Source organism: Qipengyuania vulgaris (genome assembly GCF_009827325.1).
GTDB classification, from domain to species: Bacteria; Pseudomonadota; Alphaproteobacteria; order Sphingomonadales; family Sphingomonadaceae; genus Qipengyuania; species Qipengyuania vulgaris.
Genome location: NZ_WTYC01000004.1, coordinates 113,581 through 228,923, shown reverse-complemented (window position 1 = coordinate 228,923; position 115,343 = coordinate 113,581). Strand labels below are relative to the sequence as shown.

The window sequence follows — 115,343 nt, the reverse complement described above, 5'->3', positions numbered from 1 at the left end:
CTTGGTGGCTGATCTCGACCGGGAAGCTTTCCGGCGCTTGTACGCAAAAACCGCCAACAAGCTGTTCGCCATCTGCCTCTCAGTGACGCGCGATCACGCCGCAGCCGAAGACGTGTTGCAGGAGTCCTATCTGAAAATCTGGGACCGCGCCAAAGGCTATGATCCAGAACGCAGCAGGCCGCTGGCATGGATGGGCGCGATCGCGCGAAATGCTGCGATCGACTGGTACAGGGCTCGCTCGAGGCATCACCATGTCGGCGACGAACACCTAAATTTGCAGGAAAGTGAAGCGGCGGCCGCCGACGACCGTATCATAGCCATGAACCGCGAAGACCAGGTTTGGACAGCGGTCGGCAATCTCGACGCTGAAAGCGAACAAGAATTGAAGTCGATTTACCTTTTAGGCCTGACTTACCCGGAAGCCGCTCAGCGGCTTAATTTGCCTGTTGCTACCTTCAAGAGCCGGGTTCGCCGGACCGTGCTCAGAATTCGTCGGAAGCTGGCCGATGACTGATCGTCCAACCCACGACGACCTCGAGGTCATGGCGGCCGGTCTGGCTCTCGGGCTACTTGAGGGGACAGAGCGCGTCGAGGCCTTGCGCCGCCAGCTGGAAGATCCGCACTTCGCGAGCCGCGTAAGAGATTGGCAGGAGCAATCCGATCACTGGCTCGAGGACGTCGAGTCCGTCGAGGCACCGGCCCGCGCACTCTCGGCGATCGAGCACCAGTTGGAAAATCGCGGCGCGATCCTCCAAACTTCGTTGATTTCGAAGGATCAGGGATCGAACAAAGTCTGGCGGCGGTGGGCTATCACCGCGACCGCAGCATCGTTGTTGCTGGCTGTCGGGCTAGGTCTGACTGTGACCAACCCGATACAGGAACAGAATGGACAAGCGCCGACGCCTTCCGAACAGCCAGGGCGGCCAGCCAATGTTGCCCAGATCAAGGATGAGGCAGGCGCACCGCTCCTCAGCGCCTTGTACAGCCCTGGCTCGGGCACGCTATCTCTGCGGCTCGCCGATCTTCAGCAACCCGAATACGGCCCCGAACTCTGGATCATACCTGAGGACGGGATCCCTCGATCGCTCGGTCTTATGGATAGCGACCGTCTGACCGTAACACTGTCGCCTGAGCTGCGATCTTTCCTTGAGGACGGGGCGACGATGGCGATGACGATAGAACCGCGTGAGGGCGCACCCCACGATGCTCCGACCGGTGACATACTGGGAACCGCGGTGCTTCAAGAGGTCCCGGCGAATACCATCTGACCGAACATTCGGTCTTCGGATGCGGGAAGCTTTTTTGTAGCCATTCCTCCCGAAGTCCCCCTGGTCCTCGTCAGCAGTACCCAGCGAAACCTAGAGCGCATCGACGATGATCGTCTTCGTGAACTGCGCTGAATTGCAGAAGAGTCAGCGATCTGGAGATCCGGGGGCGACACGAGCTGCGCAAAAGCGATTTTGAATTGCCAATCGCCAAATCTGAGAATATTTGAATTTCGGCGGCATCTTCCGCCTGAAGGCGCACAACGATGTCGATCATTCCTGCACCCGGCCCCCGGCCGACGGTTGCCAAGCTGACCACCCCGCTCGGTCGCAATCCCACTTCCTACGAGCCGGAATATACGGTCAAAAGCGACCGGGTGATCTTTTCGACCAGTCTCGACCGGGTGTTCGATTCCTGGAATCTCCACGTCTACAACCATGGCCAGATCTGGCTCGAACAGGATCTGCCGCACGCGTTTTTGATTGCTGGCGGCATTACGCGGCTGACCAATACGGGATCGATCTACCTTCACGGCGGGTCTCAGGTCCAACTCGGACGGGAGATGGATTACCTTCACAACACCGGTTCGATAATCGTCACTTCAAATAAAGGCTGGGCTCGTGGGGTCGAGAATTACGGCAATACGTTTATCGACAATTCGGGTATCTTGGCGGTCCAGTCTCTGGTCGACGATGGTCAGCCCTATTTCGGCGGCAATGCCACGGCTATCGACGTGGGCGGGCTGGAGCTGCGCAATCGCGTGGGCGGTCAGATCCTGGCAGAAGCGCCCGAACTGGCGATTGCCGTCTATGCTTCGCAATCCGCCAATCCGACGCCCGGCGTGCCGATGGTGGTCAACTGGGGGCTGATCGAAGCCAATTCGACCGGGCCTGACGGCGCATCTTTCGGCGTCTATCTCGTCAACCGCGGTTACGGCATCACGCCGATCAACAATGGCGGAACGATCCGCGCCGAATTTGCCATCTACGGTGTTTCCGACAATGGCGATGTTCCCAATCCTTCGTTCACCATTAACAATCTGTCGAGCGGCATCATCGACGGCTTGATCTGGCTCGATTACGGCAACGACAAGGTCACGAACGACGGTAAGGTCATCGGCAGCGTCTTTATGGAAGACGGCGACGATACCTATTCCGGCAGCGGCTCGGTGAGCGGCGTCGTCCACATGGGCTTCGGCAACGACAGCTAGTCGGGTTCGGCCAATGCCGATCGCGCGACCGGCGGTCGCGGCAACGATACCTTGTCGGGCAAGGGCGGCCGGGACATCCTGACAGGCGGCTTCGGCGACGACGTCATGATGGGCGATCTCGGCAACGACGGTCTCTATGGCGAATGGGGCAACGATACGATCCATACGCTTGGCGGTGACTATGTCGAAGGCGGTGCCGGAAACGACCGGATCGTGCTGGGCGATTACAGCTTCGAAAAGCTACTCGGCGGCAGCGGGTTCGATACACTCGTTATGGCCGCGGGCGCGCGCAACTTCCGCCTTTCGCAGATGAAGGCGGGTGATCGCATTTCGGGCTTCGAGCAGATCACTCTCCAGGCCAACCAGAACCTTTCGATCGACGACAAATCGGCGGCCAGCCTCGCAGGCGTTACCCCGCTGAGGATTGAAGCGGGCGCAAGCAACTCGATCCATCTCGACGGCGCGTGGACGCGCGCCGTCGACCGGACGGTCGACGGCGTACTTTACGAAGCCTGGACCAAAGGCAATGTCACGGTGCTCGTCACCGAGACTGCAACGGTCACTGCGAACTCCAGCCCCGGTTACGGCGGGTTTGACGCAGTCGCAGGCGGAACCTCGGCCCCGCGCGCCGGAAGTGCAGCCGGGCTCGATTACAGCTCGAGTGTAAATTACCTGTCGGGCCATTCGGTGCGTGACAGCGAATTTTCGGTCGAGACCGAGGAAGTTTTCTATTCGCAAGGACCATCGGTCTTCGTCCTGCACGCGTCGAACGGAACGCTGATGTCGACCCTCGTCAATCATGGCGAAGTTTACAGCATTCAGGAATTCTATTCGGCGGCATCGGCTGTCGAAAGCACCGGCAATTCCCGGGTCGAGAATTACGGCATCATCACCGCCGAACAATACGCGCCGCTGGGCGAGGAGGTGTTCTACTACCCGACGATTGCGCTGCAACTCAGCACTTACTCCGAGATTGTCAATACGGGCGAGATTCTTGCATATTCCACTGCAGGCAGCGCCATCGCCACCAATTTGGGCAGTTGGTTCGAGAACTCGGGCGCGATCTATGCCATTTCCGAATTTTCACGGGCAATCGGCGTGAACGAAATTTTCTCCGAGAACCTGAACGAGCATCACCAGACCTTCTTCAACACCGGCCTGATCTACGCAGAAGCGGGCGGTACGGGAAGGCAGGCCTGGGTCGAGAACGATAGTCTCGTGCCGGAAGACATCGCCGCGACCGGCGTCGCGGCGTATGGCTCGCTGGTCAATGACGGCGATATCCATGCGGTACTGGGAGTAACTGCCGATCCATCTCTCGAGACCGTCGGGGTGCTGCTCGTGCCGCTCTACCAGCAGTTCGACCGCAGCTATGGGGTTACCAACAACGGCACGATCGAAGGTGTCAACGCGATCGAATTCTGGAACCGCGATCACCACACCTTCCACCTGTACAACGGCTATTATCGCTATCACAATTATTGGGTCGAAAATAACGGCCTCCTGCTCGGCAACGTGCTCTTCGAAGGCGGAAACGACGAGTATGACGGGCGCAACGGCCAGGTTACCGGCACGGTCTTCGGCATGCGCGGCGACGATGTGATGCTGGGCGGCGCATTCGACGACAGTTTCGAAGGTGGCGCTGGCAGCGACATCCTGCGCGGTGGGGCCGGTAGCGACACCGCCTCCTACTCGCAGGCATCGTCGGCGGTCACTGTAAGCCTCGCGATCGCAGCGTCGCAGAATACGCAAGGCGCGGGTAGCGATCTTCTCGAAAGCATCGAGAATCTCACTGGTTCGGCGTTTTCCGACAAGCTGCGCGGCGATAGCCAGGCGAACGTGCTCATTGGCCTTGCGGGAGCCGACCGGCTGTTCGGCAATGGCGGCGAGGACAGCCTCGACGGCGGTGTCGGGAACGATTTCCTCTTCGGCGGTCAGGGCGACGATGTCATTTCTGGAGGTTCAGGGCGGGACCAGCTGTACGGCGAAGACGGTGATGACACGCTGCTGGGAGGTGACGGCAACGATGTGTTCTTCGGAGGGGCCGGCGCAGATCACATGGAAGGCGGTGCGGGCAGCGACACCTACTTCGTGGATAACGTCGGCGATGTCGTGGTCGAGGTGGCCGGAGGCTACAACACCGTTGAATCCAGCGTCGATTTCGTGCTGCCCGATCATACCCACAAACTCGTGCTGTCCGGCGCAGCGCGCGCGGGGACCGGAAACGACCGATACAATACCATCCGCGGCAGCGCAAATGACGATACCGTTTCCGGGCTCAACGGCAACGACGTCCTGATCGGCAACGACGGCAACGACGTCCTTCTTGGCGGCCGGGACAGCGACGAGATGTTCGGCGGCAGCGGCGCCGACAAGCTAGACGGCGGGTCGCACAGTGACGTCCTTTGGGGCGGGGGCGGAGACGATACGCTGCTTGGCGGTGATGGGGCGGACAAGCTCGATGGCGGTGCAGGCCGTGATCTGTTTAGCGGTGGCGCGGGAGCGGACATATTCCTGTTCCGCAACGCATCCGACATGGGGTCGAGCGCGGCGACGGCAGATCGGATTTCCGATTTCAGCCGCGCTCAAGGAGATAAGATCAATCTCTGGTCGATCGATGCCAATGCCACGCTGGCAGGCAATCAGGCTTTCACCTTCATCGGAACGTCGGCCTTCGGAAATGTGGTGGGTCAGATGCGATATGTTTCCGATGGGACTGGCGGGGTAATTGTCCAGCTGGACACCAACGGCGACGGTGTGGCGGATCATTTCCTCGCGCTCTCGAACGTTACCGACCTCCAGTCGAGTGATCTCGTGCTCTGAGGGGAGCCTTGCCGGTACCGACCTGTCGAATGCCGTTTGCGATTTGGCTGCGCGCGACTACGTTTCAATATAGTAGGCGTTGGCAGTGACGACGGCTGCTGCGACAGCCAGCGGATATTCCTGAGCGCGGCTAAGGCGTTCTGTTCCATCCATGCTTGAGTTAGTCTGCAGAACGATTTCGCGACAAGTCATCAAGCTGTGTGAATGGATAATTCCGGCCTTAGGGCGTCTTCTTGCTAGTCCGTCCAAGCTGGCTGACCGGCACCGTCTCCTTGAACGTGTGCGTGACATAAGGGAACGGTATCTCGATGCCAGCTTCATCCAGCTCGGATTTGATTGCCCGCACGACCTTGTCTTTGCTTTCCCAGCCAGAGCGCGGTGTCGCACCGGCCCACCAGCGCACGAGAAAATCGACCGAGCTGGAATTGAATTCTTGGGCAAATATATCGATTCCCTTGCTCGCAAGGACATCGTCCACGCCTTCGACGGCGCGACGTATCACTGTTGCGGCATGATCGAGATTGGTGTCGTAGGACACGCCCACGACTAGATCGTGTCTGCGTTGCTCGACATCGGTAAGAATCTCGACCGGGTTCTTGAACAGGATGGAATTAGGCACGACCGTCAATTCTCCTGACAGCTTACGCACGTGCGTTTCGCGCAGCGTGATATGCTCCACCTTGCCGGTAATGCCTTCGCATTCGATCACGTCGCCGATCTGCATCTTCTCGCGCAGCATGATGAGAATGCCCGCGAAAAAATTCTCGAAGATATCCTGAAATGCGAAACCGATTGCAACCGCGCCAATACCGAGACCTGCAAGAAGACTCGCGAACGTAAGGCCAGGCATCACGACGACGGCAGCGACGAAAATCCCGACCAGCCAGATGCTCAACTTGACCACCGTGTCGACAAGGTTTTTCAGGCTCGACCGTATCTCGGTCCGCCCGACGATCATGTCCGAAATGCGGGCTCCAAACCGTGCAACGATCCAGGTGAGCAGCAGGATGATCAGCGCGATCGCGAGGTTTGGCAGGGCCTCGACGAAGCCTTGGCCCATATCCTGCAACTGATCGCGCAGCGTTTCTATGTAATTCACGGCAGGCTCCCTTTGCGGGCCAACGTTATGCACCGCAGCAGGTTCCTAAATGGCGGAAATTCGGCCTTAGCGGAGATTAACCGTTCTTGTGTTCCTTGCGGGCAAGTTCATGCAGCCAGTCAGCATGCCGCGGAGCCTTCTTGGTCTCGCTCCATTCGTCGAGCATCAACGGGGCGACACGCTTCAGTTCGGCATATTGTTCGTCTGTGCCGATGTCGGTCGCCAGTTCGACGCGGTGGCCGTTGGGATCGAAAAAGTAGATCGACTTGAAAATGCCGTGATGGGTCGGCCCCAGTACCTCAATGCCAAGGCTCTCAACATGCTCTTTTGCAGCTTGGAGTTCGTCCTCGCTAACTACCCTGAAAGCGAGATGCTGGACCCACGCGGGCGTGTTCTCGTCGCGGCCCATGTCTTTCTGGTTCGGCAGCTCGAAGAAAGCGAGGATGTTCCCGTTACCCGCGTCGAGAAAGACGTGCATGTAGGGGTCATACTCACCGGTCGAAGGAACGTGATCTTCGGCAAAGGCGGTGGTGTAATCCATGCCCAGTACCTTGCCGTACCATTCGACAGTTTCTTTGGCATCCTTGCAGCGATAAGCCGCGTGGTGAACACCGCCCAGTTTGATGGGATGACTGCTTACATCGTTCATTCCGCAGGCTCCGTCTCGACCGACTTGGCATCCTCGACGCTGAGAGCGCCGCGCTTGATCTGGTCACGCTCCATGCTTTCGAACAGCGCCTTAAAATTGCCTTCGCCGAAGCCTTCATCGCCCTTGCGCTGGATGAACTCGAAGAACACCGGGCCCACCTGGGCTTCGGCAAAGATCTGGAGCAGGAGGCGGGGCTGGCCACCTTCGGTTGTTCCGTCGAGCAGGATGCCGCGCATCTTCAGCTGATCGACGTCTTCGCCATGATCGGGCAGGCGTTCGGCCAGCATTTCGTAATAGGTCTCGGGCGGCGCGGTCATGAAAGGCACACCCAGTTCCTTGAGGTTGTCCCAGCAACCGACAAGGTCATCGCAGATTAGCGCAATGTGCTGAATGCCTTCGCCGTTGAACTCCTTGAGGAACTCCTCGATCTGGCCCTTTCCGCCTTCACCTTCCTCGTTGAGCGGGATGCGGATCTTGCCATCGGGCGCTGTCAGCGCCTTGGAGGTAAGACCGGTATACTCGCCCTTGATGTCGAAGAAGCGGATTTCGCGGAAGTTGAAGAGCGTTTCGTAATAGTCCGCCCAATACTTCATGCGGCCATTGTAGACGTTGTGCGTAAGGTGATCGATCACGTTGAAGCCCGCGCCGACCGGGAATTTCTCCACTCCGTCAAGATACTCGAAATCGATGTCATAGATCGACAATCCTTCACCACCTTGGTCGGAATAGCGGTCTATGAGATAGACGATCGCCCCGCCGATCCCGCGGATGGCGGGGATGCGGATCTCCATCGGGCCCGTGTCGACGACGACAGGTTCAGCACCGCGTTCCAGGAGTTCCTCATAAGCCTTCTTCGCGTCGCGTACGCGGAAACCCATCCCGCAGGCGGAGGGGCCATGCTCGCGGGCAAAGTACCAAGCCGCGCTACGTGGCTCGTAATTGATGATGAGGTTGATCCCGCCCTGACGCAACAGGTGAACGTCCTTGGAGCGATGCCTAGCAACATTTATGAAACCCATGGCTTCGAAAACCGGTTCAACCACACCTCGCTCGGGGGCACAGAATTCGACGAATTCGAAGCCGTCGAGACCGATGGGATTTTCGAAAAGGTCAGACATGGGCATCCTCTGTTTGGCAAATTAGTTTCAATAGAAACCAGTTACGGGTTTTGGCTCGCATTGTCAAGATTGCAACGGATCGGGAAGGGGCGGGGTTCCAACGCTCGATTGGGCCCTCAGTTGACCGCTAACCGCCGGATTCCACGCGAATTCCGCTTGCCACGAAAGGTTAACTGTGATTCTGTGCGCACCATGAGGCGGGCAAGCAGATTCGACGTAATCCGGAAGCAAAAGGCGGCGCAAAATGCGGCGCTTGCCGTGCTGCTCATTATAGGCGGTCTTGCGGTTGCCGGCCCCTCGGGACTACTCGCGTGGAGTGAAAACCTCCGTCTGCTCGACCAGCGCGAAGCCCAGCTTGCCGCTTTGCAGGAAGAGCGCGCTGCGCTGAAGAACAAGGTAGCGCTACTCCATCCCGACCATGCGGATCCGGATATGGTGGGCGAACTTTTGCGCAGCCAGCTCAACGTCGTTCATCCCGACGAAGTCGTCATCAAACTCGACGACTGATGTCCTGCACTGGGGTGTAACCCTGCGGTTCCGTAAGGTTTTCGTATGCAAGCCACACGCACCGTTGCGCTGCCCTTAAGGCTGTGCCTATAGGCGCAACACCATTCCTCCCCGGAAGAACAAGGGACAATTGTTTTGGCCAAGCCCCCCAAGAACAAGACGCCGCAAAGCCCCGCGGAAAACCCGGAATTTGCGCTGCACTCGCTCCAGAAAGAGTTCGAAAAGTCGAAGCGCTATGATGCATCGTCCGAGCAACTGCGGCAGTTCTACGAGCAGATGCTGCTTATTCGCCGGTTCGAAGAGCGTGCCGGGCAGCTTTATGGCCTAGGGCTGATCGGGGGCTTCTGTCACCTCTACATCGGTCAGGAAGCGGTCGCGATCGGCCTGCAGTCGGCACTCGATGGTGACAAGGACAGCGTGATCACCGGCTATCGTGATCACGGCCACATGCTTGCCTATGGCATCGATCCGAAAGTCATCATGGCCGAACTCACCGGTCGCGAGGCTGGGATTTCGAAAGGTAAGGGCGGGTCGATGCACATGTTCTCGACCGAGCATAAATTCTATGGTGGCCACGGCATTGTTGGCGCTCAGGTCGCGCTCGGAGGCGGGCTCGCGCTGGCGCATCAGTATAACGAGGATGGCGGTTTGTGCCTGGCCTATTTCGGCGACGGTGCGGCAAACCAAGGTCAGGTGTACGAAACGTTCAATATGGCGTCCTTGTGGAAGCTGCCGATCGTGTTCGTGGTCGAGAACAACCAGTACGCCATGGGTACGGCAGTCGGGCGCTCCAGTGCAGAGACGGAGTTCTACCGCCGAGGCACGGCATTCCGCATCCCCGGCATGAAGGTGAATGGCATGGATGTGCTCGAGGTGCGCCAAGCCGCCGAGATTGCCTTCAAGCATGTGCGCGAGGGTAGGGGGCCGGTCCTGATGGAATGCGAAACCTATCGCTATCGCGGGCACTCCATGTCCGACCCGGCAAAGTATCGGACGCGCGAAGAAGTGCAGGACATGAAGGACCACAAGGATCCGATCGAGGGCCTGAAGAAGATCCTGATCGAGCAGGGCAATAGCGAGGACGAGTTGAAAGCCATCGACAAGGACATTCGCAAGGTCGTCAGCGAAGCGGCCGACTTTGCGGAGAATTCTCCCGAGCCCGAGGCGTCCGAACTCTACACGGACGTGTTGGTGGAGGAGTATTGAGTCATGGCTATCGAAATCAAGATGCCCGCGCTTTCGCCTACTATGGAAGAAGGCACGCTCGCCAAGTGGCTCAAGCAGGAAGGTGATGAGATCACCGCCGGCGACATCATCGCGGAAATCGAAACCGACAAGGCGACGATGGAATTCGAAGCTGTCGACGAGGGTACGCTGAGTAAAATCCTTGTGCCCGAGGGCGCCGAGAACGTGGCCGTAGGAACAATCATCGCGATGCTGGCGGGCGAGGATGAAGACGCTTCCGATATTACCGCAGAAACTCTCGCGACCAATGATGCTTCCGGAGAAGGCAAGGACGTAGGCCGGGAATCGTCCGAGGCCGAAATCACCAAGCCGGCGAAAAAATCCGGCGCGACAGACCCCGAAGTTCCGCACGGAACCAACATGGCGACCGTTACTGTGCGCGAAGCCCTTCGCGATGCCATGGCCGAGGAAATGCGTCGCGATGAACGCGTCTTCGTAATGGGCGAGGAAGTCGCCCAGTATCAGGGCGCCTACAAGGTGACGCAAGGTCTGCTCGATGAGTTCGGTCCGAAGCGCGTGATCGATACGCCGATCACCGAATATGGTTTCGCCGGCATCGGAACGGGCGCTGCCATGGGCGGACTGAGACCGATCGTGGAGTTCATGACCTTCAACTTCGCGATGCAGGCGATCGATCACATCATCAACTCGGCAGCCAAGACCAATTACATGTCTGGCGGCCAGATGCGCTGCCCGGTCGTATTCCGCGGCCCCAATGCCGCCGCGAGCCGCGTCGGCGCACAGCACAGCCAGAACTACGGCCCCTGGTACGCCAGCGTCCCTGGCCTGATCGTCATCGCACCTTATGACGCCTCGGACGCCAAGGGCCTGCTGAAGGCCGCGATCCGGTGCGAGGACCCCGTCGTCTTCCTTGAGAACGAGCTGGTCTACGGTCGCAGCTTCGAATTGCCCGAACTGGACGACCATGTCCTTCCGATCGGCAAGGCGAGGATCGTGCGAGAAGGTTCGGACGTGACGATCGTCTCTTACTCAATCGCTGTCGGACTCGCACTGAAAGCAGCCGCGGAACTGGCCGACGAAGGCATTGATGCCGAAGTGATCGATCTGCGCACGCTACGTCCTCTCGACAAGGAGACCGTGCTGGAGAGCCTCAAGAAGACCAATCGCCTCGTCATCGCCGAGGAAGGTTGGCCAACGTGCTCGATCGCATCGGAAATAGTGGCAATCTGCATGGAGGAAGGTTTCGACCATCTAGATGCACCGGTTACCCGTGTGTGCGACGAGGACGTGCCGCTTCCTTATGCTGCGAACCTTGAGAAGTTGGCGCTGATCGACACGCCGAAAATCGTCAAGGCGGCGAAGAAGGTTTGCTACCGGGATTGATGCGATAAGCCCTCCGCAAGCGAATCGGCGGCAGGCTGTTGATCGACTGCGTTCGTTATTCGTCGATGACGAAAATCGGGCGCGAAAAGGTCATTTGCTTGCTGGTAAAATCGAAGAACGGCATCACGTTCGGCGGCGTATACGTTAGGGTCATCGTCTTCTCGTGGGTTCCGTGGACCCTAGGGTTGACTACCGGCGTGACCGTCACGTCGATGCTGTCGTTCAGCAAGTAAGGTGAAGATTGCGCAATCGCGACCGCTTTGGTCTGGATCGCGTTATCGCTAATCTCGTTTTGCCGCATATATTCAATCACGGCAAAGCGCGCTGTATCGGAAGCGATGCCACGCAGTGAATTGTGAGCCTGCATGCTGACCCCGATCTGGATGGCAGCGAAGAAAAGTCCGAGCACCACCGGCGCCAGGAGGGCAAATTCGATAATAGTCGCCCCGCGTTTGTCAGCTCGAAGGGTTCGCCAGAACAGATCTTTTCTCATGATATCTGAACCCGCCGCGTAAGGTCGTAATTAACCGTCTGCCCAACGCCGAAATCCGTCCAAATTGGTGTGTACCAATCGGCAATTTCTATTTCGACAAACTCGGAGATAACCGCGCCAGTGGGGCAGGTGGTTATATCCACAACAAGAGAAGCGTCGGAGTTGCACCGATACTTCTTGGCGAGCGTGACTTTATCAGGAGGCAGACCTGTCGAAGTTTCGATAATTTCTTCCAGTTTATCGATATCGCTTTGTTCTTCTGGGAGGCTAGCAAGCACGATGGAGCCCGCTTCTGCCACAGCGATTTGCAATTCGTTATTTCGGGATACAAGTCGACTGACCTCGAACCCGCCGAGACAGAGCATGATCAAAACCGGTAGGACGATTGCTGTCTCTATAACCATCGACCCGTTCCGGTCCCCTCCAAGGGCGTCGAGCTTTCCGAGAATCCGGGTCACGAGACCAACCTCACCCGGGTACCACCTTCGCCGACCACGATATCGTGGGACTTGCCGGCGGGACACAAAGTTGTGAGGTCTGCTGTACCGCTGACCTGTAGAGTTTTCGTGGCAATCATCATGCACTCTGACGACGCATTCGGCGTGCCTGCAATCTTGAGATCGCTATTTGGCATGTAGATGATTCCGTTGAGATCGAGTCCCGAATTTCCGGTGATCTTGCTGCCAGAACTGCCCTGCGATTCCGGGTCTTCGAAGATCAGCATATCTTCCATACGCTCGGCATCGTCAGATGAGACGCCTACGGCGATTAACTCAGTCGTCGTCATGGGTGTGAGATAAAGGCCTCCGCCACCATTGATGTCGATGCCCGCGCCGTTCTTTAGCACGAACATGACGCCTGTGCCGGTAAGCGAGACTCCCCCATTAATCTTTAGCGTTCCGCCATCAATTACATAAACCCCCCCTGCCATGTTGAGATCGCAGCCGACGTCGAAGTTCGAATAGGTGCCCGGCTGAAGATCGGTGCTGACAGAGAGATTGACCTTGTTGGCGTAAGTGAAACTGGTGGTCGTGATCTTCTCGATATAGATTCTGTCAGGGCCACTACCGGCAATCTGGCTCAAATTATCGTGGACCGCCGGCTGGGAAAAATCATTGGGCTCGCTCATGAAAGATGCGGCAATCTCTGTCGGGTAATCCTTGGTGTAGGGATTTTGCGCACCTTCACCGGAGTAACTGATGGCGCCCGCTGACGCCGCTGAGCTCTTGTTCTTTCCTCTGTAATATTTGAACGTGACACCATCTGACTGTGTCTCGTCAGCCTGCCACGAAGCTGTCGCCTTCCCGCAACTTATCGACCGGGGAGTCGTGTTGTCTGGGGGGGTCAGGGCTTCCCATGGGTCCACCATATTGGCGTAATTTTCGACAACCTCGGCGTTAGCAAATGCGCCCATCCCGTCGTCGATCGTCCCTCCCGCTACTACCCAATTGATGTTTTGTGCACCGCCGCTACCGTTGGTGACAATTGCGTTCTCGGCATTTGAGCGCGCGCCAACTCCGCAGGCAGCGTCTACAGTCGGGCCCCCATTGAACCACATGGTACGGGGGGAAGTGGGATCGAGGGAGTATAGGCAGGCAGTAAATTGTTGAGTAGTTTGCCAGATCGCCTGTGCCTTCACCGCGATTGTCATCCCATCTCCCATCACCAGTTCGGTAAAGGGGAGGGAGGCGGATACTGTGGCGTCGACCACCACACTGCTGTCAGCAGTGCCATCCCAATCGTCCAACTCGACGTTGTGAGTGAGCAGATAGTCCTTAGTCACCGAAAGGTTGACATGAAATTCCTGACGAGCCCGGGTTTCATATTCCGTACCTGTGTCGCCGTTGCCGCGAGCCCACGCGCCAGCGAGCGCGCTCTGGTCGACCGCGTACTGCGCCTCCCGTTTCCAGGTGTAGTACTGAGCCATGTCCACACCGAGGCCTGCGGAGCCGAACAGAACCGGCGCACCCATCGCAACGAGCAGGAGAGCATTTCCGCTTGTGTCGGCTTTGAGCCGGCGCATTAATTCGGTGAAGCCCATAAATCCCAACTTTCCTCAAACGGTTCGAGTCGAACGTGCCTTATAGAAACTAGCTTCCTTACTTTTCATGCACCGGGATTGGTTAATCCCGCGTATAGGATGGCTACTGTTCGACACAGGCTTGACAGTGGGTTGCACTGTCCCGAAGCCACGGGGGTGGATGAAAGCGGCGAAAAGGAACTGGCCGATTGGGCTCCGATGGTGCTGGCGTCGGCAAATCCCCGATTACGCACTTACCTCAAACCCGCTATGGAATTTGATGCGCGGCTTGCTCGCATTGTTCTTTCCGCAAAGGAGCCGGCGCTTGCCCAGATCCGCCTTGCCTGGTGGCGTGACGAAGTTTCGCGGCAACGAGCGGATGGCGATGCGCTGCCGTCCGACCCGCTCCTCGCATCGCTCCTCGAAACCTGGACCGGTCACGATGCGTACCTGATCCGCTTGGTGGACGGTTGGGAGGAATTGATCGGCGATCCCCCTTGGGGACAAGCACCGATGGAAGCGTTCATGAAAGGCCGTGCTGGCCTATTTGAAGCAATCGCGGAATTATCAGGTAATCCGCAATGGGCGAGCTTGGCGGGACGTCACGGCAGTATCTGGGCGCTTGCCGATCTCGCCAACTTGGGTGCGACTGAACTTTCCCGAACTACCGATCTCCCTCGATTACCACTCGAACTGCGGCCGCTGGCAATTGTCGGAGGGTTGTCTCGTCGGGCACTCAAACGTGGTGGGAAGCCATTGTTCGGCGACAGGTTAAGCCCGATAGTTGCACTAAGGCTTGGAATCTTCGGCACTTAAACTAGGCTAACCCGGGGGACAGATAGGGAGCCATGCGGTGAAATCCTTCGTTACCGGTTCTTTCGTGACGCTCATAGTTATGGGTGTCGGCCTGTTCTGGTGGCAGGGGAGGGCCGAAGTCGAAGAAGCTGCGCCACCTCCCGATCCCATGGCGTTAACGGATGAGGCACCAGCTTCCGATGAATTGCCAATCACCGATCCGGGTGAGATGCAGGGACCCGCGCCGCCGGAAGCCAGCGAACTGACTAAGGAGCAGCGCCGTTTCTTTCGCTATGATCGCAATCGCGACTGGCGCATCACACGAAGCGAAATTCTTTCTTCGCGAAGCGACGGGTTCCGCAAACTCGACAAGGACAGCAACAATCTCCTCACTTTCGAGGAGTGGGCGGTGACGACCGTCGAGAAATTTGAAGGCGCGGATTCTGATGGTGACCGGGAACTTTCGCCAGGCGAGTTCGCCACTACGAAGCCGAAACCTTCAAAGCCCCGGCGCTGCGCCTGCTGATCAGGCCGGAACCGCTTCCAGCGTGTCGAGCCATTCACTGAAATCCGCTTTTGCCCTTCCGGTGTACGCTTCCTTGCGCTGCTTCTTCTTCACTTCATGCAAAGGCGGGAATAGTCCGAAATTGACATTCATCGGCTGAAACGTGTCCGCTTCCGCATCGCCGGTAATGTGCGAAAGCAGGGCACCGAAAGCAGATGTGCGCGGAGGAGAAGTCCAATCGCGGCCCATCAATTCGCTGGCTGCCATCATGCCGGCCATCAGTCCTACGGCCGAACTCTCGACATAACCTTCGCATCCGGTGATCTGCCCTGCGAAACGGACGTGCTCACCGCCGCGCAGCCGCAACTGCCTGTCGAGCACAAGTGGCGAGTTGATGAAGGTATTGCGATGCAGTCCGCCAAGTCTGGCAAATTCTGCCTTTTCCAGACCGGGGATAGTACGGAACAGTTCGATTTGAGCGCCGTACTTAAGCTTGGTCTGGAAGCCGACCATGTTCCATAGCGTGCCGAGCTTGTTGTCTTGTCGGAGCTGAACCACGGCATGAGGCCACCTTCCTTGTGGAAATTCGGGAGTTGCATCACGCGGGTTGTCCAGGCCCACAGGCTTCATCGGGCCGAAGCGCAGCGTATCGACGCCGCGCGCTGCCATTACCTCGATCGGCATGCAGCCATCAAAATAGGGCGTATCGGCTTCCCATTCTCGGAATTCGGTTTTTTCACCGTCGAGCAGTCCTTGATGGAAGGCGAGATACTGCTCCTTCGTCATCGGGCAGTTGATGTAATCCCCGTCTTCGTTCGATGCTTCCGTTCGCTTGTTCCAGCGCGACTGGATCCAGCAGACATCCATGTCGATGCTGTCGTGGTGGACGATGGGCGCGATGGCATCGAAAAAAGCCAGACGATCCTGCCCGGTGACGCTCACGATGCTCTCAGCCAGAGACTGCGCGGTGAGGGGGCCAGTGGCGACGATTGTCGGTCCCGATGAGGGAAGAACATCTACCCGCTCCCGGACCACAGTAACATTGGGGTGCTGCTCCAGAGCGCGCTGGACTTCGGCAGAGAAAGCATCACGGTCAACCGCCATAGCACTGCCTGCGGGGACTCGCGCTTTCGCTCCAGCATGCATGACGATGCTGTCGAGCCGGCGCATCTCGTGATGCAAGAGGCCAACCGCGTTCTTGTCGCTGTCGTCGGAGCGAAAACTGTTGGAGCAAACGAGTTCGGCAAGCCCATCGGTCTGGTGTGCAGCAGTAGTATCTCCGCCGCCCCGCATTTCGGAAAGACGAACCTTGAAGCCTCTCCGAGCGAGTTGCCAGGCTGCCTCGCTTCCGGCGAGACCGCCGCCGATGATCTGGATATCATGTGCCATTGTACTCGCGCACCTAGTGCTTGCACACGTCCTCTATCAAGGCCTAGCGGGGTTCCGAAGAGGAATTAGCTTGATGCCCAAACGCGCACTCATCGATCATCGGCCCTATCTACTGCTCAGCCTGCTGTTCGGCATCACTTATTTCTTCGTGATGGACGGGAAGGTCGGCGGAGCATTTCTCGCGCTATGGAAAGGTGCCGGGGTAGGATTTCTGGCTCTTTACGCTGTCCATCGCGGACAGGGGCGGGACGGTGTCCTCATCTCCTCGGTTTTGGTACTATGTGCCTTGGCGGATGTGGCCCTCCAATTCAGCTTCCTTATCGGGGGCGGGGTGTTTGCTCTTGCGCATCTCGTGGCGATCGGCCTCTACCTCTCAAACCGGCGAGAGCGCGCCACTGCGAGCCAGAGAACTGCTAGCCTCGCCTTGCTGATTATGACCCCGCTACTGGCAGGAATGTTGACTTACCCGCTCGAAAACTGGTTTTTGGCTGTGCTTTACGCCCTCGCGGTGGGAGCGATGGCTTGTGCGGCGTGGATGAGCCGGTTCCCGAGGTACCGGGTAGGAGTCGGAGCAGTGCTCTTCGTCGCGAGCGACTTAGTCATTTTCGCCCGCGAAGCTGGCCATGTGTCGCAAGACTTGGGCGATTGGCTTGTCTGGCCGCTGTATTACGTCGGCCAATTCCTTATCGCTACGGGAGTGATCCAGACCATCCGAAAGGAAGCGGTCTGAGCCAAGCCCCCAAACCGCTTACCCTCCCGGTTCATCCTCGATATTCTTATCCGAGTGTGCTGTCGTATGCGGCGTAGTCGGGTGCAGGCTTCCGCCACGCTCGGCGATTTCGTTTTGAACGAGTTCTTCGGCCGGGTTTTCCGGCTCCTCGGTCTCATCAATCAGAGCCGCGCCCACGATGTGCTCACCCTTGGCAACGTTGAAAATCCGTACACCTGACGAGCCGCGCCCCGAGATCGAGAAGCCCTCGTGGTTGCCGAAGCCGCCTTCGACCAAATGCCGGAGGTGGATTGGCAGGCGGATCAGTTTGGCCTGATCGGTCACTAGCATCAGCTGCGAGCCATGCTTGACCGGGAAGCTGGCGACCACCGGTCCATTTCGATCGGGATTACTCGACGGCTCGCCGATGTTGGTGAGCCCCATGCCGCCGCGTCCGATGGTGCGGTATTCGTAAGAGGAAGAAATCTTGCCGTATCCATTGGCGGTCAGTGTGAGAATGAATTCCTCGGTCTCGGCGAGTTTGGCCGCCTTTTCGGCGTCGAGCGCCGATTCATTTTCATTATTTTTCCAGTCCGCAGCGCGAAGATAACCTTCACGGACTTCGGTCTCACGCTCCCCGGCGTCGAGGACCGCCATCGACACGACTTTCTGACCTTCTTTCAACTTCATGCCGCGAACACCGATGCCGGTGCGGCTCTTTGTTTCGCGTGCGTCGGTGGCGGAGAAGCGGATTGCCTTGCCCGAATCGGAGGCAAGGAAAATCTCTTGCTCTTCGGTCAGTAGCTCGACGCCAATGAGACGATCGCCGCTGCCTTCCACGAACCCCATGGCGTATTTACCGTTGCTGGGCACGTTGGTGAAGGCGTCCATCGAGTTGCGCCGCACCATGCCCTGTTCCGTCGCGAAGACGATGTTGAGCTTGGACCACTCGTTTTCGTCCTCTGGCAAAGCCAGAACGTTGGTTACACGTTCCTCGTCCCCCAAAGGAAGGAGGTTGACCATCGGGCGGCCCTTTGTCTGCGGACTCCCTTCGGGAAGTTTCCAGACCTTCTTTCGGTATACACGGCCAGTATTAGTAAAGAAAAGCACAGGATTATGCGTCGAAGTTACAAACATTTCGACGACGGCATCCTCATCCTTGGTCGCCATGCCGCTACGGCCCTTGCCACCGCGGGCCTGGGCACGAAACGCATCGAGAGGAGTGCGCTTGATGTATCCGCCATGCGTGACGGTGACGACCATCTCCTCACGCTCAATTAGGTCTTCATCATCAATACCATCCCACGCCGGTGCGATCTCCGAGACGCGCGGGGTCGCATAGGCCGCCTTGATCTCTTCCAACTCACCACGCATCACACCGTAAAGCTTCACACGATCAGCAAGAATCGAAAGATATTCCTCAATCGAGAGCGAGAGTTGCTTGAGCTCGTCGCCAATTTCGTCACGGCCCAGAGCGGTCAGGCGGTGCAAACGAAGATCGAGAATGGCCTTTACCTGCCGTTCGGACAGGCGATAGGTCCCGCCGTCTTGCTCCGCACTCGGCTCGATTGCCTCGACCAACGCAATGTACTGAGCAATATCGCCGATCGGCCATTCCTTGGTGAGCAGGCGCGAGCGCGCCTCCGCCGGAGTGGGCGCACTGCGGATCATTGCCACAACCTCGTCGAGGTTGGAGACGGCGACCACAAGACCGAGCAAGATATGCGCCCGGTCACGAGCCTTATTCAATTCGTACTTGGTCCGGCGCGTGATCACTTCCTCGCGGAAAGTGATGAACGCCTGGATGAACTCACGCAGGGTCAGGACTTCGGGGCGACCGCCGCTGATAGCCAGCATATTCGCCGGGAAGCTTGCCTGCGCGGGAGTGTAGCGCCAGATTTGGTTGAGCACGACATCGGGCGAAGCATCCCGCTTGAGGTCCACGACCACACGCATGCCCCGGCGACTCGACTCGTCGCGGATGTCCGAGATACCCTCGATCCGCTTGTCCTTCGCGGCCTCTGCAATCTTCTCGACAAGTCCGCTCTTGCCTACCTGGAAGGGGATCGACGTAAGGACGATCGATTTGCGGTCGCCGCGCTTGTCCTCGATTTCGTGGCGCGCGCGCTGCAGGATTGAGCCACGGCCTGTAGTGTAGGCCGCACGGGCGCCCGACTTACCGAGTATTAAAGGTGCCGTCGGGAAATCCGGGCCCGGTATGATCTCGAAGAGTTCCTCATTCGTGATCGCGGGGTTGTCCATATAGGCAAAACACCCGTCGATAACCTCCCCGAGATTATGCGGCGGTATATTGGTCGCCATCCCGACCGCGATGCCGCCCGCGCCATTGATGAGGAGGTTTGGGAAACGAGCAGGAAGAACGGTAGGTTCTCGCCGCGACCCATCGTAGTTGTCGGCGAAATCAACAGTGTCCTTGTCGAGATCATCCAGAAGCGAGTTTGCAACCCGGGCAAGTCGCGCTTCGGTGTAACGCATCGACGCGGGCGGATCCGGGTCCATCGACCCGAAATTGCCCTGACCGTCGATCAACGGAACGCGAAGCGACCAATTTTGGGTCATTCGAGCAAGCGCATCATAGATCGCTGCGTCGCCGTGCGGGTGATAGTTACCCATGACGTCGCCCACTATTTTGGCGCTCTTGCGGAATGGCCTCCCTGCAACGAATCCACCTTCGTTGCTGGCGTAGAGAATCCGACGATGGACGGGCTTCAGGCCGTCGCGCACGTCCGGGAGAGCGCGGCTCACAATCACGCTCATCGCGTAATCAAGATAACTTGCCTTCATCTCATCGACGATGTCGATGCGGGTGTGCTCTTCGCCGCTGGGTGCGGGGGAATCGATCAGATCGATGTCGTCAGCCAAAACTTGGGTGATCCATGTGCTGTTAGTGACAGATGTGCAGGGAACGTAGCTTAGGGGAGGGGACCCGCGAGCGCCACTGATTGCGGGAACCGAAGGACAGTTTCGTGCGCTTTTTCCACATATGGGTGCCTAGCGCGCCGATAGTAAGGATTAACCGAAGGACAGGCCTGCATTCAAACACCGTTCAGCGCATTTCGGCTACACAAGTTGCAATGAAGCGCAGAAGCGGCAATGGCCGCATCCTTTTTTGAGATTAGCGCCTCGAGGCGCTGTTGCCCTTAATTCACTCTTGGGAGTCATCGAATGATTTTTACCCGCCCCAATACTGTCTCGCGTCCGTTCTCGGCAGTCGCAATGGCGCTCGTAATCGCCGCGAGCGGCGCTATGGGAACTATTGCCTTTCCTGAGCCCGCGCACGCCCAAGACGAAGACGAAGAGCGTAAGCCAGAGTATTCGAAGGAGTTTATCGCAGCCTATCAGCCTGTAGAGGCGGCGCTCAAGGCGGAAGCACCGAATCCAGCAGCTGCGAAAGCTTTGATTCCGCCCTTGGTGGCCGCCAGCAAGAACGCTGACGAGAAGCGTGCTACCGGCGGAGTCTTGCTCAATCTAGGCAACGAGACCGATGATGCAGCGCTCCGTCTTCAGGGGATCGAATTGATGCTTGAAAGTGGCATCCTCGAACCGAAGCTTGAGGGGCAGCTAAGTTTTGCAGCGTATCAGGCGTATCGCGACGAGAACAATGTCGCAGCGGCAAAAACTGCTCTCGAGCGAGCCATCGCTGTCAACCATACCTTCGAAGCGACGATGACTGACGGCAGCCAGCGCAATTTTGGTGCGGACGACATGCGCACGATGATTGCGGATCTGTACTTTGATCAGGGCAATTTTGCTGAAGGCCTAGCCTACCTTTCGGACCAGATCGAGGAACGTCGCAGCGCTGGCGGACAAATTCCGGAAAACTGGATACGCAAGGGGCTGTCGACTGCTTACGAAAATGAAATCAATGATGTGACGCCGAAATACGTTGCTATGCTCGCAGAGAATTATCCTAGCGATGTCGTGTGGGGTGATGCAGTTATCGTAACCTTGAATGCGAACAGCTATCAAAATCCGGAAGTTCTGGACCTGCTGCGCCTCTCACGGCGGACTAAGGCGTACAACGACGCCCGCGTACTTACCGAATACGTCGAAATTCTGGACCCGCGCCGTTATCCTGGCGAGGTTGTCTCGGTGATCGACGAAGGAAGCGCCCTCGGTGTGATCGACAAGGCGGACTCGTTTATCGCTGAGACGCGCACCGAAGCTGCGGGCCGTGTCGAGACAGACCGAGCCGATTTGCCGAGCCTCGCCGCTGATGCAAGAGCATCTGGTGCCAACCTCAAGACGCTCGTGGTCGCTGGCGACACTTTCCTAAGCTATGACAAGCCAGCTGAAGCCGAGGAATTTTATACGAAGGCGCTCGGCATGTCCGGCGTGGAAACGCCTTTGGTTCTGACCCGTCTCGGCATCGCGCAGTATGACCAAGGTAAATATGCCGAAGCTGTCGAGACTTTCAATAAAGTCGAAGGGGCCCGCAAGGATATCGCCAATCTCTGGGCAATTTATGCGGCGCAGAAAGCCGGCGTATAATTGGAATTGAAGAGCAGATAAGTAGAGCGGCGCGGTTTCCACCAGGAACCCGCGCCGCATTCATTTTTAGCGAAGTCGTTTTACGTATAGCGTGTTTTCGCGGCGTTCGACTTTGAACTGATCCATCGACTGAAAAAGGTCCGACAGGCGTTTGAATCCGTAGTTTCGAACATCGAAGCTCGACCGATTTCCCGCAAGACTGCCCACCTCTCCCATTTGAGCGAAGCCATCCTCGTCCCGATTTGCAGCCTTCCATGCGGTCCCGAGGAGTTCAACCAGTTCCTCGTCGATCGTCGACTTGGATTTCTCTCCTAGGGTTTTGGACGGGGTGGCTTCATCGGAAGCTCCGGCGATCAATGCATCGATATCGATAAACCGGGTACAGGCGCTTTTGAAAGCATCCGGAGTCTTGTTCTTGCTGCCGAAGCCGTAGACGATCAGACCATCCTGCCGAAGCCGTGTTGCCAGGGGCGTAAAATCGCTGTCCGAGCTCATGATTCCGAACCCGTCCACCTTACCTTGATACAGCAAATCGATCGCGTCGATGGTCATGGCCATATCCGTCGCGTTCTTGCCTGCCGTTAGGTCGAATTGCTGTTGGGGGCGGATGCCATATTTGTGGGTAATCTTGTCCCATTTGGCGAGGTTGTTCTTGGCGAAATTACCATAGGCGCGCTTGATGTTCACCTGCCCGAGTTCTGCCATGACGGTGAGAACTGGGTCGATCCCGCGCGGAGATGTATTGTCCGCATCGATCAGGAGGGCGATGTTCTTGAGGTCCTTGTCTGACATAAGCCCTCACATGACGATCAACTGCGGGGAGGGCAAGTCAATCGGTTGGCGAGAATTCCCCGGTGCGATCATTCAAGACGCGCAGAATACCGTCGGAGATCGCAAAATGCGCGCCGCGAAGATTCAGCTCACCGCTTTCAACTTTGTCCGCGACATACGGAAATGTCCGCAAGTTGAAGAGGCTGACTTTTACAGCCTCCAACTCCATCGCGAGTTCCGCTTCACGGCCCGTCGTTCCCAAAGAGGCCGCAATCGGTTCGCGCGCCTCGTCGAGCATGTCGACCCAATGGGCGACAAAGCCACCTTCGCCGAGCTCGTTCCCGTGGAGATCTTGGGTCAGCGCCGCCTTGCAGCCACCACACAATCCATGGCCCATCACGACTATCTCGCGCACCTTGAGAAATTGAACGGCAAATTCTACTGCGGCCGACACGCCGTGACGCCCGGGCGTGGTTTCAAACGGGGGAACGAGCGCGGCCACATTGCGCACGACGAATATCTCCCCCGGCGCGACATCGAGGATCTGAGCGGGGTCGACGCGGCTATCCGAGCATGAAATAACCATTACCTGGGGAGACTGACCTTCTGCGAGTTGCTCCCAGCGCTCACGCTCTTCTTGCCATTCGGTGGCGCGGAAATTGCGGTAACCGTCGATCATCTGGTCAAATGTCTTCATGGCTTGCTGCTGCCCATAATCCCCTCACGTTGCAAGCCCGCTGCGCAAATGCGGTATAGCTATGCAAGGTTGCGGGACGGGTCGATGAGGCCTAGATGGGCCGCGCAATGAACGACCTCTCATCCACGCCCAAGCCCATCGAAGACGGCGGCGATCAGCCGCGCAAACAGCGCAAGCCCGATTGGATCCGCGTGAAGGCTCCGGTCAGCAAGGGTTATCACGAAACGCGCAAGCTGATGCGCGACCTTTCGCTTAACACGGTTTGCGAAGAAGCCGCATGTCCGAACATCGGTGAATGCTGGGATAAGAAGCACGCTACGGTGATGATCCTGGGCGACGTCTGCACGCGTGCTTGCGCGTTTTGCAACGTCAAGACCGGCATGCCGCGATTGGTCGATCCGATGGAGCCGGAAAACGTCGCCATCGCCGCAGGCAAAATGGGCCTTAAACACATCGTGATCACCAGTGTGGACAGAGATGATCTGCCGGATGGCGGTGCCGACCAGTTCGTCAAGGTAATCACGGCACTGCGGCGCGAAACGCCGGATACTACGATCGAGATCCTGACTCCCGATTTCCGCGGCAAGATGAGAGCTGCGGTGGAGAAGATCTGCGAGGCCGGGCCCGACGTATACAACCATAACCTCGAGACAGTTCCGCGTCTGTATCCGACAATCCGGCCGGGCGCGCGCTATTACGCCTCGCTGCGACTGCTGGAAGAAGTGAAGTCGCACGATCCGCTGATTTTTACCAAGTCAGGCATAATGCTTGGGCTGGGAGAGCAACGCCTAGAGGTCCATCAGGTGATGGATGACATGCGCAGCGCGGACGTCGATTTCATCACGATGGGTCAATATCTTCAGCCCACTCCGAAGCACGCTGCGGTCGAGGATTTCGTGACGCCGAAGGCTTTCGCCGCATATGGCTCGATCGCTCGTGCCAAGGGCTTTCTGCAGGTGGCCTCCAGTCCGCTCACCCGATCGAGCTATCACGCAGGCGACGATTTCGCGGTAATGAAAGCCGCGCGCGAAGAACGTCTGGCTAAGGAGCTCGCGAGGCAAAAGGCCTGATGCCCGGAATTAGCGAGACGCGCCGCCTCCCATACAGCTGCGAACAGATGTTCGACCTAGTCGCCGATGTAGCAAACTATCCCAAGTTCCTTCCCTGGGTCGTTGCCACGCGGGTGCGCAGCAATAGCGAAGCCGAAATGGAAGCCGACATGTTGGTCGGCTTCAAGGCGATAAGAGAGAAGTTCACGTCGCGCGTAATCAAGAGCCGCCCCGACCATCTCGAGGTCTTCTATATCGACGGTCCTCTGAAAGACCTGGACAACAAATGGAACTTCAAGAGGCTCTCCGATGGGGGCTGCGAGATCGAATTTTGCGTCGATTTCACTTTCCGTAACGCGGTCTTCGAAGCGCTGGCAGGACAATATTTCGACCGTGCGTTCCGCAAGATGGTGGAAGCATTCGAAAAGCGGGCTGATGAACTATACGGTCGGGAGAACGCCGCCGCTAACCTCTAGGGTAACAGAAGTTCTAATGCGCAAATGGTAGCCTCCCGGCGGATATCGGCGCGCGAGGTAGGCTCGAATTTCTTTAACTCCCCTTCCGGCTCGCCCTCTTGCCCACGAACTACCTTGGCGAAAACGACAGTTCCCACCGGCTTCAGCGCTGTGCCCCCCGCAGGACCCGCAACCCCGCTGATCGCAACAGCTACATCCGCGTTGCTTGCAACAAGGGCACCTTTTGCCATAGCCCAGGCGCAAGCGATGGATACCGCTCCGAAAGTCTCGATAATGTCCAGCGGAACGCGGAGCGCCTCCATCTTGGCTTCGTTTGAATATGTTACGAAGCCACGATCGAAGACGGCAGAGGAACCGGGAATTTCAGTAAGTGCTGCAGAGACGAGCCCGCCAGTGCAACTTTCCGCCACCACCAGTTTGCGGCCCGCCGCAAGGTTTTCCTCGATGACTCTCGTAGCAAGCGCCTCGATGTCGTCCGGGAGAAGTTTATGGAGCGTCATGCTCGTCTCGATTTCATGAGTTGCGGATCACCGTAGCGACGGCTTGGGCGGCAATACCTTCGCCGCGTCCTGTAAAGCCGAGCCGCTCGGTAGTCGTTGCCTTTACCGATATTGCTCCCGTGTCAACGCCCAGAAGCTCGGCAATTCTCTCTCTCATGGCGTCCCGGTGAGGCCCGATCTTTGGAGCTTCGCAGATTATCGTGAGGTCGATATTGCCGGTTCGATATCCCGATTTCCTAACGAGATCAGCGGCATGAGCAAGAAAGCGGTCGCTACTCACTCCTCGCCATTGCGGTTCGGAGGGCGGGAAATGGCTGCCGATATCCCCATTGCCAATTGCACCGAGCAACGCATCGACAATGGCATGCAGGGCAACGTCGGCATCGCTGTGGCCAGCTAGGCCCCTGTTATGCTCAATCCTAATGCCCCCCAGCCAGAGTTCTTCGCCCTCGGCCAGCTTGTGCACATCGAAGCCGGTCCCGATCCGGACAGGAGGCAAGTCTGACATAAAATCTTCCGCGAAAGTAAGTTTCTGGAGGCGTTCGTCGCCTTCGACCATCACCACTGAGCCCCCAGCTGCACATAGCACTTGGGCATCGTCTCCCGCATTCGGCTCACCCTCCCAAGACGCGTGTGCCGCAATGATATCAGCATAGCGAAAAGCCTGCGGTGTCTGGACCCGGCGGAGCTTCGCGCGGTCACCGCTACCAGCCATAATCCCCAGCTCATCTATAGCGAGACTGTCGATCACCGGAAGGGTGGGAATTGCGCCGGGGTGCTGTTCCAGCGCAGCAAGAAGCCGCGAAATAACTGCGTGGGGAAGATTAGGGCGCGCCGCATCGTGAATTAGCACGCGGTCGGCTGATCCAACGGCGCTGAGCCCAATCATTACCGATTGTTGACGTGTCCTACTGCCCGCTACTGCCTGCCAACCTCCAAGTCCGTGCAATGCGTTGCGGGTTGTAACTTCCTCGCCGGCCGGGATCACAATGACTAGCGGATCCGCTCCAGCTTGCAGAAGGGCCTCGACAGGATGGCGTAGCACCGGCTTGCCGCGCCAGTTGGCGAATTGCTTAGGGAGAACCTGACCTGCGCGGAGACCTTTCCCTGCAGCTACCACGATAGCGGCGAAAGGGGGAAGGGTGGCGGCATCTTGCATAGCTATACCGCCCGCTAGCGCCTTGAGGTTTTTGCTGCAACGCACTATGTGCCTGCCTAATATTTAGGCAATGATTGAAAATGACCGCGCGAACCCTCCCTCCCGCACCCCCAAAGCCGATCCATATTGGCAATGTGGCCATTGACATACCTGTCATCTTGGCACCCATGACCGGCGTCACAGACCTGCCGTTCCGAAAGCTGGTTCGCAAATATGGTTCCGGACTCAATGTCACCGAGATGATCGCGAGCGAAGCCGCAATCCGCGAGACGCGCCAGTCAGTCCAGAAGGCAGCATGGGATCCCATCGAAGAACCGGTTTCGATGCAATTGGTCGGCTGCGATCCAGTAAGCATGGGCGAGGCTGCAAAGCTCCAGCAGGGCAATGGTGCCGATATAATCGACATCAATTTCGGTTGCCCAGTGCGGAAGGTCGTCGGCCAGTTAGCTGGTTCTGCACTGATGCGCGAAGTCCCGCTCGCTACCAAGCTTATGGAAGCGACAGTCAAGGCAGTCGACGTACCGGTGACGGTCAAAATGCGTATGGGATGGGACCACGGCGATCTCAATGCCCCGGAGTTGGCACGGATAGCCGAGGATCTTGGCGTGAAGATGATCACTGTCCACGGCCGAACGCGCAATCAAATGTACAAGGGCAGCGCGGACTGGGAATTTATCCGCAAGGTCAAGGACGCCGTTTCTATTCCAGTGATCGTGAACGGTGACATCTGCACCATCGAAGACGCCGGCAAGGCGCTCACACAGTCAGGGGCTGACGGCCTCATGATTGGGCGCGGCGCTTATGGCAAGCCTTGGTTGCTTGCACAGGTCATGCATTGGTGGCGGACCGGCGAATTGCTCGAAAGCCCGAGTTTCGATGAGCAATATAAGGTTGTGCTCGATCATTATCGCGACATGCTCGAGCTGTACGGCGAACAGGTGGGTGTTAAAATCGCGCGTAAGCACTTGGGCTGGTACACAAAGGGGATGCACGGCTCAGCAGAGTTCCGCCATCGCGTGAATTTCATCGACAATGCGGTTGAAGTTATTGATGAATTGGGACGTTTCTACGAACCGTTTCTTCATCGGCGCGCGGCATGAAGCAGGGGCCGGGCGCGCCCGACGCTGCCACTCAGATTTCCGGACTGATCTTCGCAGTCCTTCTGCTCGATGACGAGGATCGAATTGTCGAAGCCAATCCTGCGGCCGAAGAGCTTTTGGGTCGAAGTGCTATCCGGCTCTTACAGGCCAGACTGCTTGACGTGATCGATATCGACAATGATCGCCTGCGCCAATGCATGCAGAATTGCGATGCTCAGGTTATCGCACGCGGAGTATCTATCGATCCGGGGCAGGGCGCCCGCCGCGTAAATTTTACCAGTTCCCCTCTTCCAGCCCACCCTGGATGGCGTGTCGTGACGCTCTCCGAAGTAGGACAAGAGGGTAATGATGGGGACGAAGAGGATCGCGTCGAGTTGCGCGCTCCTTCGGTCCTCGCGCATGAAATCAAAAATCCGCTTTCTGCTATCCGTGGAGCGAGCCAACTGCTCGCACGTCGAGCTTCGGAACGTGACCGGCCACTTGCCACCATGATCGAAGGCGAGGTCGACCGGATTGCCCAGTTGATCGACCGGATGCAGCAGCTCGGCAGCCGCAGCCAGTTGGCAACCGGCCCATGCAACCTGCACGAAGCGATCCGCAATGCCATGGCAACTGTCCGCGCGGGTCGCGATGATCGTTGCGACCTGGTCGAGGAATTCGACCCATCTCTGCCTCCAGTCAAGGCGGACCGGGGGGCCCTCGAGCAGGTGATGATCAATTTGCTGGCCAACGCTTGCGATGCCTGTGCGAAAATGGACGGCGCTCGCATTTCCGTCCGAACACGATTTGTCAGTGGGCTGGTATTTTCCGCCATCCGCTTGGGTAAGGCGACCCGCCTCCCGCTCGAGATTACCGTCACCGATCCCGGTCCCGGCCTCGCCCCGGAACTGCGAGAACATGCGTTCGAGCCCTTCGTATCCGGGAAACAGAATGGCCAAGGGCTGGGCCTCGCACTCGTCCGCAAGCTCTTGCGCGACATGGGGGGGCGCATCGTCCACGAGCGCGACGAGCGCGCCGGCCTTACGCATTTTCGAATCAATCTGCCCGTTGCCGACAGGAAGCCGTCATGACCCGCAAGGTACTTTTGGTCGAGGATGATCGCGCCATTGCGACTGTCATCGTCGAGGCATTGCTCGACGAGGGCTTCAAGGTCACCACCTGTGCAAGCATCGCGAAACGTGACGAGCTTCTCGCTCATGATCGTTTCGACTTGATGTTGACCGATATCATGCTCGAAGACGGTGACGGTCTGGATACAGTCAGCCGCGTCCGCGAAAATGCGCCGGCAATGCCTATCATCGTATTGTCCGCGCAAAACACACTCGATACGGCAATCCGCGCGAGCGACAGCGAGGCGTTCGAGTATTTTCCCAAGCCGTTCGACCTCGATGAACTGACGCGGGCAGTCCATCAGGCCACCTCGCGTTCGCGCACCACTCTATCTGAGGAGCGCGATGGAGAGAGCACGGAACTTCCCTTGATCGGTCGCAGCCGAGCAATGCAGGACGTCTACCGGATGATAACCCGCGTCCTGAGGAATGATCTCACGGTGCTGGTCACCGGAGAAAGCGGGACCGGGAAGGAACTGGTGGCAGAGGCGATCCATCAGTTGGGTTCACGCAGGACTGGACCATTTCTGGCGGTCAATATGGCTGCAATCCCGCGAGACTTGCTCGAAAGCGAGCTCTTCGGACACGAACGCGGAGCGTTTACCGGCGCGCACTCTCAGTCGATCGGCAAATTCGAACAAGCGAACGGCGGAACCCTGTTTCTCGACGAGATCGGCGATATGCCTGCCGAAGCTCAGACCAGGCTGTTGCGTGCACTCCAATCCGGCCGGATCCGGCGCGTCGGGGGGCGTCAGGAAATTGCTGTCGATGTTCGAATTGTGGCGGCCACCAACCGGGACCTCGCACCGATGATCAGAGACGGACGCTTCAGGGAAGATTTGTTTTACCGACTGAATGTCGTTCCCATTCACTTGCCACCGCTCAGAGACCGCAAAGATGATCTCGGAGCACTTATACGTCATTTCCTCGCTGAAGCCAGGGAGCAAGGGCTTTCCCATCACACCATAGACGATGATGCCGTTCTTCGACTGTCGTTTCATGATTGGCCGGGCAATGTCCGCGAACTGCGGAACTTCGTATTTCGGATGTCTCTGATGGCGCGCGAAGAAAGAATTGATGAGAATCTTGTCGCTGATCTCCTTCCCCAAAAAGCGGAATCAGATGCGGCTTGCGAAGACTCCGCCTTTGAAAGCGCTCTGAATGACTGGCTCGCACGAAACGCGGCCACCCAAGGAACCGTCTACCACCAGGCGCTAGCCGCATTCGAGAAGCCTTTGATCGAACACGCGCTTCGAGAAACTCAAGGTAACCAGTTTCGTGCCGCCCAGTTTTTGGGCATTAATCGCAACACTTTACGCAAGAAACTTAGTGAACTCGCTATCCGCCCAGAGGTTTTCGTCCAGCGAACGTGACGCGCGTTTCATCGCTTTTATGCTTGCAAATTTGCAACAGTAGCGATGTAAGGCCGCCACGATGGCGACGAAGGCCGCTCCCCTGACCCGACGCACTCCACGCTGGTGGCGCAAGTTCGTCGTGACGTCTCGCAGGGCGAACCTGATCACCCTGATCGAAATCGCTGCTGCGACCGCGTTTCTCGCAATGGTTGCAATGACGTGGGCTGCCTTCACGTCGGCGCCAGCCAACGGAGAACTGCTTCCGAGCAGTCAGGTCGCGATTCTTCTGATTGGCACATTGATCCCCGCCATGGCGCTTCTGGTTCTGGCCGGGCGGAGGCTGGCTCTGAGGCGGGCGGCGGGAAGCACTGCACGGCTCCATGTGCGACTGGTCTTTTTCTTCTCGATGGTGGCTGCAGTTCCTACTCTGCTGGTTGCCGCTTTCGCTGCGGTTCTGTTTCAGTCAGGTGTCGACTTCTGGTTTTCCGACAATTCGCGGGGATTAATGGAAAATGCCAACGCGCTGGCCGAGAGCTATTACGAAGACAACCAGCTCGACCTCGCGCAGGAAACGATCTCCATGGCCATGGACATGCGGGCCAACCTGCAGCGGATTTCCGTAACCGACCCCGATTTCATGTTGGTGTACGAATATCAGGCTCAGCCACGCGATGTCGTCGAAAGCGCCATACTTCAAGCCATGCCAGATGGCACTGCGCGCACTGCCGTGCTGTACAACATCTCGGAAGACAGCGATCCTGTCGCCTTTACCGAGGAAAGTCTTGCCGCCCTTCGTAGTGGAGAGCAGGTGGCTGTCCGAGGAAGTCCCGAACGGATCGAAGCCGTTGCACCGATCGACAGGGTTGCCGGCATTTATCTGTACACTGCACGCAATGCCGAAGGAGCGAGCTTTCGCAGTTGGGAGCGGGCGCGAACGATTTCCAGCGCTTATGACGAATTGACGTTGCGTGCGCGGGCACTCCAGCTGCGCTTCAACCTTGCCTTGTTCTTCGTCAGTCTTGCGCTTGTCGGAATTGCGGTGTGGTTCGCGCTTCGATTTGCTGATCGTCAGGTCGAACCCCTGACTGATTTGGTCGCTGCTGCGCGTAAAGTCGGAGCCGGGAACTTCGGAATGCGAGTAGAAGGCCGAACCGGGGCCGACGAGATCGGACTACTTAATCGGGCTTTCAATCGAATGACGGCACAGCTTGAGCGCCAGACCGACGCACTTGTTTCTGCGAATGCCGAACTCGAAGATCGGCGCAGTTTTATTGAGGCCGTGCTGGAATCCGTCAGTGCAGGTGTCATAACGATTGATGGCGATCGCCGCGTACTGCTCATGAATGCTCCTGCTCAAGCAACGCTGCTTGAAGAGGGGCAGGGTGGTAACCAGCCCGATACACTCGACGAGATGGCACCGCAGATTGCCGCCATGGTCGCCGCCGGACTCGACCGCGGGGTGGTAAGCCACAATCGGCAAGGTGAATTGATGACACTGGCCGTCAAACTCGTTCGTGAGGGAGAGGGCCATGTCATTACCTTTGAAGACATTACCCGTCAGCTACTCGATCAGCGCCAGGCGGCGTGGTCCGATGTTGCACGGCGCATCGCTCATGAAATCAAGAATCCGCTTACACCGATCCAATTGGCAACCGAGCGGCTTAAGCGACGGTATCGCAAACAGATCGAACAGGATGGCGACCTGTTCGACGAGTTGACCAGCACTATCGTGCGCCAAGTCGGCGACTTGCGGAAAATGGTCGACGAATTTTCCAGCTTTGCCCGCCTGCCCAAACCGGTTTTCCGTTCTGAGGATGCGCTGGATCTTATTCGGCAGTCAATATTTCTTCAGGAAGTCGCCAACCCGGATATCAACTACACACTGGAAGCCCAGACAAACGGACCGCTCAAGATTCAGGCAGACCGTCATCAACTTGGTCAGGCAGTGACCAACATTCTAAAGAATGCGGCAGAAGCGATCGAGGCCCAGACAGTACAAGCCGATGCCGATTATCGTGGTCGCATTAGAGTGGAGGTCGATGAGAACAGAGAAACGATCGCGGTCGCAATTACGGACAACGGTATCGGCCTACCGCAAGACCGCGAACGAATTCTCGAACCCTATGTGACTACACGCGCTAAGGGCACGGGCCTAGGCTTGGCTATCGTGAACAAGATTGTCGAAGAGCATGGCGGCGAGATGAATTTTTCTTCGGTCGACGGCGGTGGGACCCGTGTCACCCTTCGCTTCGCGAAAGATCCGCACGACATACGCAAGCCCGGTGCAGACGCCCCCCACGATGCAAAAACAGGAAGCTGACCATGGCATTGGACATCCTCATCGTAGATGACGAACGTGACATACGCGAATTGGTAGCCGGCGTTCTTAGCGATGAAGGCTACGATTGCCGAACCGCAGCCGATAGTTCCTCCGCTCTGGATGCCGTCGACGAAAAACGCCCCAGTCTCGTTCTTCTGGATGTATGGCTGCACGGTAGCAAAATGGACGGTCTTGAAGTCCTCGATGCGATCAAAGCACGTGAGCCGGAATTACCTGTGATTATCTTCTCGGGACATGGCAACATCGACACCGCCGTCAGCGCCGTCAGCCGGGGCGCGATGGACTTCATTGAAAAGCCATTCGAAGCCGAAAGATTGCTTCTTCTCGTCGAACGCGCAACCGAAACTGAACGCCTGCGACGCGAAAACACGCGCCTGCGCGAAGGTTTAGGTGAGGGCGGTGAATTTACCGGCAATTCCGCCGTCATCAACGCCGTGCGCGCAACACTCAAACGCGTTGCTCAGACCGGAAGCCGCGTCCTCATAAACGGACCGGCGGGAGCCGGCAAGGAAGTCGCCGCCCGACTGCTTCACAGCTGGTCAACACGTGCCGATAAACCGTTCATAATTGTCAACTCTGCTCGGATTACTCCGGAACGCTTCGAGGAAGAACTATTTGGCGAGGAAACCGACGGAAAGCTGGTGAGGGCTGGACTGCTTGAGACGGCTGATGGAGGGACCCTTTACCTGGATGAGGTCGCCGATATGCCACTTTCCACCCAGGCGCGTATTCTGCGCGTCCTGACCGAACAGAGTTTCGTTCGCGTAGGCGGCAGCCGCCAGATCGGGGTCGATGTCCGAGTTGTTTCTTCCACTGCGCGCGACCTCGCCGGCGAAATGGAGTCAAAGAACTTCCGTGAAGACCTCTTCTACCGGCTAAATGTCGTTCCAGTAGAGATACCCTCGCTGGCCGAGCGTCGCGATGATATTCCAGCTCTCGCAGAGTATTTTTTCGCAAGGTATGCGGCCGAGCAGGGCATACGGCCGCCTGCGATAAGCGAGGAGGCCATGGCAGCACTGCAAGCCTATGACTGGCCCGGAAATGTGCGCCAACTGCGCAACGTGGTCGAGCGAACCATCATTCTCACACCACGCGACCAGCTCGAGACGGTAGAGGCCGAGATGCTTTCCGAAGAAATATCCGGAGGCAATGCTGCAGGTAATAGCGGGATGGCTGCCCTTATGGGGGCCCCCTTGCGCGAAGCACGCGAAAGTTTCGAGCGTGAATACCTCGCGATTCAGATCAGACGTTTTTCTGGCAATATTTCGAAAACGGCGAGTTTTATCGGGATGGAGAGATCGGCTCTGCACCGCAAGCTCAAGCTTCTTGGGATGGTACAACGTAAGGGCGGCGACCGGAACTAGCGGGCGCGCAATTTCCCACACAAGGTCCAGAAATATTTATTTATTGCGGTCGGGCACCGCAATTGCCACATTGCGTTTTAAATCCGGACCCAATGGCCGGTGCCCGGACGCGGTGGGAGCGTCCAGAGCGCGGCTTCCTGGTTGGAGTCGCCAACAAAATAGGAGACACGCAAGATGTCTGGCGAACGTACACTTTCCGCTCGCCCCAAGCCGGACAAACCGGCACAAACGGGCGGCAAGCAGCCCAGTTTACAAGATGCTTTTTTGAACCTTCTGCGCAAGCACAAGACGCCGGTCACCGTATTTCTGGTCAAAGGAGTGAAGCTGCAGGGAATTGTAACCTGGTTCGATAATTTTTCGATCCTGCTCCGGCGGGATGGTCAATCGCAATTGGTATACAAGCATGCCATCAGCACCGTGATGCCAGGCCAGCCCATCGATGCCGACCAATTCGCCAGCCAAGGATCTGGCGCAAAACAGCGGCTGTTGCAGGACGTTTTCCTGAGCCGCGTACGCGAGGCCGAGGCGCAAGTAACAATGTTCCTGGTTAACGGCGTTATGCTGCAAGGCAAGATCGCCGCGTACGACCTTTTCTGCATGCTGCTGGAGCGTGATGGGTACGTGCAACTGGCCTATAAGCATGCGGTTTCCACAATACAGCCTTCGACCCCGGTCGATCTGACCGAGGATTGGGATGAGGTCGACCACTGAGTTTCGATGACGATCTGTTGGGCGAGGTCTCGCGCGGCGCGCGGGCCCTAGTCGTTTGCCCCGACATTCGCGGGGTTACCTACGATCTCGATGCCGACAACCGTCTGCTTGAGGCCGAAGGGCTAGCCTTGGCTATAGGAATTCAAATTGAGGATAGTTTCGTACTTCCGGTCCGCGAAGTGCGACCAAACCTTTTGTTCGGTGCCGGGCAGGTCGAGAATATTCGTATTGCCTGTGAGCAAAATGAAGCTGAACTGGTCGTAGTCGACGGGGCTCTCAGTCCCATTCAGCAGCGCAATCTTGAAGATAAGCTTGCACGGAAGGTCATTGACCGTACCGGCTTGATCCTCGAGATTTTCGGTGAGCGGGCGGCAACCGCCGAAGGTCGACTGCAAGTCGAACTGGCCCATCTCGATTACCAGCAAAGCCGACTTGTGCGGAGCTGGACTCACCTCGAGCGTCAGCGCGGCGGTTATGGCTTCCTAGGCGGTCCGGGCGAAACACAGATCGAAGCCGACCGCCGGATGATCCGTCAGCGGATGGGCCGCTTGCGGAAGCAACTTGAACAGGTCCGAAAGACACGAGGCCTGCATCGCGAGCGCCGTGACCGTGCTCCGTGGCCGGTTGTCGCGCTGGTCGGCTATACCAATGCAGGAAAATCCACACTGTTCAATCGGCTCACCGGCGCGGAAGTGATGGCAGAAGACCTGCTGTTCGCGACGCTTGATCCGACTATGCGTGCTATCACCTTACCCGGCGTGGAAAAGGCGATTTTGTCGGACACAGTCGGGTTTATTTCCGACCTGCCCACCCAACTCGTGGCCGCATTTCGGGCAACGCTCGAAGAAGTCACTGCGGCAGATGTCATTTGCCATGTGCGCGATATGTCCAACCCCTCGGCCGAGGCTCAAAAGTCGCAGGTCCTCGATGTTCTGACCGGCCTCGGAGTTATCGAGGAGAAGGGCGGTACTTCGTCCATCCCAATTCTGGAAATTTGGAACAAATGGGACCTCTTGGGCGAGGAACGTTCTCAGGAACTCGGAAGTGTTGCCGCATCAAGCACGGATATCGTTCCAGCTTCCGCCATTTCAGGCGAGGGCATCGATAACCTGCTCGAAAAACTGGGTGAAATGCTTACCGCCAGAGCCTCGATCCACGAAATCGAACTTCCTGCTAGCGATGGGCGCCGAATAGCGTGGTTGCACGCACATGGGGAGGTACTTGTGGAGGAAGACGCTAAGAAGGAGGAGGGCGGCCCGATGCGCCGGTTTGTCGTCCGTCTCAATCCAAAGGAATTAGGTCAGTTCGAAACCCTATGAGACCGCCTTTTCACGGCGCTTGACCTCCTGCCAAAGTTCTTCTTGCGCATCGAGCTTGCGGTTTGCAAAGTCACCATTTGCCAAGTCCTCCATGGCGCGAAAACGGCGCTCGAACTTAGTGTTCGCAGTGCGCAAGGCTGTTTCCGCATCAATTCCATAGGCTCGCACAAGATTGACTGCCGCGAAAAGGAAATCCCCGGCCTCTTCTTTAATGTCGCCTGGAGAAGCCTCAGCAAGTTCCTGTATTTCCTCAAAAACCTTGTCGCGCGGTCCCGTGGGGTCAGGCCAGTCGAAGCCATGGCGAGCAGCGCGTTTCTGTAATTTCTGAGCGCGAAGCAGAGCCGGCAGCGCCAAAGCCACACCATCGAGTGCACCACGTACACCAGCGGCCTCCCGTTCGGTGGCTTTAAGGTCTTCCCACCGCGCTTCCTCCATTACGCCGCCTTCATCGCCGAAGATGTGCGGATGGCGCGCTTCCATTTTGTCCGCGATATTTCTCACTACATCCGTAAATGCGAAATGACCGGCTTCTTCGGCCATCCGGGCATGAAAAACGACCTGCAACAACAGGTCGCCGAGTTCGCCTTGAAGGTCGTCCATATCCGATCGTTCGATCGCGTCGGCTACTTCATAAGCTTCTTCAATGGTATAGGGTGAAATTGTCGAGAAACTTTGCGCCGTGTCCCATTCGCAGCCGTGTTCCGGATCGCGCAAACGCGCCATGATGCGAAGCAGTCTATCTATCTGGTGAGGCATACGGCACCGATAGGAGATGAGGGAGAAAAGTGGAAGAGGAGCAATTGTGGCTCAACGTTCCAGATTGATAATATATATTATGTTAAGCGATGTGTGATTATGGCATACCGCTTATGGTCCTGACCAAGAAATATGCTCCCCCGATGATCCCCACCCAAATCAGTGCGATCTTAAGCATACGGTTGCCATTGAGAGTTGGATCGCGTTTCATTCCCATGATGTAGGCCACGACCAAGGCTGCCATCAGCGCTGCCCACGCTATAGTTCCGCCGTCCGCGTTCATAACCGAACCTCCATCCCGTCAAACCCGACCGAGACACCTTGCGGCACCTTTGCACTTATCGTGCCGTAGTCCATCGATTTGTCCAAATGAGTCAGTATCGTGCTCCTAGCTTTAACTTTGCTTGCCAATTCTAGCGCCATGTCCAGATGAGCATGGGTGGGATGCGGACGTTCTCGCAAGCAGTCGACCACCAGCAGATCACAGCCTTTGAAGCATTTGATCATCGCTTGCGTAATTTCGCTGAAATCTGTGGCGTAAACAAGGCTCTTGCCGTCCGCTTCGAACCGGAAACCCGTGCTTTTCACAGGCCCGTGCGGCATTTCGACGTTGTCGAAGGAAAATCCGGCAACAAGCTGTACTTCTGACGTTTCCTTGAGATCGACAATGGTGGGATAACCAAATTGTCCGGCGAAAACATAGTCGAAACGTCGCCGAAGACGTTCGCATGTAACACGACCAGCGATCCCCGGTAGCGGATTACTGCGATCGTAACGCATTACACGCAAATCATCGATACCATGGCAATGATCGGCATGGTCGTGGGTCCAGAATACCGCATCGACCTTGCCAATACCGGTCGCGAGCAGCTGCGCGCGAAGATCGGTCGATGTATCGACCAGTATCCGCTGGCCGGAGCTGTTCTCGACGATTATCGAAACGCGCGTGCGCCGGTTCTTAGGCTCTAGAGGATCGCATTCACCCCAGTCGTTGCCGACGCGCGGAACCCCTGTCGACGTCCCCGAACCGAGCATGATGAGCTTCACGGAGCAGCCTTGCTGAAAAGCCGGTAGAAGTTGCGGGATGTATACTCTGACAAATCTTGGAGACTTTCACCGCGCAGTTCGGCGATGAACGCAGCGGTTGCGGTCACGTATTCCGGCTCGCAAGGTTTTCCACGATGGGGAACGGGGGCCAGGAAAGGGCTATCGGTCTCCACCAGTAAGCGATCCTGCGGAACCTTCTTGGCGACCTCCTGCAAATCCTTGGCATTCTTGAACGTCACGATGCCTGAAAGGGAGATCGATAGGCCGAGCTCGAGTATCCCCTCTCCAAATTCAGCGGATGCAGTGAAGCAGTGGATCAGCGCCGGGAAGGCACCCTTCTCCATTTCGCCCGCCAGGATTGCGATCGTATCGTCTTCAGCATCGCGTGTGTGGATGATGAGTGGTAGTCCGGTTTCGCGCGCGACTTCGATGTGGATGCGGAAAAGACGCTGTTGCTCGGAGCGGTCGGAATGATCGTAATAGTAATCAAGGCCGGTTTCGCCGATACCTATGACACGGGGATCACGTGTGGCTTCGAGCAGTTCATCATAAGTCAGATCAGGATGATCGTCAGCATTGTGCGGATGAATGCCGACACTCGCCCAGACATCGGGGTGGGCATTGGCCGTCCCGACGACCCGAGTCCACTCCGCCTGTTTCGTCGAGATGTTTAGGAAGGCCCCCACCCCTGCCCCCCGCGCACGGTCGAGGATCTCAGACTGATTTTCCACGACGCCTTCGTATTCCAGATGACAATGGCTATCGACAAGCATCAGGCTGCCTCCACTTCCGGCATTTCGAGACGCGGGAAAGCGGGCGTCGGCTTTTCGATCACATGTCCCGCGGCCACGAGCGCGCCGAACCAGTTCTCATCGGACAGATCGGTATAGGTGCGGCGTTCTGCCGTGACGCCAAGCTGGTCGAGCACGACCCCCGCCTTTGTCGGAACTACTGGCTGGATGGCGATGGCGAGGTCGCGGATCGCAAGGAACAGCGTTTGAAGCACTGCCTTCATCCGCTCGGGATCCGACTTCTTGAGCGCCCAAGGAGCCTGTTCGTCGACGTAGGCGTTGCAGGCAAACACAGCCTTCAGCCAGGATTCGATCCCTACACTGAAGTTGAGTGCCTCGAACTCGCGAGGGAGAGTGGCGGCGCAGGCATCGCGTACTGTCGTAAGCAGTGCCTTATCACTTTCGTTCGGCTCGAATGCCTCGAGCTTGCCGTCCATGTTCTTGTGAATCATGGAAAGCGTACGCTGCGCAAGATTTCCAAAGCTGTTGGCTAGCTCGGCATTTACCTTGTTAACAAGTGCTTCCGCCGAATAAGTGCCATCCTTTCCGAAGACGACCTCGGCCAACAGGAAATATCGCAAGGAATCGACCCCGAACAGATCGATCAACTCGTTGGGATCGGTGACATTGCCCGCCGATTTCGATTCCTTCACGCCGCGATTGAGCAGGAATCCGTGGCCAAAGACCTGCTGCGGCACGGGAATGTCTGCGCTCATCAGGAACGCCGGCCAGTAAATCGTGTGGAAGCGGACGATATCCTTGCCGATCAAATGCAGGCTGGCAGGCCAGTATTTGCGGAACATCTCGCTGTCATCGGGATAGCCCACGCCGGTGATGTAGTTGGTGAGGGCATCGACCCAGACATACATGACATGATCGTCGTGCCCCGGCACTTTCACGCCCCAATCGAAGCTGGTGCGGCTTACCGAGAGGTCCTTTAATCCGCCTTCGACAAAAGCGATCATCTCGTTGCGTCGGCTTGCCGGTTCCAGAAATCCGGGTTTCTTGAGCAGTTCGAGCAGAGGCTCTGCATATTTCGACAGGCGGAAGAACCATGTCTCTTCCTCGGTCCATTCAACCGGAGTGCCCTGAGGGGAAAGCTTCTCGCCCCCTTCCCCTTCGACGAGCTCCTTCTCGTCATAATAGGCCTCGTCGCGGACGGAGTACCAGCCTTCGTAGCGGTCGAGATAGAGATCACCCTTGGCCTCCATCGCTTCCCAGATCGCACGGCTCGCTTGGTGGTGATCGGCGTCAGTGGTACGAATGAACCGATCGTATGTGATGTCGAGCCGGTCGAACAGGTCCTTGAACTCTCCAGCCATCTCGTCTGCCAGCTCGCGCGGTGTCTTACCCAGATCGCGCGCCTTTTGCGCCATCTTGAGCCCATGCTCGTCTGTTCCCGTCTGGAACCGCACATCGCGGCCCATGAGCCGCTGGAACCGCGCGATGACATCGGCAGCGATAGTCTCATAGGCGTGACCAATGTGCGGCTTACCGTTGGGATAGTGGATCGCGGTGGTGATATAAAAGGGTTCAGACATTGCCGCGCTCGCTAGCCGCGCCCGCTTGTACGAGCAAGGTCCCGATTTCCATGCCGAGCAAGCCCGGATCGAAATTGTAGGTTGGTTGCTCGCCCGTCAGACGCACAAGCTCCGCATGAGTATCGACCAGATTGCGCGGATCACCCGCTGACCCGTCAATCTTTTCGGCCAGAATAGCGCGAGCGAGATCTAGCACGGCCTGCAATCGCGGAATATCCTGCCTCGAACCAATCGTGCCGGCAAGCTGTCCGCGTAGGGAGAAGTCCCGGTCACCCTCCTCGACGATCCGGCGCATGAGTTGCGCCGATTTGCCAAGGTCGAAATCCAGGAAGGAAAGCGCCGCTCCGGGCGAACCTGCCGCCGCAGCCATAGCGGCATCGCGAGATGCAATATCTGCCTTCGGCGCAAGATCTTGCAGAAGCGCGTCCATTTGCTCTCTCGGGATCGGCGGGAAGCGAACGGTTCGACAACGCGAGCGGATGGTAGGCAGCAAACGAGCAGGGCTATGCGCAACCAATAGGAAGTAAGTACCTTGCGGAGGTTCCTCCAGGCTCTTGAGCAAAGCATTTGAAGCGGACACTTCCATGTCGTCTGCAGGATCGATGATAACGACACGCTTCGATCCCAGCGTGGGCCGGGTCGTTAGTCTCCGCTGGACCTCACGTACCTGATCAACCTTTATTCCGCGGGATAATTCATAGGGCTTGCCGTCATCGCGCTTCTTGGCCTCTTCCTTGTTTTTCGGACCGTAGGAGAGTGTCAGAATATCGGGATGGTCGCCCGCAACATCGGTTTGGAGCAGGGCTCGCGCCGCAGCCTGCGCAAAGGTAGCTTTTCCCAGCCCCTTCTTCCCGGCAAGCAGCCAGGCGTGGTGCATCCGCGAACTCTCAATCGAGTTTCGCCAGGCTTCCCAAGCATCAGTATGACCTGCAAGCGTCATGGAAATAGCCTTTCCACTGCATCCATCACACGAGAATGCACTTCTTCTATCGACCCGCTTCCATCGATCCGTACAAAACGATCAGGCTCTTCAGCCGCAAAGCGGTCGAACGCAGCGTTTACCGAGGAATGATAGGCCTCGTCTCTGCCGCCGATGGCATCAGAGCTTTCTCCATCGCGATCTTTTAGCCGCTTCCGGACCTCATGTTCCCCTGCCCCGATCACGATGGTGAGGTCGGGCAACAGGCTGCCGCTTCCGATCTCATGGAGAGTGCGGACCCGCTTATCCCCCAACAAGCCGGCTGCACCCTGATAGGCACGGCTCGAGTCGAGGAAACGATCGCAAACAATCCAGCCCCCTGCATCCACTGTTGGGAGTATCAGGCGAGCGACATGATCGGCGCGCGCAGCTGCAAACAGCAAGGCTTCTGCCTCGGCTCCCCAGCCATCGCCAGGTGGGTCGAGAAGTAGGCGGCGGATTGCCTCTGCACCGGGAGTTCCGCCGGGCTCGCGAGTTGATGTCACCGTGATCCCGCGCTTTTCGAGTGCGTCACACAAAAGGCGCGCCTGGGTGGATTTGCCCATCCCTTCCCCGCCTTCGAAAGCGATGAACTTGCCACGCATCACGTGATCCAGCCCAACACGCCATTGAGTAGCCGGCGTCCGAAACCGGCCTCCGCCACCCCCTCGCGGGCGACTAGAGGCACGCTGAAATCGGGCATACCGTCAATCGCCACAACTAGCTCCGCAACACGCTCGCCCTTTCTTATGGGAGCACGGAGCGGACCATCATAGGTGACCTTCAAGGTTACATCGCGCCGGGCTTCAGTGGGAAGATCAACATAGATGCCCTGGGGCGCGAGCAAGGCTACTTCCCTTGCGTCCCCACCCTGCACTTCGGCGGATGCCACGAGAGCATCAGGTGAAAACACCCGATGTTGCTCGAAGCGGGTGAAACCCCACTCTAGGAGGTCGCGGGCAGCGCGGTTGCGATCGCGGGCGCGCGGACTGCCTGCAACCACCATAACCAGCCTGCGACCGTCCCGTTGAGCAGATCCCAGAAATCCGTAGCCAGCCTGATTGGTGAACCCGGTCTTGATGCCGTCTGCGCCCGCAACGATGCCGCTGATCGGGTCATGGTTTGGCTGGGTTATTTCGTTGTAGGTAAATTCGCGCTGGCCGACGAAATGGCGGTATTTCACCGGATGACGACGGAGCATATGGGTCGCCAACATCGTCAGGTCGCGCGCGGTCGTGAAAGTCCTGCCGTCATCCATCCATCCGTTCGGAGTTCCGAAGCGGCTGTCCCGCATGCCGATTTCTTCGGCCTTCTCATTCATTGCGGCGACCCAGTCATCGATCGAGCCGGCGGCACCGTCTGCGAGAGCAGCAGCACCATCGTTGGCCGAGACCGTCGTTACGCCGTGTAACAGATCGTCAACCGTGACGCGGGCGTCGTGGGCGAGGAACATGGTTGATCCGACGTTGTTCCATTTCTTCCACAATTCGGGCCGGATCGTGAAGCTTTGCTGGGGCACGATCCTTCCTTCCTCCATCCACTCGAAAGCGAGGAAGGTGGTCATGACCTTGGTGATCGACGCGGGCATGAAGCGTCTGTCCGCTTCCCGTTCCAACAATACCTGACCGCTGGTTACATCGAACAGATAGGCGATGGGGGCCACTTCCGCTGAGGGCGGCAGGATTGGCATGACCTTTTCTTGAGACCGTGCCGGAGCAACGGCCATGAAAGCGGCTGCACAGAATGGGGCCAGATAACGCAAGATGGGTTGCAAGGAGCGCTCCGCACCGCCCAAGGCGGTGTTCCCTATCGAAGATGTGGTTCGCGAAGAGCTATAGCCCCGCGTCCCGCCATTGGCGAGAGGCGGGAGCGTCTTTCCCCGATCGCCGGGTTAGCGCGTGATTTCGTCAGCCAGCAAGCCGACGCTCATCGCATAGTAATTCGAACAATTATACTCAAGGATCACACGGTAGTTGCTCGTAAGGAGCCATGCGGGGGTGCCTGGGCCATCGGGCTGGAACAGTGTAACGAGAGTGTCGTCTGCCAGAGGCTGTTGCGGCTGCACACCCAGGGCGCGCCATTCCGCTGCGGTCTTGTACTGGCTGTGCCGCTCGTGAACTCGCGGACATACAGGTGCGACGAGATCTGTCCGGTAACGATCCACATTGAAACCAGAAGGAACATAGGCACGGACTCCCCAAGGCTGCCCTTGGCGCCAGCCTGCATCGCGGAAATAGTTCGCGATCGATGCCAGTGCATCGGCGCTGTTATTCATGATGTCGGCACGACCGTCGCCATCGCCATCCGCGGCAAGCCGCAAATACACACTGGGTAGGAATTGCGGATTGCCGAAGGCACCGGCCCAGCTTCCCTGAAGCTCGCCGCGGGAATATCCCTTGTCGGCAACCTTCATGAGATCAACCCATTCGCCGGAGAAAAGTTCGCGGCGCCGCCCTTCCCATGCCAGCGTTGCAAGAGCCTGCGACAGGTCGAAGCCGCCCTTTACTCTGCCATAAGCCGTTTCGTGACCCCAGATCGCGACGATGACCTCGCCCGGGACACCGTATTCACGCTCCACGGCAGAGAGGGTGCTGCGCCAATTGGCGAACTCCCTGCGCCCGCCGTTGATCCGGGCTCTATCGACATGCGTCGCGATGTAGGGAGCCAGAGGCGGATAGCCCGATCCACTCGATGAACCAGGCTGCGACTGATCGAGCTCAATGACACGCTGACTTGGCGCTAAGCCTGCAGTCATTCTCTGGATCGTCGCTTCGCTGACACCCTCGGCACGTGCTCGAGCCATAAGCAACTGCATATAAGCGTCGAAAGACATATCCTGAGCAGCCAGTGGAGCGGCTGGTAGCCCGAGAAGCATTGCGCTGGCGAGAGTGAGTAGCTTTCGAAATTTCATGAGTGTGTTCTTGCAGGCCCTAGATGAATGGCAAATGTCATAGAGCCTTACGCTGGGAGGCAGAACGGGGTTCCGACAAGTCGCAGGTGACATTCCAATTCGATTTGGCTAGCCCGCTTTCCGCTCGCGGACAGGTGGCAGAGCGGTTGAATGCACCGGTCTTGAAAACCGGCAAGGGTGCAAGCCCTTCGTGGGTTCGAATCCCACCCTGTCCGCCAGCTATTCCGCCTGTTTTGGAACGATGAGCGAGCCGTCGCGCCGATCCGGGCGAGGATAGTCCTGCGGCTTCACGCTCGACTGATTCTTCAGCGCGATGTGGTCTTCCGTCAATCCGCCGTCACGCGTCGCTTCGTCATCCTCATCAAGGCCCTGCGGCTCATCCAGAATTTCGTATTCCATTGAATTAACTCCTCGAAAACCAAACGGTTGTCGGGGAGAACGGCGCCAGACCATGCGACCAAGCGTTAGCGGCCAGCGCCAAATCGCACGGCGGCGGATTAATGGCCCTCGCGCTTCAAGATGGCATCCATCTGTTCGCGCAGTACCGGGTCCCAGTCCTTACGCAATTCCTTGACCCTCGCCATCAAGGGTTCGTTTTCGTCATAGGGGATATCAAGCCGATAGAGATTGGCGACTTCGGGCATGAACTTCCTGTCCATGTCCTCGAACGCATCCTTTGCAGCCATCGCCTGCTGGCGGGTCATCCCCAGCGCCTCGTAGGCGGAGCGTCCCATGCGCAGGCTGCTGTCGTAAGTCTCGCGGATGACGTCGCGGCAGCCATAGGCCCAAAGCACGTATACATGATTGCGGTCGATGGCGCGTGCGGTGACATGAACCTGAGGATGGTTCTGGATCACGTGCTTCACGAGCCGGTCGATCTGCTCACGCTCGTCGAGAGCGACCACTAGCAGCTTTGCCTTCTCGATCCCCGCCGAATGCAGCAGGTCGGGCCGCGTGGCATCCCCGAAATAGGTGCGGAACCCGAACTTGCGGCCGATTTCGAGCTGCTTGCTGTCGTAATCGATCACCGTGGTCGAGTAGCCCGCCGCCTGCAGCATCCGGTCGACGATCCCGCCGACGCGCCCGCGCCCAGCGATGATGACCGGGTTCTCTTCCTCGATCGTATCGGCCTCGCGCCCTTCCCCTTCGCAGAGCGCGTGGGCGATGACCTTGTCGTAGAGGATGAAGAGCAGCGGGGTCACCAGCATGGTCAATGCCACGACCAGCAACAGGAGGTCGGCCAGCGCGGCGGGGAAGACGGAATTGCCAACCGCAAAGGCGATAAGGACGAAGGCGAACTCGCCGGCCTGGGGCAGACTGAGGGCGAAGAGCCAGAGAGCCTGTCTGCGAAGACCGTATAGCCACCCTACCGACAGCAGGACGGCGAATTTGGCGGCGATGATGATGGCGGCCCAGAAGAGCACGCTGCCCCACATCTCGCTGGCCAGTGCGAAGTCGATCCCCGCGCCGACGGTGATGAAGAAGAGCCCGAGCAACAGGCCCTTGAAGGGATCGATGTCGCTCTCGAGCTCGTGGCGGTATTCGCTTGTCGCGAGGACCACGCCAGCCACGAAAGCACCGAGGGCAGGCGAGAGGCCGACCAGCGACATGAGCAGTGCGATACCGATCACCACTACCAATGCTGCGGCGGTGAAGAGTTCGCGCAGGTTTGCAGCTGCGATGTATCGGAACAGCGGCCGGATCGCGAAAATGCCGATGGCGATGACTGCCGCGACGGCGGCGATGCGCGATACGGCGGCAAGCCAGACGGGCATAGGTTCGGTCAGGTCTATTCCGCCATGCCCTCCGCCCCCGTGAGCAGCCCCGCTTCCATAGAGGTCTGGCATGGCGAGCAGCGGCAGCAATGCCAGGATCGGGATGACGGCCACGTCCTGCACCAGCAGCACGGAGAAGCTGGCCTCCCCGCCCTCGCTCTTCAGCAGGTTCTTTTCGGTGAGCGTCTGCATGATGATCGCGGTGGAGGAGAGCGCCAGAACCATGCCGATGGCCAGCGCGGTCTGCCACGGCTGTGCATCGAGCAGCGCGATCCCGGTGATCGCCAGCGTAGTCAGCAGCACCTGCCCTCCGCCGAGCCCGAGCAGCTTGCCGCGCATCGCCCACAGGCGTTTGGGTTCCATCTCCAGGCCGATGATGAACAACATCATCACAACACCGAACTCGGCAAAGACCTGCAGCGCCTCCACATCGACACGCAATGCGCCGAGAAGCGGGCTGATCGCCATTCCGGCGAGCAGATAACCGAGCACCGAGCCAAGCCCGAACCGGCTGGCCAGCGGCACCGCCACCACCCCGGCAATCAGGAGGACGAAAGCGAGTATCAGGAAACTGGTCACTGGTGTCTCGCCCTCCCCCGTTCAGGCGTCAGATATGCAGCGCCCGCCCGTAGCTCGCAAGCACGCTTTCGTGCATGCTTTCGCTGATGGTCGGATGCGGGAAGACCGTCTGCATCAATTCGGCCTCGGTGGTCTCCAGCGTCTTGCCGACGACGAAGCCCTGGATCATCTCGGTCACTTCCGCGCCGACCATGTGGGCGCCCAGCAGTTCGCCGGTCTTCGCGTCGAACACGGTTTTCACGAAGCCTTCCGCCTCGCCCAGCGCGATAGCCTTGCCGTTGCCGATGAAGGGGAAGGTGCCTGCCTTCACTTCGTAACCCGCTTCCTTCGCCTTGGCTTCGGTCAGGCCGACGCTGGCGATCTGCGGGTGGCAATAGGTGCAGCCCGGGATGTTGTTGCGGTCGAGCGGATGCGGGTGGACGTCCTTGTTACCCAGTTCCTTGGCGATGGCCTCAGCGGTGGTGACGCCTTCATGGCTGGCCTTGTGCGCCAGCCATGGTCCGGGCGTGCAATCGCCGATGGCCCACAGGCCCTTCGACTTGGTGCGTCCGTAGTCGTCGATCTGGATGAAGCCGCGGTCCATTTCGGCCAGCTTTTCGAGGCCGATATTCTCGGTGTTCGGAACGATGCCGATGGCGACGATGCAGTGGCTGAATTCGGTTTCCGAAGTCTTGCCCTTCGCGTCCTTGATCTTGGCCTTCACGCCGCTGTCCGAAACCTTCAGGTCTTCGACGCCCGCGCCGGTCATGATCGTCATGCCCTGCTTGGTCAGGTTCTTTTCGAGGAAGGCCGAAACATCCTTGTCTTCCACCGGCACGATCCGGTCGAGCATTTCGACCACGGTCACGTCGCAACCCATGTCATTGTAGAAGCTGGCGAACTCGATGCCGATCGCGCCGCTGCCGATCACCAGCAGTTTCTTCGGCATCTCGCTCGGCGTCATCGCATGGCGATAGGTCCACACGCGCTTGCCGTCCGTCTTGGCGAAGGGGAGGTCGCGCGCCCGCGCTCCGGTGGCGACGATGATGTGCTTGGCGGAGAGCTTTTCCTCGCCCTTCTCGCCTTTCACGGTCAGGCTGGTCGGGCCGGTCAGAGTGCCCTCCCCCATATGCACCGCGATCTTGTTCTTCTTCATCAGGTGCGTGACGCCCTGGTTCAATTGCTTGGCCACGCCGCGGCTGCGTTTCACCACTGCTTCGAGGTCGGCTTCGATTTCGCCCGCGATCTTCAACCCGTAATCCTTCGCGTGCTGGGCATAGTGCAGGATCTCTGCCGAGCGCAGCAGCGCCTTGGTCGGGATGCAGCCCCAGTTGAGGCAGATGCCGCCCAGCAGTTCGCGTTCGACGATGGCGGTCTTCAGCCCCAGCTGCGCGCAGCGGATCGCCGAGACATAGCCGCCGGGTCCGGAGCCGAGAACGATGACGTCGTATTGGGTGTCAGCCATGATTCGTACCTGTCAGTTGCGTGTTCGCCCGAGACATGGACCGGGTGTTACACCGTCCAGGGGCAAAAGAAGTCGGCTTGCGCGTATCAGCGTCGGCTTGCCGGGAATTGGTGTCGGCTTGCGGGGCAAGCATGACAGTTTGGCGGCCGCGACTGTCGGCTTCGCAAACCGCCGTGTCAGCTCGGCGATAGCGACTGGCTCTGGTCGCCAAGGTGAGGGATCCGCAGGTCATCACCGCAGTCATGCCAGAAGGTCCGCCGTGTAGGACAGCCGATCAGCCATTGTCGTTCTCGCGCTGGCGCGACAGCGTGGCTTCGCGAACCGGGCGCGGGCGATCTTCCTCGTCGAGCAGGACGAATTTGAACGTCCCTTCGGCGACGCGCGTGGTCACTTCGCTGTTCCGCTCGCGCGAAATGGCTTCGACCTGTACGGTCATCGAGGTGGTGCCGGTGGCCGTGACCTCGCCGAAGACCGAGAGTTCGTCGCCCACAGCCATTGCACCGGGAAAGGCGAAATCGCTGGCGGAGACAACCACCGCCTTGCCCTGCCCCAAGCGGCTGGCGAGCGAGCCTGCGCCGAGCGCCATCTGGCTCATCAGCCACCCGCCGAACACCCCGCCATAGGGGTTGGTGTCGGCAGGCATGGCCGTGACGCGGATAAGGGGGGAGCGGTCAGTCATCCTAAAGTTACTTGAGTACCAAACGCCGCAAGAAGCAGGCCCATGCCCCCAATAATTGCCGTTGCTAGAGATATGCCGAAGAGTGTGCGGCTATCAGATTTGCGGAGCGCTACTGCCAGACCTACTGCAAGAACGCCCCATGCAGGGACTAGCCAAGACATCGATCCGAACTCGGCGCTAACCGCACTACTTCCCGCAAGAGCCACCATGATGGCCGATATCAAAAAAGTAGCCCCGCCGAGCCAAAGGAGGAACACCGCTAGGGCGCCCCCCGGAAGCTGTTGCAGTTCCCTGAAGCTCACACCACCAGCCCCATCGGGTTTTCGCACAGCTGCCGGAACGCCTCCATCAGCTGCGCGCCGTCTGCGCCGTCGATGGCGCGGTGGTCGAAGCTACCGGTGGCGCTCATCACCGTGGCGACACCGAGCGCGCCGTCGATCACATGCGGGCGCTGCTCGCCCGCGCCGACCGCGAGGATCATCGCCTGCGGCGGGTTGATCACGGCGTCGAACTGCTTGGTGCCGAACATGCCGAGGTTGGAGAGCGAGGCGGTGCCGCCCTGGTATTCATGCGGCTGCAGCTTGCCGTCCTTTGCCTTACCTGCCAGTTCCTTCATCTCGGTACTGATCTGGGCGAGGCCCTTCCTGCCCGCATCGCGGATGATCGGAGTGATAAGGCCCGAAGGCGCGGCAACCGCGACCGAGATATCCTCGCGCGTGTACTGATACAGTTCATCGCCCTGGAAGCTGACATTACACGCCGGGACTCGCTGCAGCGCGCGGGCAAGCGCCTTGATCAGCAAATCGTTGACCGACAGCTTCACGCCGTCCGCCTCGAGACTCTTGTTGAGCTCGCCGCGCAGTTTGAGCAACGCATCGAGGCGCACGTCCACCGTGAGGTAGATATGCGGTATGGTCTGCTTCGCCTCGGTCAGGCGCTTTGCGATGACCTTGCGGACATTGTTGAGCTTCTGCGCTTCGTAAGGCGCATCGAGATCGCCGCCCTGCGTCGCAGCCTTGGCCGGAGCCGGTGCAGGCGCCGCGGTATCCTTCGCCGGAGCGGCGCCGGGCTTCGCGCCCTCGACATCGGCCTTGACGATGCGGCCATTCGGGCCGGAACCGGTGAGGGTCGAGAGGTCGATGCCCTTCTGCTCGGCAATGCGGCGAGCAAGAGGCGAGGCCTTGATGCGTGCGCCGCTGTCGTCTTTCGGCGCGGCTGGAGCCTTGGTGCCATCATCCTCGGCTACGCGCGCGGGTTCAGCGCTTTCGCGAGGTTCTGCCTTAGCCGGCTCGGACTTCGCTTCAGGCTCGGCGGCGCCCTGTTTCTCATCAGGTTTCTCGTCGCCCGAAGGCGCAGCCTTGGCGGCTTCTTCAACGTCTTCGCCCTCTTCGGCGAGCATCGCGATAACCGTGCCGACCTTCACGCCCTCGGCGCCTTCCTCGACCTCGATCGAGGCGATGGTGCCTTCATCCACCGCTTCGAATTCCATCGTCGCCTTGTCGGTTTCGATCTCGGCCATGATGTCGCCGGCGGAAACGGTATCGCCCGGCTTTACCAGCCATTTGGCGAGCGTGCCCTCTTCCATGGTGGGCGAAAGGGCGGGCATCTTGATCGGCGTGGGCATGTTCTGACGTTACGTCCTCGCTGGGGAGAGTGTTCCGCGCGTCTCTGGCCAATTTGCCGCGCGCCCGCAAGGTCCTTGCACAGAATACGAATTAGCCTGTAACCGGTGCGCGGAAAGGGAGCCGGGGACATGCGCATATATCTGGTCGTCATGGACGAGACGGAAGAGGCCAAGCAGGCGCTCCGCTTCGCCTCCATGCGTGCGATGAAGACGGGCGGTTCGGTCCATATCCTCGCGCTGGTGCCGCAGCAGACCTTCAACGCCTTTGGCGGCGTGCAGGCCACCATCGAGCAGGAAGCGCGCGAGCGGGCCGAGGTCATGGCCAATAATGCTGCGGGCAACATCTTCGGCGAAATGGGCAAAATGCCGGTGATCGCCGTACGCCCGGGATCGCCGGCCGATGTGATCGCCAAATATCTCGAGGAACACGGCTCCATCGCGGCGCTGGTGCTGGGCACCGCCAAGGAAGGCGGCAAGGACCCGCTGGTCGCGCACTTCGCCGCACATGCTGCCAGCCTGCCCTGCCCGCTCTATCTCGTGCCGGGCAACCTCACCCGTGAACAGTTGGACGAACTCGCCTAACGCTTCTTCCCGCGGCCCTGATGGCGGATGTTCTTGGGCCTGCCGCGTTGCCCCTGGGCATATTTCTGACGCGGGGCGCCCTTATCCTTCTGGAGCGGCTTTTTCTTGGGCGGCGGGCGATGGCCGCGCTTCTCGATCGGTGCGCCTTCGCTGTCGGGTATCTCGAATTTGAGCGCGCCGGTCAGCGGGTTGGATTCGGCCAGCTTCAGCTTGAGCCGGTCGCCCACGGCATAAGTCGTGCCGGTGTTTTCGCCGACAAGTTCGCGCGCACCCTCGTCATAGCGGAAATACTCGCGGCCCAGTGTCGAGACGGGGACGAGGCCGTCACCGCCCAACTGCTCGATGGTGGCGAAGAAGCCGAAGCCCTGGACGCCGGTGATGCGGGTGTCGAACACTTCGCCCACGCGGCCAGAAAGCCATGCGGCGACATAGCGGTCGATGGTATCGCGCTCCGCTTCCATGGCGCGGCGCTCGGTCTGGCTGATCGCATCGGTGATCTGGTTGAGTGCAGTGCGGTCCCGGTCGGACAGGCCGCTGTGGTCGGGAATATCGCCTTTTGGCTTTGGCTGTTCGAGCTTGTAGGCATCGACCAGTGCGCGGTGGACCAGAAGGTCGGCATAACGGCGGATGGGCGAGGTGAAATGCGCATAGCTGCCCAGTGCCAGGCCGAAGTGCCCGGCATTGGCAGGGCCATAATAGGCTTGCGTCTGGCTGCGTAGAACCGCCTCCATTATCAGCGCCTTTTCAGCGGGTTCCGAAATGTCCTTGAGCATGCGGTTGAAGAGACCGGGGGTAATGACCTGCCCCATGGCGAAGGACCGGCCCTGACTCGCAAGGTATTCCTTGAACGCGGTCAGCTTCTCGCGGCTCGGCGTTTCGTGGACACGGTAGACCACCGGCGCGGCCTTTTCCTCCAGCGCCTTTGCCGCAGCGACATTGGCGGCAATCATGAAGTCCTCCACCACGCGGTGCGCATCGAGGCGTTCGCGCACGGCGATTTCCTCGATCACGCCTTCGTCGTTGAGGCGCACCTGGCGCTCCGGCAGTTCGAGATCGAGCGGATCGCGGGTATTGCGGGCCTTGAACAGCAGGTCCCACGCACCCCAGAGGTTCTTGAGGTTTTCGTCGGCGTTGCCATCATCGATGGCCTTCTGCGCGTCCTCATAGGCGATGTTCGCCGCGAGCTTCACGATAGCGCGGGTAAAGCGCCAACTGGTGATCTTGCCATCGGGCGCGATGCGCAGGTGGCATGCCATGGCTGCGCGGTCTTCACCCTCGACCAGCGAGCAGACGTCCGCGCTGAGGATTTCCGGTAGCATCGGCACGACGCGGTCGGGAAAATACACGGAGTTGCCGCGCTTTCGCGCTTCGCGATCGAGCTGGCTTCCGGGGCGGACGTAGAAGCTGACGTCGGCAATTGCGACGATGGCGTTGTAGCCCCCTTCCCCGTCCGGCTCGGCCCAGATCGCGTCGTCATGGTCGCGCGCGTCGGCAGGGTCGATCGCCACGATGGGCACGCCGCGCAGATCTTCGCGCTTGCCCTCGCTCAGCGACAGCTCCGAAACGGCCTGTGCCTCCGCCAGTGCCTCTTCGGGGAAGATGTGCGGGATACCGTGCTTGGCGATGGCAATCAGGCTGAAGCTCTTGGGCGCCAGCGGATCGCCGATAACCTCGACCACCTTCACCGCAGAGCGGGCCGACTTGCCGGCCTTTTCCGCGAGCACCAGTTCACCCTCTTCCGCACCGCCGAGATCGGAAATGGGCGAGGAATTGCGCACACGCTTGTCCACCGGCGCAAGCCACGGCTTGCCGCTACCGTCGAATTCGACGACGCCCATCAGGCCTTCGGTGCGGGCGGGCAGTTTCTTCATCGGGTGGGCGATCCACCCGCGCGGTTTTTCTTCGGTCCGCGCCAGGAAGCGGTCGCCGCGCTTGAGCGCTGCCACCTTCTTGCTTTCCTTGACCGTCAAACGCGGCGGGTTCTCGTTGCTGTCGGGGTCCCAGCTTTCGGGCACGGCGATGGGTTCGCCGTCCTCGATCTCGAGAACCTTGAGCACGGTCACCTTCGGCAAGCCGCCCATCTGGTGATAAGCGGTCTTCCTGCCGTCGATCAGGCCTTCTCCGGCCATATCCTTGAGGCGCTTCTTCAGCGCGATCTTTTCCTGCCCCTTGATGCCGAAGGCCTTGGCGATTTCCCGCTTTCCGGCCGGCTTGTCGGAGGTCTGGATGAATTCGAGTATTTCGGTCTGGGAAGGAAGCCCCTGCTTCCTTCCGGTTCTGTTCTGTCTTGTCATGCGCGCCATATGGGGATGCGCTTACTCGCTGTCATCCTCTGGCGCCGCTACTGGTGCGAATTGGCCAGCGGGAACGGCACTGGAGACGGGCCCCATGACCCCGCTTTCGCCCGTAGCACTGACCCCGAAAATCCAGTCGTCCCCGCGAACGCCTTCGAGCCGCGCGTTGGTGGCAACCACGTTCTCGATCACCGGCTCATCGCGCCAATAAGGCTCGTCCGTCCGGCGCTGCCATACGGTGTAGCTCACCGCCCCGGGAACCTCGCTCCAGCTGACGTCGGTGAAGGTCTGTACAGCCGCCTCGGCGGTGGATGCTGGCGGAGCAGGCGAACGAGCCAGCTTCTCGAGCGCCCGGATGTTGAATTGCGTCACCTTTGCGAGGTAGGCGAAATCCATCTCGTCGGCCGTGTCTCCGTAGACGATCCCGTCTTCGGTGCGCAGATCCTGATGCTGATGTTCGTAATCCTCGACCGCCACTGCGATGCGGATCGCAGGATAGCCCTTTTCCATGAAGGGAATCTGGTCGCCGCCCCGGCCCATCCGGTCGACCCGCCAGATTTGCCGCACGTCGAGCCCGCCTTCGGTCTCGCTGGCGAGGTTATCGAGCCAGCGCGAGAGATTGCGGCTCGGGCTGTCGTTCTCCCCGCCCTCGCGCCGCTGCGCAGCGCGGATGGTGTCGGTCAGGTCGGCGCGCGGCCCCTCTGAGAACACGCGCACATGGTCGGGAGCGCAATATCCGTCGCTCCCGCAGCTGTTGCCGACAACATCGTTGTTGAGCACGGCCTTCACGTCCCAGCCTTGTTCCTCGGCATAATCGGCCATCAGACGTCCGCCGAACAGGCCCTGTTCCTCGCCCGATAGCAGGGCGTAAACGATGGTCACAGGATAGCTGCTGCGCGAAAGGTTGCGGGCGGCCTCCAGAACCAGCACCGTGCCCGAACCATCGTCGTTCGCGCCGGGCGCATCGCTTTCCCAATCCATCACATCGGTTACGCGGCTATCGATATGCGCCTGGACGATGATGACCTCGTTCGGACGTTCGGTGCCTCTCTGGATGGCCACCGCGTTGCGGATACGGGTCGGCCGAGGCAGGCGACCACCTTCGGGTTCCGTGCGTTCGGGCGCGACGACTTCGAGGCAAGAGCCGCAATCTTTGGAAATCCGTCCGAATTCGGCGAGCCCCCAATCGACCGCAGCCCCGATGCCGCGTTCAGGATTGTCCTGTTCCGACAGGGTATGCCGAGTGCCGAAACCCACCAGCGTATCGATATCGGCTCGCAGCCTGTCTTGCGACACGCCAGCAGCGGGATCGGGCGGTGCAGTTTCCTGAGCGGCGAGCGGGAATGCGACGAGGGCGACAAGCGGGATGAATTTTCTCATTCCCCCTGTGTCGAACAGAACTGCCGTCAGATCAAGCTAGTAGGCCTTTGCCAACAAAACGCGTTCCACCGCCGGTTCGCCGGTGAAGATACAGGTCCCGTCCACCGGTATCGCATCCAGCGGCACATTCCGGATCGTGAGCTTGTGTTCCTTGAGACGCTCGACGATCTTTTCGAGCGCCTCGCCGGTCGGCTTCGACCACTGGACCTCCATCCAGCCCGGATAGCGGGAAGCGGTGAAGTGTTTCTCGACATCCGCGAATTCGGTCACGCCCCGCGTGATGTTGGCGTCGCGGTGTTCCTGCGCCTGCGTCAGCAAGGCATTCTGCATGTCCGCGAGAACATCGGGAATGGTTTGTCCGGCCACTTCCCGCGTCGGGGTCTGGAAAGCGGGCTTGCCCGTTTCTTCGTCCCAGAGCCGATCTCGGCGGAGCATGGAAACTACGCCATTTTCCATATCCCGTCCGCCTACCTCGACGATAATCGGGGCGCCCTTCCGGACATAATCCCAGCGCTTCTGCGCCGCCTTGCCGGGGCGCGTATCGAGCAGGACACGCAGTGGTTCGCCCATGACCTGCTGTGCGGCAAGCGTGGTGCGCAAGGTCTCGCAATAGTCGATCAGGTCCTGGTCTTCGGGCCTTTCGCGCAGCATGGGCAGGATCACGACCTGCTGAGGCGCGATCTTGGGCGGAAGGCGCAAACCGTCATCGTCGCCATGAGTCATGATGACGCCGCCGACCATGCGGGTCGAAACGCCCCAGCTGGTGGTATGCGCGAGGCTTTCGCTGCCCTCGCGGTTCTGGAACTTGATGCCCGAAGCCTTGGCAAAATTGGTGCCCAGATAGTGGCTGGTGCCGGCTTGCAGTGCCTTGCCATCCTGCATCATCGCCTCGATGGACCATGTCTCGACCGCGCCCGGAAAACGCTCGTTCTCCGGTTTCTCACCCGGTATCACTGCCAGCGCAAGATCCTCGTCCGCGAAAGCGCGATACACTTCGAGCATGGTCAGCGTGTGTTCTTTTGCCTCGGTTTCGTCAGCATGGGCGGTATGCCCTTCCTGCCAGAGGAATTCGCTGGTGCGCAGGAACATGCGGGTCCGCATTTCCCAGCGCACGACATTGGCCCACTGGTTGAGCTTGAGCGGCAGGTCGCGCCAGCTCTGCACCCAGCGCGCCATGGCATCGCCGATGATGGTTTCCGAAGTCGGACGCACAACCAGCGGCTCTTCCAGCTTCGCTTCGGGATCGGGGATCAGCCCGCCATCCTTGCCCGCGATCAGGCGGTGATGGGTGACGACAGCCATTTCCTTGGCGAAACCTTCGACATGCTCCGCCTCCCGCTCGAAATTGGAAAGCGGGATGAAGATCGGGAAATAGGCGTTCGAATGTCCGGTCGCCTTGATCCGATCGTCCAGCAGGCGCTGCATCCGCTCCCAGATGCCATACCCCCATGGCCGGATCACCATGCAGCCGCGTACGCCCGATTCCTCGGCCATTTCGGCGGCGGAGATGACTTCCTGGTACCAGGCGGCGAAATCGTCGGCGCGGCGGGCGGTGAGGGCATGGCGAATCTGGGCCAAGGGTATTCCTGTATCTTGCTGGAGGACGGCGGGCGCGCCGATGCAATTAATTCGAAAGCTCGTCCAGCTTCTTCTGCATCGCCGCCATTTGCTCGCGCATCTGGGCGAGTTCGTCCTTCTCGCCCTTCTTCGGCGAATCTGCAGGCTTGCGGGTTGGCGGAATAAAAACCTCGGCTGCGTTCTGCATCATCTTGAAATTGGCTTCGGCCATCTTGGCCAGCGGATTTGCCTCGATACCCTTGGCAAACGCCGTTTGCAGCTGTTCGCGGTTCTTGCGGAAGTTCGCCATGCTCGCTTCGAGATAGCTGGGCATCATCGACTGCATGGAATTGCCGTACATCGAGATCAGGTCGCGCAGGAAGCTGACCGGCAGCAATTGCTGCGCGCCGCTGCTTTCTTCCTCGACGATGATCTGGGTGAGGATCGTATGGGTGATATCCTCGCCCGTCTTCGCGTCCAGCACCTGGAAATCGACGTTCTCGCGGACCATTCGGGCAAGGTCGTCGAGGGTGATATAGCTTGATGTATCGGTGTTGTAGAGCCGCCGGTTGGCATATTTCTTGATGATGATCGGTTCGCCCTCGGCGGTCCGTTTAGCCATGATGCGCGCTCTCCCCATTGTGCGATGCAGCCACGCTTAGCACTTGCACAATGTGCAGCGCAACACGTGTCTCAACGCTGGAATCGGTTGCCGAGTACCGTAAGCAGTTCGTATTGTGAAACAGAGGTTTGCCGCGCAGCATCGGGAAGGTGGTATGGTAGTTCCACCCAATCCCCCTCCCCCAGTTCGGGAGCATTGCTTAGGTCCAGCACGATCATGTCCATCGAGACCTTGCCGAGGATCGGGAGCATCTTTTCGCCATTGCGAAGGGCGGCCCCGCCCCAGCTCCGCAATATGCCGTCCGCATAGCCGAGGGAGATCACGCCGATCCGCATATTCTGCGGCGCGGTGAAGGTGGCGTTGTATCCCACCGTCTCACCCGTCGAAAGCTGCCGCGTCTGGATGATGGCGGCTTGGGGACGAGCCACTTGCCGAATTTCGCCACCGAGCTCGTGCCGCGGAACCCCGCCGTATAACGACAGACCCGGCCGGGTGAGGTCGAAATGGTAATCGGAGCCGAGTGCGATACCGGCGCTGTTGGCGAAGCTCGCCTCCCTGTGCCGGATGCGCTGAATGGCATCGCGAAAAATTTCGAGCTGACGCGCATTCATTGCGTTGTCTTCGTCGGCGCAGGCGAGATGGCTCAAGAGAACTTGCACATCGAGTTGCTGAACCGAGATATCCGATACTTCGCTCGGAGAGATCCCGAGGCGGTTTATGCCGCTGTCGACCATGAGATGGCATGGCCCGCCGCCGCTCTCCTGCCAGAGCTTTGCCTGCCGAACGGAATCGATCACCGGCCGAACGCCTGTTTGACGGGCATAGGAAGCGTCGCTGGCATCGAACGGACCGTGCAGGACTGCAAGTTCATCTTTCGGCACATGGTTCAGAACCGGTTCGACCTCACTCCAATGCGCGACGAAGAAGTCGCGGCACCCTGCCTCGCGCAAGGTCGGCAGGCATTGATCGACCCCCAAGCCATAACAGTTCGCCTTTACGGCAGCTCCCGCCCTCGCCCGACCGGACAGCCGGTCGAGCGCCCGCCAGTTATGCGCGAGAGCCCCGCGGTCGATATCGAGCCGCAGAGTGGGGGATGGGGGAGAAATCAAGCGGCTGTCACGGAATAGCTGGACCTGTAGGCGGTGCTTGGTGGGAATCCTCGAAATCGCGTGGCGGCCCGCCGGAAAGTCCCCACCAGGCAACGAGCAAGCCGAATCCCACCACCGCCATCGTGTACCACAGCCCCGCGTAGACATCGCCGGTACGCGCGACGATAATGCCGGCAATGAGCGGCAGGAACCCACCCAGATAGCCTGCGCCGATATGGTAGGGGATCGACATCGAGCTGTAGCGGATTCTGGCTGGGAACATTTCGGTAAGCAGCGCAGCGACCGAGCCGTAGGTCAGGGCCGAAAGCATTCCCATCACAAGTATCAGCGCCCCGATGCCGAGAATATTCGCCATGGGCGGAGTCTGCTTCGCAAAATCGAATCCGCTCTCGCCGAGAGCCGACTGGATACCATCGCGGCGCGCGGCTGCATCCTCCAGCCAGCCCGCTTCGATTGCCACCGGCTCTCCGCCAACGGTAAGCGCGAGATCAGCTCCCGGCTCGACGCTGTATGCGACGCCGCTGGCGGTAAGCGTCTCGAGCACCTTTCCGCAACCGGTCTGCTCCTCGTCGAACAGTTCGGCGAAGGGATCGGTGGTACATTGCTGGCCCGTAACGACGACCGGGTTCTCGCTGGCCGCCCGGGCAAGCCCGGGATTGGCCAGACTGCCCATCGTCCAGAAGATCGGGAACAGGAGCGCCAGCGTGGCGATGGCGCCGATAATGATCGGCTTCTTGCGCCCCACCCTGTCGGACCATTTACCCACGATCAGATAGAAACTCATCGAGATGAAACCGGCGATCAGCAGTATCCATTCGACCGTGCTTTCGTCCACCCGCATATCTCGCCTCAGGAAGCTGAGCGAGGAGAAGAAGGCGGTATACCAGATCGTCGTCAACACGCCCGTGATGCCGAACAGCGCCACGAAAATACGCTTCGGATTGCCGGGATAGGTCAGGCTTTCCTTGAACGGATTTGCGCTCGTTTCACCGGCCTCTTTCATGGCCTGGAAAACCGGGCTTTCGGAAAGCTTCAACCGCATCCAGAGCGAAATGCCAAGAAGCGCGATCGAAAGCAGGAACGGCACTCGCCAGCCCCACTCGGCGAATTCTTCTGCCGGGATAACAGCGCGACATGCCAGCACGACGAGGATGGACAGGACGAAGCCTCCCACCACGCTAGCCTGGATGAAGCTGGTGTAAAATCCGCGCTTCTCCGGGGGCGCGTGCTCGGCGACATAGATCGCCGCGCCGCCGTATTCGCCCCCAAGCGCGAGACCTTGGAGGATGCGCAAGCATATGACGATGATCGGCGCAGCAAGCCCGATGCTCGCGGCGCTAGGTATCATGCCCACTCCGGCCGTCGCGATGCCCATGAGAGTAACGGTGACGAGAAAGGTATATTTCCGGCCCAGCCTGTCACCTAGATAGCCGAAGAGGATCGCACCAAGCGGACGGAAGCCGAAACCCACGGCGAATCCGGCCCATACGAGAAGGATCTGCAGTGTCTCGTTGCCGCTGGGAAAGAAGGCTGCGCCGATCAGTCCGGCGAGCGTGCCGTAGATAAAAAAATCATACCATTCGAAGATCGTGCCCGCACTGCTCGCGGCAATGACCAGTCGGATTTCCTTCTCAGTCGGTTCCCTCTGCAAGCCCTCTGCAGCCGCCATTTTTCAAGTCCCCTCTCTTGAACGCCTGAGCGGATTTAGCGTGGGCCAACGCCATTGGAAAGCGCGTCCAGCGCGGCCTTCCACGGTAGGGCGATGGCGCCATGGCGGCCCGGATAGTCGCGTGCCGGTTCGATCTGCTGAATATCGGGCCAATCCGGCAATGGCGAATTCCCGGCGAGCCAACTTTCGATCTGCGCCAGGGAAACCGCGAGGTCCTTTTCACTTCTACCAGCGCAATGGCGCACGAAAATCGCCGCGCTTGCCTGACCGACCGCGCAGGCCGAAATTTTCAAGCCGACATCGGTCAAATCGATTTCGGAAGACATACGCAGACTGCTCCCGCACGTGCGCGAAAGGGCCTCCCCCAAGCATGGGGCTGAAGGGTCGAAGGGATAATCGGCCAACTCCACCGCAAGGGCGAGCAACTGCGGGGAATATAGCGCAGCGCCTGTCCTGCCGTTCACTCTGCCCCTGCTTCCGCGGGCTCCGCTGCCGCAGGTTCTTCACCGAGCAATTTGGCGCGGCGCTGCGCCAGCACTTCGACCAGCGAACGCGAACCGGCATCGACCAGCTCGTAGCTGCGGGCGGTAGTGATCCAGACCGGCCGACCGCGGTAGTCCCAGACCGTATCGTAACCCAGTACCAACACCGAGAACGCGATCACGACGATCAGCATTCCCTTGAGCGACCCAAATCCGAAGCCCAGGACGCGATCTATAGGTCCGAGGACGGAGCTTCGAGACGCCTTGCCGACATTGTTCGCGATCACCTTCATCGCCGCGTAGGGAATGAGCAGGAGGAAGGTGAAAGCGAGCACCGAAGTGGTTACGCTCGAGCCGAGAAAATCCTGCATTGTGAGAGTGAGCGGCGTATGGAGATAGCGGATGGCGAACGCGGCCAGAATCCAAGCGCCCAGGGACAGGACTTCTTGCAAGAATCCCCGCAAGAAACCGCCGACTGCTGCAACACCCACGATAAGCAGGACTATGAGATCGAAACCCGTCATAAAACCCTTATAACCCCAAGGGGTTTTGGGTGTATTAACTGCTCATCACGCGGTCAACGAGGTTTGCCAGTTGTCCCACGCCCACATATTCCAGTTCCGCCGAGCCGTTCTTGGCATCGGGCGGGCCGAAACCGCGATCAAAACCCAGCTTTGCTGCCTCACGTAATCGCACGCCTCCATGAGCCACGGGCCGGACCTCTCCGGCCAGACTCACCTCGCCAAGCCACGCGCTGCGGCTAGGCAGTGCCTTGTCGGCCAGCGCGCTGACCAATGCGGCTGCCACGGCAAGGTCTGCCGCAGGATCGGACAACCGGTATCCGCCGGCCACGTTTAGATAAACTTCGGCCGAACTGAAGGATAGTCCGCAGCGCGATTCCAGCACGGCAAGCAACATTGCCAGCCTGCCGGTGTCCCAGCCAACAACAGCTCGGCGGGGAGTGGCTCCCGATTGCAACCTCACGATCAATGCCTGTATCTCGACCAGCACCGGGCGCGTGCCCTCCATTGCCGGAAATACCGCGCTGCCCGCCATCGGTTGCTCTCGGCCCGAGAGGAACAGGAGGGAAGGATTGTCCACCTCCTCCAGCCCGTCACCTTCCATGGCGAAGACACCGATCTCGTCGACCGCGCCAAAACGGTTTTTGAGCGCTCGGAGAATCCGGTACTGGTGGCTGCGCTCCCCTTCGAAGCTCATCACTACGTCGACCATGTGTTCGAGCACGCGCGGGCCGGCGATGCTTCCGTCCTTGGTAACGTGGCCGACAAGTACGAGAGCGACGCCAGTTTCCTTGGCATAGCGAATCAGTTCGAATGCGCACCCGCGGACCTGGCTTACAGTGCCGGGAGCGCCCTCGATCGTGTCGGAATGCATGGTCTGGATCGAATCGATAACCAGCAGCTTGGGCGCATCCATACGCCCGAGCGTAGTCAGGATATCGCGCACACCCGTCGCCGCGGCGAGTTTAACCGGTGCGTCCGACAGACCGAGCCGCGCCGCACGCATACGCACCTGCCCGGCAGCTTCCTCGCCGCTAACATAGACCACGCCATGCCCTTCGCGGGCGACCTTGGCCGCCGCCTGCAAAAGGAGCGTCGATTTGCCGATTCCCGGATCGCCGCCCATCAGGATTGCGCTCCCCGGCACCAATCCGCCGCCCAGCGCGCGGTCGAATTCCGCGAGACCCGTTTTCTGACGCACGGGCAGTTCGCCGGGCTTGTCGAGGTCGACGAACTCGACTGCCCTGCCACCACTCGATAAATCGTGCTTCAACGAGAACACCGTGGCCGGTGCGTCTTCGACCAGCGTATTCCATTCCGCGCAATCGGCGCATTGGCCCTGCCAGCGGTGTGATACTGACCCGCAGGCCTGACAGACATAGCGTTTCTTGGGTTTGGCCATGGGCGATTCACTAACAGAACATTTGCAGAACGCAATTGCCTTGGGCGGCCATGCTGTGCAGAAGGTATCGCAATGCGGCAGAAGGAACTCAGGATTGCGCTCGTCTGTTACGGCGGAGTCAGTCTGGCGATCTATATGCACGGGGTCACCCGTGAATTGTGGCAGTTCGCCCGGGCCAGCCGCGATTTTCACGCTGGCGGTCCGGATCGTGACGGCGTCCATTCGGTTTACCGGGATATCCTCGAACACATTCAGGAGCATCACGAGCTCAAACTGCGCGTCATTCCCGATATCATGAGCGGCGCGAGCGCGGGCGGGATCAACGCGATCTTCTTGGCCCAGGCCGTGTTTTCCGGTCAAAGCCTCGAACCACTCACCGATCTCTGGCTGGAAGTTGCGGATGTCGATGAACTGACCCATCCCGATGCGAAACTACGCTGGTCGGGCAGCAAGATCTGGGCGCAACCATTGGCGAGTTGGTTGCTCAATCGTCCGGGCAACGAGATTGCGACGGAAGTGGCAGCGGAAACCCGTGACGAGGTCCGACGCAAGGTGTCCCACCTCATCAGAGGCCGCTGGTTCGAGCCACCGTTCTCGGGTCTCGGCTTCTCCAAACTGCTTGAACGCGCACTAACGGCGATGTCAGAAACTGAGCCGGAAGCTCCGCTTTTGCCACCGGGCCACCCGCTGGACCTCTATGTGACGACCACCGACTTCCATGGCTATCTGGAAACGCTGCATCTCCATAGCCCCCCGGTGGTGGAGGATAGCGAGCACCGGTTGCCGATCGCGATCCGGAGGAAAGCGCGCTACGCCGGCGGCGAAAATCTCGCCCACCCCCTCGAGCTGGTATTCGCGGCCCGAGCGACCGCGAGCTTTCCCGGTGCCTTTCCGCCCTTGCAGGTGGCGGAAATCGATCGGCTTTCTTCGGAGTCCGGGCGGCCCTGGGATTCACGGGACGAATTCCTCGAACGGATAATGCCGGCGCATGTGATGCGGGACACAGTTTCCAATGTGTCCTTGATCGACGGTTCGGTGCTTGTGAACAAGCCTTTCGCAGGAGCGATGGCCGCATTGCGGGGACGGCCCGCCCAGCGCGAGGTCGATCGGCGGTTCGTCTATGTCGATCCTCGCCCCGACCGCTTCAGCACCCGCCGCACGCAAGGACATGCGGAAGTCGGTTTTTTCTCGGCCATCTTCGGCTCGCTGTCCACGATCCCGCGCGAGCAGCCGATACGCGACAATCTCGAACAGCTCGAACAGCAGAGCCGCGAAGCCGAAAGGCTCGGCAGGATTATTGCCGCCCTACGTCCGGAAGTCGAACGAACGGTGGAGAGGTTGTTCGGCTACACGCTGTTCCTCGACAATCCCACGCCCAAGCGGCTCAAGGCGTGGCGACAGAAGGCACAGCAGGCTGCCGCCGAACAGGCAGGTTACGCGTTCCACTCCTATGCGCAGAGCAAACTGAGCGGGATCGTGACGCGGCTTGCCAAGCTGGCCTGGGAAGCATCACCGCCGCTCCACCTCACAGACCATGCACCGATTTCCGAAATCTTGCGCGAGGAGTTGCGCCGCCGCGGCCTCGACAGCCTCGGCGCGCCCAAGGGTGGCGCGACACCGGAAGCGATCCTGTTCTTTCGCGAACACGACATCGGTTTTCGGATCCGCCGCCTCCGCCTTCTGGCCCGGCGGCTTGCCCGCGACTGGGAAGCCGACCCGGAAATTCCGGACGAAGCGCTGGAGGCTGGCCGCGACGCGATATTCACTATCTTGGCAATGTATTTCGAGAAGGAGGGCCTACCCGCGCTTGGTGACGAGTTCGAGAAGATCGCTGCGGACGCATTAGCCAATCCCGGCGCCCTGCTCGACCATGTCGAGGCAAGGCGTCTCCTGCCGGAGATCGATGAACGCGCCGAAGAACTACTGGCGGAGGCACTTTCAGCCATGCCGGCAAATCTCAAGCGGCGTATCCTGTTCGCCTATCTCGGCTTCCCGTTTTACGATGTTGCCACGCTGCCCCTGCTCCGCAACGAAGGGCTGACCGAATTCGACCCGGTCAAGGTGGATCGTATCAGTCCTGACGATGCCAGAAGCATTCGCGAAGGCGGTACGGCCGCCACCTTGCGCGGTATCGAGTTCTACAACTTCGGAGCCTTTTTCAGCCGGGCCTACCGCGAAAACGACTATTTGTGGGGGCGCCTTCACGGGGCCGAGCGAATGATCGATCTCGTCTTCTCGACACTGGAAGGAAAGGTCGACGACGCCGCAGTGAGGATTTTCAAGCGCCGGGCCTTTCTCGCCATTCTGGACGAAGAAGATGCCGCTCTGCGCTGCGGCAAAGCCCTGATCGATCAGATCAGAGGCGAGGTTCTTGAAAGAATGGCCTGACGGTCAGGCGCCGAGGGCGCTGCGAATTTTCTTGAAAAAGCCCTGACTCTGGGGGCACTCGTCACCCGTTTCCAGTTCGCGGAATTCCTCGAGCAAGCTCCGTTGTTCCTTACTGAGCTTGGTCGGGGTTTCGACTGCAATCTCTATCACCATATCTCCGCGGCCGCGTCCCTGCAGGACGGGCATGCCAGCGCCGCGCTGGCGCAATTGCTTACCGGACTGGATCCCTGCCGGGATTTCCAGGGTCAGTTCTTCGCCATCGATGCCGGGTATCTCGATTGACCCGCCAAGGGCGGCCTTCGTGAAGGTGATCGGCACGCGGGTGGCAAGCGTGGTCCCCTCGCGCTGGAATATCTCGTGCGGCTGCACATGAACGAAAATATAGAGATCGCCGGATGGCGCGCCGCGTGGACCAGCTTCGCCCTTTCCCGACAGGCGAATGCGCGTGCCGGTGTCGACGCCGGGAGGAATATCTACCTCGAGTTTTTGCGGAACGTCGATCCGACCCTCTCCGCGACAATCCCGGCAGGGCGAGGTGATGACCTCTCCCGCACCATGACAATTGGGGCACGGCCGTTCGACGACGAAGAAACCTTGCTTTGCCCGAACATTGCCCTGCCCGCCGCACAGATTGCAGGTACGTGCATGGGTACCGGGCTGGGCGCCCGAACCGTGACACGTGTCGCAGGATCTACTGACTTCGATTTCGATCTCGGTCGACTTTCCGTGGAAAGCATCCTCGAGCCCGATCTGCATATCGTAACGAAGGTCCGCACCGCGCCGCGGTCGTGGACGACCGCCACCGCCACCGAAGGCAGACCCGAAAATCGTTTCGAAGATATCGCCGATGTCTCCGAAATCGGCATTGCCATGTGCACCTCCCGGACCGCCGCCGTTCTGAAAAGCGGCATGTCCATAGCGGTCGTAGGCCGCGCGCTTTTGTGGATCTTTCAGGCAGTCATAGGCAACGCTGATCGCCTTGAACTTCGCTTCACTCTCGCCGCAACCCGGATTGCGATCCGGATGATGCTTCATCGCGAGCTTGCGATAGGCGCTCTTTATCGCCGCGCCATCCGCATCGCGGCTGACCCCAAGCAATTCGTAGAAATCGATTTCGGTAGCTGACATTACTTTCCCCGCCCTAAAACTTACCCCCACCGGAGCGCTCGGGCGCCGGTGGGGGCATGGTTCTCATCAGGCGTCTCAGTTCTTTGCGTCTTCGTCGACTTCGGAGAATTCGGCGTCGACCACCTCTTCGTCCGACTTATCGTCTGAACCGGCATCTCCGCCTTCAGGTGCGTCGGAACCGGCCGTAGCCTGCTCCTGCTCGTAGATCGACTGGCCCATCTTCATCGCGCTCTGCGACAAATCCTGCGCCTTGGCGTTGATATCGGCTGCATCATCGCCTCCGAGTGCGGTCTTGAGCGCAGCGACCTTTTCTTCGACTTCGCTCTTGAGCGAAGCGTCGATCTTGTCGCCATGTTCTTCCAGCTGCTTCTCGGTCGTGTGGACGAGGCTGTCGGCCTGATTACGGGCCTCGGCGCTTTCGCGGCGCTTCTTGTCCTCGTCAGCAAACTTCTCCGCGTCCTGAACCATCTGGTCGATGTCGCTGTCTGACAGACCGCCAGATGCCTGAATCCGGATTTGCTGTTCCTTGCCGGTACCCTTGTCCTTGGCAGACACGTTGACGATGCCGTTGGCGTCGATGTCGAAAGTGACTTCGATCTGCGGCACGCCGCGCGGCGCAGGTGGGATGCCGACCAGGTCGAACTGTCCGAGCATTTTGTTGTCGCCCGCCATCTCGCGCTCGCCCTGGAACACGCGGATTGTAACCGCCTGCTGGTTATCCTCGGCAGTCGAGTAGGTCTGGCTCTTCTTGGTCGGGATCGTAGTGTTGCGATCGATCATCTTGGTCATGATGCCGCCGAGCGTTTCGATACCCAGCGAGAGCGGGGTCACGTCGAGCAGCAACACATCCTTGACGTCGCCCTGAAGCACGCCGGCCTGGATGGCGGCGCCCATGGCCACAACTTCATCTGGATTCACGCCGGTATGCGGCTTCTTGCCGAAGAATTCTTCTACGACTTCGCGCACCTTGGGCATACGGGTCATGCCGCCGACGAGGATGACTTCGTCAATGCCGCCCTTGTCGAGACCGGCATCGGCCAGCGCCTTCTTGCAGGGTTCGAGCGTGCGCTTCACGAGATCGCCAACGAGCTGCTCGAGCTTCGAGCGAGTCAGCGTTTCCACGAGGTGCAATGGAGTGGAACTGCCACCTTCCATCCGCGCAGTGATGAAGGGCAGATTGACTTCGGTCTGCGCCGAGCTCGACAGTTCGATCTTGGCCTTTTCGGCAGCTTCCTTGAGACGCTGCAACGCGAGTTTGTCGGTCCGGAGATCCATATTCTCCTTCTTCTTGAACTCGTCCGCGAGATATTCGACGATCGTGCTGTCGAAGTCTTCGCCGCCCAGGAAGGTGTCTCCATTGGTCGACTTCACTTCGAACACGCCGTCCCCGATTTCGAGGACGGAAACGTCGAAGGTACCGCCGCCGAGGTCATAGACGGCAATCGTCTTGCCGTCGTCCTTGTCCATGCCATAGGCAAGCGCAGCCGCAGTCGGCTCGTTGATGATGCGAAGCACTTCGAGACCAGCGATCTGGCCTGCGTCCTTGGTTGCCTGGCGCTGCGCGTCGTTGAAGTATGCCGGTACGGTAATAACGGCCTGCGTCACGGTTTCGCCGAGATAGCTTTCGGCCGTTTCCTTCATTTTCTGGAGGATAAAGGCGGAAATCTGGCTCGGGGAATAATGCTCGCCGCCAGCTTCGACCCATGCGTCGCCGTTCTTGCCCTTGACGATGTCATAGGGAACGAGATCCATGTCCTTCTTGGTCATTGGATCATCGAACCGGCGCCCGATAAGGCGCTTGATCGCGAAAAGGGTATTGTCCGGATTGGTGACAGCCTGACGCTTTGCGGGCTGGCCGATCAGGCGCTCGTTGTCCTTGGTGAAGGCGACGATCGAGGGCGTCGTACGCGCACCTTCGGAATTCTCGATGACCTTTGGCTTGCCGCCGTCCATAACGGCGATGCAGCTATTCGTGGTGCCGAGGTCGATACCGATAACTTTGCTCATGGATTCCCCATCTGTTTCAAGTCGTTGGACGCAGCGCAGCTGGTTCCCCATAAACGGCGAAACCGGTCGGCAGCTCATTAAAACGGTGTATTACAGGCGCGATATAGGTTCGCTTTTCCTTGGCACAAGAGATGGGTCCCGCTAGATTTTCGACCAGTTCACAGGAGGGATATATTCAATGATCAGATCGATTTACGCCGCCGTGCTCATCGCAGGAACGTCTCTTGGCCTCGCATCATGCGGCTCCGAGACGGAGGAGCCTGCTGTTACGGCTGATGAAAATAGCATTGCCGGGGTCGAGGTGACTAATGCACGGCTGGTGCGTCCGCCCGTGTCGGGAAACCCTGCTGCGGTTTATTTCGATCTCGCCAATAACGGCGACAGGAACCTCGCCTTTCGCAACGCCGAGGTTGCCGACGCCGGTCGCGCTGAAGTGCACGATACCATTATGGAAGGCGAGAAGATGGTAATGGGAGAAGCCCCGCCGATCCTTGTCGAAAGCGGCGGCAATGTGAGCTTCGAACCCGGTGGAAAGCACATAATGGTTTTCGAGCTTCCCGAGGGCATCGCAGAGGGTTCTACCGCCGAAGTCACTCTGATCGCGGCCGGCAACAGGCGCCACACGTTTGAGGCGACCGTCCAGTCCGCCGGAGACGATCGCTGAACGACCTGCGCGACAAGCTAGGCGTCGAAAGCCATCAAGAACCCCTCCCGCCGCAATGCGCGGTGGGAGGGGAGCGCAGCCTGACCGAAGGCGAGATCGCATTGGCCCGGACGGTCTTCGGAGATGCGATCGACTATTCCTTGGTCACGATAAGACGGCGAAAGTGGTTTCCCTTTCAGCCGCGCCGCGTCACCATGGCACCGCGCGGGCATCTGCATTTCCACCCGCGCTCAGATCACTATTGCGATGATTTTTCTCGCGAAGGACTGATCCGCCAAGGCCTGCTGATCCACGAACTGGTGCATGTTTGGCAGACACAGACACGGGGTAATTGGTATCTGGTTACCCACCGCATGCCATGGGCGCGTTACGATTATTCTCTCAAGCCAGGATGGCGGCTCGAGCAATATGGGATCGAGCAGCAAGCAGAAATCGTGAAGCACGCCTTCTGGCTGCGCAACGGCGTAAAGATTGCAGGTGCCGCTTCTGCCGAAGCCTATGAATTGCTCGTCTGGTTTCCAAAAAGAGCTTCTTAACGCTACGGTTTTCGGGAGTTTTCCACTCCCGGGCTTGAGCATGGCAGCCCTGATGGATACGAATGCGCACATTGATCGGGCGGCCCAACCCGCGCCCGACGATGAGTCATCACATGGAGCTTAAAGAATACGGTATGAGCCGCGAGCGCGGCTATCTTTCGCATTACGAAATCGACGAAATCACCCTTCCGGACGAATTCGCGCCAGTTCTCCAAGCTGCGAAAAAACTTTCCGCATTACTGACCACCGGCCGCGTTCGCCACTGGCTAGAGGCTCTTCCCGATCCGCAAATCGAAGATTGGGTCGAGAAGGCGCCGGAAGAAGAAGTACGCACCGCAATGGTGCATTATTCCTTCCTCGTACAAGCCTATGTCTGGGGAGAACCCGAGCCGCCCGCACACCTCCCCGCGAACCTTGCCCGCCCCATGTGCGCAATTGCCGATCGCCTGGGCCAGGCGCCGCTGCTGCCCTATTCGGGCTATGTGCTCGATAACTGGTACAGGCTCGACAAATCGGGGCCGATCACGCTCGACAACATAGCGATGTACCAGAACTTCCTGGGCGGCGCCGACGAGAACTGGTTCGTGCTGGTCCATGTCGCAATCGAGGCCGAGGCCGGAGTGCTGCTAGACAATGCCGCAAAGCTTGTATCCGTTGCCAAGTGCGGCGACGAGACCGAGGTGATCCATCTACTGAAGGAAATGGATGAGGCCTGGGAGCGCGTCTATGCTCATTTCGCCCGGATGCCCGAGCGGTGCGATCCCTATGTCTACTTCCACCGCGTACGTCCCTACATCCACGGTTGGGCAAACAACCCTGCTCTCGAAAATGGTGGTCTCATTTATGAGAGTGTGGATCGGTACCAAGACAAGCCACAGGCATTTCGCGGCCAGACGGGATCGCAAAGCTCGATCGTCCCGGCAATGGACGCACTTTTCCAGGTCGGGCACAGCGACGATCCGCTGCGTCAGTTCCTGGACGAACTCCATCAGTATCGGCCAGTGGAACATCGGCGCTTCATCGAGGACATTGCCAGGGAATCGACACTGCGCGACTTCGTTTCGGCCAGCGCAAATCAGGATTTGAAGGAAGCGTTCAATGCGTGCGTCGAGCAGTCGGCGCGCTTTCGCACCCGGCATCTCGAATATGCGGCGAGCTATATCAACAAACAGGCTGGCTCAATTGCGGGCAACGATCCCGATGTCGGCACCGGAGGGACTCCGTTCATGAAGTACCTCAAAAAGCACCGCGACGAAAACCGGACGCAAGTCGTCTGAAAAAGCAGGTCGCCTGAAATGGAAAGGGCCGCTCCCATTCGGGGCGGCCCTTTGTTCTCGATATCGGCTATCTTACCAATAACGCGCGTAGCGATCGTCGTAGCGGCAATCGTCATCGACATAACGACCATCGCCATAATAGCCGTCACAATCGTCGTCCTTATCGGTTGCATAGCCAACCACACCGCCGATTGCGGCCCCGGCAAGCGCATAGGTTTCGATGTCGCCATCTGTAATCGCAGCGAGGCCGGCACCAGCCGCCGCCCCGGCTACTGCGCCTTCAACGCCATAGTTTTGCGCGCAAGCTCCCAAGCTCAAGCTGGAGATAGCGAGCACGGGGGCAATCAAGATTTTGCTATTCATGGTTTTTCTCCGTCAGCATCCCTGTCCGAACACTTACGGAGAGACCCGTCAGGTGTTCCCGCTCAATCGTAAGTCACACCCGGCAAACCTTGTCCGCCATCGGCAATAAATGCATCGATCCGCGCTTCCAGAGCGGGCAAAGGCACCGACCCGAGCGAAAGCACGACATCGTGGAACTTGCGGATATCGAAATCGTCGCCAAGCGCCTCCTCCGCCTTATTGCGCACGCGCCGGATCGTCATTTCGCCCAGTTTGTAGGCCAACGCCTGCCCGGGCCAGCTGATATAGCGGTCGATCTCGGTTCCGACTTCACGGTCCGAAAGCGCGGTGTGGCTGGAGAGGTATTCAACCGCCTGTTCGCGGGTCCAGCCATAGTGATGTATGCCAGTATCGATTACCAGCCGCGCCGCACGCCACATCTCATAGGATAGCCGCCCGAATTTCTCGTAAGGCGTCCGATAGATGCCCATCTCCTCGCCGAGATATTCGACATAGAGGCCCCACCCCTCGCCAAAGCCGGAGAAATAGGTCTGCCGACGAAAGCGGGGTGCCTCGTCCTGCTCCAGAGCGACCGCGGCCTGGAAACTGTGGCCGGGCGAACATTCGTGCAGGGTAAGCGCCGGGATATTGTAGAGCGGGCGCGAGGGAAGATCGTAGGTGTTCATCTGACAGGCATCGAGTCCGCCCCGCCCTGCGGTATAGAAAGGAGCGATCGCCGGATCGACCGGGCGGATCGTGAAACGGTGCCGGGGCAGGAAACCGAAGTAGTCGGCGATTTCCCCGTCGACCCGCTTGGCGACATAAGATGATACGCCCATCAATTCGTCACCGGTATCGGCGACGAATTGGGCGTCGGTCCGCAGAAAGGTGACGAACTCGGCCAAAGTGCCGTCGAACTCCGCCTCTGCCTTCACCTTTTCCATCTCGGCGGCAATGCGCGCGACTTCTTCGACTCCGATCCCGTGAATCTGCTCCGCGGTCAGATCGAGCGTCGTATATTGCCGGATTTGCTGCGCGTAATAGGCTTCGCCGTCCGGGAATTCGCTCGCGCCAAGTGTGGTGCGCGTTTGCGGCAAGTAAGTCTCGCGGAAGAACGTCAGCAACTCGCGGTAAGCAGGCGTCACGCTCTCCGCGATTGCAGCGCGGCCTGCCACTTGCAGACGTTCGCGATCTTCATCCGAGAAGCGCTCCGGCATATCGCCGAAGGGAGCCCAGAACGGACTGGCCTCCGGATCATCGACGACATAGGCCTCGATCGAGGCATCGCGGCCCGCCAGCGTTACCCGGGGAACGCTGAAACCGCGGTCAAGTCCCGCTTGTGCATTGACCGTCTGCTCCGCGAAATATCGCGGCAGATCGTTCATCCGGCCAATATAATTTTCATAATCCTCGACAGTCGTAAACCCGCTCCTTGCAGCGAGATAGGACCAGAAGTTGCTGTCGCTATCGAATGGCATTTCCCACTCGGAGAAGCGCGCGTCGCCGATGTCGCTTTGAAGCAGGGTACGAAGGACGAGAGCATTGGTCCGAGCTTCTTCGGACAGCGCCGCCTTGTCGATAGCATTCAGCCTCTCGAGGATTTGCTCGGCCCGCGCGGCTCGCGCCCGCTGCGATTCGGGCGTAACCGACCACAGGCTGTCGCCGTACTCGGTGCTGCCGTTCTCTTGTTCGGTCAGGCCATACTCGGAAAGCTGATAATCATACCACTCGTCTGCCAACGCCATCAGAGCTTGATCGGCGTTTTCTTGGGCAGCAAGCGGAGTTGCAAAAGCAGAAGCGGCGAGAACCGCCGCTCCGAGAATGGCAGTCCTCATCGTATTCATCTCCCGGTATTCATTGTTCTCAGTTGATCAGTCCGGTTTCTTCGCCACACCGACCATGGCCGGACGTAAAAGACGGTCCTTGATCATGTAGCCCGCCTGCATTTCCTGCACGATGGTGCCCGGCTCGACGTCGTCGGTCGGTATTTCCATCATCGCCTGGTGCTGGTTCGGATCGAGCGGCATACCCTTGGCCGCAATACGCGTGATACCATTGTGAGTGAAAACCTTGTCGAGCTCGCGCTGGGTGGCCTCGATACCGGCGATAAAGCCCTTCAGTTTCTCGTCTTCCCGCTGCTCGGCGGGGATCGCATCGAGCGCGCGTGCTAGGTTGTCCGCGACACTTAAGACATCGCGGGCGAAACCCGTTGCAGCGTAGTTGCGCGCGTCCTGAACGTCCTTTTCCATCCGGCGACGCACGTTCTGCGTTTCCGCGCGGGCGTAAAGGACATCCTGCTTTGCGGCTTCAAGGTCACCGCGAAGGCTGGCGAGTGCATCTTCCAACGCTTCCTCCGCAGCTTCGCCATCATCCGCGCCTTCGCGCAAATGTTCCGGCACGCCTTCCATTTCGCGCGCCACTTCGTCGTCGACCGCCGTTTCCTGCGGCTCGTTCGTGTTCTCGTTGTTCACTTGAAAACCCTGCTATCCAATTCTCTTGCCCAAGGATCGGGCCGTGAAATCCACCATGGGGACGACACGCGCGTAATTCAACCGAGTCGGCCCAATGACGCCGAGCACGCCAACCACTTTTCCCTCCCGGTCGCGATAGGGCGCAGCGATTACCGAAGAGCCCGAAAGCGAGAACAGGCGGTTCTCGCTACCGATGAAGATTCGCATCGCTTCCGCTTCGCGCGCATTTTCAAGTAGGGAAGCCACGGACTGCTTGTTCTCGAGATCGTCAAGCAGCGAGCGAACCCTTTCGATATCGGACAGTGCGCTCTCGTCGAGAAGGTTTGCCTGCCCTCGCACGATCAGGACGGGACGGCTCGAGGCGTCCTCGGTCCAGACGGCTATTCCGCGCTCGACCAGGTCGCGGCTCGCCTCGTCCAAAGCGCTCCGACCACCAGCGATTTCACGCTCTATGAGCAGCGCGGCTTCCGCCAGGGTCCGTCCCGCGGTCTTGGCAGTGAGGAAATTGCTCGCCTGTTCGAGCGATGTACCCAGCGCTTCGACCGGCATGGGCAAGACCCGGTTCTCGACATGCCCGTCTTCACCTACCAGGACCGCTAGTATCCGACCGGCATCGAGCGGGGTGAGCGAGACCTGCGACAGGCGAGGTTCCCGCCGCGGCACCATGACCATGCCGGCTGCACCCGATAGGTCGGAAAGGAGGGCGCTGGTCTGTTCGAGCGCTCGTTCGATAGGGCCCGGCTGAGCGATCCGCTGCTCGATTGCCGCGCGTTCCTCTGCAGTCGGCTCGGCAACCTGCATCATCGCGTCGACGAAAAGACGAAGACCGCTGTCTGTGGGCATGCGGCCTGCACTGGTATGCGGTGCGGCAAGCAGGCCGCGCTGTTCCAGTTCCGCCAGAACCGACCGGATCGACGCAGGCGAGAGGTTCACACCTCGTTCGCCCGAAAGGGCTTTCGAACCGACCGGCGAGCCACTCTCGAGATAACCCTCGACCACGAGGCGAAAAATCTCGCGAGCACGGTCGGACATGTCAGGTAGCGGCGGAGAGTTCATTGTTCCTATCTAGCTGCTCCCCTTGCGGCCTCAAGGGGCTTCGGCCAAAGCCTGCCACGAGAGATTCGACTGCATTGGAGATTTTATGCGACCTTCAGGACGTGCGCCCGATGAAATGCGCGCTATCACTATCGAAACTGGCTACACCAAGCATGCCGAGGGAAGTTGCCTGATCGGCTTTGGCGATACCAAAGTGCTATGCACCGCAAGCGTTGAAGAACGCATACCGCCGTGGCTTCGCGGCAAGGGCGAAGGCTGGGTGACCGGCGAGTATTCGATGCTGCCACGCGCAACCCACACTCGCGGCCAGCGTGAAGCTGCCAAAGGAAGGCAGAGCGGAAGAACGCAGGAGATCCAGCGTCTTATCGGTCGTAGCTTGCGCGCCGTCGTCGATCACAGGAAGCTTGGTGAACGCCAGATCACGCTCGATTGCGACGTCATTCAGGCAGATGGTGGCACCCGCACCGCTTCGATCTCGGGTGCGTGGATTGCTCTGCGCCTCGCCGTGAATGCGCTGATGAAATCGGGCGACATCGTCGAAGATCCGATTACCGCCAAGGTCGCCGCAGTATCCTGTGGCATCTACAAGGGCACGCCGGTGCTCGACCTCGATTATCCAGAGGACAGCTCGGCTGATGCCGACGCTAATTTCGTGCTCATCGAAGGCGGCAAGATCGCCGAGGCACAGGCAACCGCCGAGGGAGCGCCTTATGACGAGGAAGCTTTCCTGCGGCTTCTTCGCCTCGCCCAGATGGGCTGCGCCGAAATCTTCAAGGTGCAGGACGAGGCCACGCGTAAATGACACGTCGCATCGGTTCGGGCAGTCTGGTGATCGCCACGCATAATGCGGGCAAGCTTAAGGAGATTTCCGCGCTGCTCGCCCCGTATGGCGTGAAGTGCATCTCCGCCGGCTCACTCGGTCTGCCCGAACCGGCGGAAACGGGGACGACTTTCGTCCAGAACGCCCTGCTGAAGGCGCGGGCGGCAGCCGAGGCTTCGGGCCTCCCTGCCCTGGCCGACGACAGCGGTCTTTCGGTCGATGCGTTGGAGGGGCGCCCCGGAGTCCACACGGCAGACTGGGCCGAGCGGCAATGGTTCGAGGGCGATCCCGGCCGCGACTGGTACATGGCCATGGGCAAGGTTGAGGGCATGCTCCAGCAGAAAGGCCCCGATGCCGATCGAACCTGCGCGTTTCACTGCGTGCTCGCGATCGCTTGGTCCGACGGCGAACACGCTGTCTATGAAGGTAGCGCTCCCGGACTTCTCACCTGGCCGCCCCGCGGGGACATGGGTTTCGGATACGATCCCGTCTTCGTCCCCAAGGGACACGACAAGACTTTCGCAGAGATCGCGCCGGAAGAGAAACACGCGATCAGCCACCGCGCAGATGCATTCGCCAAACTCGTAGGCGAACAATTCGGTCAGTAGGCCTTCTGGCCCCACACATTGCCAGCGGGCCAGTAGCGACAAACCAGTACGTCCCAGCCCCGGTCGTTGACGACCGAACAGCCGACTTCCTGCGTATTGCGCCAGACGATCTGGGTATAATGCGCCACGTCGGCCCACTTTCCCGTCGAGGAAATCTCGGGAAAATTGCCGTGGCGGTAGTGCTTCTTCTCATCGATCATCAAGTCGAGCCCGACAAGCACGTCCCATTGGCCCTGACTACCCATCCATAAATTCTCGCCAGTGCTGTTACGCGTGCGGCGGTCGGCATGTTCGAGCCGCCCACGGCTGGCAAGTTCGCGGCCCCATTGCTGTGCCTCGCGTTCAAGCGCGCGGTTCCATTTCAGCTTGGGCAAGCCGAGGCGCTGGCGTTCGTGATTGTGCGCGTCGAGCATGCGCGACGCGAGCCTGTCATCCATGCGATTGTCGTAGGTGGCGCCCATTCGGTGACCGTTGCCCGGAGCGTTGTTGCTTGCACTTGCGGCAACTGTAGTGCCCGTGGCACATAGCGCGGCGAACGCGGCGCTTGCCGCAATCAGAATTTTAGACCCGTCCATGGCAATGCTATAACCGCATTCCTGCTTAATTTGAGGTGAAGCCAAGAATTGGCCCGTTCGCTCTACATCCACTGGCCGTTCTGCCTGGCGAAATGTCCCTATTGTGACTTCAACAGCCACGTTCGTGAACGCACCGACATGGGCGTATGGGAAGCCGCATTGCTCGCCGACATGCGCGCCGAGTTTGCTGCGGGCAATAATGAAGAACCTTTCATAAGTATCTTTTTTGGCGGAGGAACTCCTTCGCTCATGCCGCCTGCCCTCGTGGCGTCTCTCCTGCGCGAAGCCGAAAAACTGTGGGGCTTTGCGGACGACATCGAGATAACTCTCGAAGGCAACCCTTCCTCGGTTGAGGCCGAGAACTTTGCCGATCTGGCGAGTGCGGGGATCAACCGTGTCTCGCTTGGTGTGCAGAGTCTTCGCGACGACGTGCTTCGTTTTCTAGGCAGGCTTCATGGTGCGAATGAAGCGCTTGATTCAGTCGAAACCGCGCAGAAACTGTTCAGCCGCGTTTCGATCGACCTGATTTATGCCCGGCCCGATCAGACGCCGGAGGAATGGCGGCAGGAACTCTCGGAGGCACTTGCGCTCGGGACATCGCACATGTCGCTGTACCAGTTGACCATCGAACCGGCGACGCGCTTCGCCACCGATGTAAGGCTCGGACGTTTCGAGCCGCTGGAAGATGATCCGGCAGCCGATCTCTTTGCTCTCACTCGCGACATGACGGCAGAAGCCCGTCTTCCGGCATACGAGATCAGCAACCACGCGAAACGAGGAGAAGAGAGCCGCCACAACCTCACCTACTGGCGATATCGTGACTACCACGGAATCGGACCGGGCGCTCACGGCAGACGAGGCGGTATTGCAACGACCCGACACAAGAAGCCGGAGAACTTCCTCACCGCCGTCCAGAAACAAGGTGACGGTATCGCCGAGCACAGGATTCTGGATAATCGCGAACAGGCCTCGGAGGCCCTCCTCATGGGACTACGCCTCGCCGAAGGAATCGACCTCTCCGAATTGGAAGTCCGCTTCGGCATTTCGCGTTCTGGCCTGGTCGACGGGAGAAAACTGGCTCTTTATCAAAATTTCGGATTGGTTCGGACATCGGGTGACCGGCTGATCGTGTCTTCAGCGGGAATGCCGTTGCTCGACGGGCTGCTGGGTGAACTCGTTCCGGAAGAGTTGGTGAGTAGTTGAGTAGGCAGGAGGTTCTCGGTGCGTGGCATGATCACATTGCGCTTGGCCTGAGGCGATCACCGCATACCGTGCGGGCCTATCACAAAGCGGCCGAACGCCTGCTGACAAATCTGGAGATGACCGAGTTCGAACACGTTGCAAGGTTGTCGACAGGAAAGCTGCGCAGCCACATTGCTTCACGGCGCGCCGATGGGCTTGCCAACGCCTCCGTCGCCCGCGAACTCTCGGCGCTCAAAGCTTTCATCGGCTTTGCCCGGACGCAGGCGGGCCACGAAATTTCCGAAGCCCCGCGCATGCGGGGACCACGGCTCAAGAAAGGTTTACCGCGACCTGTTTCGCCGGACGATGCGATTGGACTGGCTGACACGGTGGAAGCGCTTGCGGCCGATGGCTGGATCGGCGCCCGCGATCGGGCAGTGCTGCTGATGCTGTATGGCGCAGGTATACGCATTTCCGAGGCCCTCTCGCTCAAGGGAAGCGAACTCCCGCTTGGCGAAACACTCACGGTAATTGGCAAGGGTAACAAGCAGCGGGTCGTCCCGCTGGTCCCGCTGATCCGCGAGTCAGTCGACGACTATGTGCGCCAGTGTCCCTGGTCGATCTCGCGCGACGATCCCCTTTTTCGCGGGATTAAGGGAGGTCCCCTCTCGCAGGGAGTGGTGCAGAAAGTGACCGCACAGGCACGGCGCGTCCTTGGCCTTCCGGATACAGCTACCCCTCACGCTCTCCGTCACAGTTTCGCAACGCATTTGCTTGGTGCGGGGGCCGATCTGCGCAGCCTCCAGGAACTGCTCGGCCATGCCAGTCTCGGATCCACGCAGATCTATACGAAGGTCGATGCTGCCACATTGCTTGAAACCTATCGCAGTGCGCACCCCCGAGAGAACGATTAGGACTTCTTGGTCGCGGGTTTCCACGTGACCACTCGGTAAACATACCAGGCGATTCCCAATACGATGAAACCGCCGACTGCCCAGCTCGCATAAACATCGTATTGGTCGATAAGGCCGGACAGAGCGCTTCCGCCAAGGATAAGCGCACCGTTCCAGATCAATGATCCGAGGAAAGTGAAGAGCAGGAAGCGCCAGAGTTTCATCCTGGCAAGTCCGGCGGGCAATGAGATAATGGTGCGAAGGAACGGCGAAAACCGCAGCAGGAACACAATCCAGTCCCCATTGCGGCGAAACATGTGGCGCGCCTTTTCGAATTCTTCCCATTCGAATGTGAGCCAACGACCGCGCTTTTCGATGAAGCTCCTGAGATGTTCCTCACCCCAGCGGCGACCGAGCCAATACCAGAAATAATTTCCCGCCACCGTGCCCAGCGTGCCGATCATCAGAAGCGGCGCAAAGGCCATCTGCTCGCGTGCGACCAGCACGCCGCCATAGCCCATGATGATTTCCGACGGCATGGGCGGAAAAATGTTCTCCAGCGCCATCAGGATGAAGATGCCTAGATATCCGCCGCTGGCGATAGCGCTGATGATGAAATCGTTCACAGTCCGCCCAACGCGCGACCCGCGCTATCGGTCCGCGTGTCTGCGCTCGATAGCGTCCCAGATGAGGCTGGCCGTGTCAGTGCCGTTGAACTTGTCGATCGCCACAATCCCGGTCGGCGACGTAACGTTGATTTCCGTCAGCCACTTCCCGCCGATTACGTCGATTCCTACGAAAACCAAGCCGCGCTTCTTCAGTTCGGGGCCCATCGCCGCGCAGATTTCCTCTTCGCGTGCTGTCAACGTTGCAGCTTCGGCGTGGCCACCTTGCGCGAGGTTCGAACGAAACTCACCTTCGCCGGGGAAGCGGTTGATTGCGCCGACAAATTCCCCGTCCACCAAAACGATGCGCTTGTCACCCTCCGCCACCTCGGGAAGGAACGGCTGGATCATGTGCGGTTCTGGCCATGTGAGGTCGAACACCTCGCTGAGGGCAGAGAGATTTGTGCCGGTTTCGTCGAGGCGGAAAATAGCCTTTCCGCCGTTACCGTGGAGCGGTTTGACCACCACCGATCCATGCTCGCGCTGGAATGCCTTCAGGTCGTCGAGATGCCGCGCGATCATGGTCGGCGGCATGAATCGCGCGTAGTCGAGCACAAACATTTTTTCGGGCGCATTCACGACTTCACGCGGATCGTTGGCGACCAGTGTCGTGCCTTTCAATCGATCAAGCAGTAAAGCGGCACTTATATAACCGAGATGAAACGGTGGGTCCTGCCGCATCAGAACAACGTCGATATCTCTGGCGAGATCGATACGGCGGCGCTCCCCAGCAGTGAAATGGTCGCCTTCGACCCGTTGAACCTTGACCGGCGCGGCATGCGCGGTGATCTGTCCCGAAGGCGTGCCGTCGCTTTGCCAAGCGAGGCTGGCGACATCATAATGCCAGACCTCGTGCCCGCGATCCTGCGCGGCGAGCATCAGCGCGAAGCTGCTGTCGCCCGCGATCTTGATGCTTTCGAGCGGGTCCATCTGGACGGCGACGCGTAGGGTCATCTCAAACTCCGATTATCCTGAACTCGAAGGAGGATCAGGGCTGCCAGGCGCTGGCGATGTGGCGAGGGAAGGCACCTGGTGCAAGCAGGATTACATCGACGCGGATGTCTTCCCCTTCTGTTGCGTAACGATGCGCTACCGCTTCGGTCGCCGCGGCTACGCGTGCAAGCCGGTGCTGATCGATGGCATGGTCCAGCTCTTCGCGTTTCTGCCGCCACTTCACTTCGATGAAGGCTACCAGCCTGCCGCGTTTCGCCACCAGGTCGATCTCTCCTGCGGCTGTTTTCACACGCCGGTCGAGAACCTGCCAGCCCTTCGCGCGCAGCCAGAGAGCCGCACGTGTTTCGCCGTCGCGGCCGCTTCGCTCTGCCTGCTGGCGCTTCATTCCGTCTTAATTTCCATGGCGCGGGCATAAAGCGCCTTCCGGTCGAGCCCGGTAGCCTTGGCGACTTGCCCCGCGGCCTGGCTCGCCTTCATCGTCTGCATCGCGTCGCGCAGCATTTGGTCCGCATCCGCATCGCTCGGCGCATGATCTTGCGGCGGACCCACGAGGAGTACGATTTCTCCTTTAGGAGGGTTGGCATCGTAATACGCCATCAATCCGTCGGACAGTCCCCGGCGGCACTCCTCGTGCAATTTGGTGATTTCGCGCGCGACCGCAATCTCCCGCTCCGGCAGGACTTCACCCAGAGCCTTCAATGATTTGAGCAGGCGTGGCCCGGTCTCGTAAAATACGAGCGTCGCATTCGTGGCAGACAGTTCCGTGAGTGTTTCGCGCCGCGCCTTGTCCTTGACCGGCAGGAAACCGGCGAAAAGAAACCGGTCGTTCGGCAAACCGGAAAGCGTGAGGCCGACGACCGCAGCGCATGCCCCGGGCAAGCTCGTGACGGGAATCCCTTCCGCCCGGCAATCGTTCACCAGGCGGTATCCCGGATCAGAGATCATGGGAGTACCTGCGTCGCTTACCAACGCGACCGCGCGCGTCCTGATTGACTCGATGAGGCGGGACCGGTCGCGATGCTCGCTATGATCATCATATCGCCAGAGCGGCTTGGAAATACCGAGGTGCTTCAAAAGCTTGCCGGTGACCCGCGTGTCTTCGCAAGCAACCGCATCGCAGCGTGACAGAATGTCCACGGCACGCATGGTGATATCGCCGAGATTACCGATAGGGGTGGCAACAAGGTAAAGACCCGGTGTAAGACGGTCGTTCAGAGGCTGGGCGGCATCGCTCACTCTCCTTCCATGAACTACCTAAGAGGGACGCGGCAAGAATGAAGCGCGCATTTGTCACCCGGCGTAACGTTATGATGGCCGCAGGCGCGGTCCTGCTTTCCGGCTGTTCGATCATTCCGAAGGGCGGCGAAACACCGACCGCCGGCACCCCCACACCCGAGCCGAGCGCGACCGCCCTCCCCCAGGACGAAAACCTGCACCGGGTTGCACTACTGGTGCCCCTCTCCGGTCAGAACGGCGAAGTGGGACAATCCATCGCCAACGCTACGACGATGGCGATCCTCGACACCGAAGCGAGCAATTTGCGGATTACCACCTACGATACTGCCGAAGGCCCACAGGCCGCAGCGCAGCGGGCGATTGCCGACGGCAACAGATTGATCCTTGGCCCGCTGCTAGGCAGCAATGTCGTTTCTGTCCGCGCCGAGGCTGCACCGGCCAATGTGCCGATTATAAGCTTTTCGAACGATGCGACGGTTGCTGGGCCCGGCGTCTTTGTGATGGGCCATATCCCCGAACAATCGATTGCGCGCAGCGTCGAATATGCGCGCGACAACGGAGCCGACAGTTTCGCCATCCTCGCGCCCGACGGAGATTACGGGACTCGCGCCGAGGCATCACTGCGTTCGGCCCTTTCCGAACACGGCGGAAATCTCGTTGCGAGCGAAAGCTATGCGCGCAGCAATACCTCGATCGTCAGTGCCGCGGGCCGCTTGAAGCAACGCGGCGGATTTGACACGATCCTTATTGCCGACGGCGGCACCAATTCGATCCGGGGAGCGGAGGCGGTGAAGTCTGCCGGTCTGCGTATCCTTGGGACGGAACGTTGGAGCGGCGATAGCGCATTGCTGCGTTCTTCTGCCATGCGCGGCGCGCTCTTCTCAACCGTCAGCGACGCCCGCTACGCCGGTTTCGTGCGCAGCTATCAGGAACGTTTCGGAGGGCAGCCATATCGGGTTGCGACCCTCGGCTACGATGCTGTTCTGCTGACCCTGCGTGCAGCGCGCGAATGGCGGTTCGGCCGTCCCTTCCCTTCCGATGTCTTGTTCCAATCGGGCGGTTTCGATGGGATCGATGGTGCTTTCCGCTTCGAGCGAAACGGTGTCGTCCAGCGGGCGATGGAGGTGCGCCGTGTTGCCAATGGCGACGTGGAAGTAGTCTCGGCTGCTCCGTCAGGCTTCTGACAGGCGGATAACCTCGCCCGCCAGCTTGCGACAAGCACAGCGAGCGATATAGCCTTAGCCCATGTCCGACGACCTGTTCGAAAACACACCGACGTCTTCCGGCGACTACGATGCTTCTTCCATCGAGGTCCTCGAGGGTCTTGAACCCGTGCGCCGTCGCCCCGGTATGTATATCGGCGGAACCGACGACAGGGCCCTGCATCATCTCGTCGCCGAAGTGCTCGACAACTCGATGGACGAAGCGGTCGCCGGCCATGCCAGCCGGATCGAAGTAAAGGTCGAGGAAGGCAACCGGATCACCATCTCCGATAATGGCCGGGGAATGCCCGTGGCGGAGCATCCAAAGTATCCGGGCAAGTCGACACTGGAGGTCATCCTCACCACTCTACATTCTGGCGGCAAATTCTCAGGCAAGGCTTACGCCACCAGCGGCGGTCTCCACGGCGTGGGCGTCAGCGTGGTCAACGCGCTATCCGATTACACGCGGGTGGAGGTGGCTCGCGACAAGACCCTTTACGCACAGGAGTTCTCCAAGGGCGCTCCCACTGGCGATATCCAGGAACTCGGCCCTACCCCCAACCGGCGCGGAACCACTGTTACCTTCGTGCCCGACACCGAGATTTTCGGCGATCGCAAGTTCAGCGCCAAGCGCCTGTTCAAGCTCGCACGTTCAAAGGCCTATCTTTTCGCAGGGGTCGAAATCCGCTGGAAATGTGCGGAGAGCCTTGCTTCGGATGATGTACCTGAAGAGGCGGTATTCAAGTTTCCTGGCGGTTTGGCGGATCATCTCGCCGAACAGATCGGCGGACGCGAATGCGTTACTGCACAGCCCTTTGCCGGATCGCAGGATTTTCCCGAGCAGGACGGGATGGAGCAGGGCCGGGTCGAATGGGCGATCGCGTGGCCCCTTTATTCCGACGGTTCGACGAGCTGGTACTGCAACACGGTGCCAACGCCCGATGGCGGCACGCACGAGCAAGGTGTCCGCGCCGCTCTGACCAAGGGTCTCCGCGCTTTCGGAGAACTCACCGGCACCAAAAAGGCCAAGGATCTTTCTGCGGACGACATAATGGTCGGGGCCGAGGTCATGCTGAGCGTCTTCATTCGCGATCCGCAATTCCAGAGCCAGACCAAGGACCGGCTGACTTCTCCCGAAGCCGCTCGCTTGGTCGAAAACGCCGTGCGCGATCACTTCGATCATTTCCTCTCCGACAATATGGATCGCGGCAAGGCGCTGCTGGGCCAGGTGATGGAGCGGATGGACGAGCGCCTGCGCCGCAAGCAGGAACGCGAGATCAAACGCAAGACCGCGACCAACGCCAAGAAGCTGCGCCTGCCGGGCAAGCTCACCGACTGTTCGGGTGAAGGCAACGGAGAAACCGAACTCTTCATCGTCGAAGGCGACAGTGCAGGCGGCAGCGCCAAGCAGGCGCGCAACCGCAAGACGCAGGCGATCCTCCCGATCCGAGGGAAAATCCTGAACGTCGCCAGCGCCACTGCCGACAAGATCCGCGCCAATAGCGAAATCGCCGACCTGACGCTCGCCATGGGCTGCGGCACACGCAAGGACTGCGACGCGGAGAACCTGCGGTACGACCGCATCATCATCATGACCGACGCCGATGTCGATGGTGCGCATATCGCCACCTTGCTCATGACGTACTTCTTCCAAGAAATGGCCGAAGTCGTGCGCGGTGGACATCTCTACCTTGCGCAGCCCCCACTGTACCGGCTCACTGCGGGGAAAGAGAGCCGCTATGCGCGTGACGATGCCCACCGCAAGGAGCTGGAGGAGACCGTCTTCAAGGGCAAGAAGGTCGATGTCGGCCGCTTCAAGGGGCTCGGCGAGATGAACCCGCAACAATTGCGCGAAACCACAATGGCCCCTGAAACGCGCAGCTTGATCCGCATCACGCTGCCTGCTGAATTCGAGCAGCGGGCTGTGGTCAAGGAATTGGTCGACCAGCTCATGGGCCGCAATCCGGAACACCGGTTCAATTTCATCCAGAACAATGCCGGCGAATTCGACCGCGAAATGATCGATGCCTGACCGCTCCGATCCGGAGGAGGGTCTGGAAAGCGATGGCGACATCATGGCGGGGGACCGACGGATCGCCCGTACCGATACGGCCCTGCCTGATTGGTACGTATCCGACGCGGCCTATCGCCCCCTGCCGATCGTCTGGTTTGGCGGCGCATTGATACTTCAGGTAATAATCCAGCCCGGCGTCTTCTGGTTGTTCGCGCTGACAATGGTAGCATCGCCAATCATCACCACTGCAGTTGCGTTGCTTGCCAGCGGGATCATCTGGCATCTCGCTATGCGACGCGGCATGTCCAGAGCATCCTTCGCATGGCGATTTGCTACCGGCGCAATGCTCGCTTTCTTCTTTTCGCTCACCGCGTTAACGGCTCTGGCCTAAGTCACCAGTAGAGCGAAGAATATGCCAGACAAGGTCCGCGAACGTTACGAAAGGATTGGCCGCCGCCGGGTGATCGGTCTCCTCGGTATTGGCATCGTCCTGCTTGCGATTGCGATTATCGCAGGGATCGTGACCCTTGGTTCGATCAGCGAAGATACCGATCAGGTCGAACGCGTGATGGAGCGCCAGGCAAGTATCGACAGCCTATCTACGTTCAACGAACAGATCGCTGCTGGGCAACGCGGTTTCCTGCTGCAGCCAGATCCCGATTTCGCCCGCATCGTGCGCGAAGCCAGCGCCGACTACGAGACTGAGCAGGCACGTCTCGACGATTTACTGGTCGATGGCGGTCAAATTCAGAAACTCGAACAACTTCGCCGGCTGAATGCCGAACGAACAGTTCTCGTCGATGCAATGTTTGCCGATCCCGCCACAGCTTTCCTGGAAGCCAGAAACCTCGATTTCAGCGATGACCGCGGTGTGCTTATTACACAGGAGATACGTGAGGTTGCGAGGTCAATGTCCGACTTCGAAGCCGAGGAGCTTGGTCGCCGAAATCAAGCCCAACTCGGGTCACTCGTTCAATTCTACATTGTCGGCGGTGTTGCCACACTCCTCCTTCTCGGCGTTTTGGTGACTGCGGTTCTTGTTGTGCTGCGATACAATCGCGAGTTGGCGCAGGCCCAGATCAGCCTCCGCGAGGCCAATGTCGGCTTGGAGGAAGCCGTTCAAAAACGCACCGGCGAACTGTTGCGTGCCAATGAAGAGATTCAGCGCTTCGCCTATATCGTCAGTCATGACCTGCGTTCACCACTGGTCAACGTGTTGGGCTTCACTTCGGAACTCGACGAAGCGCGGAAGACGATCCGCGATCATCTGACAGAATTGTACGAGAGCAAGCCGGAATTGCGAAATGAAGAAGTCTGGCTCGCGGTCGACGAGGACCTGCCCGAGGCGCTCGACTTTATTCGCACATCCACCGAGAAGATGGACCGCCTGATCAATTCGATACTCGAGTTGTCAAGACAGGGCCGTCGCAAGCTCCAACCGGAGATGCTCGATATGGAAGCACTGACCAGCGACATCGTCACTTCGCTTCACCAACGCGCAGAAGACGCTGGTGCTTCCATCGAGGTCAAGGCGATACCGGACCTCGAGAGCGACCGTATTGCCGTCGAGCAGATCCTTCAGAATCTTATCGAAAATGCCCTCAAATACCTCAGCCCGAAGCGCGCCGGTGAGGTTACCGTCGAAGGCAGCAAGGCCGTTGGGACTGTTCGCATCGATGTGATCGACAATGGGCGGGGTATCGCCCCCGAAGATCATGAGAGAATTTTCGAGCTCTTCCGCCGCGCCGGCGCTCAAGATCAGGAAGGCGAAGGTCTCGGTCTCGCCAATGTTCGCGCACTGGCGTATCGTCTCGGTGGAATAGTCGAAGTCGAATCCGAGCTTGACCAAGGCTCGCGTTTCAGGCTTTCACTTCCTTCAAAATTCGTTGCCCAGGAGGCACTTCCATGAATTCCCAACAAACAGTCGGTATCGTCATGATCGAAGATGACGAAGGCCACGCACGCCTAATCGAAAAGAACATTCGCCGTGCAGGTATCTCTAACGACATCAAGCATTTCACCGATGGCACGACAGCCCTCGATTATCTGTTCAACGATCCCAGCGGTCCGGCCCAAAATGGTCCTGCGCTGGTACTGCTCGATCTGAACCTTCCGGACATGAGTGGAACCTCGATCCTCGAGAAGATCAAGGGCGACCAGAAGCTGCACCGCACCCCCGTTGTCGTCCTCACTACCACAGACGACAAGGTGGAAATCCAGCGCTGCTATGATCTCGGCTGCAATGTCTACATTACCAAGCCGGTAAATTATGAAAGCTTCGCCGACGCAATCCGCCAGCTGGGCCTGTTCCTTTCGGTTATCCAGGTTCCATCGGTAGACGAACAATAGAACCAAAGAAGATCCTCTATGTCGACGATGACGCCGGACTGCGGCGGCTGATCCAGCGCGCGCTGACCAAGCGCGGATTCGATGTAGAAACTGCTGAAAGTGCCGACGAAGGTCTTGAGTGCATGCGCATCACGACTTTCGACCTTGTGGCTATCGACAACCACATGCCAGGCAAAAGCGGCCGTCAGATGCTGGACGAAATCGTTGCAAAGGAAGGACACCCACCGGTCGTGTTCGTGACCGGCGATAGCGATACAGCAGTTGCTGTCGAGGCCATCCATGCCGGCGCCGCGGATTTCGTGGTCAAGACGGTAGGGGAAAGTTTCTTCGACCTGCTGGACGGACGGTTTCGCCAGGCTTTCCTCCGGGATCGGCTCGAACGGGAGAAACGCAAGGCCGAAGCCGATCTGCGCGAAGCAAACGAACGTCTAGAGATGCTGGTGCGTGAAGTTCACCATCGCGTGTCCAACTCGCTCCAGATGGTGCAGAGCTTCGTTGCGATGCAGGCCAATCAAACTGCCGAACCGGCAGCAAAGGACGCGTTGGAAGCGACGCAGAACCGCATCAAGGCGATCGGTAAGGTTCACCAGAATCTTTATACTCGCGGAGATTTGACCACGATCGATCTGGACGAATATCTGGAGACGCTGATCGCCGAATTGCGGGAAAACATGTCGGAGATCGACAATTCGGTCGACCTGATATTCTCGGCCGATCACGTCGAAGTTTCCCCCGATGATGCCGTAAACGTCGGAGTCGTCGTGAACGAATTGGTCACCAACGCCGCGAAGTACGCCTTTCCCGAAAATTCATCGGGAACTGTCCGCGTCGAACTGTCATCGCTCGAAAATGGATACAGCGTGGCGGTCAGCGACAATGGCGCGGGTATTGCCGATGGTGCGGGACCAGTAGGAACCGGCCTCGGGATGCGGATCGTCACGGCGATAACACGCAGTCTCGGAACCGAACTCGAAAAGCTGGAATGCGGTGTGGGCACCAGCCATCGCATAACCGTCAAAACGAACTGAAGATTTTAACCGAGCAACTTGGTCTCTACCGAAATTCTGCCTTCCAGCGTTTTGTGTACCGGACATTTGTCGGCGATCTCAAGCAGGCGTGTCTTCTGTTCGTTGGAAAGCGCTTCCCCGCTGAGAGCGATTTTGCGTGAGATCAGCTGGTGCGGCATGCCGTCTTCTTCCACCAGGCAATCTTCGCAATCTTTCGCATGGTCGCTCGAGTGAGTGAGATGAATCTGCACACCTTCCAATGGCCAGCCCTTTTGCCGCGCGTACATTCCCAAGGTCATCGAAGTGCAAGCGCCGAGCGCCCCCAGGAGTAAATCGTAGGGCGTCGGGCCGGTATCGTCGCCGCCATAGGATTTCGGCTCGTCGGCGATAAATCGATGGCTGACCGTGTGGATTTCGGTCCCGAACTTGCCGTGACCCATGCAGGTCACGACACCTTTATTCGGCATCGGCCAATCGTCGCGGAGCGGCAGATATCGGCTTGCCCAAGCGGCAATGACACTGGCCGCGAATTCGGCATCTTCTTCCTGCAGGAGAAGATGATCCGCGCCTTCCAGGCTAACGAAGCTCTTGGGGTGCCGCGCAGCCTGAAACAGCGCGCTGGCATGTTCGATCCCTACTACGTCATCGGTCGGAGAATGAAGGAACAGGAGCGGCTTCCGCAGACGTGCGACCTCGGCCAACAGGTCGACATTCTCGACCTTCTCGATGAATTCGCGCCCGAGGTTGAATTCGCGCCCTGCTATCCTGACTGCGCCTTCGCCGGTCTTGCGGATCTTGTCGAGATCGCCGTCGATGTTCGAAAGGACGTGCGGCACATCGGAAGGCGCGCCGATCGTGGCAATCGCCGCGATCTTTTCGAAACCCAGCTCGTCTGCAGCAGCCAGAACTGCGGCGCCGCCAAGACTGTGACCCACGAGAAGGACCGGCTGGGCAAATCGGTCGATAAGCTCCTCGGCTGCGGCTACGAGGTCGGAAACGTCAGCGGCGAATCCAGCGCGTCCGAAATCCCCACCGCTCCCGCCCAATCCGGTGAAATCGAAACGCAGACAGGCAATTCCCTTGATCGCAAGCTCTCTTGCAACTGCCACAGCTGCCTTGCTGTTCTTCGTGCAGGTAAAGCAGTGAGCGAAAAGGGCAGCGCCCCTTATGAGCCCGGTCGGAAGCTCGAGCGATCCAGTCAGATCATGCCCGGCATCCGTGGTGATGGTGATGTTTTCAGTCGGCATGGTCCGTCCTTAGATGCTTGGGCTTCAACAGGCTAACGCCCCCTTGCCCTTGGAGTGCCAGACCCCTAACGCATACGTAAAGTTGCAAGAGGAAACCGATGTCCGACACAAACGCCGAACAGACCCGTTTCGAAGGGACAAAGTCCTATATCGCGACAGAGGATCTGAAAGTTGCTGTCAACGCAGCGGTAACCCTTCGTCGCCCTCTGCTCGTCAAAGGCGAGCCCGGAACGGGCAAGACCGTTCTGGCTCACGAAATCTCGAAAGCGTTAGATGCACCGCTGATCGAATGGAACGTCAAATCAACGACCAAGGCGCAGCAGGGCCTGTATGAGTACGACGCAGTGGCCCGCTTGCGTGACGGCCAGCTGGGTGACGAGCGCGTTCACGACATTTCGAACTACATCAAGAAGGGCAAGCTGTGGGAGGCGTTCACCGCGCCCGAATTGCCCGTTCTCCTCATCGACGAAATAGACAAAGCCGATATCGAGTTTCCGAACGATCTCCTGCAGGAGCTCGACCGCATGAGCTTCGATGTCTATGAGACGCACACGCGGATCGAGGCGAAGGAACGGCCCATCGTGGTCATCACCTCGAACAACGAAAAGGAACTGCCCGACGCATTCCTGCGCCGCTGTTTCTTCCATTACATCAAGTTCCCCGACCGCGAGACGATGCGCGACATCATCGAGGTCCACTTCCCCGACATCCAGAAAAACCTCGTCAGCAAGGCGATGGAGATCTTTTACGAATTGCGCGACGTGCCGGGTCTCAAGAAAAAGCCCAGCACCAGCGAACTCCTCGATTGGCTCAAACTATTGTTGAACGAGGATATGCCGCTGGAAGTCTTGCAGGACAGCAATCCCAACAGCGCCATCCCACCGCTGCACGGTGCACTGCTCAAGAACGAACAGGATGTGATGATGTTCGAACGGCTCGCCTTCATGGCACGCCGCCAAACCTGAGCGAACATTCCTCCAATCAATAGCAAAGACCGGGAAGCGCGATGCGTTTCCCGGCCTTTCTTTGGAGCATGTTCAAATCAGCGGAAGCTGTAGGCCAGTTCGAAATCACCCCAGCGGCGACCATTGATCACAACCGGCACATAAACATTGCGCACGACCACGTAATTCTTCCCGTCGCCTTCCTGGCGATAGACAGCCATCATGTAGGCATCGTTCTGCTGCTTGGCCTTCTTATCGATCGCGTAGAGCATGATGCGTCCGTTGCGGCAGTAAGTAGTATCATGCGTGAGATCGCCTGTGGGCTTGCGGCAGCGATCAGTAATGTGAGTGGGAAGGAAGCCCTTCATATCGGCCTGAGAACACATCATGATCGGTCCACCCTCTCCGACCACCCGGTCGTTGATCGGGCGCCAATGGGCGTCTGCCCAGTCGCTAAGGGCGGTACGATACTGCTTCGGATTGGTGCCTTCGAGCAGACGGTAATTCTCGTCGAATAGCTGGTCCATTTTCAACGATCCGGACTTAATTGCCTCTTCGGCGGTCGCGATAACCTCGGATGCGAAGTGCTGTGCCTTCTCGACCATCTGGCTGTCCTGCGGAGAAAGCCCGGCCTTTACGATCTGGTCGAACATCTCGCTGGCGGTCAGTTCGAGCTCTTCGATTCGCTCGTGGGCCGTTTCGAGTCGCTGCTCGTTTTCATTGGCAGCCCGGTCGAAGCTGTCGATCACACTGGAAACTCGATCGACATGTTCCGTCATCATACCGGTGGCGCGAGTAATCTGGTCGTTCTGCTGGTCGACTTCGTCTACGAGCTGGCTGACACCGGAAATGGTCGCGTCGATGCTGGCAACCGAGGTCTTCGCTTCATTGGATGCCTTGGCGCCCGCTTCGATCCTTTCGATCACGGTTGCCGCCTCGCTGCCCAGCGTCTCGATCACATCGCTGATCTCGTCGGTTGCCTTGCGCGTCTCGCCAGCGAGCGTCTTCACCTCGTTGGCCACGACTGCAAAAGTACGCCCTGCATCGCCTGCACGCATCGCCTCGATGGTGGCATTGAGCGCGAGAATGTTAGTCGTCTCCGCAATCTGTTCGATGTCCTGCGAACACCGCTTCACCTGGTCCATCGCAGCAGCGAATCCGGTGACGTGGGTCGCAAGGGTTTCGACGAGATCAAGCAGACTGGTGATCTGCTGCAGCGAAGACTGGATCTGGCTGGTGCCCATGTTGAGCCGCTCGATCGCCCGCGCGGAAAGCAGGCGGGCTTCGTCACTGGCTTCGGAAACCTTGCGCTGATCGGCTTCGAGTTCCTTGACAGTTCCCTGAAGCTCTATGTGTTCGGCCCGCAGGACACCGGAACTGTCGAGAACCGCCTGGACGATTCCGGCGACATCGGAGCATCCTACCGTGACTTTGCCGCAGGCTTCCGGAATGCGCTCGAGGGCCGATGCTCCCCGTGCATCGATTGCGCTGACTTCCATCTATCGAGACCCCTGTTATGGAATGTTCTCCCTGCGCTCTAGGGGCGAATGGTTAGGGGAGCGTTAAGTCTAACTGCACATTTGCCAATTGGTATCTGGCGGGGCTGGCGTGTCGGCAATGTGCAGGTTAGGAAAGAACCATGTTCTTCAATTTCGTCGACGAGCTGCGCGCAGCCGGCATTTCCGCAAGCTTCAAGGAACACCTCACCCTGCTCGAAGCCTTGGACAGGGAAGTGATCGGTCAATCGCCGGAGAGTTTCTACTATCTGAGCCGGGCGACTTTCGTAAAAGACGAAGGCCTGCTCGATCGGTTCGATCAGGTTTTCTCGAAGGTCTTCAAGGGCATCATGACCGATTACGGCCAGAACCCGGTGGATATTCCGGAAGACTGGCTGAAGGCAGTGGCCGAGAAATTCCTCTCCGACGAAGAGATGGAAAAGATCAAGAGCCTGGGCGACTGGGACGAGATCATGGAAACGCTGAAGAAGCGCCTCGAAGAACAGCACGAACGCCACCAAGGCGGCAACAAATGGATCGGCACCGGAGGGACCTCGCCATTCGGCAATTCGGGATACAATCCCGAAGGGGTGCGGATCGGCGGCGAAAGCAAGCACAAGCGTGCCATCAAGGTATGGGACAAGCGCGAGTTCAAGAATCTCGACAACACCAAGGAACTCGGCACACGCAACATCAAGATGGCGCTGCGACGGTTACGCCGTTTCGCGCGCGAAGGTGCAGCAGACGAACTGGATCTCGACGCGACTATCGAGGGGACTGCCAAGCAGGGTTGGCTCGACATCCACATGCGGCCAGAACGGCACAATGCAGTGAAGCTTCTGCTCTTCCTCGACGTCGGCGGATCGATGGACCCGTTCATCAAGGTAACCGAGGAGCTCTTCAGCGCCGCGACGAGCGAATTCAAGAATCTTGAATTCTTCTATTTCCACAATTGCCTTTACGAGGGCCTTTGGAAGGATAACCGGCGGCGGTGGCAGGAGCGAACCAAGACCTGGGATGTGCTTCACAAATATGGCCACGATTACAAGGTCGTCTTCGTCGGCGATGCGGCGATGAGTCCCTATGAGATCACCCATCCGGGTGGCAGCGTGGAGCATATGAACGAAGAAGCCGGCGCAACCTGGATGCAGCGGGTGACAAACACCTATCCGGCAACCGTCTGGCTCAATCCCGTACCAGAAAAGCAGTGGGGCTATTCTCAATCGACAAAGGTGATGAAACACCTCGTCAACGATCGGATGTATCCCCTCACGCTGGACGGATTGGACGATGCGATGCGCGAACTCAGCCGGAAACAGGGCTGAGAGTCGGGCACGCACCGATCTGCACAGCGGTCAACTGTAGATCAGGTGCGGCGCAATGGTTTCGCGCCAGCTTCCTTCATCCCGCCCGGCAATTTCCTCAAGGTCTCCCGGTTCGGCCTCGGTATCGTCGACCCATTCGCGCAGAGCCGGGCCGCCGTTGATCACATCGATGGCAAGCCGATCGAACTCGTACTCATAAGGGAAATCGCGCCAGAGTTCGTAATCGGGATAGAGAGTACGGATCGCCTTGAAAGCGAGAGCCTGCAAGCGCCACGGCTTGAATTCGTGATGATCGTAAAACGGACCTTCCGCGTGTATCATCAAGCCGTTGCAGAGGCTTCCCGCGTGCTTATGGAAGGTCGGTTCGAACCAGCATTCGCGCAGGCGGCATCCTCGCAGCCACATCGGCGAAACACGCTTCATCTCCTCCAGCACGGCATGGGCGTCGATATCGGGCGCACCGAAGAGCACTTCGAGCGGCCGGGTCGTTCCCCTGCCCTCGCTCAGCGTCGTGCCTTCGAGCATGACGGTTCCCGCATAGGCTCGCGCCATGTTCAAGTTTGCTGCGTTGGGGCTCGGATTGATCCACACGCGATTTTCGGGCCAGCCAAAGCCCGGTGCCTTGCCCGGTTTCCAGCCTTCCATCTCGATCACGCGGTAATCGACATCAAGGTTGAAATGCTCGACGAACCAATGGCCCATCTCTCCCATCGTCATGCCGTGGCGCATCGTCATGGGCGCAGCGCCGACAAAGCTTTCCTGTCCGGGAAGCAGCAGCGTGCCTTCGACGGGCCCGCCCGCCGGGTTGGGGCGATCGAGCACCCAGACCGACTTGCCCGTTTTCGCAGCTTCTTCGAGCAAATAGAGCAGCGTGGTAACAAAGGTATAGATGCGGCACCCGAGGTCCTGCAGGTCGAACAGGAAGACATCGGCCGTCGACATCATCTGGCCGCTGGGCCGACGCACTTCGCCGTAGAGACTGAAGATGGGGATGCCATACCGCGGATCGGTCTCGTCCGCAGTCTCGACCATGTTGTCCTGCTTGTCGCCCTTCAGGCCGTGCTGCGGACCGAAAGCAGAGGTCACGTTGATCCCGCGCCCGATCAGGGCGTCGAGCGAATGCTCTAGCTGAGCAGTGACCGAAGCTGGATGGGCGACGAGCGAAACGTGTTTGCCTTCGAGCGGCGCACGCAATTCGTCGTCAGTGATGAGGCGGTCGATCCCGAATTTCATGCAGGCGTCGGTGCAACAAGGCGAGCGGTGAAGCAAGCGGGATCATGGAAATCTGGTTCGGCGCGTGAATGGTCGAGCGCCCAGAAGCTTTTGATCCCGCCTACTTCTTCCAGCACGCAAGTCATTCCCGCCGAGCAATCGCCTGCGGGTAACGCACCGGCAGGGATCGCCGCATCGAAGATCGCAAAGCTGCTGCCCTGCCGCATAGTACATTTCGGCTCGCGTGGAGAAGGCCTGTCTTCCATACCCTCTCGCGCCGAAGAAAAGTCGTAGGCCGCCCAGCGCTCGGAAGGAGAAAGGTTGAACTCGCAATAGGCATTCCCGCCATCGGGCTTCACGAACAGTTCGAAGCAGGTCGTACGCCACAGTTCATCACCCCTTCCCTTCCCGGCGAAGGAAGGCACGACCAGCTTGCCTGATCCCTCGATTCTCCAGCGCAAACGCAACCAGTTGCCATCGCGCGAGACGATCCGCGCGGATACGGCAGATACCTCCAGGGGCGGATAGGCCCGGTGAGCCGAGAGTTCATGCGTTTCCAAAGCCAAATCCCCATGCTAGCGGGCGCTCCATCATGAGCACCTACCAATCCGATCTCCTGCGTCTGCTCGAAGAGCGCGGCTATATCCACCAGATTACCGATGCTGAGGGATTGGACGCCCTTGCCGCGCGGCAGATCGTTCCCGGGTATATCGGGTTCGATCCCACCGCGCCGTCGCTTCATATCGGCAGCCTCGTGCAGATCATGATGCTGCGCAGGCTCCAGCAGGCCGGGCACAAGCCGATCGTCGTCATGGGCGGAGGAACCGGCAAGATCGGCGATCCCAGTGGACGCGACGAGAGTCGGCGGCTGATGAACGATAAGATCATCGCGGAGAATGTCGCCGGGATCCGGCAAGTGTTCGAACGCCTGCTTACTTTTGGCGACGGTCCGACCGATGCAATCATGGTCGACAACGACGAATGGCTCAGCAAGCTCGGTTACATCGAACTTCTGCGGAACGTCGGGCCGCACTTCACGGTCAATCGCATGCTGACATTCGATTCGGTCAAATTGCGGCTCGATCGGGAACAGCCGCTGACGTTCCTCGAATTCAATTACATGATCCTCCAGGCCTACGACTACCGCGAACTCGCGCTGCGCTATGACTGCCGCCTGCAGATGGGCGGAAGCGATCAGTGGGGCAATATCGTCAACGGCATGGAGCTTGCGCGCCGGATGGACGGCAGCGAGCTGTTCGGCCTGACGACGCCGCTTTTGACGACGGCGGACGGAGCCAAGATGGGCAAGACCGCCGCCGGTGCCGTCTGGCTGAACGAGGCGCAGCTCCCCAATTACGATTTCTGGCAATACTGGCGCAATGTGGACGACCGGGATGTCGGCCGTTTCCTGCGCCTTTTCACGGACCTTCCGCTGGATGAAATCACCGAGCTGGAAGCGCTTGATGGGGCGGAGATCAACCGAGCGAAGACCGTTCTTGCCAATGAAGTCACCGCGCTTGTTCGCGGAAGGGACGCAGCGGTATCGGCAGAGAAGACCGCGGCGGAGACTTTCGCCGGCGGCGGAGCGGGCGGCGACCTCCCCTCGCTCGAAGTCGGCCCCGACGGCATGCGCATCGGTGCCGTGCTTACGGAGCTGGGCTTCACCGCGTCGGGCAAGGAAGCAAAACGCAAATTGGCCGAAGGCGCCGTCAAGGTGGATGGCCAGACGGTAAGCGATGCAGGCTACCTGCTGGAAGTCGGCGAAGGCGCGGAACTGAAACTGTCGCTGGGCAAAAAGAAGCACGCAATTATCCGCCGCTGACATATATTTGGCGAACAAGAATTTCGCGGTTCTTACATTCCGGTTTACCATTTATTCGCCATTCTAGGCGATAACGGGCTGGTCACGAGAACATCAAAAGGGTTCAAGCCGCATGAGCGCCGGAGCACAACTCAGCGTAACCGACCAGCGCCGGATGGCGCGGCACCCGGTAGACCACCCGGTCATCGCGGAGCATTTCGGCAAGGGCGACATGCGGATGCATATCGCGAACATTTCAGCCAATGGTTTCATGATCGACGATGCTGACGCCATCAATCGCGGTGAGCGGGTTGTCGTGCGCCTACCGGTCATCGGCCGCATCGAAGCCTACTGCATCTGGTGCCGCGACAACCGCGCGGGCTTTCAGTTCGAACGGATCATTCGGGTCGACGATTTCCTCTCGATGATCGACACGCTTCAGCCCAACCCGCGCCTGCGCAAGCTGCGCTGAACGCCAACATCTCTTTTTAATCGAGCAAGCAGGCGTCTCTTCACAAGCGAAGGGGCGCCTGCCATGCGTCCGGCGTGACACCAGACATCGCCTCCCCGGACACCTCTCCGCTCCGCATAGCCAATTTTCGCGCCTACTGGCTTTCCCGCCTGTCGATGACCCTGGCGCAGTACGCGATGATGCTGATCATCGGGTGGCAGACCTACAATATCGCGCGCGACGGCGGGATGGGTGTGGGCGAAGCTTCGGGTCAGCTGGCCTTGATCGGCTTGCTGCAATTCGTGCCCTTGTTCCTGCTTACGCCCTTCTCGGGCTGGGCAGCTGATCATTTCGACCGCCGGAATCTCGGTCGACTGACTGTCCTTCTGCAGCTCCTGTGCGCCGGAATATTGGCGTGGCTGACATGGACCGACACCATTGTCCTGCCCTGGATTTTCGGCGTCGCGATCCTCCTAGGCATTGCCCGCGCCTTTGCCGGTCCGGCCCTGTCCGCGCTCGCTCCGAACCTCGTTCCCAAGGCAATCCTGCCGAATGCCATCGCCCTGTCGAGCATTTCCTGGCAGGTCGGCATGATCGTCGGTCCTGCGGTCGGGGGCTATTTCTATGCCGTCTTTCCTTCCCTTCCCTATATCGTCGCCGGCGGGCTGTTCTTGGTCTCGATCACTGCCCTCTCCTTCATCGGCAAGGTCCCGCAGCCGCCCCGTCCGCAGAACCAGCGCCCGATCCACGCGATGGTCGAAGGGCTGCGCTACGTCGTGCGCAACAAGATGGTCCTCGGCGCGATTACGCTGGACCTCTTCGCAGTATTCCTCGCCGGCGCGACGGCGCTTTTCCCGGTCTATGCACGCGATATCCTGCAGGTAGGCGAGACCGGTCTGGCGCAGCTCGCCATGGCCCCTGCCGTTGGCGCTGCGCTCACTGCACTATGGTTCAGCTTCCGTCCGCTCAAGACGCAGGTCGGGCCCAAGATGCTCTGGGCCGTCGCCATTTTCGGTGTGGCAACAATCGTTTTCGGCGTGTCGACCTCGATGCCCCTAAGCCTTGCGATGCTCTTCATCGTTGGCGCGGCGGACATGTTCAGCGTATATATCCGCCAGTCGCTGATCCAGCTGCATACGCCCGACGAGAAGCGCGGGAGGGTCTCGTCAGTCAGCCTGCTGACCATCAGCGCCTCGAACGAATTCGGCGACTTCTTTTCCGGCAGCTTGGCTTATGCGATAGGTCCGGTTGCCGCGGTCGTCAGCGGCGGGGCGGGTGCGCTCATAACGGTGGCGGCCTGGACGAAGATTTTTCCCGTTCTTCGCACAACGAGGACCTTCGACCCGCCTGAAGAATTGCAAGAACAGACACCCGAAGAAAAGCTGCAGGAGCAGATCCCATGAAAGCCCAGTCAGTCCTAGAAACCATTGGCGGTACGCCGCACATTCGCCTTGCGCGCCTGTTTCCCGACCACGAGGTCTGGGTGAAGAGCGAGCGTGCCAATCCCGGCGGTTCGATCAAGGATCGTATCGGCCTCGCGATGGTCGAAGACGCAGCAAAGGACGGCAAGCTCAAGCCGGGCGGAACGATCATCGAGCCGACCAGCGGCAACACCGGCATCGGCCTGGCGATGGCGGCCGCGGTCAAGGGCTACAAGCTCGTCCTCGTGATGCCTGAAAGCATGAGCCTCGAGCGTCGCCGGCTGATGCTCGCCTATGGTGCGACCTTCGACCTGACACCCAAGGAAGGCGGCATGAAAGGGGCGATCGAACGCGCGCACGAGCTCGTCCAGAAAACCGAAGGTGCATGGATGCCGAGCCAGTTCGACAATCCGTCCAACTTCGAAGTGCACAAACGGACCACGGCGCGCGAAATCCTCGCAGACTTCGCTAACGAGCCGATCGACGTGATGATTACCGGCGTCGGCACAGGCGGCCACCTCACCGGCTGCGCCGAGGTACTGAAAGAAACCTGGACCGGCATGAAGGCCTATGCCGTCGAGCCGACCGGCTCACCCGTAATCAGTGGCGGTCAGCCTGGCCCCCATCCCATCCAGGGTATCGGTGCAGGCTTCGTACCGGAAAACCTGCACACCTCGGCAATCGACGGGGCGATCCAGGTCGAACCGGAAGATGCCAAGGAGTGGGCGCGCAGATGCGCCGCAGAGGAAGGTTTGCTGGTGGGAATCTCGAGCGGGGCGACCCTCGCCGCGATCGCCAAGAAACTTCCAGGGCTCGATGCAGGCAGCCGTATCCTCGGCTTCAACTACGACACAGGCGAGCGTTACCTATCGGTGCCGGATTTCCTGCCGACCGAATAGTATCTGACCAGGCTTGAATACAAGAAAGGGCGCTCTCCTCGCGGAGGGCGCCCTTCTCTTTTGCCAAAGCTCGCTATCAGGCGGCGGTCTGGAAGGCATCCTCGCCCAGCGCCATCAGGCTGTCGCTGCCAGCTTCCAGCTTGCGGCGCAGCGCGCCGGCATCGGGCAGGTAACGGTCCATATAATAACGCGCCGTGGCCAGCTTCTGCTCGTAGAACGCCTTGTCGTCGCCAGCGCTGCCGAGTTTCGTCTGTGCCACCTTGGCCATTTTCAGCCACATCAGACCGAGAGTCACAATGCCCATGATGTGCATGTAGTGGTGCGCACCTGCCCCGAGGTGATTGGGGTTCTGCATGGCGTTCTGCATGAACCACATGGTCGCCCCCTGCTGCTGACCGAGCGCCTTTTCGAGCTGTTCGGCCATGTCTTTCAATTCGTCGACTTCCTTCGCCGCAGCAATTTCATCGCCCACATGCTTGAAGAAGGCCTGCACCCCGGCTCCGCCCTTCTGGGCGAGCTTGCGGCCACAAAGGTCCATCGCCTGAACGCCATTGGTGCCTTCGTAGATCTGGGCGATGCGCGCATCGCGGACAAACTGGCTCATGCCCCATTCCTCGATGTAGCCATGGCCGCCGAAGACCTGCTGCATGTTGGTAGCGACTTCATAGCCCTTGTCGGTGCCGTAGCCTTTGATCACGGGGGTCATCAGGCCGAGAAGCAGGTCGGCTTCCTCTCGCTCTTCCTCGGTTTCGGCCTTGTGGATCAGATCGACGAGCAGACCGCCCCATAGTGCAAGAGCGCGCATGCCTTCGGTGAAGGCTTTCGCGTCCATCAACATGCGGCGGACATCGGGGTGGACGAAGATCGGATCGGCCTGCTGCTCGGGCTCCGCCGGACCGGTCAATGCGCGACCTTGCCGACGGTCGAGCGCATAGGCGACTGCGTTCTGATAGGCGACTTCAGCCTGGCTCAGACCCTGGATGCCGACACCGAGGCGCGCCGCGTTCATCATGATGAACATGGCAGCGAGCCCTTTGTTCTCCTCGCCGACCAGCCAGCCTTTCGCGCCGTCGTAGTTGAGGACGCAGGTGGAGTTGCCGTGAATGCCCATCTTTTCTTCGATCGAGCCGCACATCACACCGTTACGCTCGCCTACCGAACCGTCTTCGTTCACGAGGAACTTCGGCACCACGAAAAGGGAAATGCCCTTGCTGCTGTCGGGGGCACCGGGGGTCTTGGCGAGAACGAGATGGATGATGTTCTCGGACATGTCGTGTTCGCCCGCCGAAATGAAGATCTTGGTGCCGGTGATCGAATAGCTGTCATCGCCCTGCGGCTCAGCCTTGGTGCGAATCATGCCAAGGTCGGTCCCGCAATGGGGCTCGGTCAGGTTCATGGTGCCCGTCCACTCGTTCGAGATCATCTTGGGCAGGTACATCGCCTTTTGTTCGTCCGAACCCTTGGCAATGAGCGCCGAAATCGCGCCATTGGTAAGGCCCGGATACATGCCGAAGGCCTGGTTCGCGCTAGAGATGAATTCTTCCATCACGAACCCCAGAACATGAGGCATGCCCTGCCCACCGAACTCTTCGGGAGCGGAGATCGTGCCCCAGCCCGCTTCGCGGAACTGGTCGAATGCCTCCTTGAAACCGGGAGGCGTCGTTACTGATCCGTCTTCATTGCGAACGCAGCCATGCTCGTCACCAATGCGATTGAGCGGGGCGAGCACCTCGGCGCAAAACTTGCCGCCTTCGTTGATGACGGCTTCCACGACATCTTCCGAGGCCATTTCGAATCCGGACAGGTTTCCGTAGCTCGCCAGTCCCAGCAATTCGTTGATGATGAAGCGGGCGTCGCGGGCGGGTGCGGTGTAGGTGGGCATTGTTCGTCCTTAGGAGAGAGTGTCGTTGGGGTGGCGTCTCGCCGGGGAGTGAGAGGAGTCAGTCGAGCTGGTCTTCGACCAGAGTGATGAATTCGGAAAGCTCCTTGATCGAGCTATCTATATCGGCACGTTGTGCCTTCAGTTTGGCGACATGCTTGCGGCATTTTTCCAGCGTAACCCGGCGCTGCTCGGCGCGGCCGTCGTCGAGATCGTAAAGATCGATCATCTCACGAATCTCGGTGAGTGAGAAACCCACGTTCTTGGCGCGCATGATCCATGCAAGCCGCGCACGATCGCGCTTCGAATAAATCCGCGTCAATCCCACCCGCGATGGCGCGATCAGGCCCTCATCCTCGTAAAACCGGAGGGCACGGGCCGTACAATCGAATTCGCTGGTCAGGTCCGAGATCGAAAACTGCTCACGTTCGAGCTTGTCGGGCCGGTCGAGATGGGCACCGGCATGGCGGCGCCCGTTATCAGTATTGGGAAGCGGCTGGGTCATGCCGACATCTCTAACCCAACGTTTACGTAAGCGTCAAGAATTGACGGGTTGGAGAATGCCGCCTTCGAGCTTGCGATAGAAGCAGCTCACCGCCCCGGTATGACAAGTCGGGCCCGCGGGACGACAGCGCAGGATCAGCGCATCCTGATCGCAATCTACGAGGATTTCCTCGACGTTCAGGACGTTGCCGGAGCTTTCGCCTTTCTTCCACAGTCGCGCCCGCGAACGGGAGTGAAAGTGTGCCACTCCCGTGGAAACGGTCGCGTCGAGAGCCTCGCGATCCATGAAAGCAAGCATGAGAATACGATCCGTCGAGCAGTCTTGCACGACCGCGCTCAGTAACCCTTGTTGGTCGAATTTCGGCACGAAGGTAGTGCCTTGCTCGATGCCTTTTTGATCTCCGCCCACGAATGCTCCTGAAATTGTATATATGCGACAGGCTGTTGCAGGATCACCACAAGGGATGTCCAAAATCGATACTAGCGATAGAACGCTGTTTGATGAACGGTCATTTTAGGAGATGTATCACCTCAGCAAGCACGTGAGGCTTGCCCGCCGGAGCATCGGTGCCAACAGAGCGCCAGGTTCAGGGGGTCCCGGATTCGCAGCCGCATGGGGGTTTACACGCGGCGCATCCGGTAACGATGAGGGATAGGATCTGGTGCATGCTGGGGGGCTGCACTTAAGTCGAAAGACAGGTCCGGTGTATTTCGTCACGTGGCGCCCGGGGTCTTCGGACTCCGGGCGTTTCGTTTATCTGGCGTGATCGAGCGCCTCGTCGAGTACCCTTGCGAAACACGCAATGACGACACTCTTCGCTCCCGCCCGCTTCAGCGCTTTGACGCACGCCGTGCTGGTTGCGCCGCTGGTGAGAACATCGTCGACGAGCAGGATGTGGCGCCCCTTGACCGCATCGGGCCTGCGCACCGCAATTGCACCTCCCAGAACCATCGCCCGCGCTTTCGCTCCCATTCCGCCTAGGATCGGGGTGCGCTTTGTCCGCACAAGACCGTCCACCACGACCCGGTCGCATCCTGCTTTGCCCAGTTCGCGGGCCAGCAGTGCCGCTTGGTTGAACCCGCGCTGCCACAGCCGCCAGCGATGCAATGGAACCGGGATCAAGAGCCGTTCTTCCTCGCACGGCGGGATGCGGGCGGCGATCAGCCTTGCGAGCAGCGGAGCGAGTGCGATTCGCCGGCCATGTTTGAGAGCCAGCACGAGCTTGCGCGAGGTATCGGTGTAGAGTGTGCCTGCTGCGATACCGTCGTGAACCGGCGGATTACCCAGGCATGGGGCGCAGATCGCACCTTCCGCTGGCCCGCTATCCCCGAAAGGCCGCTGGCATGATGCGCATGAAGGGTTTCCCGGAATGGCGAGGTCCGACCAGCAGATCGCGCATAGTCCGCCCTGTTCGCCGGTACCTTCGCCGCACGCCGGGCATCGCGGCGGATAGACAAGGTCCACGAATGGCGCGATGCCCTCCCCCGCAGCCCGCCGCAGCATGGTTACTCTCCCCATGGGAACTCGCTGCACGACTTGCACGGGAGTTGCAAGCACGGCATCGGGGGCGGCGATGGATACCAAGGCACCTCCTCGTATATTCAGTCGCCAGCGCCGCAAGGCAGGATATCGCAGGGCGCTCGTACGCCAGTCGCAGCGCGATGCGGCGCGTTATGTGTTCGACGACATGGTCGAGGATGTGCTCGACCGGCTGGAATTCATGCGTTTCGAACCCGCCAAGGTGCTTGTGATCGGCGACTGGACGGGCACCCTCGCGCTTTCGCTGCGCGGCCGCGGATCGACTGTCGAAGAGGCCAATGTCGCGACCATCGATGAAGAGGTCCCGCTCGAAGGCGCGCCCTACGACCTGATCGTCAGCCTGGCGTCGCTGGACCGGGTCAACGACCTGCCCGGCGCCCTTCTCCACCTGCGCGCGGCACTGGCGGAGGGAGGCATCCTCATCGCATCCATCATCGGGGCGGGCAGCCTTGCCAACCTGCGCCGTGCCATGATCGCGGCGGAACCCGATCGTCCGGCACCGCGCATGCATCCGCTGGTCGACAATGCGGCGGGTTCTGCCCTGATGCAACGCGCGCTGTTCAGGCGGCAGGTCGTCGACAGCCGGAGCCTGGAAGTCGCCTTCCCATCGCTCGATCGGCTGGTGTCCGACCTGCGCGATCAGGGTTTGACGTCAAGCCTTTCGAGCGCCGCTCCGCCGCTCGGCAAGGCTGCTCTCGAGCGGGCCCGTTCTACATTTCTCAGTACCCGCAACGGCAATGAACGGGTTCTCGAAAACTTCGAGATCCTGACTCTAACTGGTTGGAAAGACTAACGAAGACTCGCCTGTGCTGCGGCAAGCCGGGCGATCGGCACGCGGTAGGGCGAAGCGCTGACGTAATCGAGGCCCGTCTTCTCGCAAAACGCGATGCTGGCCGGATCGCCGCCATGTTCGCCGCAAATGCCGAGCTTGATGTCGGCGCGGGTCGCCCGTCCGCGTTCCACCGCCAGTCCGACAAGTTGCCCCACCCCGTCGATATCGAGGCTGACGAAGGGGTCGCGCGCGAAGATGCCCTTGTCGACATAATCGGTGAGGAACCGGCCGGCATCGTCTCGGCTCACCCCGAGCGTGGTCTGGGTAAGGTCGTTGGTGCCGAAGCTGAAGAATTCGCCCACTTCGGCGATCTCCCCGGCCATCAGGGCGGCGCGCGGCAGTTCGATCATCGTTCCAACGAGATATTCTACCGTGCAGCCGGTGGCTTCGAACACTTCGCCCGCCACGCGGTCGACCACGTCCTTGAGCAGTTCGAGTTCGCGGCGCGTCGCCACCAGCGGGATCATCACCTCGGGCACCGGCGCTTCGCCGCTATCCTTGGCGACCTGGCAGGCGGCCTCGAATATGGCGCGGGCCTGCATTTCGTAAATCTCGGGATAGGTAATCCCCAGGCGGCAGCCGCGATGGCCAAGCATCGGGTTGAATTCGTGCAATTCGCCCGCGCGGCGGCGGAGCTGGTCCACGGTCTTGCCGGTCACTTCGGCGAGGTCCGCGAATTCGGCATCGCCGGAAGGCAGGAACTCATGGAGCGGCGGGTCGAGCAGGCGGATGGTGCACGGCAGGCCTGCCATTACCTCGAAGATGGTCACGAAATCGCTGCGCTGCTCTGGGAGTAGCTTGGCGAGCGCCGCGCGGCGACCGGCTTCGTCATCGGCGAGGATCATCTGGCGAACCGCGCTGATGCGGCCCGCGTCGAAGAACATGTGTTCGGTGCGGCACAGCCCGATGCCCTCGGCACCGAACTGGCGCGCCATGCGGCATTCGGTTTCGGTTTCCGCATTGGTGCGCACGCGCATACGGCGGTGCTTGTCCGCCCATTCCATCAGCGTGCCGAAATCACCGGCCAGCTCGGGCTCGTTGGTGGCGACTTCGCCCGCCATCACCTGACCGTTTCCGCCATCCAGCGTGATGACGTCGCCCTCTTTCAACTCGCGATTACCGATGGTTAGCGTGCGCCCTTCACGCGAAATCGAGACTTGCGAGGCACCCGATACGCAAGGGCGGCCCATCCCGCGCGCCACCACGGCGGCGTGGCTCGTCATCCCGCCGCGTGCAGTCAGGATACCGGTGGCGGCATGCATGCCGTGAATGTCTTCAGGCGAAGTCTCGACACGGACGAGAATGACTTTCTCGCCCCGCCCCGCCCAGAGCTCCGCCGTGTCGGCATCGAGCACGATCTTGCCGCTGGCCGCCCCCGGCGAGGCTGGCAGGCCGGTGGTCAGCACATCGCGCGGTGCGTCGGGATCCAACGTCGGGTGGAGCAGCTGGTCCAGCGCCATCGGATCGATACGCAGGATCGCGGTCTTTTCGTCGATCAGCCTTTCGTCCACCATGTCGACCGCCATCTTGAGCGCGGCCTTGGCGGTGCGCTTGCCGTTGCGGGTCTGCAGCAGCCACAGCTTGCCCTGCTGCACGGTGAACTCGATGTCCTGCATGTCCTTGTAGTGCTTCTCGAGCAGTTCGAAGACATGCGCCAGTTCGCCAAAGGCATCGGGCATGGCTTCTTCCATGCTCGGCTTGTCGGCCCCAGCGGATTCGCGGCGCGCCCTGGTCAGATATTGCGGCGTGCGGATGCCCGCCACCACATCCTCACCCTGCGCATTGACCAACCATTCGCCGTAATAGGCCTTCTCGCCGGTCGAGGGATCGCGGGTGAAGGCAACTCCGGTGGCGCTGGTATCGCCCATGTTTCCGAAGACCATGGCCTGCACATTGACCGCCGTGCCCATGTCGTGCGGAATGTTGTTGAGGCGGCGGTAAATCTTGGCGCGTTCCGTATCCCAGCTGTCGAACACGGCCGCGATCGCACCCCAGAGCTGTTCGACCGGGTCCTGCGGGAATTCATGGCCCAGCTCGCGCTCCGCAATAGCCTTGTATTCGGCGACCAGCGCCTTCCAGTCCTCGGCACTCAGTTCCGTGTCGGAGTAATAGCCGTTGTCTTCCTTGGAGATTTCCAGCGCTTCCTCGAACAGGCCGTGATCGAGGCCCAGCACGACATCGCCATACATCTGGATGAAGCGGCGGTAGCTGTCCCAGGCGAAACGTTCATCGCCCGATGTCTTGGCCAGGCCCACCACCGTTTCGTCGTTCAGGCCGAGATTGAGGACGGTGTCCATCATCCCGGGCATCGAGACTGCCGCACCGGAGCGGACCGAGACGAGCAGCGGGTCCGACGCATCGCCGAAACCCTTGCCGACGGTGCGTTCGACATGAGCCAGCGCCTGGGTCACGTCGGCGCGAAAGTTCACTGAAAAGTCACCCGGATTCCGCAGATATCGCAGGCATTCCTCGGTGGCGATGGTAAAGCCGGGAGGGACCGGCAGGCCAATGCTCGCCATTTCGGCGAGATTGGCGCCCTTGCCGCCGGTTACCGTCTTGTCCTTCTGCCTTGCATTCGAATGCGGAGCGTCGCCGCCGAAGGTAAAGACTGTATCGTTCATTTCGCTTCCGGTTCGATTGAGCCAGGTTGACACAGTTGACACTGTCCTGGGATTTGAATTCGCTATCCCTCGATACGAGAGAAATCGGCCACTTTGTGCACTGCAGCACGGAAGGCCGCAAGCAGGTCCAGCCGATGTGCCCGCTTGTTTTCTTCATCCGCGTTTACCGTCACTTCATCGAAGAAACGGTCGATGGGTGCACGAAGCGCAGCGAGCGCCGCCATCGCGCCGGAGAAGTCCTCCGCATCAATGGCCGCGGCGGCGGCAGGTTCCGACTTTGCGAGAGCATCCATGAGCGCCTTTTCGGCAGGCTCCGGCTCGTAGGCAAGCTCTTTCGCATGGCGTTCGGACATCTTGGCATCGATGACCGCCTTCATGTCGGGATCGTCGACCAATGCGAGCGGGTCTTCCTCGCCGGTGCGGGCGATCTCGCCCTCGATACCGTGCCAGTCTTCCTTCTTGAGGATATTGGCAGCGCGCTTGTAGCCTGCGAGGAGGTTGGCGCCGTCTTCGGTTTCCATGAAAGACTGGAGCGCCTTCACGCGGGCGAGGTTTCCGACGATTTCATCTTTTCGTTCGGAAAGCTGGAAAACTGCGTCAATGATGTCGTGTCGAATACCGTTCTGGCGCTGCTGGACCTTAAGGCGATCAACAAAGAAATCAGGCACGGCACGATATAGCTCTGCAATATTATGCTCGGCGAACCACTCGTCGTGATCGGTTTGGCCCTCGTGTTGACGAAAAACCAGGCCAGCAGCCCGAGCCGCCGCGTAATCGATCTCCAAGCGGATTTCGTTCTTGAGTATGAGCTCAATTATCCCAAGCGCGGCACGACGAAGCGCAAACGGATCTTTCGATCCTGTTGGTCGTTCCTTAATGACGAAAAAGCTGACCAATGTATCCAGCTTGTCCGCTAGGCTCACCGCCACCGCCACCGGCGCGGTCGGCACTTCGTCACCCTGCCCGACCGGCTTGTAGTGATCGCGGATGGCGTCGGCGACCGCATCGGGCAGTCCCTCGGCGCGGGCGTAATAGCCGCCCATCAGGCCCTGCAGTTCGGGAAACTCGCCGACCATTTCGGTGACGAGGTCTGCCTTGGCGAAGCGCGCGGCCTGTTCTGCCATGTCCGCCAATTGCTCCTTCGTCACCCCGGCCCCCGAGCCGGGGTGGTGATTTTCTTCTGCGGCGCTCGAAGAAGCACCACCCCGGATCAAGTCCGGGGTGACGATATCGGATTCGACCAGCCAGCGCGCCAGCTTGGCCACGCGCTCCACCTTGTCAGCGACGGTGCCGAGCTTCTCGTGGAACGTGATCCGCTCCAGCCCCTTGGCATGTTCGGCGAGCGTCTTTTTGCGGTCGACGTCCCAGAAGAAGCGCGCGTCGGACAGGCGTGCGGCGAGGACCTTGCGGTTGCCGTCGACCACGCGTGCGCCGCCGTCTTCCGCCTCGATATTGGCGGTGCAGATGAAGGCGTTGGCGAGTTTCGCCCCGGAACCATCAACGTCATCTTCGCAGACGAAATACTTCTGATTCACGCGGGCGGTGAGCTGGATGGTCTCGGGCGGGACTTCGAGGAAATCCTCCTCGAAGCGGCCGAGGAGCGGGACAGGCCATTCGGTCAGCCCGGCGTTCTCGATCACCAGCCCTTCGTCCTCGACCAGCTTGAGCCCGGCCTCCGATGCTATCTTTGCGGCGCCGGAACGGATCAGGTCCTGCCGCTCTTCGTGGTCCACGACCACGTGGCAGGCGCGCAACTTCTCGGCATAGTCGGCAGCGCTGCCGATGGTGATGTCGCCCAAGTGGTGGAAGCGGTGGCCGAGGGTGACCCAGCCCGAAGTGACGCCATGCACCTCGCACTCGACCAGTTCTTTGCCCAGCAGCGCAACGATGCCCGATAGCGGGCGCACCCAGCGAAGGCTCTCGGTACTGATCGAGGCCCCGCCCCAGCGCATCGACTTGGGCCAGCTGAAATCGCGGATAATCGCGGGGATCGCTTCGGCGAGCAGGTCCCTGGTAGCGCGGCCGGGAATATTCTTCACGGCGAAATAGGTCGCCCTGCCCTTCACGTCGCGCGTCTCGAGATCGGCCTTGTCGACTCCGGCCTTGCGGCAGAAGCCTTCCAGCGCCTGATCCGGCGCACCGACCGGTGGGCCCTTCAATTCCTCGCTGACCGCCTGGGTGGCTTCGGGAAGCCCGCGCGCAATCAGCGCCAGGCGGCGCGGGGTCGACCAGACGGTGATCCCGCTCGGAGAAATGCCTGCGCTGTCCATTTCACGCTGGAAGAGCTTTTCAAGCTCGGCGCGCGCACCAGCCTGCATGCGGGCGGGGATTTCCTCGCTGCGCAGTTCGAGGAGAAAGTCGCTCATGCGCTCCACTCCGGATATTTCTCGGCCCAGACGAGCGCTTCCTTGGCCATGTGCGCTTCGCAGCTGCCACGCGCCAGATCGCGGACGCGGCCCATGTAGCTGGCGCGTTCCTGCACGCTGATTACGCCGCGCGCCTGAAGCAGGTTGAAGATGTGGCTGGCCTCGACCGCCTGTTCATAGGCGGCAATGGGCACTTCATTGGCAAGCGCGTTCTTGCACTCGGCCTCGGCCTTGTTGAACAGGTCGAACAGGGCGTCGGTCTCGGCGACCTCGAAGTTCCATTTTGACATCTGTTTCTCGTTCTCGAGGAACACGTCGCCGTAGCTGACGCCGCGTCCGTTGAAGTCGAGATCGTAGACGTTGTCGACGCCCTGGATGTACATGGCGAGGCGTTCGAGCCCGTAGGTCAGTTCGCCCGCCACCGGCTTGCAGTCGAAGCCGCCCATCTGCTGGAAATAGGTGAACTGGGTGACTTCCATCCCGTCGCACCAGACTTCCCAGCCGAGGCCCCATGCGCCGAGCGTCGGGCTTTCCCAGTCGTCTTCAACGAAGCGGATGTCGTGCTTCAGAGGATCGATGCCGATCACCCGCAGGCTTTCGAGGTAAAGGTCCTGGATGTCCGGCGGGCTCGGCTTCAGGATCACCTGGTACTGGTAATAGTGCTGGAGCCGGTTCGGGTTTTCGCCATAGCGCCCGTCGGTCGGACGGCGGCAGGGCTGCACGAATGCCGCATTCCACGGCTCCGGCCCGAGCGCACGCAGCGTGGTGGCAGTGTGGAAGGTGCCCGCGCCCATACGCATGTCATAGGGCTGCAGGATAAGGCACCCGTTCGCGCTCCAGAAATCATGCAACGCGAGGATCATGTCCTGAAAGGAATTTTGCGGATTACGGTCCATCCGCGGGGCAATGGCGGAAGCGTGAAAACGGGTCAATGCCGCAGTGCGGCGGGAGAGAAAATGACAGGTTATCACGACATGATGTCAGGTAGTGTTGACATTGTCAGCGAATCGCGACATATAGTCAGGTCAACCTGACACCGGGAAACTCAATCTATATGTTCTCGTCCCAACACGCGCCGACCCAAACTGACCTTTCGCGCTATTATTGGCTGATGTGGCTCGGCTTTGCAGCGCACATAGCAGCGCTGCTCTGGTATTTCGCCCATGGTCCCCAGCGTCTGCCTCCGCTCTTTCTCGCTCTTTCCATAGGAGTGCTTCTCAATGGAGCAATGCAACTGAAGGCAGACGACTATTATCGACAACTCTGTTCCATGGGCCTCAGAACCTGCGTTGGATCCATAGCGGTCTACTTGCTCTGCTTTACAGCTGTCGGCATTTACGAACTCGGCTATTCTGCTGGCAGCTACATCGGCTCGGGCGGAAATCCGACCTCCATAGAGACCACAATCCCAACCGCCCTGCGCGATGCCTATCTCATCGCGTTGCTTGCCGGATTTGCTTTTTATCTTGGATATTTCGCCAGCCTGTTGCGCGACCGGATGGGGACCAATGTCGAATGAAGAACCGCCTCCGCGTCCTGCGAGCCGAACGCGAATGGAGCCAAGCAGAACTTGCTGGCCATCTCGAAGTCTCGCGTCAGGCCGTCAACGCCATCGAGACGGGCAAGCACGATCCGTCATTGCCACTCGCCTTTCGTATTGCGCGGCTATTCGATATGCCGATCGAGGACATTTTCGATGACAGCGTACCCTGAAACCAGTCATTTATTCTAAGCGGTATTTATGCAAATCAATCCTTTTGAAAAGAAAGTCATTCATATGAAACGTGTACTTCTTGCTTCATGCACCGGCCTTGCACTCTCGCTTGGCGGTTGTGCCACGGCGAACGCCCAGGATGTCGAGACCGCCGCAGCGGCAACCGCGCCCTCACCTGCACCCGCTGGCCCCGCTCTCTGGAAAGTGAGCGACGAGGACACGACCATCTATCTGTTCGGGACGGTCCATGTCCTGCCGAAGGACGTCGAATGGTATGACGAGGACATTGCGGCAGCTCTTGAAAGCGCCGACACGCTCGTCACCGAAATCCCCGCCGATGCGATGAATGACCCGGCGTTGCAGACAACCATCATGGGTAAGGCCATGCTGCCGCAGGACCAGTCGCTCCGCGACCTTCTTTCCGAGGAAGATCGGACGGTCTATGAAGCGGCGCTGGCCAAGCTGGGCATGCCGCCTGCGGCGTTCGATCGGTTCGAACCCTGGTTTGCAGGCATGACGATGGCGGTGCTGCCCCTGATGCAAAAGGGTTACGATCCTGCCAGCGGCGTCGAGAAGGTCGTCGAAGCGGCTGCTTCCGAAACCGCGAAGCGCGGCGCGCTGGAAACCGCGGACCAGCAGATCGATCTGTTCGATACGCTGCCGCAAGAAAGCCAGATCGAATTCCTGATGGCGTCGGCGCGCGACCTTGATGGCCTCGTCACCATGATGGACGAGATGGTCGCCGAATGGCTCGAAGGCGATGCCGATGGCCTGGCCGAGATCATGAACCGCGGGCTCACCGATCCGGTCGTGGCTGCCGCCCTACTCTACCAGCGGAACGAGCGTTGGGCCGAGTGGATCGACGAACGGATGGACGAACCGGGTGCGGTCTTCATCGCCGTCGGTGCAGGCCATCTGGCTGGAGAACAGAGCGTGCAGGATTACCTGCGTTCGCGCGACATCGAGGTGACCCGCGTCCAGTGAACCCTAGCCGACTGCTTGCCGCAGCACTGGCATTTCTGCTCGCGTCATGCGGCAGCGATGCATCGGAACCCTCCGCCGCAGCTTCGGCGGAGGGTTTTCCTGCATTCTACGAGATCGCCGGACGGGACGGAGAAATTGAGGGTTGGCTGTTCGGGACCGTTCACGCCCTGCCGGCAGATGTCGAGTGGCGATCGCGGCGTCTCGATGCCGTCATCGATGAAGCCGACCTGTTGCTGGTCGAGGTGGCCGACCTTTCCGATCGCGAAGGAATGGCGCTGATCTTCAGGTCCATGGCGTTCGATGATGTACCCGCCTCCTCGATCCATGCGAGAATCGCCCCGGCCGCACGCTCCAGTCTCGATTTGCTCCTTGCCGAGGGAGAAATCCCGACCGGCCATCTCGACGCAATGGAAAGCTGGGCTGCGGCCCTGACACTCGCGCAACTGGCTTCCACAGGCGACCCGCAATATGGCGCGGATCGCGCGCTGATCTCCGAGTTTGCCGGGCGAAGTGTTGTCGAGTTCGAAGGCGTACGCGGGCAGCTGTCCCTCTTCGACAGCCTGCCTGAAACCGAGCAGGTCGACCTGCTCGAAGCGGTGATAGCCGAGGCTTCCGGTCGCAAGGATCGCGCCTCCGAAATGACGGTAGCGTGGAAAACCGGCGACTTGCCTGCCCTCGAAAAATCCTCTGGCGAGGGGTTTCTGGGCGATCCCGAACTCCGCGCGGCATTGCTGACCTCGCGCAATGAGGCCTGGCTGTCCCGCCTGCAGCCGTTGCTTCAGCAACCCGAACGCCCCCTGATAGCGGTGGGCGCGGCACATCTTTTGGGTGAAGATGGTTTGCCCGCCCTGCTCGCACGCGAAGGTTATACCGTTCGGCGCGTCCAATAGCCTTCGCGCTTGCTTTTCCGCCTACCGCCGCTATAGGCGCGCGCTTCGGCGTCATGGTCATCCCTGGAGGCGTGGCGGACCGAGTAACCTAATTGCATTCGAAAGGTAAGCGACATGAGCGATGCTCTGACACTTCCGGCCGAGACGCGCGAACGGGCTGGCAAGGGAGCCTCCCGTGCACTGCGTCGCGAAGGCCGCGTCCCCGCCGTGATCTATGGCGGCAAGGAAGAACCCACACTGATCCATGTGGAAGAGAAGGAGCTGGTCAAGCAGCTCGGCACCGGCCACTTCATGAACTCGATCGTCGAGATCGAGCTGGGTGGCAAGAAGGTGAAAACTCTTCCCAAGGACGTGTCGCTTCACCCCGTCAACGACCGCCCCGAGCACGTCGATTTCTTCCGCATGGTCAAGGGCGGCAAGATCGAAGTCCAGGTTCCTGTGGTCTTCACCAATGAAGAAGCCAGCCCGGGTCTCAAGAAGGGCGGCGTGCTGAACGTTGTCCGTCACGAGCTGGAACTGATCTGCGAAAACGACAAGATCCCGGGTGAAATCGAAATCGACGTAACCGGCAAGGAAGTCGGCGATTCGATCCACATCAGCGAAGTGACGCTTCCGGCTGGCAGCGAAAGCGCCATCACCGACCGCGACTTCACCATCGCCACCCTCGTCGCTCCGTCCGCGCTCAAGAAGAGCGAAGGCGCCGAAGGCGAAGATGAAGGCGATACCGATGCGCAGGATGTTCCCGCAACCGAACAGGGTGCGGACGAGGACGCCGAGCAGGAACAGGAAGACAAGAGCGAAGACTAATTCGCTTCTTGCATTCGCAAATCACCAAGGCGCCGGTCTCGAAAGAGGCCGGCGTTCTTGTATTCCGAACCTGCATCCGCAGCTTCGTCCTCGCTGGATGTGCGGCAAGCCGCACCCGCTGCGGGCGGGCAGTCGCCCTTGCCGGGCCTGTCGTCGGCCCGGTTCTTGGTCACGGCAGTCAAAGCGCGCCTGCGCATCGCCGCCACTGCGCACCGAGATGCAGCGCCCGGCGCTTGAGGGGCACGCGCAGCATGCTAAAGGCGAAACATGCAGATCTGGACAGGCCTCGGAAATCCCGGACCGCAATATGCGATGCACCGGCACAATATCGGCTTCATCGTGTGCGACGCCATTGCCGAAATCCACGGGTTCGGTCCCGTCCAGAAGAAGTTTTCCGGCTGGGTACAGGAAGGCCGCATCGGCGGCGAGAAGATCGTGCTGCTCAAGCCTGCGACCTACATGAACGAGAGCGGGCGCGCGGTGGGCGAGGCAATGCGCTTTTACAAGCTTGAGGTTGAAGACCTCACCGTCTTCCACGACGAGCTCGACCTTGCGCCTTTCAAGGTGAAGGTGCGCCGTGGTGGCGGGCTGGCGGGTCACAATGGGCTGCGTTCGATCAACCAGCATCTCGGCCCCGAATTCCGCCGTGTCCGCATCGGGATCGGCCATCCCGGCAGCAAGGACCGGGTCACAGGCCACGTACTGGGCAACTATGCGAAGAGCGAGATGGACGATCTGGCCGCCATGCTCGGCGCGATCGGTGCGGAGGCCGAATGGCTGGCCAAGAATGACGATGTGCGTTTCATGAACGATATCGCCCTGCGAATGCAGGAATGATCTGCTAGGGGTCTCCCGAACAGAGGAGACCCGCCGATGCCAAATCTCGACCGCCGTACCCTGCTTGCCGGAGCCGCCGCGACCGGCGCCATCGCTGCAACTGCCGCCCGTGCGCAGCAAGACAAGGTGGAAACACCGGCCCCCGACCTGTCCGGGAAGGCGATCCTCATCACCGGCTGCTCTTCCGGGTTCGGGAGGCTATCTGCAGAACACTTCGCAAGGCTCGGGGCGACGGTGTTCGCTACCATGCGCAACATCCCGCGTCCCGAAGCGGAGGAATTACGCCAGCTCGCCAGCGACGACAATCTCGATATCCGGGTAAAGCAGCTCGACGTGCTGCTGGACCAGGAAGTGGCTGGTGCCGTTGGCGACGCGGAAAGCGAACTCGGCCGCGGGCTGGACGTGCTCGTCAACAATGCGGGCGTCGGCATCACGGGTCCTGCGGAAGTGCAGGACATGGAAGCGACCCGGCTCGCCTTCGATACCAATGTCTTCGGCTATCACCGGCTGGCGCGCGCAGTGTTGCCCAAAATGCGGGCACGCAAGCAGGGGCACATCTTCAACATCTCCAGCCAGCTGGGGCGCGTGATCGTGCCCTATTCCGGGCATTATTCTGCGACCAAATTCGCCGTTGAAGCGATGGGCGAACAGCTGGCTTACGAACTGGTGCCCCACGGCATCGGGGTCACAATCATAGAACCGGGCGGCTATCCGACCCAGGTGTGGGTCAACCGCAATCGTTACTCCGCCGAATTGAAGGCGCGCGCGGCCGAGCAACACCTCGAGGGCTATCCGCAGGTCGTTGCCCGGATGGGCGAGGAAGACGGTTCGGGCCGCAGTGCCGATCCGATGGACATTCCCCGCGCCATGGCCCGCGTGCTCGGCATGCCCGCAGGAACACGCCCGGTCCGTCTGCCCGTCAGCGGAGGCGACATCCCTCAGACCGCGATCAACGAAGTCACCGCCAAGACGCAGGTCGGCTGGCTGGGCGAAAGCGGCTATGGGCCGCTAATCAAGGCGGTCCATAATGTCTGACATGCTGGCATTCCCCGGCTGCCGCCGCTAAGGGCGCGGCCAGACCATTGTTTCCGGAGTTTTAGATGGGTTTCCGTTGCGGGATCGTCGGCCTGCCGAATGTCGGCAAGTCCACCCTTTTCAATGCATTGACCGAAACGCAGGCCGCACAGGCCGCGAACTATCCGTTCTGCACGATTGAGCCGAACGTGGGTCAGGTCTCCGTGCCCGATCCGCGTCTGGACAAGATCGCGGCGATCGCGGGTTCGGCCAAGATCATCCCGACGCAGCTTGCCTTCGTCGACATCGCGGGGCTCGTCAAAGGTGCGAGCCAGGGCGAAGGTCTCGGCAACCAGTTCCTGGGGAATATCCGAGAGGTGGATGCCATCGTCCATGTCCTGCGCTGTTTCGAGGATGACGACATCCAGCATGTGTCGAACAAGGTCGATCCGATTGCCGATGCCGAGGTGGTCGAAACCGAACTGATGCTGTCCGATCTCGAAAGCCTGGAAAAACGCGTTCCCGCTGCGGAAAAACGCGCTACGGCCGGCGATAAGGAAGCGAAGATCACCGCCAGCGTGCTCGGACAGGCGCTCGCCTTGCTGCGAGACGGCAAGCCTGCCTGCTTGACCGAACCGAACGACGAAGAAGAAGCCCGCGTCCTTCGTCAGGCGCAGCTGCTCACCGCCAAGCCGGTGCTCTACGTCTGCAATGTGGGTGAAGAAGACGCATCCAAGGGTAATGCCTTCTCCGACCTCGTGTTCGAAAAGGCCAAGGCCGAAGGTGCGCAGGCGGTCGTCGTATCGGCAGCGATCGAAAGCGAGCTGGTGTCGATGGATGCCGCAGACCGCGCCGAATATCTCACCGAGCTCGGCCTCGAGGAAAGCGGGCTCTCCCGTGTGATCAAGGCCGGCTACAAGCTCCTCGGCCTCAACACCTTCTTCACCGCCGGGCCGAAGGAATCGCGCGCATGGACCTTCCCCGAAGGTGCCAAGGCCCCGCAGGCGGCGGGTGAAATTCACACCGATTTCGAGCGCGGCTTTATTCGTGCTGAAACAATTGCATACGATGACTACATCGCGCTGAACGGCGAAAGCGGTGCACGCGAGGCGGGCAAGCTGCGCCAGGAAGGCAAGGAATACCTCGTCAAGGATGGCGACGTAATGCTGTTCAAATTCAACGTCTGATTGCGGGAAAACAGGTCGCCATGAAGAAATTCGTCACCGCCCTCGCCCTTGCTGCGGCTGCCGTTCTCCCGGCCTGCGCACCGCAGGTCGAAAGCGTCTCGTCGACACAGGTGGAACAGCGCGAACCAGTGACGATCCTCGTCTCCATCGACGGGTTTCATCCATCCTACCTCGATCGCGGAATTACGCCGGTGCTTTCCTCGCTTGCGACCGGCGGCGTGAGCGCGGCGATGCGTCCGTCTTTCCCCACAAAGACCTTCCCCAATCACTGGACGCTGGTGACAGGTCTCGTGCCCGATCACCACGGCATCACCGCCAACCGCATGGAAGACGAAACCCGTCCCGACGAGGTCTTCACCATGGCAACCGTCGACCCCTATTGGTGGAACGACGCGAAACCCATCTGGGTCGAAGCGGAAGAAGCGGGCATCCGCTCTGCGGCCATGTTCTGGCCCGGCTCGGCAGTTCCATGGGGCGGCACTGCCGAAGGCTGGGGCCCGGTCGAAGACGGAACCTTGCCGAGCGACTGGCAGCAGTTTTCGATGCAGGTTTCGAACACGCAGCGCGTGAATTCCGTGCTCGACTGGCTGCGCCGCCGGGCGGACATCCGCCCCGAGTTCCTGACGCTGTATTTCGACAC

General features: G+C 59.6%; 107 protein-coding genes, 1 tRNA gene and 1 pseudogene (2 of these 109 only partly in view). 53 read left to right on the top strand and 56 right to left on the bottom strand.

The genetic code is table 11. From position 1 onward, the window contains the following. The 5 genes and pseudogenes from GRI69_RS09665 to GRI69_RS16360 form a co-directional block, all read left to right on the top strand. Nucleotides 1-514, top strand: the 3' portion of a protein-coding gene (locus GRI69_RS09665; protein ID WP_160728075.1) for an RNA polymerase sigma factor. Its footprint begins 191 nt before the window's first position; only the last 514 of its 705 coding nucleotides appear in the window; its start codon lies off the left edge, out of view; the stop codon is at nt 512-514. Next, nucleotides 507-1,268: an anti-sigma factor gene (locus GRI69_RS09660; RefSeq protein ID WP_160728074.1), complete on the top strand. Its 762-nt coding sequence runs from the start codon at nt 507-509 to the stop codon at nt 1,266-1,268. Before GRI69_RS09665 ends, GRI69_RS09660 begins: the two co-directional genes overlap by 8 nt. A gap of 263 nt (nt 1,269-1,531) precedes the next feature. After that, nucleotides 1,532-2,476, top strand: a complete 945-nt coding sequence (locus GRI69_RS09655) for a hypothetical protein (RefSeq protein WP_160728073.1) — start codon at nt 1,532-1,534, stop codon at nt 2,474-2,476. A gap of 15 nt (nt 2,477-2,491) precedes the next feature. Then, nucleotides 2,492-2,644, top strand: a pseudogene (locus tag GRI69_RS16275) (calcium-binding protein); the annotation flags it as partial. Nucleotides 2,645-2,749: 105 nt separating this feature from the next. Beyond that, nucleotides 2,750-5,299 (top strand): calcium-binding protein, encoded by a 2,550-nt coding sequence (locus GRI69_RS16360; RefSeq protein ID WP_337191056.1) that lies wholly within the window; start codon nt 2,750-2,752, stop codon nt 5,297-5,299. 220 nt (nt 5,300-5,519) lie between these two features. Here the strand turns inward: GRI69_RS16360 and GRI69_RS09645 are convergent, their stop codons facing one another. The 3 genes from GRI69_RS09645 to hppD form a co-directional block, all read right to left on the bottom strand. Further along, a complete protein-coding gene (locus GRI69_RS09645) occupies nt 5,520-6,398 on the bottom strand; it encodes a mechanosensitive ion channel domain-containing protein (RefSeq protein WP_160728071.1) in 879 nt (292 codons plus the stop codon). Between the two features lie 76 nt (nt 6,399-6,474). Continuing rightward, nucleotides 6,475-7,047, bottom strand: a complete 573-nt coding sequence (locus tag GRI69_RS09640; protein WP_160728070.1) for a VOC family protein — start codon at nt 7,045-7,047, stop codon at nt 6,475-6,477. Continuing rightward, nucleotides 7,044-8,165 (bottom strand): 4-hydroxyphenylpyruvate dioxygenase, encoded by a 1,122-nt coding sequence (gene hppD, locus GRI69_RS09635; RefSeq protein WP_160728069.1) that lies wholly within the window; start codon nt 8,163-8,165, stop codon nt 7,044-7,046. The genes GRI69_RS09640 and hppD overlap by 4 nt, the downstream gene beginning before the upstream one ends. 258 nt (nt 8,166-8,423) lie before the next feature. On the opposite strand from hppD, the gene GRI69_RS09630 reads away from it, so the two are divergent. The 3 genes from GRI69_RS09630 to GRI69_RS09620 all read left to right on the top strand — a co-directional run bounded on the left by GRI69_RS09630 (nt 8,424) and on the right by GRI69_RS09620 (nt 11,261). Continuing rightward, the gene (locus GRI69_RS09630; RefSeq protein ID WP_337191052.1) at nt 8,424-8,672 is read left to right on the top strand and encodes an FtsB family cell division protein; all 249 of its coding nucleotides are present in this window, start codon (nt 8,424-8,426) and stop codon (nt 8,670-8,672) included. Between the two features lie 135 nt (nt 8,673-8,807). Further along, nucleotides 8,808-9,878: a pyruvate dehydrogenase (acetyl-transferring) E1 component subunit alpha gene (gene pdhA, locus GRI69_RS09625; protein WP_202391945.1), complete on the top strand. Its 1,071-nt coding sequence runs from the start codon at nt 8,808-8,810 to the stop codon at nt 9,876-9,878. A 3-nt stretch (nt 9,879-9,881) separates the two neighbouring features. Then, nucleotides 9,882-11,261 carry a pyruvate dehydrogenase complex E1 component subunit beta gene (locus tag GRI69_RS09620; RefSeq protein ID WP_160728067.1) on the top strand — a complete coding sequence of 460 codons (1,380 nt, stop codon included), beginning with the start codon at nt 9,882-9,884 and terminating at the stop codon, nt 11,259-11,261. Nucleotides 11,262-11,316: 55 nt separating this feature from the next. Here the strand turns inward: GRI69_RS09620 and GRI69_RS09615 are convergent, their stop codons facing one another. The 3 genes from GRI69_RS09615 to GRI69_RS09605 are packed head-to-tail and all read right to left on the bottom strand — an operon-like array spanning nt 11,317 to nt 13,795. After that, a complete protein-coding gene (locus GRI69_RS09615) occupies nt 11,317-11,754 on the bottom strand; it encodes a TadE/TadG family type IV pilus assembly protein (protein WP_160728066.1) in 438 nt (145 codons plus the stop codon). Further along, a complete protein-coding gene (locus GRI69_RS09610) occupies nt 11,751-12,212 on the bottom strand; it encodes a TadE/TadG family type IV pilus assembly protein (protein ID WP_160728065.1) in 462 nt (153 codons plus the stop codon). The genes GRI69_RS09615 and GRI69_RS09610 overlap by 4 nt, the downstream gene beginning before the upstream one ends. Further along, a complete protein-coding gene (locus GRI69_RS09605) occupies nt 12,209-13,795 on the bottom strand; it encodes a TadE/TadG family type IV pilus assembly protein (RefSeq protein WP_160728064.1) in 1,587 nt (528 codons plus the stop codon). The genes GRI69_RS09610 and GRI69_RS09605 overlap by 4 nt, the downstream gene beginning before the upstream one ends. Before the next feature lie 156 nt (nt 13,796-13,951). Here GRI69_RS09605 and GRI69_RS09600 point away from each other — a divergent pair, with 156 nt between their 5' ends. Beyond that, the gene (locus GRI69_RS09600; protein WP_160728063.1) at nt 13,952-14,590 is read left to right on the top strand and encodes a hypothetical protein; all 639 of its coding nucleotides are present in this window, start codon (nt 13,952-13,954) and stop codon (nt 14,588-14,590) included. Nucleotides 14,591-14,627: 37 nt separating this feature from the next. Then, complete coding sequence (locus GRI69_RS09595; protein WP_160728062.1) at nt 14,628-15,095, top strand: EF-hand domain-containing protein; 468 nt, start codon at nt 14,628-14,630, stop codon at nt 15,093-15,095. On the opposite strand, the gene trmFO is transcribed toward GRI69_RS09595, so the two are convergent. Continuing rightward, nucleotides 15,096-16,463 (bottom strand): methylenetetrahydrofolate--tRNA-(uracil(54)-C(5))-methyltransferase (FADH(2)-oxidizing) TrmFO, encoded by a 1,368-nt coding sequence (trmFO, locus tag GRI69_RS09590; RefSeq protein WP_160728061.1) that lies wholly within the window; start codon nt 16,461-16,463, stop codon nt 15,096-15,098. A 73-nt stretch (nt 16,464-16,536) separates the two neighbouring features. On the opposite strand from trmFO, the gene GRI69_RS09585 reads away from it, so the two are divergent. Then, nucleotides 16,537-17,193 (top strand): lysoplasmalogenase family protein, encoded by a 657-nt coding sequence (locus GRI69_RS09585; RefSeq protein WP_160728060.1) that lies wholly within the window; start codon nt 16,537-16,539, stop codon nt 17,191-17,193. Between the two features lie 18 nt (nt 17,194-17,211). Here the strand turns inward: GRI69_RS09585 and gyrA are convergent, their stop codons facing one another. Then, nucleotides 17,212-20,055 carry a DNA gyrase subunit A gene (gene gyrA / locus GRI69_RS09580; RefSeq protein WP_160728059.1) on the bottom strand — a complete coding sequence of 948 codons (2,844 nt, stop codon included), beginning with the start codon at nt 20,053-20,055 and terminating at the stop codon, nt 17,212-17,214. Between the two features lie 303 nt (nt 20,056-20,358). Here gyrA and GRI69_RS09575 point away from each other — a divergent pair, with 303 nt between their 5' ends. Then, the gene (locus GRI69_RS09575; RefSeq protein ID WP_160728058.1) at nt 20,359-21,684 is read left to right on the top strand and encodes a hypothetical protein; all 1,326 of its coding nucleotides are present in this window, start codon (nt 20,359-20,361) and stop codon (nt 21,682-21,684) included. A 66-nt stretch (nt 21,685-21,750) separates the two neighbouring features. Here GRI69_RS09575 and GRI69_RS09570 read toward each other — a convergent pair whose 3' ends face one another. After that, nucleotides 21,751-22,476 carry an NYN domain-containing protein gene (locus GRI69_RS09570; protein WP_160728057.1) on the bottom strand — a complete coding sequence of 242 codons (726 nt, stop codon included), beginning with the start codon at nt 22,474-22,476 and terminating at the stop codon, nt 21,751-21,753. A gap of 37 nt (nt 22,477-22,513) precedes the next feature. Then, nucleotides 22,514-23,152: a carbonic anhydrase gene (locus GRI69_RS09565; protein ID WP_160728056.1), complete on the bottom strand. Its 639-nt coding sequence runs from the start codon at nt 23,150-23,152 to the stop codon at nt 22,514-22,516. 107 nt (nt 23,153-23,259) lie between these two features. On the opposite strand from GRI69_RS09565, the gene lipA reads away from it, so the two are divergent. After that, the gene (gene lipA, locus GRI69_RS09560) at nt 23,260-24,222 is read left to right on the top strand and encodes a lipoyl synthase (RefSeq protein WP_160728055.1); all 963 of its coding nucleotides are present in this window, start codon (nt 23,260-23,262) and stop codon (nt 24,220-24,222) included. Continuing rightward, nucleotides 24,222-24,677 (top strand): type II toxin-antitoxin system RatA family toxin, encoded by a 456-nt coding sequence (locus GRI69_RS09555; RefSeq protein ID WP_160728054.1) that lies wholly within the window; start codon nt 24,222-24,224, stop codon nt 24,675-24,677. Before lipA ends, GRI69_RS09555 begins: the two co-directional genes overlap by 1 nt. Here GRI69_RS09555 and GRI69_RS09550 read toward each other — a convergent pair. Both GRI69_RS09550 and GRI69_RS09545 read right to left on the bottom strand, forming a co-directional pair. After that, nucleotides 24,674-25,177: a CinA family protein gene (locus GRI69_RS09550; protein WP_160728053.1), complete on the bottom strand. Its 504-nt coding sequence runs from the start codon at nt 25,175-25,177 to the stop codon at nt 24,674-24,676. The two genes, GRI69_RS09555 and GRI69_RS09550, sit on opposite strands and share 4 nt — an antisense overlap. 13 nt (nt 25,178-25,190) lie before the next feature. Next, nucleotides 25,191-26,336: a bifunctional 2-C-methyl-D-erythritol 4-phosphate cytidylyltransferase/2-C-methyl-D-erythritol 2,4-cyclodiphosphate synthase gene (locus GRI69_RS09545; RefSeq protein ID WP_160728052.1), complete on the bottom strand. Its 1,146-nt coding sequence runs from the start codon at nt 26,334-26,336 to the stop codon at nt 25,191-25,193. An 80-nt stretch (nt 26,337-26,416) separates the two neighbouring features. On the opposite strand from GRI69_RS09545, the gene dusB reads away from it, so the two are divergent. The 7 genes from dusB (at nt 26,417) to hflX (ending at nt 35,635) form a co-directional block, all read left to right on the top strand. Beyond that, entirely contained in the window at nt 26,417-27,436 is a 1,020-nt protein-coding gene (gene dusB / locus GRI69_RS09540) for a tRNA dihydrouridine synthase DusB (RefSeq protein ID WP_160728051.1), read from the top strand. After that, nucleotides 27,433-28,506 carry a two-component system sensor histidine kinase NtrB gene (locus GRI69_RS09535; RefSeq protein ID WP_160728050.1) on the top strand — a complete coding sequence of 358 codons (1,074 nt, stop codon included), beginning with the start codon at nt 27,433-27,435 and terminating at the stop codon, nt 28,504-28,506. The genes dusB and GRI69_RS09535 overlap by 4 nt, the downstream gene beginning before the upstream one ends. Then, complete coding sequence (gene ntrC / locus GRI69_RS09530; protein ID WP_160728049.1) at nt 28,503-29,918, top strand: nitrogen regulation protein NR(I); 1,416 nt, start codon at nt 28,503-28,505, stop codon at nt 29,916-29,918. Before GRI69_RS09535 ends, ntrC begins: the two co-directional genes overlap by 4 nt. A gap of 61 nt (nt 29,919-29,979) precedes the next feature. Next, entirely contained in the window at nt 29,980-32,220 is a 2,241-nt protein-coding gene (locus GRI69_RS09525; protein ID WP_160728048.1) for a sensor histidine kinase, read from the top strand. A gap of 2 nt (nt 32,221-32,222) precedes the next feature. Next, nucleotides 32,223-33,605: a nitrogen assimilation response regulator NtrX gene (ntrX, locus tag GRI69_RS09520; protein WP_160728047.1), complete on the top strand. Its 1,383-nt coding sequence runs from the start codon at nt 32,223-32,225 to the stop codon at nt 33,603-33,605. 174 nt (nt 33,606-33,779) lie between these two features. Then, the gene (gene hfq, locus GRI69_RS09515) at nt 33,780-34,316 is read left to right on the top strand and encodes an RNA chaperone Hfq (protein ID WP_160728046.1); all 537 of its coding nucleotides are present in this window, start codon (nt 33,780-33,782) and stop codon (nt 34,314-34,316) included. A gap of 17 nt (nt 34,317-34,333) precedes the next feature. Continuing rightward, nucleotides 34,334-35,635 carry a GTPase HflX gene (hflX, locus tag GRI69_RS09510; protein WP_202391944.1) on the top strand — a complete coding sequence of 434 codons (1,302 nt, stop codon included), beginning with the start codon at nt 34,334-34,336 and terminating at the stop codon, nt 35,633-35,635. On the opposite strand, the gene mazG is transcribed toward hflX, so the two are convergent. The 8 genes from mazG to GRI69_RS09470 all read right to left on the bottom strand — a co-directional run bounded on the left by mazG (nt 35,630) and on the right by GRI69_RS09470 (nt 43,639). Continuing rightward, nucleotides 35,630-36,391 carry a nucleoside triphosphate pyrophosphohydrolase gene (gene mazG / locus GRI69_RS09505; protein WP_160728045.1) on the bottom strand — a complete coding sequence of 254 codons (762 nt, stop codon included), beginning with the start codon at nt 36,389-36,391 and terminating at the stop codon, nt 35,630-35,632. The genes hflX and mazG overlap by 6 nt on opposite strands. 279 nt (nt 36,392-36,670) lie before the next feature. Beyond that, nucleotides 36,671-37,438 carry an MBL fold metallo-hydrolase gene (locus GRI69_RS09500; protein ID WP_160728044.1) on the bottom strand — a complete coding sequence of 256 codons (768 nt, stop codon included), beginning with the start codon at nt 37,436-37,438 and terminating at the stop codon, nt 36,671-36,673. Then, a complete protein-coding gene (locus GRI69_RS09495) occupies nt 37,435-38,211 on the bottom strand; it encodes a TatD family hydrolase (RefSeq protein ID WP_160728043.1) in 777 nt (258 codons plus the stop codon). The genes GRI69_RS09500 and GRI69_RS09495 overlap by 4 nt, the downstream gene beginning before the upstream one ends. Continuing rightward, a complete protein-coding gene (gene metG / locus GRI69_RS09490; RefSeq protein ID WP_202391943.1) occupies nt 38,211-39,770 on the bottom strand; it encodes a methionine--tRNA ligase in 1,560 nt (519 codons plus the stop codon). Before metG ends, GRI69_RS09495 begins: the two co-directional genes overlap by 1 nt. After that, a complete protein-coding gene (locus tag GRI69_RS09485) occupies nt 39,763-40,710 on the bottom strand; it encodes an AAA family ATPase (RefSeq protein WP_160728042.1) in 948 nt (315 codons plus the stop codon). The genes metG and GRI69_RS09485 overlap by 8 nt, the downstream gene beginning before the upstream one ends. Beyond that, entirely contained in the window at nt 40,707-41,336 is a 630-nt protein-coding gene (gene tmk / locus GRI69_RS09480; RefSeq protein WP_160728041.1) for a dTMP kinase, read from the bottom strand. The genes GRI69_RS09485 and tmk overlap by 4 nt, the downstream gene beginning before the upstream one ends. Beyond that, entirely contained in the window at nt 41,333-42,418 is a 1,086-nt protein-coding gene (locus tag GRI69_RS09475; RefSeq protein WP_237453029.1) for a D-alanyl-D-alanine carboxypeptidase family protein, read from the bottom strand. The genes tmk and GRI69_RS09475 overlap by 4 nt, the downstream gene beginning before the upstream one ends. Before the next feature lie 201 nt (nt 42,419-42,619). Next, a complete protein-coding gene (locus GRI69_RS09470) occupies nt 42,620-43,639 on the bottom strand; it encodes a lytic murein transglycosylase (RefSeq protein ID WP_160728039.1) in 1,020 nt (339 codons plus the stop codon). Between the two features lie 128 nt (nt 43,640-43,767). Here GRI69_RS09470 and GRI69_RS09465 point away from each other — a divergent pair. Next, nucleotides 43,768-43,857: transfer RNA gene (locus GRI69_RS09465), tRNA-Ser, on the top strand. Between the two features lies 1 nt (nt 43,858). Here the strand turns inward: GRI69_RS09465 and GRI69_RS09460 are convergent. The 5 genes from GRI69_RS09460 to GRI69_RS09440 form a co-directional block, all read right to left on the bottom strand. Further along, nucleotides 43,859-44,038: a hypothetical protein gene (locus tag GRI69_RS09460; protein WP_160728038.1), complete on the bottom strand. Its 180-nt coding sequence runs from the start codon at nt 44,036-44,038 to the stop codon at nt 43,859-43,861. A 98-nt stretch (nt 44,039-44,136) separates the two neighbouring features. Then, entirely contained in the window at nt 44,137-45,993 is a 1,857-nt protein-coding gene (locus GRI69_RS09455; RefSeq protein ID WP_160728037.1) for a cation:proton antiporter domain-containing protein, read from the bottom strand. Between the two features lie 28 nt (nt 45,994-46,021). Beyond that, entirely contained in the window at nt 46,022-47,437 is a 1,416-nt protein-coding gene (gene lpdA / locus GRI69_RS09450) for a dihydrolipoyl dehydrogenase (RefSeq protein WP_160728036.1), read from the bottom strand. Between the two features lie 274 nt (nt 47,438-47,711). Further along, on the bottom strand, nt 47,712-48,116 hold the full coding sequence (locus GRI69_RS09445) for an acyl-CoA thioesterase (protein WP_160728035.1): 405 nt from the start codon (nt 48,114-48,116) through the stop codon (nt 47,712-47,714). A gap of 298 nt (nt 48,117-48,414) precedes the next feature. Continuing rightward, the gene (locus GRI69_RS09440) at nt 48,415-49,740 is read right to left on the bottom strand and encodes a pyruvate dehydrogenase complex dihydrolipoamide acetyltransferase (RefSeq protein WP_160728034.1); all 1,326 of its coding nucleotides are present in this window, start codon (nt 49,738-49,740) and stop codon (nt 48,415-48,417) included. Between the two features lie 129 nt (nt 49,741-49,869). On the opposite strand from GRI69_RS09440, the gene GRI69_RS09435 reads away from it, so the two are divergent. Beyond that, nucleotides 49,870-50,322: a universal stress protein gene (locus GRI69_RS09435; protein WP_160728033.1), complete on the top strand. Its 453-nt coding sequence runs from the start codon at nt 49,870-49,872 to the stop codon at nt 50,320-50,322. Here GRI69_RS09435 and rnr read toward each other — a convergent pair. From rnr to radA, 9 genes are all read right to left on the bottom strand, one after another. Further along, on the bottom strand, nt 50,319-52,616 hold the full coding sequence (gene rnr, locus GRI69_RS09430; RefSeq protein ID WP_419957069.1) for a ribonuclease R: 2,298 nt from the start codon (nt 52,614-52,616) through the stop codon (nt 50,319-50,321). The two genes, GRI69_RS09435 and rnr, sit on opposite strands and share 4 nt — an antisense overlap. A gap of 21 nt (nt 52,617-52,637) precedes the next feature. Continuing rightward, on the bottom strand, nt 52,638-53,996 hold the full coding sequence (locus GRI69_RS09425) for a M20/M25/M40 family metallo-hydrolase (RefSeq protein WP_160728031.1): 1,359 nt from the start codon (nt 53,994-53,996) through the stop codon (nt 52,638-52,640). A 36-nt stretch (nt 53,997-54,032) separates the two neighbouring features. After that, entirely contained in the window at nt 54,033-55,574 is a 1,542-nt protein-coding gene (gene proS, locus GRI69_RS09420; RefSeq protein ID WP_160728030.1) for a proline--tRNA ligase, read from the bottom strand. Between the two features lie 46 nt (nt 55,575-55,620). Continuing rightward, nucleotides 55,621-56,175, bottom strand: coding sequence for a polyhydroxyalkanoate synthesis repressor PhaR (gene phaR / locus GRI69_RS09415; protein ID WP_160728029.1), 555 nt, complete (start codon nt 56,173-56,175; stop codon nt 55,621-55,623). 71 nt (nt 56,176-56,246) lie between these two features. Then, nucleotides 56,247-57,284 carry an alanine racemase gene (alr, locus tag GRI69_RS09410; protein ID WP_160728028.1) on the bottom strand — a complete coding sequence of 346 codons (1,038 nt, stop codon included), beginning with the start codon at nt 57,282-57,284 and terminating at the stop codon, nt 56,247-56,249. A 7-nt stretch (nt 57,285-57,291) separates the two neighbouring features. Beyond that, a complete protein-coding gene (locus GRI69_RS09405; protein WP_160728027.1) occupies nt 57,292-58,953 on the bottom strand; it encodes an MFS transporter in 1,662 nt (553 codons plus the stop codon). A gap of 35 nt (nt 58,954-58,988) precedes the next feature. Further along, the gene (locus GRI69_RS09400) at nt 58,989-59,279 is read right to left on the bottom strand and encodes an iron-sulfur cluster assembly scaffold protein (protein WP_237453028.1); all 291 of its coding nucleotides are present in this window, start codon (nt 59,277-59,279) and stop codon (nt 58,989-58,991) included. Between the two features lie 134 nt (nt 59,280-59,413). Then, complete coding sequence (locus tag GRI69_RS09395) at nt 59,414-59,959, bottom strand: CvpA family protein (RefSeq protein WP_160728026.1); 546 nt, start codon at nt 59,957-59,959, stop codon at nt 59,414-59,416. 34 nt (nt 59,960-59,993) lie between these two features. After that, nucleotides 59,994-61,358: a DNA repair protein RadA gene (gene radA, locus GRI69_RS09390; RefSeq protein ID WP_160728025.1), complete on the bottom strand. Its 1,365-nt coding sequence runs from the start codon at nt 61,356-61,358 to the stop codon at nt 59,994-59,996. Between the two features lie 72 nt (nt 61,359-61,430). Here radA and GRI69_RS09385 point away from each other — a divergent pair, with 72 nt between their 5' ends. Further along, nucleotides 61,431-63,746 carry a patatin-like protein gene (locus GRI69_RS09385; RefSeq protein ID WP_160728024.1) on the top strand — a complete coding sequence of 772 codons (2,316 nt, stop codon included), beginning with the start codon at nt 61,431-61,433 and terminating at the stop codon, nt 63,744-63,746. 3 nt (nt 63,747-63,749) lie between these two features. Here GRI69_RS09385 and dnaJ read toward each other — a convergent pair whose 3' ends face one another. Both dnaJ and dnaK read right to left on the bottom strand, forming a co-directional pair. Beyond that, nucleotides 63,750-64,874: a molecular chaperone DnaJ gene (gene dnaJ, locus GRI69_RS09380; RefSeq protein WP_160728023.1), complete on the bottom strand. Its 1,125-nt coding sequence runs from the start codon at nt 64,872-64,874 to the stop codon at nt 63,750-63,752. A gap of 75 nt (nt 64,875-64,949) precedes the next feature. Then, nucleotides 64,950-66,881, bottom strand: a complete 1,932-nt coding sequence (gene dnaK, locus GRI69_RS09375) for a molecular chaperone DnaK (RefSeq protein ID WP_160728022.1) — start codon at nt 66,879-66,881, stop codon at nt 64,950-64,952. 178 nt (nt 66,882-67,059) lie between these two features. Between dnaK and GRI69_RS09370 the strand changes: the two genes are divergently transcribed. The 3 genes from GRI69_RS09370 (at nt 67,060) to GRI69_RS09360 (ending at nt 69,358) form a co-directional block, all read left to right on the top strand. Continuing rightward, on the top strand, nt 67,060-67,545 hold the full coding sequence (locus GRI69_RS09370; protein ID WP_160728021.1) for a copper chaperone PCu(A)C: 486 nt from the start codon (nt 67,060-67,062) through the stop codon (nt 67,543-67,545). Nucleotides 67,546-67,607: 62 nt separating this feature from the next. Then, nucleotides 67,608-68,081, top strand: coding sequence for a vgr related protein (locus tag GRI69_RS09365; RefSeq protein WP_160728020.1), 474 nt, complete (start codon nt 67,608-67,610; stop codon nt 68,079-68,081). Between the two features lie 113 nt (nt 68,082-68,194). Further along, nucleotides 68,195-69,358 (top strand): PrnB family protein, encoded by a 1,164-nt coding sequence (locus GRI69_RS09360; RefSeq protein WP_160728019.1) that lies wholly within the window; start codon nt 68,195-68,197, stop codon nt 69,356-69,358. Between the two features lie 72 nt (nt 69,359-69,430). Here GRI69_RS09360 and GRI69_RS09355 read toward each other — a convergent pair whose 3' ends face one another. The 4 genes from GRI69_RS09355 to hrcA form a co-directional block, all read right to left on the bottom strand. After that, nucleotides 69,431-69,721: a glycine zipper domain-containing protein gene (locus tag GRI69_RS09355; protein ID WP_160728018.1), complete on the bottom strand. Its 291-nt coding sequence runs from the start codon at nt 69,719-69,721 to the stop codon at nt 69,431-69,433. A 62-nt stretch (nt 69,722-69,783) separates the two neighbouring features. After that, a complete protein-coding gene (locus GRI69_RS09350; protein ID WP_160728017.1) occupies nt 69,784-71,535 on the bottom strand; it encodes a DUF885 domain-containing protein in 1,752 nt (583 codons plus the stop codon). Between the two features lie 36 nt (nt 71,536-71,571). Next, a complete protein-coding gene (gene grpE / locus GRI69_RS09345; protein WP_160728016.1) occupies nt 71,572-72,171 on the bottom strand; it encodes a nucleotide exchange factor GrpE in 600 nt (199 codons plus the stop codon). Nucleotides 72,172-72,183: 12 nt separating this feature from the next. Further along, nucleotides 72,184-73,227: a heat-inducible transcriptional repressor HrcA gene (gene hrcA, locus GRI69_RS09340; RefSeq protein ID WP_160728015.1), complete on the bottom strand. Its 1,044-nt coding sequence runs from the start codon at nt 73,225-73,227 to the stop codon at nt 72,184-72,186. Between the two features lie 85 nt (nt 73,228-73,312). On the opposite strand from hrcA, the gene rph reads away from it, so the two are divergent. After that, nucleotides 73,313-74,029, top strand: a complete 717-nt coding sequence (gene rph, locus GRI69_RS09335) for a ribonuclease PH (RefSeq protein WP_160728014.1) — start codon at nt 73,313-73,315, stop codon at nt 74,027-74,029. Next, nucleotides 74,026-74,655: an RdgB/HAM1 family non-canonical purine NTP pyrophosphatase gene (rdgB, locus tag GRI69_RS09330; protein WP_160728013.1), complete on the top strand. Its 630-nt coding sequence runs from the start codon at nt 74,026-74,028 to the stop codon at nt 74,653-74,655. The genes rph and rdgB overlap by 4 nt, the downstream gene beginning before the upstream one ends. On the opposite strand, the gene GRI69_RS09325 is transcribed toward rdgB, so the two are convergent. Then, nucleotides 74,649-75,230, bottom strand: coding sequence for a CAP domain-containing protein (locus tag GRI69_RS09325; protein ID WP_160728012.1), 582 nt, complete (start codon nt 75,228-75,230; stop codon nt 74,649-74,651). The genes rdgB and GRI69_RS09325 overlap by 7 nt on opposite strands. 48 nt (nt 75,231-75,278) lie before the next feature. On the opposite strand from GRI69_RS09325, the gene hemW reads away from it, so the two are divergent. Further along, entirely contained in the window at nt 75,279-76,433 is a 1,155-nt protein-coding gene (gene hemW / locus GRI69_RS09320) for a radical SAM family heme chaperone HemW (protein WP_160728011.1), read from the top strand. Beyond that, nucleotides 76,430-77,326: a tyrosine recombinase XerC gene (locus GRI69_RS09315; RefSeq protein WP_160728010.1), complete on the top strand. Its 897-nt coding sequence runs from the start codon at nt 76,430-76,432 to the stop codon at nt 77,324-77,326. The genes hemW and GRI69_RS09315 overlap by 4 nt, the downstream gene beginning before the upstream one ends. Here GRI69_RS09315 and GRI69_RS09310 read toward each other — a convergent pair. From GRI69_RS09310 to rsmI, 4 genes are read right to left on the bottom strand one after another with little or no spacing between them, the layout of a single operon-like run. Then, nucleotides 77,323-77,931 (bottom strand): VTT domain-containing protein, encoded by a 609-nt coding sequence (locus GRI69_RS09310; protein WP_160728009.1) that lies wholly within the window; start codon nt 77,929-77,931, stop codon nt 77,323-77,325. The genes GRI69_RS09315 and GRI69_RS09310 overlap by 4 nt on opposite strands. A gap of 24 nt (nt 77,932-77,955) precedes the next feature. Further along, nucleotides 77,956-78,924, bottom strand: coding sequence for a glutathione synthase (gshB, locus tag GRI69_RS09305; RefSeq protein WP_160728008.1), 969 nt, complete (start codon nt 78,922-78,924; stop codon nt 77,956-77,958). 34 nt (nt 78,925-78,958) lie between these two features. Then, the gene (locus GRI69_RS09300) at nt 78,959-79,309 is read right to left on the bottom strand and encodes a YraN family protein (RefSeq protein ID WP_160728007.1); all 351 of its coding nucleotides are present in this window, start codon (nt 79,307-79,309) and stop codon (nt 78,959-78,961) included. Further along, a complete protein-coding gene (gene rsmI, locus GRI69_RS09295; protein WP_160728006.1) occupies nt 79,306-80,160 on the bottom strand; it encodes a 16S rRNA (cytidine(1402)-2'-O)-methyltransferase in 855 nt (284 codons plus the stop codon). Before rsmI ends, GRI69_RS09300 begins: the two co-directional genes overlap by 4 nt. A gap of 38 nt (nt 80,161-80,198) precedes the next feature. On the opposite strand from rsmI, the gene GRI69_RS09290 reads away from it, so the two are divergent. The 6 genes from GRI69_RS09290 to GRI69_RS16355 all read left to right on the top strand — a co-directional run bounded on the left by GRI69_RS09290 (nt 80,199) and on the right by GRI69_RS16355 (nt 86,753). After that, nucleotides 80,199-81,344: a penicillin-binding protein activator gene (locus GRI69_RS09290; protein WP_202391941.1), complete on the top strand. Its 1,146-nt coding sequence runs from the start codon at nt 80,199-80,201 to the stop codon at nt 81,342-81,344. Nucleotides 81,345-81,405: 61 nt separating this feature from the next. After that, nucleotides 81,406-83,394 carry a DNA topoisomerase IV subunit B gene (parE, locus tag GRI69_RS09285; protein ID WP_160728005.1) on the top strand — a complete coding sequence of 663 codons (1,989 nt, stop codon included), beginning with the start codon at nt 81,406-81,408 and terminating at the stop codon, nt 83,392-83,394. Next, on the top strand, nt 83,387-83,767 hold the full coding sequence (locus tag GRI69_RS09280) for a hypothetical protein (protein WP_160728004.1): 381 nt from the start codon (nt 83,387-83,389) through the stop codon (nt 83,765-83,767). Before parE ends, GRI69_RS09280 begins: the two co-directional genes overlap by 8 nt. 21 nt (nt 83,768-83,788) lie before the next feature. Continuing rightward, complete coding sequence (locus tag GRI69_RS09275) at nt 83,789-85,285, top strand: sensor histidine kinase (protein ID WP_160728003.1); 1,497 nt, start codon at nt 83,789-83,791, stop codon at nt 85,283-85,285. After that, nucleotides 85,282-85,725, top strand: coding sequence for a response regulator (locus tag GRI69_RS09270; RefSeq protein WP_160728002.1), 444 nt, complete (start codon nt 85,282-85,284; stop codon nt 85,723-85,725). Before GRI69_RS09275 ends, GRI69_RS09270 begins: the two co-directional genes overlap by 4 nt. After that, the gene (locus tag GRI69_RS16355; RefSeq protein WP_337191055.1) at nt 85,707-86,753 is read left to right on the top strand and encodes a histidine kinase dimerization/phosphoacceptor domain -containing protein; all 1,047 of its coding nucleotides are present in this window, start codon (nt 85,707-85,709) and stop codon (nt 86,751-86,753) included. Before GRI69_RS09270 ends, GRI69_RS16355 begins: the two co-directional genes overlap by 19 nt. A 5-nt stretch (nt 86,754-86,758) precedes the next feature. Here the strand turns inward: GRI69_RS16355 and GRI69_RS09260 are convergent, their stop codons facing one another. Beyond that, complete coding sequence (locus GRI69_RS09260; protein WP_160728000.1) at nt 86,759-87,979, bottom strand: bifunctional alpha/beta hydrolase/OsmC family protein; 1,221 nt, start codon at nt 87,977-87,979, stop codon at nt 86,759-86,761. A gap of 98 nt (nt 87,980-88,077) precedes the next feature. On the opposite strand from GRI69_RS09260, the gene GRI69_RS09255 reads away from it, so the two are divergent. Next, nucleotides 88,078-88,944, top strand: a complete 867-nt coding sequence (locus GRI69_RS09255; RefSeq protein WP_160727999.1) for an AAA family ATPase — start codon at nt 88,078-88,080, stop codon at nt 88,942-88,944. Nucleotides 88,945-89,021: 77 nt separating this feature from the next. Here GRI69_RS09255 and GRI69_RS09250 read toward each other — a convergent pair whose 3' ends face one another. Continuing rightward, a complete protein-coding gene (locus GRI69_RS09250) occupies nt 89,022-90,422 on the bottom strand; it encodes a methyl-accepting chemotaxis protein (RefSeq protein ID WP_160727998.1) in 1,401 nt (466 codons plus the stop codon). A gap of 140 nt (nt 90,423-90,562) precedes the next feature. On the opposite strand from GRI69_RS09250, the gene GRI69_RS09245 reads away from it, so the two are divergent. Next, nucleotides 90,563-91,744 (top strand): vWA domain-containing protein, encoded by a 1,182-nt coding sequence (locus GRI69_RS09245; protein WP_160727997.1) that lies wholly within the window; start codon nt 90,563-90,565, stop codon nt 91,742-91,744. A 30-nt stretch (nt 91,745-91,774) separates the two neighbouring features. Here GRI69_RS09245 and GRI69_RS09240 read toward each other — a convergent pair whose 3' ends face one another. Further along, nucleotides 91,775-92,977, bottom strand: coding sequence for an exo-beta-N-acetylmuramidase NamZ family protein (locus tag GRI69_RS09240; RefSeq protein ID WP_160727996.1), 1,203 nt, complete (start codon nt 92,975-92,977; stop codon nt 91,775-91,777). After that, nucleotides 92,974-93,516, bottom strand: a complete 543-nt coding sequence (locus GRI69_RS09235) for a DOMON-like domain-containing protein (RefSeq protein WP_160727995.1) — start codon at nt 93,514-93,516, stop codon at nt 92,974-92,976. The genes GRI69_RS09240 and GRI69_RS09235 overlap by 4 nt, the downstream gene beginning before the upstream one ends. Nucleotides 93,517-93,548: 32 nt before the next feature. Between GRI69_RS09235 and tyrS the strand changes: the two genes are divergently transcribed. From tyrS to cysK, 4 genes are all read left to right on the top strand, one after another. Then, a complete protein-coding gene (tyrS, locus tag GRI69_RS09230) occupies nt 93,549-94,778 on the top strand; it encodes a tyrosine--tRNA ligase (protein WP_160727994.1) in 1,230 nt (409 codons plus the stop codon). Between the two features lie 112 nt (nt 94,779-94,890). Then, on the top strand, nt 94,891-95,229 hold the full coding sequence (locus tag GRI69_RS09225; RefSeq protein ID WP_160727993.1) for a PilZ domain-containing protein: 339 nt from the start codon (nt 94,891-94,893) through the stop codon (nt 95,227-95,229). Between the two features lie 74 nt (nt 95,230-95,303). Beyond that, a complete protein-coding gene (locus tag GRI69_RS09220; protein WP_337191051.1) occupies nt 95,304-96,611 on the top strand; it encodes an MFS transporter in 1,308 nt (435 codons plus the stop codon). Continuing rightward, the gene (gene cysK / locus GRI69_RS09215) at nt 96,608-97,528 is read left to right on the top strand and encodes a cysteine synthase A (protein ID WP_160727992.1); all 921 of its coding nucleotides are present in this window, start codon (nt 96,608-96,610) and stop codon (nt 97,526-97,528) included. The genes GRI69_RS09220 and cysK overlap by 4 nt, the downstream gene beginning before the upstream one ends. Before the next feature lie 76 nt (nt 97,529-97,604). Here the strand turns inward: cysK and GRI69_RS09210 are convergent, their stop codons facing one another. The 4 genes from GRI69_RS09210 to GRI69_RS09195 all read right to left on the bottom strand — a co-directional run bounded on the left by GRI69_RS09210 (nt 97,605) and on the right by GRI69_RS09195 (nt 101,430). Further along, complete coding sequence (locus GRI69_RS09210) at nt 97,605-99,410, bottom strand: acyl-CoA dehydrogenase C-terminal domain-containing protein (protein WP_160727991.1); 1,806 nt, start codon at nt 99,408-99,410, stop codon at nt 97,605-97,607. A 58-nt stretch (nt 99,411-99,468) separates the two neighbouring features. After that, nucleotides 99,469-99,912: a MerR family transcriptional regulator gene (locus GRI69_RS09205; RefSeq protein ID WP_160727990.1), complete on the bottom strand. Its 444-nt coding sequence runs from the start codon at nt 99,910-99,912 to the stop codon at nt 99,469-99,471. Nucleotides 99,913-99,945: 33 nt separating this feature from the next. Continuing rightward, nucleotides 99,946-100,320, bottom strand: coding sequence for a phosphoribosyl-AMP cyclohydrolase (hisI, locus tag GRI69_RS09200; RefSeq protein WP_160727989.1), 375 nt, complete (start codon nt 100,318-100,320; stop codon nt 99,946-99,948). Nucleotides 100,321-100,665: 345 nt separating this feature from the next. Beyond that, nucleotides 100,666-101,430, bottom strand: a complete 765-nt coding sequence (locus GRI69_RS09195; protein ID WP_237453027.1) for a ComF family protein — start codon at nt 101,428-101,430, stop codon at nt 100,666-100,668. 55 nt (nt 101,431-101,485) lie between these two features. On the opposite strand from GRI69_RS09195, the gene GRI69_RS09190 reads away from it, so the two are divergent. Continuing rightward, complete coding sequence (locus GRI69_RS09190; protein ID WP_160727988.1) at nt 101,486-102,244, top strand: methyltransferase domain-containing protein; 759 nt, start codon at nt 101,486-101,488, stop codon at nt 102,242-102,244. On the opposite strand, the gene ppdK is transcribed toward GRI69_RS09190, so the two are convergent. From ppdK to GRI69_RS09175, 3 genes are all read right to left on the bottom strand, one after another. Then, a complete protein-coding gene (gene ppdK / locus GRI69_RS09185; RefSeq protein ID WP_160727987.1) occupies nt 102,241-104,904 on the bottom strand; it encodes a pyruvate, phosphate dikinase in 2,664 nt (887 codons plus the stop codon). The genes GRI69_RS09190 and ppdK overlap by 4 nt on opposite strands. Nucleotides 104,905-104,966: 62 nt before the next feature. Next, a complete protein-coding gene (glyS, locus tag GRI69_RS09180) occupies nt 104,967-107,270 on the bottom strand; it encodes a glycine--tRNA ligase subunit beta (RefSeq protein ID WP_160727986.1) in 2,304 nt (767 codons plus the stop codon). After that, entirely contained in the window at nt 107,267-108,166 is a 900-nt protein-coding gene (locus GRI69_RS09175) for a glycine--tRNA ligase subunit alpha (protein ID WP_160727985.1), read from the bottom strand. The genes glyS and GRI69_RS09175 overlap by 4 nt, the downstream gene beginning before the upstream one ends. A gap of 158 nt (nt 108,167-108,324) precedes the next feature. Between GRI69_RS09175 and GRI69_RS09170 the strand changes: the two genes are divergently transcribed. The 9 genes from GRI69_RS09170 to GRI69_RS09125 all read left to right on the top strand — a co-directional run. Then, nucleotides 108,325-108,789: a hypothetical protein gene (locus GRI69_RS09170; protein ID WP_160727984.1), complete on the top strand. Its 465-nt coding sequence runs from the start codon at nt 108,325-108,327 to the stop codon at nt 108,787-108,789. Beyond that, complete coding sequence (locus tag GRI69_RS09165) at nt 108,786-108,983, top strand: helix-turn-helix transcriptional regulator (RefSeq protein ID WP_160727983.1); 198 nt, start codon at nt 108,786-108,788, stop codon at nt 108,981-108,983. The genes GRI69_RS09170 and GRI69_RS09165 overlap by 4 nt, the downstream gene beginning before the upstream one ends. A 64-nt stretch (nt 108,984-109,047) precedes the next feature. Next, on the top strand, nt 109,048-109,968 hold the full coding sequence (locus GRI69_RS09160) for a TraB/GumN family protein (RefSeq protein ID WP_160727982.1): 921 nt from the start codon (nt 109,048-109,050) through the stop codon (nt 109,966-109,968). Then, nucleotides 109,965-110,858, top strand: a complete 894-nt coding sequence (locus tag GRI69_RS09155) for a TraB/GumN family protein (RefSeq protein ID WP_160727981.1) — start codon at nt 109,965-109,967, stop codon at nt 110,856-110,858. Before GRI69_RS09160 ends, GRI69_RS09155 begins: the two co-directional genes overlap by 4 nt. A 114-nt stretch (nt 110,859-110,972) precedes the next feature. Then, nucleotides 110,973-111,665: a 50S ribosomal protein L25/general stress protein Ctc gene (locus GRI69_RS09150; protein WP_160727980.1), complete on the top strand. Its 693-nt coding sequence runs from the start codon at nt 110,973-110,975 to the stop codon at nt 111,663-111,665. 267 nt (nt 111,666-111,932) lie between these two features. Further along, on the top strand, nt 111,933-112,502 hold the full coding sequence (gene pth / locus GRI69_RS09140) for an aminoacyl-tRNA hydrolase (protein WP_160727978.1): 570 nt from the start codon (nt 111,933-111,935) through the stop codon (nt 112,500-112,502). Nucleotides 112,503-112,538: 36 nt separating this feature from the next. Then, a complete protein-coding gene (locus tag GRI69_RS09135; protein ID WP_160727977.1) occupies nt 112,539-113,537 on the top strand; it encodes an SDR family oxidoreductase in 999 nt (332 codons plus the stop codon). Nucleotides 113,538-113,602: 65 nt separating this feature from the next. After that, nucleotides 113,603-114,703, top strand: a complete 1,101-nt coding sequence (ychF, locus tag GRI69_RS09130; protein ID WP_160727976.1) for a redox-regulated ATPase YchF — start codon at nt 113,603-113,605, stop codon at nt 114,701-114,703. A gap of 20 nt (nt 114,704-114,723) precedes the next feature. Further along, on the top strand, nt 114,724-115,343 hold the beginning of the coding sequence (locus GRI69_RS09125) for an alkaline phosphatase family protein (RefSeq protein ID WP_160727975.1). 646 nt of this gene lie beyond the right edge of the window; 620 of the gene's 1,266 nt are visible here — the first part of the coding sequence; the start codon lies at nt 114,724-114,726; its stop codon lies beyond the right edge, outside the window.

Coding starts and splice junctions, on each gene's coding strand:
- GRI69_RS09660 (WP_160728074.1), top strand. CDS start 507: ATGACTGATCGTCCAACCCACGACGACCTCGAGGTCATGGCGGCCGGT.
- GRI69_RS09655 (WP_160728073.1), top strand. CDS start 1,532: ATGTCGATCATTCCTGCACCCGGCCCCCGGCCGACGGTTGCCAAGCTG.
- GRI69_RS16360 (WP_337191056.1), top strand. CDS start 2,750: ATGGCCGCGGGCGCGCGCAACTTCCGCCTTTCGCAGATGAAGGCGGGT.
- GRI69_RS09640 (WP_160728070.1), bottom strand. CDS start 7,047: ATGAACGATGTAAGCAGTCATCCCATCAAACTGGGCGGTGTTCACCAC.
- hppD (WP_160728069.1), bottom strand. CDS start 8,165: ATGTCTGACCTTTTCGAAAATCCCATCGGTCTCGACGGCTTCGAATTC.
- GRI69_RS09620 (WP_160728067.1), top strand. CDS start 9,882: ATGGCTATCGAAATCAAGATGCCCGCGCTTTCGCCTACTATGGAAGAA.
- GRI69_RS09615 (WP_160728066.1), bottom strand. CDS start 11,754: ATGAGAAAAGATCTGTTCTGGCGAACCCTTCGAGCTGACAAACGCGGG.
- GRI69_RS09605 (WP_160728064.1), bottom strand. CDS start 13,795: ATGGGCTTCACCGAATTAATGCGCCGGCTCAAAGCCGACACAAGCGGA.
- trmFO (WP_160728061.1), bottom strand. CDS start 16,463: ATGGCACATGATATCCAGATCATCGGCGGCGGTCTCGCCGGAAGCGAG.
- GRI69_RS09585 (WP_160728060.1), top strand. CDS start 16,537: ATGCCCAAACGCGCACTCATCGATCATCGGCCCTATCTACTGCTCAGC.
- GRI69_RS09575 (WP_160728058.1), top strand. CDS start 20,359: ATGATTTTTACCCGCCCCAATACTGTCTCGCGTCCGTTCTCGGCAGTC.
- GRI69_RS09570 (WP_160728057.1), bottom strand. CDS start 22,476: ATGTCAGACAAGGACCTCAAGAACATCGCCCTCCTGATCGATGCGGAC.
- GRI69_RS09565 (WP_160728056.1), bottom strand. CDS start 23,152: ATGAAGACATTTGACCAGATGATCGACGGTTACCGCAATTTCCGCGCC.
- lipA (WP_160728055.1), top strand. CDS start 23,260: ATGAACGACCTCTCATCCACGCCCAAGCCCATCGAAGACGGCGGCGAT.
- GRI69_RS09555 (WP_160728054.1), top strand. CDS start 24,222: ATGCCCGGAATTAGCGAGACGCGCCGCCTCCCATACAGCTGCGAACAG.
- GRI69_RS09550 (WP_160728053.1), bottom strand. CDS start 25,177: ATGACGCTCCATAAACTTCTCCCGGACGACATCGAGGCGCTTGCTACG.
- GRI69_RS09545 (WP_160728052.1), bottom strand. CDS start 26,336: ATGCAAGATGCCGCCACCCTTCCCCCTTTCGCCGCTATCGTGGTAGCT.
- dusB (WP_160728051.1), top strand. CDS start 26,417: ATGACCGCGCGAACCCTCCCTCCCGCACCCCCAAAGCCGATCCATATT.
- GRI69_RS09535 (WP_160728050.1), top strand. CDS start 27,433: ATGAAGCAGGGGCCGGGCGCGCCCGACGCTGCCACTCAGATTTCCGGA.
- ntrC (WP_160728049.1), top strand. CDS start 28,503: ATGACCCGCAAGGTACTTTTGGTCGAGGATGATCGCGCCATTGCGACT.
- GRI69_RS09525 (WP_160728048.1), top strand. CDS start 29,980: ATGGCGACGAAGGCCGCTCCCCTGACCCGACGCACTCCACGCTGGTGG.
- ntrX (WP_160728047.1), top strand. CDS start 32,223: ATGGCATTGGACATCCTCATCGTAGATGACGAACGTGACATACGCGAA.
- hfq (WP_160728046.1), top strand. CDS start 33,780: ATGTCTGGCGAACGTACACTTTCCGCTCGCCCCAAGCCGGACAAACCG.
- mazG (WP_160728045.1), bottom strand. CDS start 36,391: ATGCCTCACCAGATAGATAGACTGCTTCGCATCATGGCGCGTTTGCGC.
- GRI69_RS09495 (WP_160728043.1), bottom strand. CDS start 38,211: ATGCTTGTCGATAGCCATTGTCATCTGGAATACGAAGGCGTCGTGGAA.
- metG (WP_202391943.1), bottom strand. CDS start 39,770: ATGTCTGAACCCTTTTATATCACCACCGCGATCCACTATCCCAACGGT.
- GRI69_RS09485 (WP_160728042.1), bottom strand. CDS start 40,710: ATGACGCTTGCAGGTCATACTGATGCTTGGGAAGCCTGGCGAAACTCG.
- GRI69_RS09475 (WP_237453029.1), bottom strand. CDS start 42,418: ATGCCAATCCTGCCGCCCTCAGCGGAAGTGGCCCCCATCGCCTATCTG.
- GRI69_RS09470 (WP_160728039.1), bottom strand. CDS start 43,639: ATGAAATTTCGAAAGCTACTCACTCTCGCCAGCGCAATGCTTCTCGGG.
- GRI69_RS09460 (WP_160728038.1), bottom strand. CDS start 44,038: ATGGAATACGAAATTCTGGATGAGCCGCAGGGCCTTGATGAGGATGAC.
- lpdA (WP_160728036.1), bottom strand. CDS start 47,437: ATGGCTGACACCCAATACGACGTCATCGTTCTCGGCTCCGGACCCGGC.
- GRI69_RS09445 (WP_160728035.1), bottom strand. CDS start 48,116: ATGACTGACCGCTCCCCCCTTATCCGCGTCACGGCCATGCCTGCCGAC.
- GRI69_RS09440 (WP_160728034.1), bottom strand. CDS start 49,740: ATGCCCACGCCGATCAAGATGCCCGCCCTTTCGCCCACCATGGAAGAG.
- GRI69_RS09435 (WP_160728033.1), top strand. CDS start 49,870: ATGCGCATATATCTGGTCGTCATGGACGAGACGGAAGAGGCCAAGCAG.
- rnr (WP_419957069.1), bottom strand. CDS start 52,616: ATGACAAGACAGAACAGAACCGGAAGGAAGCAGGGGCTTCCTTCCCAG.
- GRI69_RS09425 (WP_160728031.1), bottom strand. CDS start 53,996: ATGAGAAAATTCATCCCGCTTGTCGCCCTCGTCGCATTCCCGCTCGCC.
- phaR (WP_160728029.1), bottom strand. CDS start 56,175: ATGGCTAAACGGACCGCCGAGGGCGAACCGATCATCATCAAGAAATAT.
- GRI69_RS09405 (WP_160728027.1), bottom strand. CDS start 58,953: ATGGCGGCTGCAGAGGGCTTGCAGAGGGAACCGACTGAGAAGGAAATC.
- GRI69_RS09400 (WP_237453028.1), bottom strand. CDS start 59,279: ATGTCTTCCGAAATCGATTTGACCGATGTCGGCTTGAAAATTTCGGCC.
- GRI69_RS09395 (WP_160728026.1), bottom strand. CDS start 59,959: ATGACGGGTTTCGATCTCATAGTCCTGCTTATCGTGGGTGTTGCAGCA.
- radA (WP_160728025.1), bottom strand. CDS start 61,358: ATGGCCAAACCCAAGAAACGCTATGTCTGTCAGGCCTGCGGGTCAGTA.
- GRI69_RS09385 (WP_160728024.1), top strand. CDS start 61,431: ATGCGGCAGAAGGAACTCAGGATTGCGCTCGTCTGTTACGGCGGAGTC.
- dnaJ (WP_160728023.1), bottom strand. CDS start 64,874: ATGTCAGCTACCGAAATCGATTTCTACGAATTGCTTGGGGTCAGCCGC.
- dnaK (WP_160728022.1), bottom strand. CDS start 66,881: ATGAGCAAAGTTATCGGTATCGACCTCGGCACCACGAATAGCTGCATC.
- GRI69_RS09370 (WP_160728021.1), top strand. CDS start 67,060: ATGATCAGATCGATTTACGCCGCCGTGCTCATCGCAGGAACGTCTCTT.
- GRI69_RS09360 (WP_160728019.1), top strand. CDS start 68,195: ATGGAGCTTAAAGAATACGGTATGAGCCGCGAGCGCGGCTATCTTTCG.
- GRI69_RS09355 (WP_160728018.1), bottom strand. CDS start 69,721: ATGAATAGCAAAATCTTGATTGCCCCCGTGCTCGCTATCTCCAGCTTG.
- GRI69_RS09350 (WP_160728017.1), bottom strand. CDS start 71,535: ATGAGGACTGCCATTCTCGGAGCGGCGGTTCTCGCCGCTTCTGCTTTT.
- hrcA (WP_160728015.1), bottom strand. CDS start 73,227: ATGAACTCTCCGCCGCTACCTGACATGTCCGACCGTGCTCGCGAGATT.
- rph (WP_160728014.1), top strand. CDS start 73,313: ATGCGACCTTCAGGACGTGCGCCCGATGAAATGCGCGCTATCACTATC.
- rdgB (WP_160728013.1), top strand. CDS start 74,026: ATGACACGTCGCATCGGTTCGGGCAGTCTGGTGATCGCCACGCATAAT.
- GRI69_RS09325 (WP_160728012.1), bottom strand. CDS start 75,230: ATGGACGGGTCTAAAATTCTGATTGCGGCAAGCGCCGCGTTCGCCGCG.
- gshB (WP_160728008.1), bottom strand. CDS start 78,924: ATGACCCTACGCGTCGCCGTCCAGATGGACCCGCTCGAAAGCATCAAG.
- GRI69_RS09300 (WP_160728007.1), bottom strand. CDS start 79,309: ATGAAGCGCCAGCAGGCAGAGCGAAGCGGCCGCGACGGCGAAACACGT.
- GRI69_RS09290 (WP_202391941.1), top strand. CDS start 80,199: ATGAAGCGCGCATTTGTCACCCGGCGTAACGTTATGATGGCCGCAGGC.
- parE (WP_160728005.1), top strand. CDS start 81,406: ATGTCCGACGACCTGTTCGAAAACACACCGACGTCTTCCGGCGACTAC.
- GRI69_RS09280 (WP_160728004.1), top strand. CDS start 83,387: ATGCCTGACCGCTCCGATCCGGAGGAGGGTCTGGAAAGCGATGGCGAC.
- GRI69_RS09275 (WP_160728003.1), top strand. CDS start 83,789: ATGCCAGACAAGGTCCGCGAACGTTACGAAAGGATTGGCCGCCGCCGG.
- GRI69_RS09270 (WP_160728002.1), top strand. CDS start 85,282: ATGAATTCCCAACAAACAGTCGGTATCGTCATGATCGAAGATGACGAA.
- GRI69_RS09260 (WP_160728000.1), bottom strand. CDS start 87,979: ATGCCGACTGAAAACATCACCATCACCACGGATGCCGGGCATGATCTG.
- GRI69_RS09255 (WP_160727999.1), top strand. CDS start 88,078: ATGTCCGACACAAACGCCGAACAGACCCGTTTCGAAGGGACAAAGTCC.
- GRI69_RS09250 (WP_160727998.1), bottom strand. CDS start 90,422: ATGGAAGTCAGCGCAATCGATGCACGGGGAGCATCGGCCCTCGAGCGC.
- GRI69_RS09245 (WP_160727997.1), top strand. CDS start 90,563: ATGTTCTTCAATTTCGTCGACGAGCTGCGCGCAGCCGGCATTTCCGCA.
- GRI69_RS09240 (WP_160727996.1), bottom strand. CDS start 92,977: ATGAAATTCGGGATCGACCGCCTCATCACTGACGACGAATTGCGTGCG.
- tyrS (WP_160727994.1), top strand. CDS start 93,549: ATGAGCACCTACCAATCCGATCTCCTGCGTCTGCTCGAAGAGCGCGGC.
- GRI69_RS09225 (WP_160727993.1), top strand. CDS start 94,891: ATGAGCGCCGGAGCACAACTCAGCGTAACCGACCAGCGCCGGATGGCG.
- cysK (WP_160727992.1), top strand. CDS start 96,608: ATGAAAGCCCAGTCAGTCCTAGAAACCATTGGCGGTACGCCGCACATT.
- GRI69_RS09210 (WP_160727991.1), bottom strand. CDS start 99,410: ATGCCCACCTACACCGCACCCGCCCGCGACGCCCGCTTCATCATCAAC.
- GRI69_RS09205 (WP_160727990.1), bottom strand. CDS start 99,912: ATGACCCAGCCGCTTCCCAATACTGATAACGGGCGCCGCCATGCCGGT.
- GRI69_RS09195 (WP_237453027.1), bottom strand. CDS start 101,430: ATGGGGAGAGTAACCATGCTGCGGCGGGCTGCGGGGGAGGGCATCGCG.
- GRI69_RS09190 (WP_160727988.1), top strand. CDS start 101,486: ATGGATACCAAGGCACCTCCTCGTATATTCAGTCGCCAGCGCCGCAAG.
- ppdK (WP_160727987.1), bottom strand. CDS start 104,904: ATGAACGATACAGTCTTTACCTTCGGCGGCGACGCTCCGCATTCGAAT.
- glyS (WP_160727986.1), bottom strand. CDS start 107,270: ATGAGCGACTTTCTCCTCGAACTGCGCAGCGAGGAAATCCCCGCCCGC.
- GRI69_RS09175 (WP_160727985.1), bottom strand. CDS start 108,166: ATGGACCGTAATCCGCAAAATTCCTTTCAGGACATGATCCTCGCGTTG.
- GRI69_RS09170 (WP_160727984.1), top strand. CDS start 108,325: ATGTTCTCGTCCCAACACGCGCCGACCCAAACTGACCTTTCGCGCTAT.
- GRI69_RS09165 (WP_160727983.1), top strand. CDS start 108,786: ATGAAGAACCGCCTCCGCGTCCTGCGAGCCGAACGCGAATGGAGCCAA.
- GRI69_RS09160 (WP_160727982.1), top strand. CDS start 109,048: ATGAAACGTGTACTTCTTGCTTCATGCACCGGCCTTGCACTCTCGCTT.
- GRI69_RS09150 (WP_160727980.1), top strand. CDS start 110,973: ATGAGCGATGCTCTGACACTTCCGGCCGAGACGCGCGAACGGGCTGGC.
- pth (WP_160727978.1), top strand. CDS start 111,933: ATGCAGATCTGGACAGGCCTCGGAAATCCCGGACCGCAATATGCGATG.
- GRI69_RS09135 (WP_160727977.1), top strand. CDS start 112,539: ATGCCAAATCTCGACCGCCGTACCCTGCTTGCCGGAGCCGCCGCGACC.
- ychF (WP_160727976.1), top strand. CDS start 113,603: ATGGGTTTCCGTTGCGGGATCGTCGGCCTGCCGAATGTCGGCAAGTCC.